The 115,016-nt window shown below is 63.2% G+C and carries 106 protein-coding genes, 1 tRNA gene and 2 pseudogenes; 55 read left to right on the plus strand and 54 right to left on the minus strand.

Annotated elements, in window-relative coordinates; genetic code table 11:
- Positions 1–444: AAA-associated domain-containing protein (locus DK391_RS13415; RefSeq protein WP_204117356.1), on the plus strand; the 444-nt coding region annotated here is incomplete at its 5' end.
- 110 nt (positions 445–554) lie between these two features.
- Here DK391_RS13415 and DK391_RS13420 read toward each other — a convergent pair.
- The 4 genes from DK391_RS13420 to DK391_RS44285 form a co-directional block, all read right to left on the minus strand.
- On the minus strand, positions 555–1,109 hold the full coding sequence (locus tag DK391_RS13420; RefSeq protein ID WP_109478463.1) for a hypothetical protein: 555 nt from the start codon (positions 1,107–1,109) through the stop codon (positions 555–557).
- Positions 1,106–1,681, minus strand: a complete 576-nt coding sequence (locus DK391_RS13425; protein WP_239482815.1) for a hypothetical protein — start codon at positions 1,679–1,681, stop codon at positions 1,106–1,108. Before DK391_RS13425 ends, DK391_RS13420 begins: the two co-directional genes overlap by 4 nt.
- 348 nt (positions 1,682–2,029) lie before the next feature.
- Positions 2,030–3,085, minus strand: coding sequence for a sigma-54 dependent transcriptional regulator (locus tag DK391_RS13430; protein WP_109478464.1), 1,056 nt, complete (start codon positions 3,083–3,085; stop codon positions 2,030–2,032).
- A 95-nt stretch (positions 3,086–3,180) separates the two neighbouring features.
- A complete protein-coding gene (locus DK391_RS44285) occupies positions 3,181–3,474 on the minus strand; it encodes a hypothetical protein (RefSeq protein ID WP_162600809.1) in 294 nt (97 codons plus the stop codon).
- A 32-nt stretch (positions 3,475–3,506) separates the two neighbouring features.
- On the opposite strand from DK391_RS44285, the gene DK391_RS13435 reads away from it, so the two are divergent.
- The 6 genes from DK391_RS13435 (at position 3,507) to otsA (ending at position 8,268) form a co-directional block, all read left to right on the plus strand.
- On the plus strand, positions 3,507–3,824 hold the full coding sequence (locus tag DK391_RS13435; protein WP_109478465.1) for a DUF883 family protein: 318 nt from the start codon (positions 3,507–3,509) through the stop codon (positions 3,822–3,824).
- Between the two features lie 61 nt (positions 3,825–3,885).
- Positions 3,886–4,140, plus strand: coding sequence for a hypothetical protein (locus DK391_RS13440; RefSeq protein ID WP_109478466.1), 255 nt, complete (start codon positions 3,886–3,888; stop codon positions 4,138–4,140).
- A 324-nt stretch (positions 4,141–4,464) separates the two neighbouring features.
- Positions 4,465–5,871, plus strand: a complete 1,407-nt coding sequence (locus tag DK391_RS13445) for a sigma-54 dependent transcriptional regulator (RefSeq protein WP_109478467.1) — start codon at positions 4,465–4,467, stop codon at positions 5,869–5,871.
- Between the two features lie 152 nt (positions 5,872–6,023).
- Positions 6,024–6,245 (plus strand): hypothetical protein, encoded by a 222-nt coding sequence (locus DK391_RS13450; RefSeq protein WP_109478468.1) that lies wholly within the window; start codon positions 6,024–6,026, stop codon positions 6,243–6,245.
- A 198-nt stretch (positions 6,246–6,443) separates the two neighbouring features.
- Positions 6,444–6,656 (plus strand): hypothetical protein, encoded by a 213-nt coding sequence (locus DK391_RS13455; RefSeq protein ID WP_109478469.1) that lies wholly within the window; start codon positions 6,444–6,446, stop codon positions 6,654–6,656.
- 190 nt (positions 6,657–6,846) lie between these two features.
- The gene (gene otsA / locus DK391_RS13460) at positions 6,847–8,268 is read left to right on the plus strand and encodes an alpha,alpha-trehalose-phosphate synthase (UDP-forming) (RefSeq protein WP_109478470.1); all 1,422 of its coding nucleotides are present in this window, start codon (positions 6,847–6,849) and stop codon (positions 8,266–8,268) included.
- Between the two features lie 140 nt (positions 8,269–8,408).
- Here otsA and DK391_RS13465 read toward each other — a convergent pair whose 3' ends face one another.
- From DK391_RS13465 to DK391_RS13495, 7 genes are all read right to left on the minus strand, one after another.
- On the minus strand, positions 8,409–8,999 hold the full coding sequence (locus DK391_RS13465) for a hypothetical protein (RefSeq protein ID WP_109478471.1): 591 nt from the start codon (positions 8,997–8,999) through the stop codon (positions 8,409–8,411).
- Between the two features lie 159 nt (positions 9,000–9,158).
- The gene (locus DK391_RS13470) at positions 9,159–10,598 is read right to left on the minus strand and encodes an MFS transporter (RefSeq protein ID WP_109478472.1); all 1,440 of its coding nucleotides are present in this window, start codon (positions 10,596–10,598) and stop codon (positions 9,159–9,161) included.
- A 179-nt stretch (positions 10,599–10,777) separates the two neighbouring features.
- A complete protein-coding gene (locus tag DK391_RS13475) occupies positions 10,778–11,287 on the minus strand; it encodes a YbhB/YbcL family Raf kinase inhibitor-like protein (protein WP_109478473.1) in 510 nt (169 codons plus the stop codon).
- 172 nt (positions 11,288–11,459) lie between these two features.
- Positions 11,460–11,906 carry a very short patch repair endonuclease gene (locus tag DK391_RS13480; protein WP_109478474.1) on the minus strand — a complete coding sequence of 149 codons (447 nt, stop codon included), beginning with the start codon at positions 11,904–11,906 and terminating at the stop codon, positions 11,460–11,462.
- Positions 11,907–11,919: 13 nt separating this feature from the next.
- Positions 11,920–13,209, minus strand: a complete 1,290-nt coding sequence (gene dcm, locus DK391_RS13485; protein ID WP_109478475.1) for a DNA (cytosine-5-)-methyltransferase — start codon at positions 13,207–13,209, stop codon at positions 11,920–11,922.
- A gap of 303 nt (positions 13,210–13,512) precedes the next feature.
- Positions 13,513–13,836, minus strand: a complete 324-nt coding sequence (locus DK391_RS13490; RefSeq protein WP_109478476.1) for a hypothetical protein — start codon at positions 13,834–13,836, stop codon at positions 13,513–13,515.
- Positions 13,837–14,282: 446 nt separating this feature from the next.
- Positions 14,283–14,552 carry a hypothetical protein gene (locus tag DK391_RS13495; RefSeq protein ID WP_109478477.1) on the minus strand — a complete coding sequence of 90 codons (270 nt, stop codon included), beginning with the start codon at positions 14,550–14,552 and terminating at the stop codon, positions 14,283–14,285.
- A gap of 229 nt (positions 14,553–14,781) precedes the next feature.
- On the opposite strand from DK391_RS13495, the gene DK391_RS45595 reads away from it, so the two are divergent.
- Entirely contained in the window at positions 14,782–14,907 is a 126-nt protein-coding gene (locus DK391_RS45595; protein WP_275426823.1) for a hypothetical protein, read from the plus strand.
- A 123-nt stretch (positions 14,908–15,030) separates the two neighbouring features.
- Here DK391_RS45595 and DK391_RS13500 read toward each other — a convergent pair.
- Positions 15,031–15,107: transfer RNA gene (locus DK391_RS13500), tRNA-Arg, on the minus strand.
- 250 nt (positions 15,108–15,357) lie between these two features.
- The gene (locus DK391_RS13505) at positions 15,358–15,543 is read right to left on the minus strand and encodes a rubredoxin (RefSeq protein ID WP_109478478.1); all 186 of its coding nucleotides are present in this window, start codon (positions 15,541–15,543) and stop codon (positions 15,358–15,360) included.
- Positions 15,544–15,809: 266 nt separating this feature from the next.
- Here DK391_RS13505 and DK391_RS13510 point away from each other — a divergent pair, with 266 nt between their 5' ends.
- Complete coding sequence (locus DK391_RS13510; protein WP_109478479.1) at positions 15,810–16,211, plus strand: DUF4399 domain-containing protein; 402 nt, start codon at positions 15,810–15,812, stop codon at positions 16,209–16,211.
- 228 nt (positions 16,212–16,439) lie between these two features.
- Complete coding sequence (locus tag DK391_RS13515; protein WP_109478480.1) at positions 16,440–18,365, plus strand: ATP-binding cassette domain-containing protein; 1,926 nt, start codon at positions 16,440–16,442, stop codon at positions 18,363–18,365.
- 21 nt (positions 18,366–18,386) lie between these two features.
- On the opposite strand, the gene DK391_RS13520 is transcribed toward DK391_RS13515, so the two are convergent.
- Complete coding sequence (locus DK391_RS13520; protein WP_239482816.1) at positions 18,387–18,746, minus strand: DUF86 domain-containing protein; 360 nt, start codon at positions 18,744–18,746, stop codon at positions 18,387–18,389.
- Positions 18,743–19,033 carry a nucleotidyltransferase domain-containing protein gene (locus DK391_RS13525; RefSeq protein ID WP_109478481.1) on the minus strand — a complete coding sequence of 97 codons (291 nt, stop codon included), beginning with the start codon at positions 19,031–19,033 and terminating at the stop codon, positions 18,743–18,745. Before DK391_RS13525 ends, DK391_RS13520 begins: the two co-directional genes overlap by 4 nt.
- A gap of 384 nt (positions 19,034–19,417) precedes the next feature.
- Here DK391_RS13525 and DK391_RS13530 point away from each other — a divergent pair, with 384 nt between their 5' ends.
- From DK391_RS13530 to DK391_RS13540, 3 genes are all read left to right on the plus strand, one after another.
- Entirely contained in the window at positions 19,418–21,403 is a 1,986-nt protein-coding gene (locus DK391_RS13530; protein ID WP_109478482.1) for a DNA topoisomerase IV subunit B, read from the plus strand.
- A gap of 82 nt (positions 21,404–21,485) precedes the next feature.
- Complete coding sequence (gene parC, locus DK391_RS13535) at positions 21,486–23,807, plus strand: DNA topoisomerase IV subunit A (RefSeq protein ID WP_109478483.1); 2,322 nt, start codon at positions 21,486–21,488, stop codon at positions 23,805–23,807.
- A gap of 191 nt (positions 23,808–23,998) precedes the next feature.
- Entirely contained in the window at positions 23,999–24,457 is a 459-nt protein-coding gene (locus DK391_RS13540) for a CopD family protein (protein WP_109478484.1), read from the plus strand.
- A 22-nt stretch (positions 24,458–24,479) separates the two neighbouring features.
- Here DK391_RS13540 and DK391_RS13545 read toward each other — a convergent pair whose 3' ends face one another.
- The 7 genes from DK391_RS13545 to DK391_RS13575 all read right to left on the minus strand — a co-directional run bounded on the left by DK391_RS13545 (position 24,480) and on the right by DK391_RS13575 (position 33,384).
- The gene (locus DK391_RS13545; protein ID WP_109478485.1) at positions 24,480–25,697 is read right to left on the minus strand and encodes a chromate transporter; all 1,218 of its coding nucleotides are present in this window, start codon (positions 25,695–25,697) and stop codon (positions 24,480–24,482) included.
- A 219-nt stretch (positions 25,698–25,916) separates the two neighbouring features.
- Complete coding sequence (locus DK391_RS13550; RefSeq protein ID WP_109478486.1) at positions 25,917–28,310, minus strand: EAL domain-containing protein; 2,394 nt, start codon at positions 28,308–28,310, stop codon at positions 25,917–25,919.
- A gap of 494 nt (positions 28,311–28,804) precedes the next feature.
- Complete coding sequence (locus DK391_RS13555) at positions 28,805–29,722, minus strand: PhzF family phenazine biosynthesis protein (protein WP_109478487.1); 918 nt, start codon at positions 29,720–29,722, stop codon at positions 28,805–28,807.
- 205 nt (positions 29,723–29,927) lie between these two features.
- Positions 29,928–30,392: a RidA family protein gene (locus tag DK391_RS13560; protein ID WP_109478488.1), complete on the minus strand. Its 465-nt coding sequence runs from the start codon at positions 30,390–30,392 to the stop codon at positions 29,928–29,930.
- 121 nt (positions 30,393–30,513) lie between these two features.
- Positions 30,514–31,710, minus strand: coding sequence for a PLP-dependent aminotransferase family protein (locus tag DK391_RS13565; protein WP_109478489.1), 1,197 nt, complete (start codon positions 31,708–31,710; stop codon positions 30,514–30,516).
- Positions 31,711–31,773: 63 nt separating this feature from the next.
- Entirely contained in the window at positions 31,774–32,679 is a 906-nt protein-coding gene (locus tag DK391_RS13570) for a DMT family transporter (RefSeq protein ID WP_109478490.1), read from the minus strand.
- A 24-nt stretch (positions 32,680–32,703) separates the two neighbouring features.
- Positions 32,704–33,384 carry a VOC family protein gene (locus DK391_RS13575; protein ID WP_109478491.1) on the minus strand — a complete coding sequence of 227 codons (681 nt, stop codon included), beginning with the start codon at positions 33,382–33,384 and terminating at the stop codon, positions 32,704–32,706.
- Positions 33,385–33,761: 377 nt separating this feature from the next.
- On the opposite strand from DK391_RS13575, the gene DK391_RS13580 reads away from it, so the two are divergent.
- The 4 genes from DK391_RS13580 to DK391_RS13595 all read left to right on the plus strand — a co-directional run bounded on the left by DK391_RS13580 (position 33,762) and on the right by DK391_RS13595 (position 38,000).
- On the plus strand, positions 33,762–35,222 hold the full coding sequence (locus DK391_RS13580; protein ID WP_109478492.1) for a PLP-dependent aminotransferase family protein: 1,461 nt from the start codon (positions 33,762–33,764) through the stop codon (positions 35,220–35,222).
- A 130-nt stretch (positions 35,223–35,352) separates the two neighbouring features.
- Positions 35,353–37,245 (plus strand): molecular chaperone HtpG, encoded by a 1,893-nt coding sequence (gene htpG, locus DK391_RS13585; RefSeq protein ID WP_109478493.1) that lies wholly within the window; start codon positions 35,353–35,355, stop codon positions 37,243–37,245.
- Positions 37,246–37,403: 158 nt separating this feature from the next.
- Positions 37,404–37,703, plus strand: coding sequence for a type II toxin-antitoxin system RelE/ParE family toxin (locus DK391_RS13590; RefSeq protein WP_109478494.1), 300 nt, complete (start codon positions 37,404–37,406; stop codon positions 37,701–37,703).
- 3 nt (positions 37,704–37,706) lie between these two features.
- On the plus strand, positions 37,707–38,000 hold the full coding sequence (locus tag DK391_RS13595; protein WP_109478495.1) for an addiction module antidote protein: 294 nt from the start codon (positions 37,707–37,709) through the stop codon (positions 37,998–38,000).
- Between the two features lie 73 nt (positions 38,001–38,073).
- Here the strand turns inward: DK391_RS13595 and DK391_RS45280 are convergent, their stop codons facing one another.
- Positions 38,074–38,340 (minus strand): hypothetical protein, encoded by a 267-nt coding sequence (locus DK391_RS45280; RefSeq protein WP_109478496.1) that lies wholly within the window; start codon positions 38,338–38,340, stop codon positions 38,074–38,076.
- 187 nt (positions 38,341–38,527) lie between these two features.
- Here DK391_RS45280 and DK391_RS13605 point away from each other — a divergent pair, with 187 nt between their 5' ends.
- Together DK391_RS13605 and DK391_RS13610 are read left to right on the plus strand one after the other, a co-directional pair.
- Entirely contained in the window at positions 38,528–39,205 is a 678-nt protein-coding gene (locus DK391_RS13605; RefSeq protein ID WP_109478497.1) for a chorismate lyase, read from the plus strand.
- On the plus strand, positions 39,205–39,678 hold the full coding sequence (locus tag DK391_RS13610; protein ID WP_109478498.1) for a DNA-deoxyinosine glycosylase: 474 nt from the start codon (positions 39,205–39,207) through the stop codon (positions 39,676–39,678). Before DK391_RS13605 ends, DK391_RS13610 begins: the two co-directional genes overlap by 1 nt.
- A gap of 6 nt (positions 39,679–39,684) precedes the next feature.
- Here DK391_RS13610 and DK391_RS13615 read toward each other — a convergent pair whose 3' ends face one another.
- Positions 39,685–40,380 carry a mobilization protein gene (locus DK391_RS13615; protein WP_109478499.1) on the minus strand — a complete coding sequence of 232 codons (696 nt, stop codon included), beginning with the start codon at positions 40,378–40,380 and terminating at the stop codon, positions 39,685–39,687.
- A 160-nt stretch (positions 40,381–40,540) separates the two neighbouring features.
- Between DK391_RS13615 and DK391_RS45285 the strand changes: the two are divergent.
- Positions 40,541–40,893 (plus strand): annotated as a pseudogene (locus tag DK391_RS45285) (DNA-deoxyinosine glycosylase); the annotation flags it as partial.
- A gap of 49 nt (positions 40,894–40,942) precedes the next feature.
- Here the strand turns inward: DK391_RS45285 and DK391_RS13625 are convergent.
- Both DK391_RS13625 and DK391_RS13630 read right to left on the minus strand, forming a co-directional pair.
- Complete coding sequence (locus DK391_RS13625) at positions 40,943–41,404, minus strand: hypothetical protein (RefSeq protein ID WP_204117359.1); 462 nt, start codon at positions 41,402–41,404, stop codon at positions 40,943–40,945.
- A gap of 154 nt (positions 41,405–41,558) precedes the next feature.
- Positions 41,559–42,458 carry a GIY-YIG nuclease family protein gene (locus DK391_RS13630; protein WP_109478501.1) on the minus strand — a complete coding sequence of 300 codons (900 nt, stop codon included), beginning with the start codon at positions 42,456–42,458 and terminating at the stop codon, positions 41,559–41,561.
- A 246-nt stretch (positions 42,459–42,704) separates the two neighbouring features.
- Here DK391_RS13630 and DK391_RS13640 point away from each other — a divergent pair, with 246 nt between their 5' ends.
- From DK391_RS13640 to DK391_RS13655, 4 genes are all read left to right on the plus strand, one after another.
- On the plus strand, positions 42,705–43,622 hold the full coding sequence (locus DK391_RS13640) for a spermidine synthase (RefSeq protein ID WP_109478503.1): 918 nt from the start codon (positions 42,705–42,707) through the stop codon (positions 43,620–43,622).
- A 400-nt stretch (positions 43,623–44,022) separates the two neighbouring features.
- Positions 44,023–44,250 carry a DUF3311 domain-containing protein gene (locus tag DK391_RS13645; protein ID WP_109478504.1) on the plus strand — a complete coding sequence of 76 codons (228 nt, stop codon included), beginning with the start codon at positions 44,023–44,025 and terminating at the stop codon, positions 44,248–44,250.
- Positions 44,247–45,797 carry a sodium:solute symporter gene (locus DK391_RS13650; protein ID WP_109478505.1) on the plus strand — a complete coding sequence of 517 codons (1,551 nt, stop codon included), beginning with the start codon at positions 44,247–44,249 and terminating at the stop codon, positions 45,795–45,797. Before DK391_RS13645 ends, DK391_RS13650 begins: the two co-directional genes overlap by 4 nt.
- Before the next feature lie 204 nt (positions 45,798–46,001).
- Positions 46,002–47,198 carry an FUSC family protein gene (locus DK391_RS13655; RefSeq protein ID WP_109478506.1) on the plus strand — a complete coding sequence of 399 codons (1,197 nt, stop codon included), beginning with the start codon at positions 46,002–46,004 and terminating at the stop codon, positions 47,196–47,198.
- A 4-nt stretch (positions 47,199–47,202) separates the two neighbouring features.
- On the opposite strand, the gene DK391_RS13660 is transcribed toward DK391_RS13655, so the two are convergent.
- From DK391_RS13660 to DK391_RS13680, 5 genes are all read right to left on the minus strand, one after another.
- Positions 47,203–47,637 carry a VOC family protein gene (locus DK391_RS13660; protein ID WP_109478507.1) on the minus strand — a complete coding sequence of 145 codons (435 nt, stop codon included), beginning with the start codon at positions 47,635–47,637 and terminating at the stop codon, positions 47,203–47,205.
- 214 nt (positions 47,638–47,851) lie between these two features.
- Positions 47,852–48,805, minus strand: coding sequence for a transaldolase (tal, locus tag DK391_RS13665; RefSeq protein WP_109478508.1), 954 nt, complete (start codon positions 48,803–48,805; stop codon positions 47,852–47,854).
- Positions 48,806–49,028: 223 nt separating this feature from the next.
- Complete coding sequence (locus DK391_RS13670; RefSeq protein WP_109478509.1) at positions 49,029–50,240, minus strand: benzoate/H(+) symporter BenE family transporter; 1,212 nt, start codon at positions 50,238–50,240, stop codon at positions 49,029–49,031.
- Between the two features lie 183 nt (positions 50,241–50,423).
- Entirely contained in the window at positions 50,424–51,599 is a 1,176-nt protein-coding gene (locus DK391_RS13675) for a VWA domain-containing protein (protein WP_109478510.1), read from the minus strand.
- A 53-nt stretch (positions 51,600–51,652) separates the two neighbouring features.
- Positions 51,653–52,495, minus strand: a complete 843-nt coding sequence (locus DK391_RS13680; RefSeq protein ID WP_109478511.1) for a MoxR family ATPase — start codon at positions 52,493–52,495, stop codon at positions 51,653–51,655.
- 375 nt (positions 52,496–52,870) lie between these two features.
- Between DK391_RS13680 and DK391_RS13685 the strand changes: the two genes are divergently transcribed.
- Together DK391_RS13685 and DK391_RS13690 are read left to right on the plus strand one after the other, a co-directional pair.
- Positions 52,871–53,248, plus strand: coding sequence for a cytochrome c (locus DK391_RS13685; RefSeq protein ID WP_109478512.1), 378 nt, complete (start codon positions 52,871–52,873; stop codon positions 53,246–53,248).
- Positions 53,249–53,360: 112 nt separating this feature from the next.
- Entirely contained in the window at positions 53,361–53,744 is a 384-nt protein-coding gene (locus DK391_RS13690) for a cytochrome c (protein WP_109478513.1), read from the plus strand.
- Positions 53,745–53,835: 91 nt separating this feature from the next.
- On the opposite strand, the gene DK391_RS13695 is transcribed toward DK391_RS13690, so the two are convergent.
- The 3 genes and pseudogenes from DK391_RS13695 to rsxB form a co-directional block, all read right to left on the minus strand.
- Positions 53,836–54,270, minus strand: a complete 435-nt coding sequence (locus DK391_RS13695) for a DUF1841 family protein (protein WP_109478514.1) — start codon at positions 54,268–54,270, stop codon at positions 53,836–53,838.
- Between the two features lie 136 nt (positions 54,271–54,406).
- Positions 54,407–55,045, minus strand: a pseudogene (gene nth / locus DK391_RS13700) (endonuclease III); the annotation flags it as partial.
- A 9-nt stretch (positions 55,046–55,054) separates the two neighbouring features.
- Positions 55,055–55,930 carry an electron transport complex subunit RsxB gene (gene rsxB / locus DK391_RS13705; protein WP_109478515.1) on the minus strand — a complete coding sequence of 292 codons (876 nt, stop codon included), beginning with the start codon at positions 55,928–55,930 and terminating at the stop codon, positions 55,055–55,057.
- Positions 55,931–56,320: 390 nt separating this feature from the next.
- Here rsxB and DK391_RS13710 point away from each other — a divergent pair, with 390 nt between their 5' ends.
- The gene (locus DK391_RS13710) at positions 56,321–56,953 is read left to right on the plus strand and encodes a TetR family transcriptional regulator (protein WP_007583389.1); all 633 of its coding nucleotides are present in this window, start codon (positions 56,321–56,323) and stop codon (positions 56,951–56,953) included.
- A 123-nt stretch (positions 56,954–57,076) separates the two neighbouring features.
- Here DK391_RS13710 and phaZ read toward each other — a convergent pair whose 3' ends face one another.
- Together phaZ and DK391_RS13720 are read right to left on the minus strand one after the other, a co-directional pair.
- Positions 57,077–58,360 (minus strand): polyhydroxyalkanoate depolymerase, encoded by a 1,284-nt coding sequence (gene phaZ, locus DK391_RS13715; protein ID WP_109478516.1) that lies wholly within the window; start codon positions 58,358–58,360, stop codon positions 57,077–57,079.
- Positions 58,361–58,584: 224 nt separating this feature from the next.
- Positions 58,585–60,693 (minus strand): glycoside hydrolase family 15 protein, encoded by a 2,109-nt coding sequence (locus DK391_RS13720; protein WP_109478517.1) that lies wholly within the window; start codon positions 60,691–60,693, stop codon positions 58,585–58,587.
- Positions 60,694–60,936: 243 nt separating this feature from the next.
- Between DK391_RS13720 and DK391_RS13725 the strand changes: the two genes are divergently transcribed.
- Entirely contained in the window at positions 60,937–61,182 is a 246-nt protein-coding gene (locus tag DK391_RS13725; RefSeq protein WP_109478518.1) for a hypothetical protein, read from the plus strand.
- 202 nt (positions 61,183–61,384) lie between these two features.
- On the opposite strand, the gene DK391_RS13730 is transcribed toward DK391_RS13725, so the two are convergent.
- Positions 61,385–61,540, minus strand: coding sequence for a DUF3096 domain-containing protein (locus tag DK391_RS13730; protein WP_109478519.1), 156 nt, complete (start codon positions 61,538–61,540; stop codon positions 61,385–61,387).
- Positions 61,541–61,920: 380 nt separating this feature from the next.
- Here DK391_RS13730 and DK391_RS13735 point away from each other — a divergent pair, with 380 nt between their 5' ends.
- The gene (locus DK391_RS13735; protein WP_109478520.1) at positions 61,921–63,078 is read left to right on the plus strand and encodes a lactonase family protein; all 1,158 of its coding nucleotides are present in this window, start codon (positions 61,921–61,923) and stop codon (positions 63,076–63,078) included.
- Between the two features lie 132 nt (positions 63,079–63,210).
- Here DK391_RS13735 and DK391_RS13740 read toward each other — a convergent pair whose 3' ends face one another.
- Positions 63,211–67,152, minus strand: coding sequence for a DNA translocase FtsK (locus DK391_RS13740; protein WP_109478521.1), 3,942 nt, complete (start codon positions 67,150–67,152; stop codon positions 63,211–63,213).
- A 136-nt stretch (positions 67,153–67,288) separates the two neighbouring features.
- On the minus strand, positions 67,289–67,897 hold the full coding sequence (locus DK391_RS13745; RefSeq protein ID WP_109478522.1) for an META domain-containing protein: 609 nt from the start codon (positions 67,895–67,897) through the stop codon (positions 67,289–67,291).
- A 265-nt stretch (positions 67,898–68,162) separates the two neighbouring features.
- On the opposite strand from DK391_RS13745, the gene purT reads away from it, so the two are divergent.
- The 6 genes from purT to DK391_RS13775 all read left to right on the plus strand — a co-directional run bounded on the left by purT (position 68,163) and on the right by DK391_RS13775 (position 75,440).
- Positions 68,163–69,377: a formate-dependent phosphoribosylglycinamide formyltransferase gene (gene purT / locus DK391_RS13750; RefSeq protein ID WP_109478523.1), complete on the plus strand. Its 1,215-nt coding sequence runs from the start codon at positions 68,163–68,165 to the stop codon at positions 69,375–69,377.
- A 66-nt stretch (positions 69,378–69,443) separates the two neighbouring features.
- Positions 69,444–69,620: a DUF6726 family protein gene (locus DK391_RS13755; protein WP_343225417.1), complete on the plus strand. Its 177-nt coding sequence runs from the start codon at positions 69,444–69,446 to the stop codon at positions 69,618–69,620.
- A gap of 61 nt (positions 69,621–69,681) precedes the next feature.
- Positions 69,682–70,053, plus strand: coding sequence for an MliC family protein (locus DK391_RS13760; protein WP_109478525.1), 372 nt, complete (start codon positions 69,682–69,684; stop codon positions 70,051–70,053).
- 285 nt (positions 70,054–70,338) lie between these two features.
- Complete coding sequence (locus DK391_RS13765) at positions 70,339–71,991, plus strand: acetolactate synthase large subunit (protein ID WP_109478526.1); 1,653 nt, start codon at positions 70,339–70,341, stop codon at positions 71,989–71,991.
- 88 nt (positions 71,992–72,079) lie between these two features.
- A complete protein-coding gene (locus DK391_RS13770) occupies positions 72,080–73,516 on the plus strand; it encodes an aldehyde dehydrogenase family protein (RefSeq protein WP_109478527.1) in 1,437 nt (478 codons plus the stop codon).
- Between the two features lie 460 nt (positions 73,517–73,976).
- Positions 73,977–75,440 carry a DEAD/DEAH box helicase gene (locus DK391_RS13775; protein WP_109478528.1) on the plus strand — a complete coding sequence of 488 codons (1,464 nt, stop codon included), beginning with the start codon at positions 73,977–73,979 and terminating at the stop codon, positions 75,438–75,440.
- 103 nt (positions 75,441–75,543) lie between these two features.
- Here DK391_RS13775 and gluQRS read toward each other — a convergent pair whose 3' ends face one another.
- Complete coding sequence (gene gluQRS / locus DK391_RS13780; RefSeq protein WP_109478529.1) at positions 75,544–76,440, minus strand: tRNA glutamyl-Q(34) synthetase GluQRS; 897 nt, start codon at positions 76,438–76,440, stop codon at positions 75,544–75,546.
- A gap of 86 nt (positions 76,441–76,526) precedes the next feature.
- Positions 76,527–77,402: a sulfurtransferase gene (locus tag DK391_RS13785; protein WP_109478562.1), complete on the minus strand. Its 876-nt coding sequence runs from the start codon at positions 77,400–77,402 to the stop codon at positions 76,527–76,529.
- A 283-nt stretch (positions 77,403–77,685) separates the two neighbouring features.
- On the opposite strand from DK391_RS13785, the gene dnaE reads away from it, so the two are divergent.
- The gene (dnaE, locus tag DK391_RS13790) at positions 77,686–81,249 is read left to right on the plus strand and encodes a DNA polymerase III subunit alpha (protein ID WP_109478563.1); all 3,564 of its coding nucleotides are present in this window, start codon (positions 77,686–77,688) and stop codon (positions 81,247–81,249) included.
- Positions 81,250–81,297: 48 nt separating this feature from the next.
- On the opposite strand, the gene DK391_RS13795 is transcribed toward dnaE, so the two are convergent.
- Positions 81,298–82,065, minus strand: a complete 768-nt coding sequence (locus DK391_RS13795) for a glycosyltransferase family 2 protein (protein WP_109478530.1) — start codon at positions 82,063–82,065, stop codon at positions 81,298–81,300.
- A gap of 316 nt (positions 82,066–82,381) precedes the next feature.
- On the opposite strand from DK391_RS13795, the gene msbA reads away from it, so the two are divergent.
- The 3 genes from msbA to DK391_RS13810 all read left to right on the plus strand — a co-directional run bounded on the left by msbA (position 82,382) and on the right by DK391_RS13810 (position 86,782).
- A complete protein-coding gene (gene msbA, locus DK391_RS13800) occupies positions 82,382–84,175 on the plus strand; it encodes a lipid A export permease/ATP-binding protein MsbA (RefSeq protein ID WP_109478531.1) in 1,794 nt (597 codons plus the stop codon).
- Positions 84,176–84,294: 119 nt separating this feature from the next.
- Positions 84,295–85,269 carry a glycosyltransferase family 4 protein gene (locus DK391_RS13805; protein ID WP_109478532.1) on the plus strand — a complete coding sequence of 325 codons (975 nt, stop codon included), beginning with the start codon at positions 84,295–84,297 and terminating at the stop codon, positions 85,267–85,269.
- A gap of 235 nt (positions 85,270–85,504) precedes the next feature.
- Entirely contained in the window at positions 85,505–86,782 is a 1,278-nt protein-coding gene (locus tag DK391_RS13810; protein WP_109478533.1) for an O-antigen ligase family protein, read from the plus strand.
- Here DK391_RS13810 and DK391_RS13815 read toward each other — a convergent pair.
- The 11 genes from DK391_RS13815 to upp all read right to left on the minus strand — a co-directional run bounded on the left by DK391_RS13815 (position 86,756) and on the right by upp (position 96,464).
- Positions 86,756–87,052, minus strand: a complete 297-nt coding sequence (locus tag DK391_RS13815) for a hypothetical protein (protein ID WP_109478564.1) — start codon at positions 87,050–87,052, stop codon at positions 86,756–86,758. The genes DK391_RS13810 and DK391_RS13815 overlap by 27 nt on opposite strands.
- A gap of 505 nt (positions 87,053–87,557) precedes the next feature.
- Positions 87,558–87,746, minus strand: coding sequence for a hypothetical protein (locus DK391_RS13820; protein WP_109478534.1), 189 nt, complete (start codon positions 87,744–87,746; stop codon positions 87,558–87,560).
- Between the two features lie 65 nt (positions 87,747–87,811).
- A complete protein-coding gene (gene rng / locus DK391_RS13825; protein ID WP_109478535.1) occupies positions 87,812–89,281 on the minus strand; it encodes a ribonuclease G in 1,470 nt (489 codons plus the stop codon).
- Positions 89,282–89,290: 9 nt separating this feature from the next.
- A complete protein-coding gene (locus DK391_RS13830; RefSeq protein WP_109478536.1) occupies positions 89,291–89,920 on the minus strand; it encodes a Maf family protein in 630 nt (209 codons plus the stop codon).
- Between the two features lie 165 nt (positions 89,921–90,085).
- Positions 90,086–90,556, minus strand: coding sequence for a 23S rRNA (pseudouridine(1915)-N(3))-methyltransferase RlmH (gene rlmH, locus DK391_RS13835; protein ID WP_109478537.1), 471 nt, complete (start codon positions 90,554–90,556; stop codon positions 90,086–90,088).
- 70 nt (positions 90,557–90,626) lie between these two features.
- Positions 90,627–91,091 carry a ribosome silencing factor gene (rsfS, locus tag DK391_RS13840; protein ID WP_109478538.1) on the minus strand — a complete coding sequence of 155 codons (465 nt, stop codon included), beginning with the start codon at positions 91,089–91,091 and terminating at the stop codon, positions 90,627–90,629.
- A 3-nt stretch (positions 91,092–91,094) separates the two neighbouring features.
- Complete coding sequence (locus tag DK391_RS13845) at positions 91,095–91,832, minus strand: nicotinate-nucleotide adenylyltransferase (RefSeq protein WP_109478539.1); 738 nt, start codon at positions 91,830–91,832, stop codon at positions 91,095–91,097.
- A 69-nt stretch (positions 91,833–91,901) separates the two neighbouring features.
- Complete coding sequence (gene hemF / locus DK391_RS13850; protein WP_109478540.1) at positions 91,902–92,834, minus strand: oxygen-dependent coproporphyrinogen oxidase; 933 nt, start codon at positions 92,832–92,834, stop codon at positions 91,902–91,904.
- 388 nt (positions 92,835–93,222) lie between these two features.
- A complete protein-coding gene (purD, locus tag DK391_RS13855) occupies positions 93,223–94,500 on the minus strand; it encodes a phosphoribosylamine--glycine ligase (RefSeq protein WP_109478541.1) in 1,278 nt (425 codons plus the stop codon).
- 298 nt (positions 94,501–94,798) lie between these two features.
- On the minus strand, positions 94,799–95,527 hold the full coding sequence (locus DK391_RS13860) for a YebC/PmpR family DNA-binding transcriptional regulator (protein WP_109478542.1): 729 nt from the start codon (positions 95,525–95,527) through the stop codon (positions 94,799–94,801).
- 286 nt (positions 95,528–95,813) lie between these two features.
- On the minus strand, positions 95,814–96,464 hold the full coding sequence (upp, locus tag DK391_RS13865; RefSeq protein ID WP_109478543.1) for a uracil phosphoribosyltransferase: 651 nt from the start codon (positions 96,462–96,464) through the stop codon (positions 95,814–95,816).
- 273 nt (positions 96,465–96,737) lie between these two features.
- On the opposite strand from upp, the gene DK391_RS13870 reads away from it, so the two are divergent.
- The 16 genes from DK391_RS13870 (at position 96,738) to DK391_RS13950 (ending at position 114,200) form a co-directional block, all read left to right on the plus strand.
- The gene (locus DK391_RS13870) at positions 96,738–97,517 is read left to right on the plus strand and encodes an SDR family oxidoreductase (RefSeq protein ID WP_109478544.1); all 780 of its coding nucleotides are present in this window, start codon (positions 96,738–96,740) and stop codon (positions 97,515–97,517) included.
- 60 nt (positions 97,518–97,577) lie between these two features.
- Positions 97,578–97,967, plus strand: a complete 390-nt coding sequence (locus DK391_RS13875) for a methylglyoxal synthase (RefSeq protein ID WP_109478545.1) — start codon at positions 97,578–97,580, stop codon at positions 97,965–97,967.
- Between the two features lie 48 nt (positions 97,968–98,015).
- Positions 98,016–98,990 carry a quinone oxidoreductase gene (locus DK391_RS13880; RefSeq protein ID WP_109478546.1) on the plus strand — a complete coding sequence of 325 codons (975 nt, stop codon included), beginning with the start codon at positions 98,016–98,018 and terminating at the stop codon, positions 98,988–98,990.
- A 165-nt stretch (positions 98,991–99,155) separates the two neighbouring features.
- A complete protein-coding gene (locus tag DK391_RS13885; protein ID WP_007583456.1) occupies positions 99,156–99,269 on the plus strand; it encodes a hypothetical protein in 114 nt (37 codons plus the stop codon).
- Positions 99,266–99,358, plus strand: coding sequence for a K(+)-transporting ATPase subunit F (kdpF, locus tag DK391_RS13890; RefSeq protein ID WP_007583461.1), 93 nt, complete (start codon positions 99,266–99,268; stop codon positions 99,356–99,358). The genes DK391_RS13885 and kdpF overlap by 4 nt, the downstream gene beginning before the upstream one ends.
- The gene (kdpA, locus tag DK391_RS13895) at positions 99,355–101,160 is read left to right on the plus strand and encodes a potassium-transporting ATPase subunit KdpA (RefSeq protein ID WP_109478547.1); all 1,806 of its coding nucleotides are present in this window, start codon (positions 99,355–99,357) and stop codon (positions 101,158–101,160) included. Before kdpF ends, kdpA begins: the two co-directional genes overlap by 4 nt.
- A 43-nt stretch (positions 101,161–101,203) precedes the next feature.
- Entirely contained in the window at positions 101,204–103,288 is a 2,085-nt protein-coding gene (kdpB, locus tag DK391_RS13900; RefSeq protein ID WP_109478548.1) for a potassium-transporting ATPase subunit KdpB, read from the plus strand.
- 19 nt (positions 103,289–103,307) lie between these two features.
- Positions 103,308–103,889 carry a potassium-transporting ATPase subunit KdpC gene (gene kdpC, locus DK391_RS13905; protein ID WP_109478549.1) on the plus strand — a complete coding sequence of 194 codons (582 nt, stop codon included), beginning with the start codon at positions 103,308–103,310 and terminating at the stop codon, positions 103,887–103,889.
- Between the two features lie 838 nt (positions 103,890–104,727).
- Positions 104,728–107,595 (plus strand): DUF4118 domain-containing protein, encoded by a 2,868-nt coding sequence (locus DK391_RS13915; RefSeq protein ID WP_109478551.1) that lies wholly within the window; start codon positions 104,728–104,730, stop codon positions 107,593–107,595.
- Positions 107,592–108,290 (plus strand): two-component system response regulator KdpE, encoded by a 699-nt coding sequence (kdpE, locus tag DK391_RS13920; RefSeq protein ID WP_109478552.1) that lies wholly within the window; start codon positions 107,592–107,594, stop codon positions 108,288–108,290. The genes DK391_RS13915 and kdpE overlap by 4 nt, the downstream gene beginning before the upstream one ends.
- A 150-nt stretch (positions 108,291–108,440) precedes the next feature.
- Positions 108,441–108,761, plus strand: a complete 321-nt coding sequence (gene sugE / locus DK391_RS13925) for a quaternary ammonium compound efflux SMR transporter SugE (RefSeq protein WP_109478553.1) — start codon at positions 108,441–108,443, stop codon at positions 108,759–108,761.
- A gap of 264 nt (positions 108,762–109,025) precedes the next feature.
- Positions 109,026–109,637, plus strand: coding sequence for a DUF4126 domain-containing protein (locus DK391_RS13930; protein ID WP_109478565.1), 612 nt, complete (start codon positions 109,026–109,028; stop codon positions 109,635–109,637).
- A 116-nt stretch (positions 109,638–109,753) separates the two neighbouring features.
- Positions 109,754–112,243 (plus strand): FtsX-like permease family protein, encoded by a 2,490-nt coding sequence (locus tag DK391_RS13935; protein WP_109478566.1) that lies wholly within the window; start codon positions 109,754–109,756, stop codon positions 112,241–112,243.
- A 36-nt stretch (positions 112,244–112,279) separates the two neighbouring features.
- Complete coding sequence (locus DK391_RS13940) at positions 112,280–112,690, plus strand: group II truncated hemoglobin (protein ID WP_109478554.1); 411 nt, start codon at positions 112,280–112,282, stop codon at positions 112,688–112,690.
- A gap of 146 nt (positions 112,691–112,836) precedes the next feature.
- Positions 112,837–113,568: an alanyl-tRNA editing protein gene (locus DK391_RS13945; protein ID WP_109478555.1), complete on the plus strand. Its 732-nt coding sequence runs from the start codon at positions 112,837–112,839 to the stop codon at positions 113,566–113,568.
- Entirely contained in the window at positions 113,565–114,200 is a 636-nt protein-coding gene (locus tag DK391_RS13950) for a DUF924 family protein (RefSeq protein WP_109478556.1), read from the plus strand. Before DK391_RS13945 ends, DK391_RS13950 begins: the two co-directional genes overlap by 4 nt.
- Before the next feature lie 32 nt (positions 114,201–114,232).
- Here DK391_RS13950 and DK391_RS13955 read toward each other — a convergent pair whose 3' ends face one another.
- Positions 114,233–114,979: an SDR family oxidoreductase gene (locus DK391_RS13955; protein ID WP_109478557.1), complete on the minus strand. Its 747-nt coding sequence runs from the start codon at positions 114,977–114,979 to the stop codon at positions 114,233–114,235.
- Between the last annotated feature and the right edge of the window lie 37 nt (positions 114,980–115,016).

Below are 115,016 nucleotides of genomic sequence, written 5' to 3' on the forward strand. Positions count from 1 at the left end.
ATCGAAACGCTGGCAGCGGCGCCTTACCATGGCCGCGCAGACATGCCGGAAATCGCGCGCTCGCTGCATCTGGAAGTCGACGATCTGTTCCCGATCGCCGAAGTGCTGCAGCATCTCGGTTTCGCCGACGTGCGCGAAGGCGATATTTTCCTGACGCCGCCCGCACGCGTGTTCGCCGAGTTCGGCACGCAGGAACGCAAGCTGATGTTCGCCGATCACCTGCTCAAGCACGTGCCGCTGGCCGCGCGAATCAAGAAGGTGCTGAACGAGCGTCCTGGACACCGCGCGCCGCGCGTGCGGTTCGAGCAGGAACTGGAAGACTTCCTGTCGGATAGCGCTGCTGAAGAGACGCTCGACGCCGTCATCAACTGGGGCCGTTATGCCGAGATCTTCTCGTATAACGACCAGACGGAAATCTTCAGTCTCGAAGACGTCGAGTCCTGATCGACGTAGTTGCACGCACAATGAAAGAAGGGGAGCCACGCAGTGTGGCTCCCCTTTTGTTTTTGCTGCGTCACCAGACGCGCGGCTGGACGTGACCGTATGAAACCGCGCTACTGCAGATTGCCCCAGCGCGCCACAGCCGGTTCCGCCGACGCCCACTTCCAGTACCCCTTGTTGTCGCCCTGGCAGGCGCTCGCCGTGTACCAGTAGACCTTGGAATCGGGTTTATCGCCGTCGACCACCGAGAACACGAACTCCTTGCAGATCGCCAGCGATGACGCAAACGCGCGCGTCACGCGCACCTGGCCATGGCCGTTCTCGATGGGCAGCGTGTGCTTGACGCTCCAGTCGCGCGTTTCGCCGACGGGCATCGCGCCCGCGAGCGCGGCGATCATGTTCTGCTGATCCGAGTGCATGTTGCGCAGGTAAGTGGCAACGGCTTCATCGGTGGCGGCCTGCACGGCGATGCCGACGCCGATCCCGACAGCAGGATTCGCGGAGACAATGCCCGTCGCCACGCCCGCGCCTGCGCCTGCCGCCGCGCCCACGGAAGCTGACGTACAGCCACCGACCAGCGAGCCCGCACCGATGCACAGCGCGCCGACCAGCGCGAGTCGCGCCGCCGACGACGCGCCCAGGCTTCGAATGGAGGGCAGCGTGCTCATTGCAGCGAACCCCAGCGCTCGGTTGCCGGTTCCGCCGAGGCCCACTTCCACGCACTGCCGTCGCGGCAGATCGACGCGACGTAGAACGCGCTCGATGCCGGCACGTTCTTGGTGGCTGTCTTGTCGACGGAGAATACGATTTCCTTGCAGTCGAGTTCGCCCGCGCTGATGGTGCGGCTGACGGTCACGCGACCATGCTCGTCTTCTTCGAGCGGCACCGAGTGCGTGATGCTCCACGGCGCGACCGCGCCCACCGCGAGCGGCCCGGCCGCCACGGCGATGCTGTCCTGGGTGTTGGTGTGGATCACGCGTTCGGAGTACTGGACGCCTGCGCGCGCTGCCGCGACGGCACCGAGGCCGATACCCGTCGCGACGGCGGCGTTGTTCGTCACCTTCGCCGCGATGGCCGCGCCGGCGATACCGGCACCTGCCGTTGCGCCTTCCGAATAAAGCGAGCTGCATCCGCTCAATGCCGTCGTGACAGCGACGGCTAGCGAGACGATCAGCGTTGCGCTCGGGAAAATCGATCGCCGCGTGGTGCTGGCCGCTGCGGCGTGTGTGTCACGGTGCATTGCTTTTTGCATGTCTTCGTCATCGCTCCTGCTCGTGCCTTCGGCGCGCGGAACGTGCCAGCGCGAAGGCAGACTACATCTGATTTTTCGCAGCGGCATTGTGCAGGATAGGTTTTGTAATTGGCATAGGGAAAATGCAAGCAATTGCAAAAGATGCTGCGCGGCCGGGGTCTTTCTGTTTGGCGTAGGGAGCAGTTCGCATGCCTGAAAGCGAGATGCGACGGTTGGATTCGATCGACAGGAAGCGGCGCGGATTGAGCGGATACCGGGCGCGAAAGCAGGGAAGTGAGGCGCAGAAGAGTGTGAAAAATCGACACGCGGGCAGGGCGCTGCGCGTGTCGATCGAGGTCAGTTGTCGTCGGGATTCGACTCTTCGTCGCCGTACGTGCTGAGGCGGTTGTACAGCGTCTTGAGACTCACGCCGAGCGCTTTCGCCGCGCGCCGCTTGTCGCCGCCGCAATACTTGAGCGTGCCGAGGATGATCTGCTTTTGCGCGTCGGCGAGCGGCGTGCCGATCCACACGCTCATCGAATCGCCGACGGTGACGGGCTTCTTCACGCGCGACATCAGATGAGGATGCGGCAGTTCGACGGCCTTCTCGGCAAGGATGAACGCGCGATACACGGCGTTCTTCAGTTCGCGCACGTTGCCGGGCCACGACCACGTGCGCAGCGTTTCCATCGAGCGCTTGCTGAACACCTTGCTGGTGCCTTCCTGGCGATTGAGTTCGTCGAGGAAATGCAGCGCGAGCAGTTCACGGTCGCCTTCGCGTTCGCGCAGCGGCGGCGCACGCAGCGGAAACACGGCGAGCCGGTACATCAGGTCTTCGCGCAGGCCGTTTTCTTTCACCGCGACGGCTGGATCGCGATTGGTTGCCGCGATCACGCGGACGTCGCCGCGAATCAGCTCGGTGCCGCCGACGCGAAAGAACGTGCCCGTCTCCAGCGCGCGCAGCAGTTTCACCTGGCGCACGGGCGCCATTTCGGTGACTTCATCGAGAAACAGCGTGCCGCCGTTCGCGTGCTCGAAGTAGCCGATGCGGCCCTGCACCGCGCCGGTGAAGCTGCCTTTTTCATGGCCGAACAGTTCGGCTTCGATCAGTTCGTCGGGAATCGCGCCGCAATTGCCGGCGACGAACGCGCCGCCCTTACGTGCGCTGTGCTCGTGAATCGTGCGGGCGATCAGTTCCTTGCCCGTGCCCGATTCGCCGATGATGAGCGCGGTCGCATCCGTCGCGGCCACGCGGTCGATCTGCTCGTAAAGATCCACCATGACAGGGGATGAGCCGAACAGCGTGCCGTACGACCTGAGTCCGGGAACGTTTTCCGCCGCGCGTTGCTTCGCCTGAGACGCTCTGCCGCCATCGGCTTCCGTGGCAGGCGGGTCCAGATCGGTTGACGACATAGCCAAGGGTGTCCTGTGCAATTTCGGGTAAGTGTCGTGAATGGCGCAGGCCAGTATCGAGTGCGTGGATTGCCTGTTAAGAGTGGTCCACTATCTCACAAAAGGCAATTTAACCACTTGCGCACGATTCCCGGCAAGGCGCTTGCAAGTTTGCCGTTCGATGGCAATTCGCAAACGTTGGCGTACGATCGACACGCGATACCGGCAAAAGTTGCAAGCTGACCTGCTACATCGGCAACTTTGTCTGCATTGTGCATGCCTGACGGTGTTCTGCTGGACAGATGGAACTCGGCGCGCGACAGCCGATCGCACCGGGTGCCGGGAACGACCGTTGCAAGATGAAAGCGATGGTGCATGACACCGGAACCGTCCTGGGCGGAATGAGACACGTCCGGTCCCCGCACCCGAATAGGAGATTGCAATGACGGAAACCACAGAACAGCTTGCGTTGGGCCGGCAAAAGATTGTCCAGGATCTCAACGTGCTGTTGACCGATTCAGAAGAAATGCTCCGGCTGGCGGCAGCCGTGCCGGGCGAAGGACTCGACGCGTTGCGCGAACGGCTGCGCACGCACGTCGACTCTGTGCAGCATGCACTCGCCGATGCGCAGACTTCGGCGCAGCGGCGCTATCGCAGCGCGACCGTCCAGACCGAGCGCTATGTGCGGCAGAACCCGTGGCAGGCGCTGGGCATCGCGGCAGGCGTCGGGTTCGTGCTCGGCATGCTGGCGTCGCGTTGAGGCGCGGTCCAGGCCGCGCGGCCACGCTCAATCCCCATTCACGATCAAACAGGAGTTCAAGATGGCACGACCGAAAATCGGCGTATTCGGCGCTCTGTTCGCCGTGGGCAGCGTACTGGCATGGCGCTGGGTACAACAGCGGCGCGCGGCCCAGCCGCCGCTCGCGCGTGACATTACGCGCTGGGAAGACGAGGGCGGCTCCGTGACCGCTCCTGCGCCGGCCGCGCCGGCCGCACAACTGGCGTCCGCGACCGCGCCTCTGCGCAATGGAAATGGCGCGGATCACAGCGAACCGTGGCCGTTTCCGCGCAGCTAGACAGGAAGTCGGCAGCCAGCGTAGCGACGCGTCACTCGACGTGGCACGAACGTGCGCTACCCCATATGCGCGATGATGTTTTTTCGACGCAAGGCCGTATAATGAGCAAAAAGCACAACAATAAGTGCTTTTAGAGCAAAATTTACGGTAATTGTTGCGTAGATGCGCTAATTCGGAAAGTTTTTCCGGGTGAGGCGTCCGGTGTTGCGATCGAGGCGTATGCTTGAGATCGCAGCGCGCGGGCGCTTTCGTCGTCCCGCAGCTTTCCGGCGAGACGCAGGCTGCGCGTATTCCTGACCAGCACTTTCGAGCTTTCCATACGCGATGCCACATGTATTGATTGTCGATGACGATCCGAGTACCCGCGAGGCGCTGGCGGCCATCATCGCGGAAGACGGGCTGACCACGGCCACGGCAGGCGATCTGCGCGAGGCCCGTATCCAGCTCGTGCGGCAGACGCCGGATGTCGTGTTCACCGACCTGAAGCTGCCCGACGGCACGGGCGTCGACCTGTTCGAAGATCTCGATCCGCGTTCGGGCGTCGAATTCGTCGTGATCACGGGGCATGCAACGGTCGAGTCGGCTGTGAGCGCGCTGAAGATGGGCGCCGCCGACTACCTCGTGAAGCCGATCAACATGCAGCGCGTGAAGGCCATTCTGAGCCGCTTGCCGCGCGCGGGCGATCTGAAGGCGGAAATCGGCACGCTGCGCGGCGAGTTGCGGCGCATGGGCCGCTTCGGGCTGATGCTCGGCAATTCCGCGTGCATGCAACAGGTCTATGACCAGATCAGCCGCGTGGCGCCCACGGCCGCTTCCGTGATGCTGGTCGGCGAATCGGGTACGGGCAAGGAAGTCGCCGCGCAGACGCTGCATCAGTTGAGCTTGCGCCGCAAGCACGCGTTTCTCGCTGTCAATTGCGGCGCGATCTCGCCGAACCTGATCGAATCGGAGATGTTCGGTCACGAACGTGGTGCATTCACGGGCGCGGACCGTCAGCACAAGGGTTATTTCGAGCGCGCGAATGGCGGCACGCTGTTCCTCGACGAAATCACCGAAATGCCGATCGAGTTGCAGGTGAAACTGCTGCGCGTGCTGGAGACGGGCATGTTCATGCGCGTCGGCACGACCAAGGAAATCGAGACCGATGTGCGCCTGATCGCCGCGACCAACCGCGATCCCGAGCAGGCCGTGCTGGAAGGCAAGCTGCGTCTCGACCTGTATCACCGTTTGAACGTGTTCCCTATCAGCCTGCCGCCGCTGCGCGAGCGCGGCAAGGATGTCGAGTTGCTCGCGCAGTCGTTCCTCGACGAACTCAACGAGCAGCACAGCACGAAGAAACACTTCCCGCCGGCCGTGAAAGAGATGCTGCTCTCGTACCCGTGGCCGGGCAACGTGCGTGAGCTGAAGAACTACGTGCAGCGCGCACACATCATGTCGGGCACGGACTCGGACAGCACGGCGACGGTGCCGCTGCAGATCTCGCTGTCGAAGCCGACGGCAGGCACGGCGATCACGATTCCGTTCGGCACTTCGCTGGCCGAAGCCGACCGTCAGCTAATCCTTGCGACGCTCGAGCAGTGCGGCGGCGTGAAAACGCGCGCTGCCGAGATTCTCGGCATCAGCCTGAAGACGCTGTACAACCGCCTGGTCGAGTACGGCAACGACACCGGCCGCGGCGATGGCGACGAAGTCAGCGACGAGCCGCAGGCGCTCGGCAAGGCCGACGCCTGAGTCCTTCTGCCAGTCCAGCGCGCGTATCAACGCCGTCCGCCACCGCGGACGGCGCTGTAGCTTCTCAACGGCACAGCCCTTGCTGATTTCACTTCGAGCAGTCGAGATCGCACCAGCGACGATGACATCGAACGAAAAACAGGGAGCCCAGCATGCCGGACCATCACGCCGTCCCAGACCTCTACGCGCACCGCCCCGAACCCGTCCCGCCCGACACGCCGCCCGATCCGGGGCAGCCGTCACAGCCGGACACGGTGCCCGATCCCACCCGCGAACCCGTCGAACCCGATACCCCGGCGATCGGCGATCCGCCGTCGCAGCCGTCGCAGACGCCGCATACGGGCGTGCGCATGACGCTGTGGCCTGAATTCTGAGCCGCGCCGAGCCGCGCGCACGGAGCAAACGCGTTTGCAATGCGACGCCGGCCGGTGCAAACAACGGGCCCGCAACCGGTACCCGTTACAAAACCACCGAACTTTTTACCGGCAATTCACGTTCATCGGCCTAGACTAATGTGATGCGGCCCGGACGAACCCCGTTCGGGCACGGCCTTCCCCTTGGAGGCGTCCATCATGAGACATCCCGCATTGCGGCGCTCCGCGCGCCATTCGAAGCGCGACCAGCGCCCAGCCGGCGGAACGGGCAATCCACCCATCGGCCCGGATCCGGCGCAACAGAACCGCGCCGCGCCCGGCGCCCCGCCGGACGGGGATCACAACCAGGGCGGCACGCGTCAGGAAGGGCTGGAATACCAGCGCGACCTCGGCTCCGAACAGGACGCCTGACCTTCTTTCCCAGCCGGATCATCGGGCGAAAAATCTGCTGCGTGCGAGCCCGTGCGCAGCGCGTTTTTCTTCGTCCGTCACATTTGCATACATTTTTATTCCGAAAGTTGACGGTTGGCGGCATAGGACTTGCGTGCCGTAAGGTGGAGTATCACCGCATGTACAGTCAACTGAATGAGGTGGAGCCGCAATGAGCAGATTGATCGTCGTTTCAAACCGCGTCGCGCCGACTCAGGAAGGACGCCCCGCAGCGGGCGGTCTCGCAATCGGCGTACTGGACGCCCTGAAGGAAACGGGAGGTGTGTGGTTCGGCTGGAGTGGCGAGATCGTCACCGAGCCGTCGGCGCCCATTATCGAGAAACAGGGCAACGTGACCTACGCCACCGTCGGGCTGACCAAGCGCGATTACGACCAGTATTACCGCGGGTTTTCGAATGCGACGCTGTGGCCGACTTTCCACTATCGCAACGATTTGTCGCGCTACGACCGGCAGGAATATGCCGGGTATCTGCGGGTGAACGTGACACTCGCAAAGCAGTTGAAGGAATTGCTGCAGCCGGACGACATCATCTGGGTGCACGACTATCACCTGTTGCCGTTCGCGCGCTGCCTGCGCGATCTGGGTGTGAAGAACCCGATCGGCTTTTTCCTGCACATTCCGTTTCCGGTGCCGGAAGTGATGCGCACCGTGCCGCCGCACGAAGAGCTCGTGAAATGCATGTGCAGTTATGACGTGGTCGGTTTCCAGACGGATGCGGACCGCCAGTCGTTCGTCGATTACATCGAGCGCGGCAATCACGGCACCTCGAGCGATGAAAACATGATCCACGCGTACGGGCGCTTCCTGAAGGTCGGGGCTTATCCGATCGGCATCTATCCGGACGCCATCGCGAAAGCCGCCGATCAGTTCAGCGACCGCAAGCAGGTGCGCAGCCTGCGCGACGCGATGCGCGGCCGCAAGCTGATTATGAGCGTCGACCGGCTCGATTATTCGAAGGGCCTCGTCGAGCGGTTTCAGGCGTTTGAGCGGCTACTGCTGAACGCGCCGGGCTGGCATGGCCGTGTATCGCTCGTGCAGATCGCGCCGCCGACGCGCGCCGACGTGCAGACCTATCAGCGCATCCGGCAGAACCTGGAAGGCGAGGCGGGGCGCATCAATGGCCGCTTCGCGCAACTCGACTGGACGCCTATTCAGTACCTGAATCGCAAGTACGAGCGCAATCTGCTGATGGCGCTGTTCCGTCAGTCGCAGGTCGGCTATGTGACGCCGCTGCGCGACGGCATGAACCTCGTCGCGAAAGAGTACGTGGCGTCGCAGGATCCCGCCGATCCCGGCGTGCTGGTGCTGTCGCAGTTCGCGGGCGCTGCCGAGCAGTTGCCGGGCGCGCTGGTCGTCAATCCGTTCGATCTGTCGCAGATGGCCGAGGCGCTCGAACGCGCGCTGTCGATGCCGCTCGCCGAGCGTCAGGCGCGTCATGCCGACATGATGGCGCCGCTGCGCGAGAACAATCTTTCCGTGTGGCGCGACACGTTCCTCGCGGATTTGCGGCACGTCGCGACGGCTTCGTCGGTGACGGAGAAGGCGGTCAAACGCGTGGACGTGACGGTTTGAGATGGCGTGAGAAGAGGGTGGAGACGATGTGAGACCATGCCGCCAGGCTGGCGCGCAGGTTCACGAACGGCAGCCCTTGCGGGCTGCCGTTTTTATTTCCGGCTTGCTTTCGACCAACTGCTGTCGAGCCGACCGAAGCGTCAGGCGTGCTGCTGGCTCAATTCGGGCAGCGGCACGGGCGTCTGAAGCGGATCGAAATCCGCCCATCGGCCGCGCTGCCAGTGGCCGGTCGCGCGCTCGATATCGGCGCCGCCTGCTTCGCGCAGAATGGTCGCTGCTTCCATCTGATTTTCCGGGCACACATGCACGGCGACGAGCACGCCCGAATCGCGAATCTCGTGATGCACGACTTCGCGATGCGCATGCGGAGCGCCCGGCGAATAGGCCATCTTGCTGAGCATCGAGCCAAGGTACGCGCCGACACCTGCCGCGATCGCGACGATCGGCATCGACGCCGAGAACGCCGTGAACACCGCGACGCCGACCACGGCACCCGCGACAGCGCCAAAGGTCATCGAACGCAAACGCCGACGCGTTGACGGCGGCGGTGCAGCCGTGATGGTGGGTGCATCGGCTGCGTGTTCGCCCAGTGTGTGGCGCGCGTGCTGGCCGCGCGGATTGACGAAGAACAGCGTGCCGTCCTCGCCGGGAAAGCCGTGATCGAACAGCGTTTGCGCGGCGTCTTCGGCAGCGGGGAAGGTGGTGAAACGTCCAGCGACGATGAGTGACATGGCGCCCCCTATCGTTCAAAGGCCTGAAGTTCGAAGGCCGGAGCGAAGCGTGCGCGGTGCGTTACGTCGGACCGCGCTCGAAAGCACAGGCTTCGTCTACAAGAATAGGCGCAAAGCGGGACGATGGAGAGCGTGAGCGGCAGGTAGCCGGTGAGTCTGTCAGGCGATGGATGCGCTGTGACGCACGCGCATCGTGCTGACCATCGCGCCCGCGCCCGCGAAGCAGGCCGCCACATACAGCGCGATCACCGGACCATGCTGCGGCGCGATGCCGAAGATCAGCGCAACCAGCGCCGAGCCGAGCGTCTGCCCCGTGAGGCGCGCCGTGCCGAGCATGCCGCTCGCGCCGCCGCTGCGATGGCGCGGCGCGGCAGACAGCATCGTGCGATTGTTCGGCGACTGAAAGATGCCAAAGCCCGCGCCGCACAGCGCCATGCGCCACACGATCTCGAAAGGCGCCGGATGCGCGCCGAGCGTCGCGAGCAGCAGCAGGCCGATGGCGAGCGTCGCGAGTCCGAGTCCACCGAGCCAGCCCGCCGAAATCCGGTCCGACAGCACGCCCGACAGCGGCGCCGCGCCGACGATCACGAGCGGCCACGGCGTCATCAGCAGCCCTGTCTCGACCTGCGACAGGCCGAGATTGTTCTGCAGCAGGAACGGCAGCGACACGAACGCGAGCATCTGCGCACAGAACGAACAGACCGACGTGCCCACCGACAGCGCAAAAATAGGAATGCGCAGCAGATCGACGGGCAGCAGCGGCGCGGATTGCGAGAGTTGCCGCCGCACGAAGAAATAGCCGATCGCGACGGCGCCGATCAGCTCGAAGGCGACGAAGCCGTAGCGCTCGCCATGACCGAGTCCATCGACTGCGAAGATCAGCAGGCCGAATACGAACGCGATCATCACCGCACTCGTGTAGTCGTAGGGCGACGGATGGCCTTCGTTGCGCGGCAACGCGCGCAAGCCGACCGCGATGGCCGCGACGCCGATCGGCACGTTGATCGCGAACAGCCACGGCCACGGCGCGACGGCGAGCACGCCCGACGCAACCGTCGGTCCGACCGCCGATGAAATCGCCACCACCATCGCATTGATCGCGATACCGCGCCCGAGCCGCGCGGGCGGATAGATCATGCGTACAAGGGCGGTGTTCACGCTCATGATGCCCGCCGCGCCGAAGCCCTGGATCACGCGGTCGAGCGCAAGCGTCGGCAGCGACGTGGCGAGTGCACAGCCGAGCGACGCAACCGTGAACAGCACCATGCCGCCCAGATAGACGCGCCGGTAGCCGATGCGGTCGCCCAGCGACGACAGCGGCAGCAGCGAGATCGTTACGGAGAGTTGATACGCGTTGACGATCCAGATCGAACTGGCGGCGCTCGCGCGCAGATTGCGGGCGATAGTCGGCAGTGCGACGTTGGCGATCGCGCTGTCGAGCACGGCGAGCGTGATGCCCAGCGCGACCACGAGAATGGCCCAGTAACGCTGCGGGATCGGTAATCCGAGTTCGGGTTCCGGAGCGGCGGCGGAAGAAGATGCGGCGTGGCGCGAAGCGTCCGTAGGTTGGCGGTGGTCAGTCGACGAAGAAGCTTGCATTGTGTTGTTGTGTTGAACTACGAGGCTCGGCGCCGGGACGCCGTCGTCAGTAGAGTCCAGGATTGTGATTCCTGTCGTCGTTGCAATGTACTTTCACGCAGCAATCACTTCGCACCGGCGTGGCTAGAGCGCACATCGCGCCCCGGCCCCGCCGGGCCATGCAGAACAGTTCTCGCGCGCTACTTCAGTTCGTACAGACCCGTGTAGGTGGCCGAATCGATTTCATTCAGATGCGTCATGTAGCGCGCGACGGCATTCGTCGTGTCGGCGGTGAGCGGCAGGTTCGCCACCTTCAGCGCGTGCACGCGAAAGATGAAGCGATGCGGCTTGTCGCCGCGCGGCGGCGCCGCGCCGCCCAAGCCAACCGTGCCGTAATCGTTGCGCAATTGCAGCGCGCCCGGCGGCAGCAGACTGCCGTCGGCCTTGCCGGCATTCCGCGGCAGCGAGCGGGCATCGACGGGGATGTTGACCACGACCCACTGCCAGAAGCCGCTGCCCGTCGGCGCATCGGGATCGTAGACGGTGAGCGCGAGACTTTGCGCGTCGGCGGGCGGTGCGTCCCATTGCAGCGCAGGCGACACGTTCTCACCTTCGCCCGACACACCGAACGATTTGTCGTTCATCTCCTGCGCTTTCGGCATGAAGCCGTTGGCGGGAAAGTCGTCCGACCAGATTCGGAAATCAGCCATCATGCGCCTCCTTAGGTGGATGGTTCCAGGATGGGCAGGCGCCACTGGGAGAGCGCATGCAAGAGGGCATCGAAGACTCCCGGTGAGCCAATCGAGTGTAGCACCAGCGTCTTGCAAACACGCTGGCGCGCAGGGCGAATGCGCCGCAAAGCATGGCGTTGCAGGCGCAACGTCAGGCGCGTTCTTCGTGCTGCGGCGCGTCGCCGTGCAGCCAGTCGGTCAGCCGTTGCAACACGCCGTCGATGTCACGATTCGCTCCGCGCAACGCGCATTCCCATACGGTGGCGACACGCCAGCCGGCGTCGCGCAGCGCGGCTTGCGCTTTCGCATCGTTGGCGCGATTGCGGCCGATCTTGTCGCGCCAGAATTCCGGCCGCGTCTGCGGCCATTTGAAGAGATGACAATCGTGGCCGTGCCAGAAGCAGCCGTGCACGAAGATCACCGCGCGATAGCGCGGCAACACGATGTCCGGGCGTCCGGGCAGATCGCGCGCGTCGAGCCGGAAGCGGAAGCCGCGACGATGCAGCAGGCTGCGGACGAGCATTTCAGGTTTCGTGTTGCGGCCGCGAATGCCGGACATCATCCGGCTGCGCGTGGCCGCATCGACGATATCGACCATTACAGCGCGACCATTACAGCGCGGGTTCCGCCGCGCGTTCGCTGCTTTCGTCGCGTGCCGCGCGGGTCAGCGCGCGCACATGCGGCAACATGATGCGCGCGACTTCGCGCATCACGGGCACGACCACGCTGTTGCCGAACTGACGATACGCCTGGGTATCGCTGACGGGAATCCGGTAAGTGTCGGGGAAACCCATCAGACGTGCGCATTCGCGTGGCGTCAGGCGGCGCGGGCGCTGCTTCTCGCCCTGATAGACGAGGATCTCCGAACCGTCCTTGTGATAGCGCGCCGACAGCGTGCGCGTCACGCTCTGCGGATACGCCATCCCATAACCAAAGCCGTTGCCCGCCGCGCGATGCTTGTCCGCGTAGTTCTGCAGATAGGTCCACAGCTTGGGCGTGAGCGTGTATTTGGGCTGCACGCGGCGCGCGGCGTGATCGAAGAAACGGTCGGCGTCCCACGGCAGCACGGGTTCGCTGCCGTCCGTGCGATGCAGGATCGACGCGAGTCTCGGGCCTTCTTCGGGCAGGCGCAGATCGTCCCACGAGAACGAGGTCTTGCCGCGAAAGCCGACGATGATGATCCGCTCGCGATGTTGCGGCGTGAAATGCGCGCCGTCGATCACGCGGTAATGCACTTCGTAGCCGAGTTCGTTGCGCAGCGTTTGCAGGATTACGTCGAAGGTGCGGCCTTTGTCGTGCGACAGCAGGTTCTTCACGTTCTCCAGCAGAAACGCAGCGGGGCGGCGCGCGGCGATGATGCGCGCGACATCGAAGAACAGCGTGCCTTGCGTCGAGCATTCGAAGCCATGCGGTCGGCCGAGCGCGTTCTTCTTGCTCACGCCCGCGATCGAAAACGGCTGGCAGGGGAAGCCGCCCAGCAGAATGTCGTGATCGGGTACGGCGTCGGCAGGATAGGTGACGATGTCGCCGATCAGCGTGTGCTGGGTGGCGCCGTTGGGGAAGTTTTCCTGATAGGTCTTCTGCGAGAAATCATTCCACTCGCTGGTGAACACGCACTGGCCGCCGTGCGATTCGAAGCCCATGCGAATGCCGCCGATGCCCGCGAACAGATCGATAAAACGCGCACTGTTCGCCTTGCCCGCGCGCTTGCTGGTCTGGCGCGCCGAGGTGGGAAAAAGCATTGCGCGCAAGGCGGGCTCGAGCATCGCCGGGCAGGGCGTGTCGCCTTTTTCCCAGCGGCGCACCGTCTTGATGTCCTTGCCGACATGCGCGGCGATTTCTTTTTGTGTGAAGCGGGTGCGCGCCTGCTTCAGCAGTTCAAGCGGTGAAGCCTGAGTCACAGGAGTCCTTGCTGGGTATTTTTGCGGACATTATGACCTATGAATGTCCCTAATTTGCGATCAGCAGGGGTTCCGCGGACAAATTTTGCTGTGTCGGACGACGAAGACGGGGGGAGAAGAAAGGAAAGGCAGCCCCGGCGACGCGCCAGATGATCCTGTCGCTGCGTCGCCGGGTGTTCGCGCTGCGGGGTCACAGCATCGTGGAAGGATGCACGACGGGTCAATGAATGTTAAACGGGCTGCGCGTGTGCGACCTAGGGGCACGCTGCCGCAGCAGAACTTTCCCGCGCCGTGCTGTGCTGCTCAGCGCTTGCGGCGCACGCGGTGACGGTTCGCGTCGCGCGATGCGGCGGGCCGCACGCTCGTCACGGGCAGCGGCACCAGTTCCTTCGTGCACAGGTCGTCGAGCTGCAGCAGCAGGTCGTCGATGGCGCAGAGCTGCGAGTTCGTCAGATGCTCGGCTTCGAGCAGCTCGAACAGCCGCTTGCGCCAGTAGTCGGCCGGGAGGATCGCCCCACCCAGGTCGCCATGCATCGAAGGCCGCATGACGCGGGCTATGTGCGCGATGTCCTGATCGATCAGAGTCGATTTGAACGATCCCGCCGACGGTGTGAGGTAATGGTCCATGCCCGCACAACGGCAGGCTTCAGAGAAACTTTAGGGTCGATTCGAAAATATTTTTGCTGCGCGCTTTGTCGGGCCGGGTTTGACGGCGTCGCGGGCAGCGGAGGAAAGGTCGTCGAGTGGCGGCCTGTCGACGTCTCAGGTCATGTCAGTGCGAGCGCGAGGCTGCAGGTGAGCACGACGATCATCAGGCCGGCGGCAACAGCGAGGTTGTACGGGTAGGGCATCTGTCAACCTGACGAATCGTAGGAGTGACGAGATGATAAGAGGATGCCGCGAGTCCGTCCGCAGGCAAATCGCGCGTTAGGTGGGAGAGCGCACACTGGCTTGTAGCGCTCGCGCCGATGTCCCGCCGGGCGGCCTTCCGGCGCATGCCGGGACGCGATTGCGTGTGGCTTTTTCGCGTCGTGCGAGGCGCGGCGCACGACGCAGTGAACATGCGCCTGGCGTCAGGCCGGCTGGTCGGGATTCGTGACCGGCTTTGCCGCGCCTTCGAGGAAACGGCGCGTCGCTTCGAACGATTGCAGCATCTGGTCCGGCCACGGGTTTTGCCGCATCACGGCCTGGTGGTTTTCGAACGCCGAGTTCAGCAGCTTCGACAGTTCGGGCGAATTCAGATGGCGCAGCAGCACGCTGACGGCGATGGCTGTCGCCTGGCTGGCGCCCGCTGTCTGCAGTTCGGAAGTGGTGAGGGCGGCGAGTTGCTTGTTGATGTCCATGGTGTGTCCTTCGTTGTGCGGCAGGTGATGCGCGAAATGCGTGATTTTGTCACGGGTGGGCGAGGCGGACCCGACGACGACCGTGCGCGGAATCGCCGTCCAGCGGCGTTATGCGGCCCAATCGCATTTCCCTCTCAAAAATGGGAACTGTGTTTTAGCGATTCCGATAGTTTTCTCTGATAAGCATGGGCGTACACTTGTTACAACTGTTATCGCTTCGGAGTCGATCATGCTTGCCACCTTCTTTGTGCTCTGGCCCTTCGCCGCCGCTTCGCTGTTCGCGCTCGCCCGATTCTTCGATCAGCGCGACCGGCAATTTGCCAAGGTTCAGGTGGTGGTGCGCCGTCATCGGTGAACGGCTGGGCGATCTGACTGGATTGGCGCGTCGCGTTGCCTTGCGACGGGGCTGCAGCAAACAAAAAACCCGCATAGCGTGAGCTGTTGCGGGTTTTTTTTGCGGCGTCGTCCGTCGCCGATGTGGTCCCCCCGACAGGAATCGAACCTGTATCTAGCGCTTAGGAGGCACTTGTTCTATCCATTGAACTACGCGGAGGGGCCGCCGACGAGCGCAGAGTATAGCAAATCGCCCGTTCGCCAAAGCGGCTTTCGATGCGCGGACCGCCCGTGCGAACGCGCTGGCGTGCCGGATCACGCTCGCCCGTCACCAACGCAAGCCGCGCACTGAACGTCGTCGCCACGCGCGGCTGACAGCCACGTATCGGTCAGCCAAAAAAGAAAACGGCCCGCCGGCTTTCGCCCTGCAGACCGCTCTATCCAGCAGACGGTTCCTGAAGAAATCCGTCGATCAGAACTCCACGACAGCAAATTCTGCCTTGCCCACATCGCAAAGCGGGCAGCGCCAGTCTTCCGGAATATCGGCGAACCGCGTACCTGCCGCGATGCCTTCTTCGGGCAAACCTTCTTCTTCGTTATAGATCCAGCCACAAATCAGGCAGACCCAGCTCTTATATTCGACGATCACTTCACTCACGACACACGCTCTTCATTGATTCGATGCAAAATCCGCCAATCTGCCCCTTTATTGTGCATACGGCGGCGACCCGCAATATTACCGGAATTTGACGAACGGCCTCCTTTTTGCGCTTTTTTTCCGTTTTAGATCAACGCGAAGCGGCATACATCCAGGCGAGGCGACGTCCGGCGCGCACGATTGCAGCGTGTATCCTTTGAGTGCGGTGTGGCCGTGCGCGAACGCGTGCCGCGCCCATCGAGCGGCACTAGCCAAGGAGAAGAAAAATGCTGAATAAGAGATGGTTGGCCGGCGCAGTGTGCGCAGGCATGCTGGTCATGTCGGGCGTGGCGCATGCCGCGGGGGTCTCGTTCGTCGAGCCGAAGGACGGCGCAACCGTGAGCAACCCGATTCACGTGAAGTTTGCTGTCGAAGGCATGAAGGTCGTTCCCGCGGGCACGAGGACGGAAGGCACGGGGCATCATCATCTGATCATCGACGGGCAGCCGCTGCCGAAGGGCGAAGTCATTCCCGCCAACGACAAATCGCTGCATTTCGGCAAGGGCCAGACGGAAACGGAACTGACGTTGCCGCCGGGCGACCACACGCTGACGCTCGATTTCGGCGATGGCGCTCACCGTTCGTACGGCCCGGAAATGAGCAAGACCATCACGATCCACGTGAAGTAAGGCGGCGCGGCGCATCCGAGCTTCGCCCGCCGGTTTGTCTTTTTGCGAACGCCTGCTTTGAAAAGGGGCGTTCGCCTCCCACACGATTTTGTGCCAGCGCTTTCGCTGGATGCCGCGCGACACACGTCATGTGTCCTATGCCTTCCTGCCGGACGGCATCCCATCAGAATCGGCCGTGCCGACCGGTACAATGAGCGCTTCCGACTCATCGCTGGTTTCCTTTTTCCCATGTCGCTTTACACCATCACGGGCGCGCAACTGGCGTTCGGCCATGTCGCGCTGCTCGATCACGCGGATTTCTCTCTCGAAGCCGGCGAGCGCGTCGGGCTGATCGGCCGCAACGGCGCGGGCAAGTCGTCGCTGCTGAAAATCGTCGCCGAGCTGGCCAGGCCGGACGACGGTCTCATCACGCGTCAACAGGATCTCGTCACCGTCTACGTGCCGCAGGAACCCGAGTTCGACGGCGACGTGACGGTCTTCGACGCAGTCGCGGCGGGCCTCACGCATGCGGGTGCGCTGCTGGACGAATACAACGCTGTCGCGCACGAACTGGCGGAAACGCCCGAAGGCGCGCAGCACGATGCATTGCTCGCGCGCATGAACACGCTGCAGTCGTCGCTCGATGCGACCGACGCGTGGAACTGGCGCACGCGTGTCGCCACGACGCTCGCACAGATCGGCCTCGACGGCGACGCGCGGGTGGGCTCGCTGTCGGGCGGCATGCAAAAGCGCGTCGCGCTGGCGCGGGCGCTGGTGGTGCAGCCAGACGTGCTGCTGCTGGACGAGCCGACCAACCACCTGGACTTCGACGGTATCCGCTGGCTCGAAGAACTGCTGGTGTCGCAGCGCGCCGGGCTGCTGTTCATCACGCACGATCGCGCTTTTCTGGATCGGGTTGCCACGCGTATCGTCGAACTGGATCGTGGGCGTCTGCTGTCGTATCCCGGCAATTTCTCGGCGTATCAGACGCGCAAGGCGCAGCAACTGGAAGTGGAGCGCGTCGAAAACGAAAAATTCGACAAGCTGCTCGCACAGGAAGAAGTGTGGATCCGCAAGGGCGTCGAAGCGCGCCGTACGCGCAGCGTCGGACGCATTGCGCGGCTCGTGCAGATGCGCAATGACCGCGCGGAACGCCGCAACGTGCAGGGCAATGTGAAGCTCGACGTCGGGCAGGGCGAGAAGTCCGGCAAGATCGTCGCCGAACTCACGGATGTGACCAAGCGCTACGGCGAGCGCACCGTGGTCGACCGGTTCTCGACGACGGTGATGCGCGGCGACAAGATCGGTTTTGTCGGTCCGAACGGTGCGGGCAAGACGCCCTTGCTCAAGCTGATTCTCGGCGAGTTGCAGCCGGACGACGGCAAGGTGCGTGTCGGCACCAACTTGCAAGTGGCTTACTTCGACCAGATGCGTGCGCAGCTCGATCTCGATAAGAGTCTCGCTGACACGATCAGCCCCGGCAGCGATTGGGTCGAGATCAACGGCCAGAAAAAGCACGTGATGAGCTATCTCGGCGACTTCCTGTGCGCGCCTGAGCGCGCGCGCTCGCCCGTCAAGTCGCTGTCGGGCGGCGAGCGCAACCGCTTGCTGCTCGCGCGTCTTTTTGCGCGACCGGCGAACGTGCTGGTCCTCGACGAACCGACCAACGACCTCGATATCCCGACACTCGAACTGCTCGAAGAACTGCTGACCGACTACGACGGCACGGTGTTGCTGGTGAGCCACGACCGCGCGTTTCTGGATAACGTGGTGACGTCGGTGATTGCTTCGGAAGGCGCGGGCAAGTGGCGTGAATATGTCGGCGGGTTCACGGACTGGCAGATCCAGCGCGATCGCTCCGAGCAGATCGCGCAGCAGGATGCGCCGAAAGAACAGCCGAAGGAAGCTGCGCCGAAGGAAAGCGCAGCGGGCCGCAACGCGCAACGCACCGTGAAGCTTTCATTCAAGGAACAGCGCGAGCTGGAAGCCTTGCCGGAGCAGATCGCCGCGCTCGAAGCGGAGCAGAAGGCGATCGGCGCGCAGATCGAAGACGGTTCGATCTTCGTCAAGGATGCGCAGGAAGGCGCGCGGTTGACCGAGCGCTATGCGGCGATCGACGAGGAGTTGCTGGTGGCGCTTGAGCGGTGGGATGAACTGGAGAGCAAGCGGAAGTAACGCGCGGCGCGCGGGCAGACGTCAGGGTGTTTGCCCGCGAACGACAGCGATTTGCTGTTTCAAGATGGGCAGGTCGCGCACGATTGTTTGCCAGATGATGTTCGTGTCCACGGAAAAATAGCCGTGCGAAACACGCTTTCGCATCAGGTACATCTCCTCCCACGGCACGTTGGCATGTTGCGCGGCGAACTCCGGATGGTCGCGCTCAACGTTACGAGCGGCTTCTCCAATGATCTCGAGATTTCGGATTGCAGCGTCCTGGATGTGCGACTCGGCGGCAAATGCGTCTGCTGTGATGCCTTGCGTGTAGCGTTCGATTCTGCTGATTGCTTCCAGCATGTGATCGAGATAGTCGGCGATGCGAAGGTCGCTTTTCTTCACACTGGCACCGCTTCGCTGACGACGCGTGCGCGAAACGATTCGGGCAAGGCCAACGGAGTCAATACGTCGACGGATACGCCCAGTAAGGCTTCCAGCCGGCGCTGGATACGCGCAATATCGAGCAGCGTGGTTTCCGGCGTCGGATCAACGAGCAGGTCGAGATCGCTGTCGTCGTCATCTTCGCCTGTTATAACTGAACCGAACACGCGCGCATTCCTCGCGTGGTGTTCCGCGACGATGCTCCGGATCTCGGCGCGATGCTCGCGCATTGCCTCAGAAGGTTTCACGTCAACGCTCCGTGACACAGGGTGGAAAACAGACATTAAAAGCCGGTTACAGCGTAACTATATCCGGTGGCGTGTGTCGGCGGCGATACGACAGTTGGCCTATACCATTTGTCCTACACCCATCATCTAAATTGCCCCGCGCATCGAAATCAGTAAAATACCCGCGAACCTGCTTCCCACGGTCCTTTCAGCGAATCACCCCGAACGGGTGTCGAAGGAACACCGCGGAAAGCAGGCAAGGCAAACCGATAACCGCTGCACGCAAGTCGCGCAGCGCACACACTCCGTTGTTTCGTTTCGCTTTTTTTGAAAACTCAACGCATTGTCCACGTACCTGTCCACAGGACATGTGGACAACGATGAACCGACGGACCCGAGCAAGCCATGTCAACGAAAAAGCCTAACGCCGCCTATAGCGAAGCATCGATCAAGGTGCTCAAGGGCCTGGAGCCGGTCAAACAGCGGCCCGGCATGTACACGCGCACCGAAAATCCGCTGCACATCATCCAGGAAGTCATCGACAACGCGTCCGACGAAGCGCTCGGCGGCTATGGCCGCCAGATCACCGTCACGCTGCATGCCGACCAGTCCGTATCCGTCGAGGACGACGGGCGCGGCATTCCGTTCGGCATGCACCCCGAAGAGGGCGTCCCCGTCGTCGAAATCGTTTTCACGCGCCTTCATGCGGGCGGCAAGTTCGACAAGGCGGCCGGCGGCGCGTACACGTTCTCGGGCGGCCTGCACGGCGTCGGCGTGTCGGTCACGAACGCGCTGTCCACACGCCTCGACGTCACCGTGTGGCGCGACAACAAGGTGGCCGAACTGAGCTTCTCGCATGGCGACGTGGTCAAGCCGCTGCAGGTGCGCGCCGCGACCAAGACCGAGAAGAAGTCGGGCACGCGCGTCACCGCGTGGGCCGATCCGAAATACTTCGATTCCCCGAATCTGCCGCTGGGCGAACTGCAGCGTCTGTTGCGCTCGAAAGCCGTGTTGCTGCCGGGCGTCGAAGTCGTGCTCGTCAACGAGAAAACGGGCGAGCGCCAAAGCTGGAAATACGAAGACGGCCTGCGCGGCTATCTGATGGAAGGCATGGCGGGCAGCGATCTGCTGATCCCGCTGTTCGAAGGCGAGCGCTACGCGGAAAGCTCGCGCTCGAATGAAGAGACGTTCGCCGAAGGCGAGGGCGCGGCGTGGGTCGTTGCCTGGAGCGAAGAAGGGCCGCTCACGCGCGAGTCCTACGTCAATCTGATTCCGACGCCGGCGGGCGGCACGCACGAAGCGGGCTTGCGCGACGGTCTGTTCCAGGCCGTGAAGAGCTTTGTCGAACTGCACAACCTGCAGCCCAAGGGCGTGAAACTGCTCGCGGAAGACGTGTTCGCGCGGGTGTCCTTCGTGCTGTCGGCGAAGGTGCTCGACCCGCAGTTCCAGGGGCAAATCAAGGAGCGTCTGAATAGCCGCGATGCCGTCAAGCTGGTGTCGTCGTTTGCGCGTCCGGCGTTGGAGCTGTGGCTCAACCAGCACGTCGAGCACGGCAAGAAACTCGCCGATCTCGTCATCAAGCAGGCGCAGGCGCGCACGCGTGCCGGCCAGAAGGTCGAGAAGCGCAAGAGTTCGGGTGTCGCCGTGCTGCCGGGCAAGCTGACCGATTGCGAATCGACGGAAATTGGCCGCAATGAGCTGTTCCTCGTCGAGGGTGACTCGGCGGGCGGTTCCGCGAAGATGGGCCGCGACAAGGAGTTTCAGGCCATTCTGCCGCTGCGCGGCAAGGTGCTGAATACGTGGGAATCCGAGCGCGACCGTTTGTTCGCGAACAACGAAGTGCACGACATTTCCGTGGCGATCGGCGTCGATCCGCATAACCCGGATGACACTGTCGACTTGTCCAATTTGCGCTACGGCAAGATCTGTATCTTGTCCGATGCTGACGTCGACGGCTCGCACATTCAGGTGCTGCTGCTCACGCTGTTCTTCAAGCACTTCCCGCAACTGATCGAACGCGGTCACGTGCATGTCGCGCGTCCGCCGCTGTTCCGCGTCGATGCGCCCGCGCGCGGCAAGAAGCCCGCGCAGAAGCTGTACGCGCTCGACGAAGGCGAACTCGAAGCGATTCTCGACAAGCTGCGCAAGGACGGCGTGCGCGAGTCGCAATGGTCGATCAGCCGCTTCAAGGGCCTTGGTGAAATGAGCGCCGAGCAGCTGTGGGATACGACGATGAACCCGGACACGCGGCGCCTGTCGCCTGTCGCGCTGGGCGAACTCGACTTCGACGCGACCGTCGCACGCATGACGATGCTGATGGGCAAGGGCGAAGCATCGTCGCGCCGTAGCTGGCTCGAAGAGAAGGGCAACCAGGTCGAAGCGGATATCTGAGCGATGCCGCGCTTCGTACTTCGTGTTGAGTGAAGCAACACGTTACGCGAAGCGCGCCGCCCAACAAGGACACGGAATCTAGATGGACGACAACACTCCCGATCTTTTCACCGAGCCGGCCGCGCCCGAAGGCGATGTGCTGACGCTGGGCAACTACGCGGAACGTGCGTATCTCGACTACGCGGTGAGCGTGGTGAAGGGCCGCGCGCTGCCCGATGTCTGCGACGGCCAGAAGCCGGTGCAGCGGCGCATCCTGTACGCGATGAACGAGATGGGTCTCGGCGACAACGCGAAGCCGGTGAAGTCCGCGCGCGTGGTCGGTGACGTGCTGGGTAAGTATCACCCGCACGGCGACCAGTCGGCGTACGACGCGCTGGTGCGTCTCGCGCAGGACTTCTCGATGCGCTATCCGCTGATCGACGGCCAGGGCAACTTCGGCTCGCGCGACGGCGACGGCGCAGCGGCGATGCGCTACACGGAAGCGCGCCTCACGCCGATCGCGAAACTGCTGCTCGACGAAATTGACCAGGGCACGGTCGATTTCATGCCGAACTACGACGGCTCGTTCGAAGAACCGAAGCTGTTGCCCGCACGTTTGCCGTTCGTGCTGCTGAACGGCGCATCGGGTATCGCCGTCGGTCTGGCAACAGAAATTCCGTCGCATAACCTGCGCGAAGTCGCGGCGGCTGCCGTCGCGATGATCCGTCATCCGAACATCACGCATGCCGAACTGATGCAACTGGTGCCCGGTCCGGACTTCCCGGGCGGCGGCCAGATCATTTCGAGCGAAACGGAAATCGCCCAGGCCTATGAGACGGGACGCGGCAGTCTGAAGGTGCGCGCGCGCTACAAGATCGAAGATCTCGCGCGTGGCCAGTGGCAACTCGTCATTACCGAACTGCCGCCGAATACGTCTGGCCAAAAGGTGCTGGAAGAGATCGAGGAACAGACAAATCCGAAGATCAAGCTTGGCAAGAAATCGCTGACGCCGGAACAGCTTCAGACGAAGCAGACGCTGCTTGGTCTGCTCGACGCCGTGCGCGACGAATCGGGCAAGGACGCGCCCGTGCGTCTCGTGTTCGAGCCGAAGTCGCGCACCATCGATCAAGCCGAGTTCGTCACCACGCTGCTCGCGCACACGAGCCTCGAATCGAATGCACCGCTGAACCTGGTGATGGTCGGTTCGGACGGACGCCCGCGTCAGAAAGGTATCGGCGAGATCCTGCGCGAATGGGTCGGCTTCCGTTTCGCGACGGTCACGCGTCGCACGCAGCATCGTCTGGGCAAGGTCAACGACCGGATTCACATCCTCGAAGGCCGGATGATCGTCTTTTTGAATATCGACGAAGTCATCCGCATCATCCGCGAATCCGACGAGCCCAAGGCAGCGCTGATCGCAGCCTTTGGTCTGTCCGACCGGCAGGCCGAGGACATTCTTGAAATCCGGCTGCGTCAATTGGCGCGCCTGGAAAAGATCAAGATCGAGAAGGAACTGTCCGAACTGCGCGACGAGAAGTCGAAGCTCGAAGAACTGCTCGGCAGCGAATCGGCGATGAAACGTCTGCTCATCAAGGAAATCGAAGCTGACGCAAAGCAATACGGCGACGATCGCCGCACGCTGATCCAGCAGGAAAAGCGCGCGACGTTCGAAGCGCGTGTCGTCGATGAACCGGTCACGGTTGTCGTATCGCAGAAGGGCTGGGTGCGTGCGCTGAAGGGCCACGGTCTCGATCCCGCTGGCTTCACGTTCAAGGCGGGTGACGGTCTGTACGCGGCGTTCCAGTGCCGCACACCTGACATGTTGATCGCGTGGGGCAGCAAGGGTCGCGTGTATTCCGTCGCGGTTGCGCTGCTGCCGGGCGGCCGCGGTGATGGCGTGCCTGTTACGTCGCTGATCGAGCTCGAATCGGGCACGCATCTGATGCATTACTTCGCGGCGTCGGCGGAACAGGCGTTGCTGCTGGCATCGTCGAATGGCTTTGGCTTTATCGCGAAGGTCGGCGACATGGTGAGCCGCGTGAAGGCGGGCAAGGCGTTCATGACCCTCGACGAAGGCGCAACGCCGCTCGCGCCAATGCCGATGCTGCCGGACGCGACGCAAGTGGCATGTCTGTCGGCCAATGGTCGTCTGCTGGTATTCGGTCTCGACGAGATGAAGACGCTCTCGGGCGGCGGACGCGGCGTGATCCTGATGGCGCTCGATCCGAACGAAGCACTGACGCAGGCGCTTGCCATCAGCAAGGCAGGCGTCGTGCTCGAAGGCATGTATCGCAACAAGCCGACGGAAGAACAGCTGGCGGGTGCTTCACTGTCTTCGTGTGTCGGCAAGCGCGCGCGCAAGGGTCGTGCGCCGGATACGAAGCTGAAGGAAGTGACGTCGTTGCGTCCTGTACTGGGCACCTGACGACTGCACACCGAAAGGCCCGGACCGTGAGCGGGGTGTCTCACGGTTTGACGCATAAATGAGCAAATAAATTAGCGCAGCAAATGAACTGCGCAACACGTCGTGAGTCGAACGCGGTCATTGACGCATGTCAGTGCCGCGTTTCTGGCTGCACAAAACGGCAGCGCGCTATATCGGGAAAGGAAAACTACATGAACAAGGCGATCGAAATCGCGCTCTTTCTGCATCTGCTGGGTGTCGCCGTATGGATCGGTGGCATGATATTCGCGCATTTCTGCCTGCGTCCGGCGCTGGAAGATCTGTCGCCGCAATTGCGCTTGCCGCTGTGGGAATCGGTGTTTGGCCGGTTCTTCAACTGGGTCGGCGTGTCGGTGCTGGTGATCTTGCTGACGGGTGGTTTTCTGTTGATGCAGTTTGGTGGCGGTCATGCCACGTGGCAACTGCATGCAATGGCTGGCATCGGCATCGTAATGATGCTGATTTTCGGGCATATCCGCTTTGCCGTTTTTCCGCGCATTCGCCGCGCCGTGCAGGCGCAGAAGTGGCCAGATGGGGCGAGGGCGGTGGCGACCGTGCGACGCCTGGTCGTCGTGAATCTGGTGCTGGGAGTGGTGACGATTGGAGTGGCGGTGTTGTCTCGAGGGTTTTGAGCGTAGAGCTTAAGCGTGAAGCTTAAGCGGCCGGCACGAAATACAACCACACCCCGCACGCCACGGCAACGGTCCCGTACACCGCATAGACAGGCAGCTTCAGCTTGCCAAAACACACACCGGAAAACGCAGCCGTCACGAGATAAGCTGGCTCGAACGGCACGTTTCGCACAATCCGCAACACGGCGACCGCGAGAAACGCGGTCGTCACTGCACGCAACACCCGCATGCCGTGCTCGAAGCGGGGATTCAGCTTCAACTGATGCAGATGCCGCTGCGCCAGCACCACGAGACACCCCGACGGCACGAACAGTGCAACGGTGGCAAAGACAGCGCCCCGCCATCCCTCGATCAGATAGCCGAAAAACGGCACCACGTTCAACAGCGGTCCCGGCGATAACGGCGACAATGAAAACGCCAGCGTGAACTCGTTATCGGTCACGCCGACCGTGGGCGTCACGAACAGCGTCTTCAGCACAGGCAACGCAGAGAAGCCGCCGCCGAACAGCGTCAATCCCGCGCCCGCCAGCCGTGGCCACAGCAACGCGAGTTCATAGCGATGCGGCAACGGCAGCGCAAACACCACCAGCAATACGCTCAAGCCGATCAACAGCCGCCAGTCGCCTGCGCTCAACGTCGTCGACAGACGGGCGCCGCGCGCTTTGCTGCGCACCCATCCCGACATGAACGCCGCACCGAGAATGCCGATATAGGCGGCAGGCGTGTGCGCGCCAACCAATGCAATGCTGCCCAGCACGGCGGCGATCCATTCGAGCCGTCCTCGCACCAGCGCGCGCGTCTGCTTGTACCAGGTCACGCCGATCAGCGTCGCCAGCACGACACTGAAATGATTGAGCAGCGTCTGCGAAGCGACTTCGCGCACCAGCGGCGTCTGATAGAAGATGGCGAACGCCGTCATCAGCATGAAGAAGGGCAGCACGCTCGCAATGCCCGCCACCCAGGCGCCCGCGCGTCCGCGCAGCACGTGGCCGAGTTGCACCGCGACGTTGCAGCCAACGGGTCCCGGCACCATCCACGCGAGCGCAACGATATCGGAGTACGCAAGGCGCGTCAGACGTTCCTCACGCTCGACATAATGGTTTTCCAGTTGCGCCATCAGCGCGAGTCCGCCCCACGACAGCGCGGACAATCCAAATACCACGCGAAACAGCGTCCACAGCGGCTCGCGCTCGTGGCGTTGCGTGACTTCCTCTCCTGCCGGCGCGTGTAGCGCCGTCATCTGCCGGGCTGGCCGCATGCGAACACCTGTTGGGCTGGTTTCTTATCCGGCGCGCGCCGTCGATGGCCACGACAACACGCGCTGAGGTCATGCGAAGTCGGGCGCGCTCAGGCGATGGCGCGCCCGATGTGCGTCGATTCCCTTCATCTTCTGCCCGGCGTATGACGTGCGCCGGTTGACTTGCGACAAGCGAAGCAGCGCCGCTGCGGCGCGCTCCGCTTAGACTGATTCGTTGCTGGCGGTGCTGGTGCTGGCGGCGTCGCTGGTGTTGTCGCTGCTGTTGTCGGTGCCGCGTGCATGTGAGGCACGCATGTTGCCATGAGTGCCGCATACACCGAAGCGTTCGAGCAGCGCCGGAATGCCCTCGGCGGGCACGGGCCGCGAGAACAGAAAGCCTTGCGCTTCGATATGTCCGAGCGCCGCGAGCCAGGCAATCTGCTCTTCCGTTTCCGTGCCTTCGACCACCACCGTCAGCCCGAGCGACCGCGCCAGATTGACGATGGCCGTCACCATCACGCAGACGCTGCGGTCGCCGGGAATGGCCTGGATGAACGAGCGGTCGACCTTCAGCGTATCGACCGAGAAACGGTTCAGATACGACAGCGACGAATACCCCGTGCCGAAATCATCGAGCGCGATGCGCACGCCGAGCCGCTTCAACGCGAAGATCTTTTCGGAGACGAGATCGGGATATTCCATCATCGCCGTCTCGGTGATTTCGAGTTCGAGACGGCGCGCGGCGATGCCTGTTTCTTCGATGGCCTGCGAGATCGTCTCGTACAGATCGCCACGCCAGAACTGCACGGCCGAAATGTTCACGGCGAGTGACATCGTGTCGTAGCCTTGCTGCTGCCATTGCGCGAGTTGACGGCATGCCGTGCGGATCACGAAGTCACCAATGGGCACGATCAGGCCCGTCGATTCCGCCACGGGAATGAACTCGTTGGCGGGAATCAGGCCGTGCTGGGGATGGTTCCAGCGCACCAGCGCCTCGAAGCCGGTGATGCAGCGGCGTGTGAGATCGATCTTGGGCTGGTAGGCGAGGAACAGTTGCTGGTCGGCGAGCGCGACGCGCAACTGCTGCTCCCACTTCATCAGGTGATCCGCGCGATGCGACAGATGCGGTGAGTAAAACTGATAGCAGTTCTTGCCGGCGTCTTTCGCGCTGTACATCGCGAGGTCGGCCTTTTTCAGCAGGTCGATTTCGCTTTCGTTCGCGACCGAGTACAGCGCGATGCCGATGCTCGCATGCAGTACGAACGAACTGCCGCGCACTTCGAACGGTTTGGCGAACATCTCGACAATCGATTCGGCCAGCGTCACCGAGCGCTTCTCGACATCCTCGCCCTTGATCACGACCACGAACTCGTCACCGCCGATGCGCGACAGCGCGCCCGCATCGCCAACGGCATCGGCGAGACGCGCAGCGGTCATTTGCAGCACGATATCGCCGGCGTTGTGGCCGAGCGTGTCGTTCACCGTCTTGAAGTTGTCGAGGTCGATGAAGAGGATGGCCAGATGCCCGAGGGTGACCGGTTGCGCCACATCGTGACGCAGGCTCTGCAAGGTCGAATAGCGGTTGCGCAGACCCGTGAGCAGATCGAACTCGACGAGATGCGTCATCTCGCGCTCACGGCCGAGCAGCTTGCCGATCAGCCCCGTGGCGACGGCGAAGAAGCCGAGCATCGCGAGCGAGATGAAGCTCGCCATCAGCAGATAGACGTTGCGCGTGTGGTTGTAGTCGGCGAATTCTTCGGCCTGCGACAGACCGACCAGCACGCCGAGCGGATAGCCGTCGATATGCCGGTACGACACGATGCGCGTGACGTTATCGATCGAATCGACGTAGGTGCCCGACACATGCTCCGAAGTCGGGTACACACCCGTGGCCGTGAACACGCCTTGCGCATGATCCGAGTTGCCCGTGCGCCGCGCGAGCACGGCGCCGCTGTCGGAGATCACAGCAATCACGCCGTCGCGCCCGATGGCCGCGTTGTTGTAGAAATCGCTGGTGAAATAGCTCGGATCTTCCGATACCACCACGACGCCCGCGAACGAGCCGTCGGGGTGATTCAGACGGCGCGTCATCTGCAAGGTCCAGTGTCCCGAGACGCGGCCAAGCACGGGCTTGCTGATGAACAGCTGGTCGTCGTTCTCGTGCTCGTGCACCTTGAAGTGCTCGCGGTCCGACAGATCGATCGGCTTCGGATTGGCTTCGGCTGTATTGGCGATCAGCTTGCCGTGTTCATCGATCAGTGAAACCTGCACGAGCGTTTCGCTCTGCACGACGCCTTTTTCAACCGTGCTGGCGAGATCGAAGCGGCCCGGCGTTTTTTCGAATTCGTATTTGACGAAGCGCGTGATCTGATCGACCTGGTGAATCGCTTTCACCGTATGTTGCTCGAGCGCTGCCGACAGAATCGCGGCCGAGGCCATCGCTTCGCGGTACGTGGTTTCCTTCTCGACCGACAGCCGCGCGAAAATCACCGTCCACAGCAGCACGAGCACCAGCACGCCGAGCGCGGGAATCGCGAGCAGCGCGCGTCGCCGGGTGCCCGCCGGATCGAGGCGGTGCCTGACGTCGCGCGCGGAAGAGAGGCGGAACTGATTCATCGGCTGGACCGTGACCCTGTGCCTTGCGGCTGTGATGCTGAGTTTGCGTTTCGATTCACTGCGCGAATGTTAAAACAACCGGCTGCTTCGACGAATTGATACGCCGCAACTGCGTCGTGTCAGCAGGGCGTGGTGGCGAGCCAGACCACCCGTTGGTCATCGGTAACGATTTGATATTACTGAATGGGCAATATTTAAGGAAGGGCTTGCGCATCGGGTATACGCTGTCCCAGCCGGGCATGCGCACACGCTTTGCGCCAAACGCCGTGCTGCCCGGACAGGCGCGCCAGCCGTGCGTTTGAAAGAATGTGTCGAAACCGTGCGAGGCAGGCCGTTTGCTGCAACGACAGCCCGACAGCCATCATGGCAATACGGCCATTCATGCAGTGGGCATGAATGGCCGTATTGGTATGGAATTGGGGTGTTTTATCTGTGCGCATCAAATGGATTTTTAGAACATCCAGGTGACGCGCAAATGTCAATTCAGTCGCCCGTTATTCCGGTTGATTACGTGCATGCGTGGATGGCAGACGGAATGTGCCGTCGATAATCGTCACCGACGCACCGCCAATCCAGGTTTTGCCGGCGGCGTCGTCATAGCGGACGGAGATGTCGCCCGCGCGGCCGATCGCCGTGCCTTGGCGTACTGTGTATTGCATGCCGGGACGATTGTTCTGCGCGGTGAGCAGCCCCGCGACGGCGGCATTCGCGCTGCCCGTCACAGGGTCTTCCCCTACGCCGAGGCCGCCACCCAGCATCAGGCAACGCAGTTCGAAGGTGGCCGGGCCATCCGGATCGTGCGGACCATACGCTGCGATGCCGTGCGCGCCGACCGTTTGCGCGACACGCCCAAGCGCCGCTGCATCGGGCTTGAGCGCAAGCACGGCAGCCGCCGATTTCATACGGATCACGAGCCATTGCGGTCCGTTGTCGACGGCGCAGGGTTGTGCCGTGTAATCGATTGCATCGCTGCGCAGCGCGTCGGCGAGCGCGGCGTATTCGCCTTGTGCGAGCGGCGTGACGCGCGCCGGCGGCGCGGCGAAGGCCCAGACGTTGCGCGCGTTATCTTCTTCCGTCAGTTCGATCAGACCCGCTGCGCATTGCTGGACCAGGCGGCCCGGTTGCTTCGGCTGATTGCCCGCCTCGCGCCATGCATGCGCGGTGCCGAGCGTCGGATGGCCGGCGAAGGGCAGTTCGCCATGCGTCGTGAAAATGCGCACGCGATAATCGGCCGACGGGTCGGTCGGCTTTAGCAGGAACGTGGTTTCAGACAGGTTTGTCCATTGCGCGATGGCCTGCATCTGCTCGGTGTCGAGTGCGTCGGCATCGAACACGACAGCGAGAGGGTTGCCCTTGAGGGGCGTCGACGTGAACACGTCGACCTGCTTGAAGCGAACGGTGTGTTGTTGCATCGTCTCTTTCCTGGGGTTTGTGCCAAACGCATCACGTGCATGCCGTGTTGTGACGGCACAACGTCGTGACACTTTCAAAACAAAACAGGCTGCGCATAAACAAACGCCGCCAATGATGCGTTCACATCATCGACGGCGTGTTGGCGTCGGTATTGGCCGCGGCACAGGCGCTCACAAGGTGCGCCGCCAGCGCGCTACCTGCCGTTTACTTCACTTCTGCGATCAGTTCGATCTCGACGCATGCGCCGAGCGGAATCTGCGCGACGCCGAAGGCCGAGCGTGCATGCTTGCCGTTATCGCCAAACACATCGGCGATCAGTTCCGATGCGCCGTTGGTCACGAGATGCTGTTCCGTGAAATCGAGCGTCGAGTTCACGAGGCTCATCACCTTGACGATGCGCGTGACGCGGTTCAGATCGCCGACATGCGCATGCAGCGTTGCGAGCAGATCGATGGCGACGGCACGTGCGGCGGCCTTGCCTTCTTCCGTGGTGACGTTGTCGCCGAGCTTGCCAACCCACACCTTGCCGTCCTTCTTCGCAATGTGGCCCGACAGGTACACGGTGTTGCCGCTTTGCGCGCTCATCACGTAAGCGGCAGCGGGCGCGCCCGCGACGGGCAGTTCGATGCCCAGTTCCTTCAGCTTGTCATACACATTCGATTGAGCCATGACGTGTCCTCGTCGATGAATGGAAAGTATCGTTAAGCGTGCGCGCGGCCGACGTCAAGACGATGTCGGCCGGGCGCTCGCGCCATGAGCGACGCGCGCCGGCGCATCATACAGCGGGTGTTCAGACCTTCGCGCGGATGAGTTCTGCGAGGCGCGCGACGCCTTCGTCGATCTTCGCCGGCGGCACCGTGACGAACGACAGACGCAGCGTGTTGTGCTGCGCTTCGTTCGCGAAGAACGGACCGCCCGGCACGAACGCGACGTTTTGCGCGACGGCTTCTTCGAGCAGTTTCATCGAATCGATGTGCTTCGGCAGCGATACCCAGATGAACATTCCGCCTTCCGGACGATTCCACGTCACGCCTTCGGGCATATAGCGTTCGAGCGAGCCGAGCATCGCCTCGCACTGGTCGCGATAGAGTTCGCGAATTTTCGGCACGTGCGTGTCGAGGAAGCCGTCCTTCACCACTTCATGCACGATGCGCTGCGTGAAGCTGGGCGTGTGCAGGTCAGGCGCCTGCTTGGCCTGCACGAGCTTGAAGTGCAGTTCTTCGGGCGCAATGATGTAGCCGACGCGCAGACCCGGCGCGAGCACCTTCGAGAACGAACCGAGATGCACGATGTGATCGGGCGCCATCGACAGCATGGTCGGCAGCGGTTCGCCGCGATAGTCGAGCGCGCCGTACGGATCGTCTTCGATCACGGGGAAGGGCGCCGTCTTCGCGAACTCCGCGAGTGCGCGGCGGCGTTCGATGGGCAGACGCCGGCCCGTCGGATTCTGGAAGTTCGGCTGCGCGTACAGCAGGCGCGCGCCCTTCGTCAGTTCGGGCGTGAGGCCTTCGGGGATCAGGCCGTTCTCGTCGGTCGGCACCTGCACGTAGCGCGGTTCGTACATCGAGAACGATTGCAGCGCGCCGAGATAGGTCGGCGTTTCGACCAGCACGGGGCTGTCCGGGCACACCAGCACCTTGCCGAGCAGATCGAGCGCCTGTTGCGAGCCCGTCGTGATGAGCACTTGCGATGCACGGATCTGCGCGCCATTCACCGAATAGCGTTGCGCAACCCATTCGCGCAGCGGCAGATAGCCTTCCGTCGCGCTGTACTGGAGCGCGGCGGCGGGCGAGTCGCGCAGAATGCGGTCGCTGGCGGCGCGCATTTCCTCGGCCGGGAACGTCGCGGGCGAGGGCAGGCCGCCTGCGAACGAAATGACCTCGGGCCGCTCGGTGACCTTCAGGATTTCGCGAATCGCCGAGCTGGTCAGCTTGCGGGCACGTTCGGACAATTGCCAGGTCGGGGCATTGAGGTCGCTTTGATTCATGGTCTCCTCGGCGTATAGCGGGAACAGGTGGTCGGTCAAAAGAGAGATTATCGCGCGAACTGGTCAGGCGGCGCGAACCGGCCGCACGGCCGTATGCACAGCGGCCTTGCGGCCCAGAATCACGGTGGCGATCACGGCGGCCGCGAAAATCCACGTGACGGGCGAGACGTTCTCGCCGAAAAACAGCACCGAAAACGCCATCGTGAAGAAAATCTGCAGCAGCTGAACCTGGCCGCCGCGCGCCGTGCCGCCCATCGCCAGCCCTGCGTACCACGCGAAAAAGCCGATGATCTGCGAGAACACGGTGACGTAGCCGAATGCGAGCCACGTTTTCAGCGCGACGGGATCAGGATGCGTGATGTGCTGCTGCCAGCCGAGCCACGCGACGGGAATCGCGAGAAACGGCGCGGATACCACCAGCGCCCAGCAGATCACCTGCCAGCCGCCGATCTGCCGCGCGAGGCGCGCGCCTTCCGCGTAGCCGAGCGCGCCGCTACCGACTGCGACGAGCATCAGCAGATCGCCCGCCTGGAATGCGCCGCCGCCTGCCTGCAAGGCGAACGCGACGACGATCGCGCTGCCCGCGATGGCGCTCGCCCAGAACGCCTTCGACGGACGTTCGTGCGACAGCAGCGCTGCATAAATGGCGACGCACAGCGGCTGCAAGCCATTGACGACGGCGCCATGCGAAGCCGGCACGCTCTTCATCGCCCACGCAGAAAACACCGGAAACGCGATGATCACGCCCAGCGACACGACTGCGAGGCTTTTGAGTTGTGGCCACGTCGGCAGTTTTTCGCGGCGCACGGCGAGCAGGAGCGCAGCGGGAACAGCAGCGGCGAGCGCGCGGCCCAGACCATTCAGCAGCGGGCTGAATTCGGCGACGACGATGCGGGTCATCGGCAGTGTCAGGCTAAAAATCATCACGCCGATCAGGCCGAGCAACATGCCCTGGGTTTCGCGCTTCATTGCTTCTGTCTCTACATGTTGGGGTTATTTGAGCGTACGCAGCCCGCTCGGGGTTTCGATCTCTGCAGCAAGCGCGGGCATACCGTCGGTGCTTTCCAGCGCGATCAGCGGCGCGGCACCGAGCCATTGCAGTTGCTGCGCGACCACGTCGGCTTGCGGATGCCAGCCCGTCAGCGAGTTCAGCGCGAGGCCCGTCTCCGGCAACACGTCCGACGGATGGCGCGGCGTGTCCCACTGGATCAGCGACGGCACCACGCCATCGCCCGCGCCTTGCCACGACGGGAACGCGCCGTTTTCGGCGACCGTCAGGCTCCACGTGAAATCGCCGCGCGTCATCGGCACGACGGTCGAAATGCGGTCCGGATACTGCTGTTGCCACAGCGCCAGATGCTTCGGCCGCCCGACACTTGCCACCCAATGCGACAGATACGGACCTATTTCAAGGCGCGCGTGCACGGCGGGATCGTCGAGCGCGAACAGGCGCGCGCGGGCGATCGCGGATTCCGCAGCGGCGGGATCGATCGCGATTACTTCCAGATACACGCCGCCCCACAGGTTCAGCAGCCGGTTGTGCGTGCGCATCGACGGATGTGCGCCGCCGCCCGATGGCGCCACGCCGAGCGTGTCGGCCACGTACTGCGTGCCCTCGTCGAGGGTGCGGGCGGAAACAACGAGATGGTCGATGCGTAGCGTAGTGGCGGTCATGGCGGCAAGTGGACGGTCGTTCTGAACGGCGCTGCGGCAGGCTAGGTGACACAGCCTGCCGGGCGGCCGGGTTAATCCGTAAGAATAACCGTTCGACTTGCAGTCGGACCATGCGCAGTGCGGCAAGGCCGGTATCAGCGGGCGTTCACGCGGTATCGGATGGAGCGCGTAAAGGGTCAGAAACGGGGACGAAAATGGCTTGGCGTCGATTAAATGTACCGACAGTCACCGGCACAGTAACGGTACAATCGCAGCGATACTGTTCGGTACAGTTGTCCGCCCGTCTGATGGACTTTTGTCGGTCCAGCCTGTACGGCGCGGAGTGCGACCGTACGCCGTTTCCGACGTAGCCCTTGCAGCACCCGCTGGAGTTCGCCATGTCCGTCCCGCTCGACCTGATTCCCGCCCCACACGACGCTTCGGCGCTGACGCTCGTCGATCAGCTGGTCCAGTGGGCGCGCCGCCGCATCGAGGAACGCGTGTTCCGGCCCGGCATGCGCATGCCGTCGATCCGCAAGCTCGCGCTGGATAAAGGCGTGTCGCGTTTCACGGTGGTCGAGGCGTATGAGCGGCTGGTCGCGCAGGGTTATCTGGATTCGCGGCGCGGCTCGGGCTTTTACGTGCGCGAGCGGCTCGCGTCGGGTCCGCTGCCCGTCGAGCGCCGCGCCGCCGTGACGGATGCGGCGCCCGCGCCGAGCACCATCGACGTGGTCTGGCTGCTGCGCAACATGCTGCACACGTCGACCCGTCCCGAACGCGGGCCAGGGCTCGGTTATCTGCCGTCGCGCTGGCTCGATGGCGAACTGATCACGGGCGCGCTGCGCACGCTCGGGCGGCAAAGCGGCGCGCAGATGCTCGGTTTCGGCACGCCGCAAGGCTTTCTGCCGCTGCGCCAGCAATTGCAGACGCGGATGGAAGAACTGGAGATCGGCGCGTCGCCGGAGCAGATCGTGCTGGTGTCGGGCATCACGCAGGCCATCGACCTGATCGCGCGGCTCTACGTGCAGCCGGGCGACGCCGTGATCGTCGGCGATCCGGCCTGGTTCCAGATGTTCGGCCGTTTCGCGTCGCAGGGCGCGCGGCTGGTCGGCATGCCATACACGCCGGACGGCCCCGATCTCGACGCGCTGGAAACGCTGGTGCAGACCTGGCGTCCGAAAATGCTGGTGATCAACTCGGTGCTGCAGAATCCGACGGGCACGTCGCTGACGGCGGCGCAGGCGTTCCGCATCCTGCGGCTCGCGGAGGAGTATGACTTTATCGTCGTCGAAGACGATATTTACGGCGATCTTTGCCCGCCGGGCTTTCCCGCGACACGCCTCGCCAGCCTCGATCAGCTGAAACGCGTGATCTATCTGGGCAGTTTCTCGAAGACGCTCGCGGCGAATCTGCGCGTTGGGTTCATCGCGTCGTCGCCGGATGTGGCGAAGGCCGTCACGGACCAGAAAATGCTGGTCGGCATGACCACGCCCGAACTGAACGAGCGTGTGCTGTACAAGATCCTGACGGAAGGGCACTACCGGCGGCACGTCGAACGGCTGCGCGCACGGCTCGACACCGTGCGCGACAAATCCGTGCGGATGCTCGAAAAAACCGGCTTGCGCATGTTTCAAACGCCCGCGGCGGGCATGTTCGTGTGGGCGGATACGGGCGTCGATGCCGATGCGCTCGCGGCGGCCGGCCACGAGGAAGGGTTTTTGCTGACGCCAGGCAGCCTGTTCTCGCCGCAGCAGTCGCCGACCACGTGGATGCGCTTCAACGTCGCGAACTGCGGCGACCCGGCGCTGCCCGCGTTCCTGTGCCGCTATCTGGACAGCGTCGCGCGGCGGGCGTCGTGACGGCTCTTGAACTGGCCGCAAACGGCCCCATTTGAGCCGGCAACGTCCGAACTGCGTGCCTCGGCCTCGTTAAAGGGGCGCGCGTCTTTGAATCTACGAATCAACCTGCAATAGAAGAGGAAAACTGACCATGGCACAAGAAACCATGAGCTTCCAGGCGGAAGTGAAACAGCTTCTGCACCTGATGATCCATTCGCTGTACAGCAACAAGGAAATTTTCCTGCGCGAGCTGATCTCGAACGCATCGGATGCGGCCGACAAGCTGCGCTTCGAAGCCATCGAAAACAGCGCACTGTACGAAAGCGATCCGAATCTGCGCATCCGCGTGTCGTTCGACAAGGACGCGCGCACCATCAGCATCGACGATAACGGCATCGGCATGAGCCGCGACGAGGCGATCGCGAACCTCGGCACGATCGCGCGTTCGGGTACGAAGGAATTCTTCGGCAAGCTGTCGGGCGACCAGCAGAAGGACGCGGCGCTGATCGGCCAGTTCGGCGTCGGCTTCTACTCGGGCTTTATCGTCGCCGACAAGATCACGGTGGAAACGCGCCGTGCCGGTTTGCCGGCATCGGAAGGCGTGCGTTGGGTGAGCGGCGGCGAAGGCGATTTCTCGGTCGATACGATCGAGCGCGCGCAACGCGGCACGACCATCACGCTGCATCTGCGCGCGGAAGAAGACGAACTGCTGTCGTCGCACAAGCTCAAATCGATCATCCAGAAGTATTCGGATCACGTCGCGCTGCCTATCCTGATGAAGAAGGAAGAGTGGGACGCAGAAAAGAGCGAGATGGTCGCGAAGGACGAAGACGAGACCGTCAACCAGGCGAGCGCGCTGTGGACGCGTTCGAAGAGCGACATCACCGATGAGCAGTACAAGCAGTTCTACCAGCATCTGTCGCACGATCATCAGGATCCGCTGACGTGGACGCATAACCGCGTCGAAGGCCGCAGCGAATACACGCAGCTGCTGTACGTGCCGGCGCACGCACCGTTCGACATGTGGAACCGCGATCATCGCGGCGGTCTGAAGCTGTATGTGAAGCGCGTGTTCATCATGGACGACGCCGAGCAACTGCTGCCGTCGTATCTGCGTTTCGTGAAGGGCGTGGTCGATTCGGCTGATCTGCCGCTGAACGTGTCGCGTGAATTGCTGCAGGAAAGCCGCGATGTGAAGGCGATCCGCGAAGGTGTGACCAAGCGCGCGCTGTCGATGCTCGAAGAACTGGCGAATTCCGAAGAAGCCGCTGAGAAAGAAAAGTACACGACGTTCTGGAAGGAATTCGGCCAGGTGCTGAAGGAAGGCATCGGCGAAGACTTCTCGAACAAGGAGCGCATTGCGAAGCTCGCGCGGTTCGCATCGACGCATAACGATTCGGCCGAGCAGACTGTGGCGCTGGCGGATTACGTCGCGCGCATGAAGCCCGAGCAGACGGCGATCTATTACGTCACGGCAGATACGTACACCGCCGCAAAGAATAGCCCGCATCTCGAAGTGTTCCGCAAGAAGGGTGTCGAAGTGCTGCTGCTCACGGATCGAGTCGATGAATGGATGCTGTCGTTCCTCAACGAGTTCGATGGCAAGCCGCTGCAAAGCGTCGCGCGCGGCGATCTCGATCTCGGTCAGTTGAACGATGAAGAGAAGCAGGCGCAGGAGAAGGTCGGCGAAGAGTTCAAGCCGCTCGTCGAGCGCATGAAAGAAGCGCTCAAGGACAAGGCGAAGGACGTGCGTCTGACGTTCCGCCTGACGGATTCGCCGTCGTGCCTCGTTGCCGATGAGGGCGATATGAGCGGCTATCTGCAGCGCATGCTGAAGGCGGCGGGGCAGAACGCGCCGAGCTTCCATCCGATTCTGGAAGTGAATCCGGAACACGCGCTGGTGAAGAGCCTGAGCACGGACAACGCGAATTTCGATGACTGGTGTCATCTGCTGTTCGATCAGGCGCTGCTGGCGGAAGGCGGATCGCTGGAAGATCCGGCGAGCTTTGTGAAGCGGACTAATGCGCTGTTGTTAGCGCGTTAATGCGGTAGAGCATTGCTGAAAAAGCCTGGCTGCGTGCCAGGCTTTTTTGTTTGCGAGGCAAATTATTGATGTAGATCATGGTTTGTTCGTTAGATCTGCACACCGCAACCCGGATCATATAGGCTTGGCATGTTGTCCCCTATGGATTACACTTGCCAATGACGAGTATCCGCACCACCGAAGTTTTTGACCACTGGTTCGTTCGCATTCGTGATCTGCGCGCTCGCGTACGGGTGCAGGCTCGGATCGACAGGCTTGCGATGGGGAATCCGGGCGACCACAAGAGCGTCGGTGGGGGAGTCCAGGAAATGCGGATCGATTACGGTCCGGGATATCGCGTCTATTACACGCAGCGCGGCGCGGTGTTGGTCGTTCTCTTATGCGGTGGTGACAAGACGTCCCAGCAGGCCGATATTGCAGAAGCCAAAGCGCTCGCTGCGAATCTCGATATGGAGTAAACCGTGTCCAAAACCAAGACAACCGAGTGGGATTCCGCCGAACATCTTCGAACCGAAGAAGAAATGGCGGCCTACCTTGACGCATGCCTGGAAGAGGCCGGCGATGATCCGCGGTTCATCGCCCATGCTCTCGGCGTGATTGCGCGCGCACGCGGCATGTCGCAACTGGCACGCGAGACGGGTGTGAAACGTGAGAGTCTGTATCGCGCGTTGTCGGGAGAAGGAAACCCGGAGTTTGCGACGATCTGGAAAGTAGTGCGAGCGCTCGGCATTCGGCTGCACGCGTCGACCACTTAAGATCGACGCGGCCTGCTTTGCAGAACGGAGCGCTATGCAGTCCTCGTTGGGCAGACTTTTGCGTATTCCAAAATCAACGCTCCATCGAAGCCCGCTCATGCTGACGCACCTGCGCCAGCACCGAACCCGCCAGTTCTTTCGCCTCAGCGCAGGCTTGTTTATCGGCAAGCACATGACCGGCAACCTTGCCGATCCGCTCACTCGTATGTTTGCTGGTGTGATGCTGCGCGAGCGCAGAACCCGCGAGTTCCTTTTCTATCGCGGACACATCCGCGCGTTTCAATACGATAGCGGCGAGATGCGCGATATGGTCCGAGGTGGCTTTATCGTGAGCGGTCAACTTGAACTCCCTTGAGGATGAATGGTGGGCGAGCGCGATGAATCGCGACACGCGCTGGTCATCTTCATCGTTCCCCGTGCGCGCGGATTGCCGAAAATGCTGAAACGCACGACGGCCCCGTCTGCAAGTGCGCGCGATCTGTCCGTCTGAAAGGCTCGCGTTTTCGGCGCGCCCTATAATGCGGGCCATGCCCATCCGTTTCGATGCAGCCGACGCGCACTGGCGCGTCGCGCCCCTTGCAGGCTTTTCGCCTGACCAGAAAGACTGGCTCACGCGCGGCGGTTCGCTCACCGCGCACTTGCGCACGCTTGGCGCTGTCGCCGTTCGCGTGACGCGCGAGGCCATCGATTTGCCTTTCGATGACGAATACGCTGCGCTTGCTATAGCGCGACGCACGCCGGTGTGGGTGCGTGAAGTGGTGCTATCCGTCGATAACGCGCCGTTCGTTGCCGCGCACAGCATCGTGCCGCTCACGCCCAGCACGGGCGTGTGGCAGGCGATGCGCCGTCTGCGCACGCGTCCGCTTGCCGAACTGCTGTACAGCGATAGCAGCGTGTCGCGTTCGTCACTGGTCAGCCGGCGCGTGACGGCGCGGCATCCGTTGTATCGGATTGCATCGAAAGAAACGGGCGATGCGCGCGTGCATACGCTTGCCGCAAGACGCTCGGTATTCGAGCGATACGGCGAGCCACTGATGGTCACGGAAGTCATGCTGCCCGCGCTGTGGAAGCATCTCGCGATGCGTGACCACAAGCATGCCGCCGCGCACACCGTACCGCGCGATCACGGCCAGGCACTCGATCACACAGCATCACGCGCCGACAGCAACGCGAAACGCGTCGGCAAACAGACAGAGGCTCGCTGATGCTGCGCGGCTTTCCTCCCGTCGTTGCCGAGAGCACGCACACGCTGATACTCGGCAGCTTTCCTGGCGAGGCGTCGCTGGTCGCGACGCAGTATTACGCGCATCCCCGTAACCAGTTCTGGCGTCTGCTGGGTGCAGTTATCGATGAGCCATTGCCTGAACTCGATTACCCGACGCGGCTCGAACGCGTGCTGAAACATGGCATCGGCGTGTGGGACGTGCTGGCGGCGTGCACGCGCGAAGGCAGTCTCGACGCAGCGATCCGCAATGCAACGCCGAACGATTTCGCCTCGTTTCGCGAGTACGCGCCGAACCTGAAGAAAGCGTGCTTCAACGGCAAGACGGCGGGGCGCTTCGCGCCGGTGATCGCCGAGGCGGGTTACACCACGCTCGTCTTGCCGTCGTCGAGTCCGGCGAACGCCATGCTGTCGTTCGAACAGAAATTGCAGGTCTGGCGCGAGATCATCGTGTGATGCGCGTCAAACGGCGAGCGCATCCAGTTCCGCATAAGCGCGATTCAGCCATACCTTGACGCGCTGCCGCTCCAGCAAGCCAAGCCCTGTCGCCGCGCGGTCGGGATGATTGACGGCTGCCCAGAAGCTGGCGCTCTGCCGGTCGATCTTCTGCATGGTCGTATCGGGCAGGCGGCGCAGCGTCATCACGCTGGCGCCCAGTGACTCGGCCCGCTCACGCTCGCCGGACGCCTCCAGAATCTCGAAGCGTTCGCCGCGAACTTCATTCAGCACGATGACCAGCTTGATCCGTCCGCCGAACTGATCGAGCCATTGCCGCAGCAGATCGACCGAATCGCGTCCGCTGTCCATGACGTGCCACCAGGTCAGCGTGAGCCCATGCTCGCTGGCGAAAGCAAACACGTCGGCATCGTCGAGCCATGTTGCGAGCGACGCCTGGGTTTGCGCCGCGAGATCGACCACGACGCGGCGCTCGGGATCCTCGACGGCTGCTTCCATGACGGGATCGAGGCTGTCGTGCTGATCGAGCACGGCGGGTGCGGCGTAATCGGCATAGAACCGCAGCAGCGCGCCATGGGATCGGTCGGTATCGAAGCCCACGAACGGCGTGCCCCGATCGATGAAATACTGCGCCAACAGGCGCGCGACGAGCGATTTACCGACACCGCCTTTTTCACCGCCAATGAAATGAATATGACTCATGCTTACGGATCCCGTAGGGTGGAGTGGTGTGATCGAAACCGACACTAGCAGTTTTCTGTGCCGTGACGGTGAAACACGCCGCGTCGAAAACCCATGCGTGCGTGGCAGCATGCTGTGTGAGCGGCAAGGGTGTCAAACTGGACAAAATACCTGCCCGTTGTGGCGTCTGCTTGGTGCGGTGATTGGGGAGCCGCAGCCCGAATCCGACTACCCGACGCGGTTAGGACGCATGCTGAAGCAGGGCGTCGGCGTGTGAAACGTGCTGGTGGCGTGCACGCGCGAAGGCAGTATTCGACACGGTAATCTGCAACGCGGGGCCGAACGACTTCGCTTCGGCCCGCGATTGCGCGCCGAACCTGAAGAAGATGTGTTTCAACGGTAAGACGGCGGGGCGCTTTGCGCCTGCGATCGTTGAGGCGGGCTGCGAAACTTTAGTGCTGCCGTCGTCCAGTCCCGCGAATGTCATGCTTTCGTTTCGACCAGAAATTGCGCGTCTGGCGTGAGATCACGTAATTGTTGCGAGCTAGAATCGAACCCCACTCGCCAGCGCCCGTTCTCACGATCAGTAACCGATCACAAGAATTCCTTTTAGAGGAAGCTTCATTCGGTTGCTCGCGTACATCGTTTCAAAAAAATTGACAACGCGTTCGAAGTCCCGATTGTTAGCGCCGGCCGCTTCATAGACGTTGCGGACAGCTATTGCCAGATAGTCCACATCGTCCATCATGCAGGCTTGAAACAGGTCTTTCAGAAACTGCTTATTAATCACTGCTCGACCAGCCTCTACCTCAACTAGTAGCTTTTCCTCCACATGATGGGCGTCTGCTTCAAATGCTTTCGCAATTCGGCCGTTGTTTCCATAAAGCACTGGAACGTGGATCTTGTCTGCTTTCTTTATTCCCGTTTCAACGCGAAACCCCAATTCTGCAAGTTGAGGTGCGATGTGTCCCAGTACGTCGTTGCTTGGTAGCGTGTGTTCAGCCGACGTGATGCGCGGGTGGGCGCTTTGGAATGCTTTAACCACGTCTAGTGCCAAGTTTGTCGGTCGGTCGGATCTCGGGAAGTAGGCCCAATTCACCATCTGTTTTTTCGTCGCAAAGCCGAGTAGTGGAATAATCGCAAAGCGCAGATTACGGTGTGTGATCTACCCCTACGAGCTGGATCAGCAAAACGCAAACTCAGTTAATTAATGCTGCATCCTCGACTTCCTTCAAGGTCTTTCCTTCGGGGGTCTTCCAACTTTGCGGGCCACTCCTTGATGTCCCAGCGACCAGCGCCGCTGCGTAGGTGGAAGAGCTGAGAAGAATGTCCGCGGCAGCAATCATGCGATCTCCATCGATTTGCAATGAGCCTTCGTTTAGCAAATGCGCCTTAATCGAGCTGAGCTTTCCCGGAAGACTTTCCGTATGCGTGCGAGAGAGTTGCGAGCCTTTCTTTAGAACAAAACCTTCATCCGTTTGTGCGCCATAAGCCACAAAATTATTCACTCGAAATACCAGATCTGACGTCGTAGCAGAGGCATTGGTCGCCGGCGATGCTTCATCATCCGCAATCGAGATGTTGCTGTGGCGCAGGATCGGTTCAAGAATTGGATAACCCAAGATTCCTAGCACCATTCTGACATTCTCGATGAACTCACTCATAGCGTCACGATCCGCTCTTGGGAGACCCGATTCGGGCGGGGTGTTGCCGTTTTGAAGCTGATAGCGGTCCGCGCGCTTCGACAACGTAACCAAAGACGATTCAAGGTATTTGATGTGCGCTTTCGTCAAGTTCTCGTCTTTACTAGTAAATATCACAACCTCGTTCCAGAAGTCTTTTGCGCGATCGTGATTGGTCAAACGTTGTGTGACGCTTTCCGACTCGCCTATGTATGCGACAGGTTTTGTATCGCCAAAGCGACCCTCGAAAAGAAAGTACACGCCCGGTTTGGATGCTTCGGGCCAATTGGTCAGCTCGCTGAGTCGGTTGCGAGGACACGCGATCGCATGTCCTGTCCAATTCACCAATTCAGCGTAGCGGATTCCAGTGACGGTTGCGTCAGCGAGATAGACGCGGATCGATTTGCCGAGCGGCATGAGGTCTCCGGAGTTGCCGTTGTTCTACGATGGATGGCTACGAGTGATTGAGGCAGCAAAGTTGTGCCGCCTCGGACTGCGATTGGTAAATTCTACGGCATTCAGCACCCATGCGGCCGACGCTCGGATTTTGATGATGGCCCGGGCGCGCGAATTTGGGTTCGAGTCTCCAAGCCGACCGCCCACTCCCGCCAATGCTATGCTCTCGTTCGACCAAAAATTGCTTCTCTGGAACGACATCCTCACATGACGAAACTGATCAAGCGCGCTTCGGCCGAGGCACGCGCTTTCCGCAACAAGCAGACGGCTGCGCCGAAGCACTCCATTTCGCGCGCGAAAACGCGTGCGTCGCGTGACGAAGACGATTTCAGCGAAGTCGCGAAGGCATCGATGATCGACGCGCCGCGCAAGCCGCGTTTCGCGCCCGTGACATTCTCGGAAGAGGGCGGCGTGCGCTATCTGCACTTCGGCACGGAATGGGTGCAGGGCGCGATGCGTCTGTCGAAGCCCGATCACATCGAACTCGAATACGCACAGCAGATGATGGCGTTTCTGCTGTTTCTCGAAACGCCGCAGCGCATCGTGCAACTCGGTCTCGGCACCGGCTCGCTGACGAAGTTCGCGCATCGGTTCCTGAAGCGCGCGCACGTCGAAGCCGTCGAACTGAATCCCGCCGTCGTGATCGCCGCGCGCACCATGTTCAACCTGCCCGCCGACGACGCCCGCCTCACCGTGCGCGAAACCGACGCCTGGGAATTCGTCAACGACGGCGCGAACCACGGCACGATCGGGGCGTTGCAGATCGATCTGTACGATGCCACTGCGCGTGGCCCGGGGCTCGACAGCGTCGCGTTCTATCGCGCGGCGCGTGCTTGCCTGACGCAGGCGGGCATCGTGACCGTCAACCTGTTCGGCGATCATCCGAGCTTCGTGCGCAACATGAAGCGCCTGAACGAAGCCTTCGATGGCCGCGTCGTCGCGTTGCCCGAAGTGCATGACGGCAACCGCATCGCCATCGCGTTCTCGGGTCCGGCTATCGATGTGCCGTTCAAGCAGTTGCTGGAGCGCGCGAAGCTGATCGAAGAAAAGCTCGCGTTGCCTGCCCGCAAATGGGTCAAGGGACTGCAGGAATCGACCGGTCAGAACGACATGTTCACGATCTGATCTGCATCGCGGCCGCGCAGTCACGCGGCCGCGAGCAACAACAAAGCGGCAAGCACAAGCAATAAGCCCCGCGCTGGTGCAACGCCAGCGCGCAACCGCCGCGCCTATCCCTGTAAGGCGTCACACGCGCATATCGCTCATACGGCGCCATCCAGCCAGCATCGCAGCGCGCCTCTGAACGAAGCAGCGGACCTCTCTGCTTCCGTACCCGATCTCACACTCCGCGACGATTCGCCTATTGACAACACCGTTGCGTTTAGGGTCACCCCTGCTTGACCGGTCGTTCGCCCCTCCGATACTCTTTCGATGCTTTCGGGGAGCCCGAGCTGCTATCCGCAGCGGGGTCCGTCGGCCCGTCAAGACACGGGACACAATTCAATAAAAGGAAAGAGGAGACGTCATGGCTCACGACGCCGACGCCAACAAGGCCAGCAAGCACTGGCTGTGGCTGTTGCTGTTGCCCTGGATCGCGATGATCTGGGTGCCGTCCTACAACAAGGTCGAACCCGTGCTGTTCGATTTCCCGTTCTTCTACTGGTATCAGCTCCTGTGGGTGCTGATCAGCGCCGTGATCACAGCGCTCGTGTACTTCAAGACCAAGACCCGCTCGAAAGGGGGCGCACGATGAATCCGACAGCAACCTTTGTTTTCGTTCTGTTTTTCATCGGGGTCACGATTCTTGGCTTCATCGCCGCGCACTGGCGTAAGGGCGATCTCGGGCATCTCGAAGAGTGGGGCCTGGGCGGCCGGCGCTTCGGCACGATCGTCACGTGGTTCCTGCTCGGTGGTGACCTGTACACCGCGTACACGTTCATCGCCGTCCCTGCGCTCGTATTCGGTGCGGGCGCAACGGGTTTCTTCGCGCTGCCCTATACGATCCTGATCTATCCGTTCGCGTTCGTCGTGTTCCCTAAGCTGTGGAGCATTTCGAAGCGTCAAGGCTACGTGACGTCGGCCGACTTCGTCAGCGCACGCTACGGCAGCCGCATGCTCGCGCTGGCCGTCGCCGTGACGGGCATCGTCGCGACGATGCCGTACATCGCGCTGCAACTGGTCGGTATCGAAGTGGTGATCGGCGCGCTCGGTTTCGATACGAAGGGCTTCGTCGGCGATCTGCCGCTGATCATCGCATTCGCGATTCTGGCGGCCTACACGTACACCTCGGGCCTGCGCGCGCCGGCCATGATTGCCGTCGTCAAGGACGTGCTGATCTATATCACGATCGCAGCCGCGATCATCGTGATTCCGCCGCAACTCGGCGGCTTCGGCCATATCTTCAGCGCGGTGCCGCCGGCCAAGCTGCTGCTCAAGGCGCCCGACGTGTCGAGCCTGAACGGCTATAGCGCGTACGCGACGTTAGCGATGGGATCGGCGCTCGCGCTGTTCCTGTATCCGCACTCGATCACAGCCGTGCTGTCGTCGTCGTCGGGCAACACGATCCGCCGCAATATGGCGATGCTGCCCGCGTACTCGCTGGTGCTCGGTCTGCTCGCGCTGCTCGGCTTCATGGCGCTCGCCGCAGGCGTGAAGGACATGCCGGAATTCGCGCCGTACTTCAAGGCATTCGGCCCGAACTTCGCGGTGCCTGCGTTGTTCCTGCACTTCTTCCCGTCGTGGTTCGTCGGCGTCGCGTTCGCGGCAGTCGGCATCGGCGCGCTGGTGCCTGCCGCAATCATGTCGATTGCAGCCGCGAACCTCTACACGCGCAACATCCACAAGGAGTTCGTGAACCGCAACATGACGAACGAGCAGGAGACCAACATCGCCAAGCTCGTGTCGCTGATCGTGAAGGTTGGCGCCGTCGCGTTCATTCTCGGCCTGCCGCTGACGTATGCAATCCAGCTGCAACTGCTCGGTGGCATCTGGATCATCCAGACGCTGCCCGCCATCGTGCTCGGTCTCTACACGCGCGTGCTCGACTATCGCGGCCTGCTGCTGGGCTGGGCGGTCGGCATTGCCGTCGGCACGTGGATGGCGATTTCGCTGAAGCTGGCCGGCTCGATCTACACGATCCATATCGGCGGCCTGGCGATTCCGGGTTATGCCGCCGTGTGGTGGCTGATCGTCAATCTGGTGGTGTCGGTGGTCGCGAGCCTCGTGGTGCGCGCCGTTGGCATGAAGCACGCCGAGGATCGCACGCGTCCGGAAGACTATCTGGACGTGCACGAAGCCTGATCGCGTCGATCCATCTTGTCTGACACGGAAGCCCGCAGCGCACGCTGCGGGCTTTTTTACTGGCGTCGCAGTGCGAGTCGTGGCATCGGGCAATCGTGAAAGACCGGCCGCGCCCGCGTGCGTCAACATCGTTTATGCTCGCAAGAATGGCTGTCTCTGCCTGCCCGTTCGCGCACCGCGCGCCGACCTAACCTGAGATAACCGATGGCACTCGCCGATCCGCAACCGGACCCGCCGGGCAACACGTCCGGCACGCCGCCGCGTACGCCCGACGCCGTCGCCGCGCGTCTCGCGCCGCGCCGCACGCGCATCGGCCGGCTGGCGCGCGCGGTCACGTCGCCGTACTACCGTTATCGGCATGCGAAGCTGTTTCACAGCCTGCGCGTCGGCCTCGCGATGCTGGTGTCGATACTCGCCACCACGGGCATCGACATTCCACACGGCATCTGGGCGTCGGTGACGCTGCTGGTGGTGATCGGCGGCTTGCAGCATCACGGCAATATCCGCAAGAAAGCGGCCGAGCGCGCCGCGGGCACGCTGCTCGGCGCCGCGCGCGGCCGCGCGCTGATCCTGCAACAGAACCTGTTCGATTCGCTGCCGCTCACGTACGTGCTGATGTCGGTGATCGCGGGCGTGTGCGCGTGGTTCGCAATCGGCAGCGCGGGTTACGTCGCGCTGTTGACGGCCATCACGATGTGCATTGTCGCGGGCCACGGCGACAACATGATCGACACAGGCCTGTGGCGCACGCTGAACGTGCTGGTCGGCATCGTGATCGCACTGGCTTTCTCGTTTGCATTGCCGCTGCACGCCACCTATTCATGGCGCTATCTGCTCGCCGACAATCTGCGCGAATGCGCGCGCATCTACACCCGGATGATGACGGGTGTGCCCATCGGCCCGGACGAGCAGGTCGCCGTGTTCGTGCGCATGGGCAAGCGGCTGGTGCAGTTGCGCTCGCTGATGCCATCGGTGGCGAAGGAAATCGATCTGCCCATCGGCAAACTCGACGAGATCCAGCGCTTGCATCGTTCGATACTGAGTGCGCTCGAAATGCTCTCCACTGGCACACTCTCGCACCCCGAACTGCGCGACGCGTTCGCGCAGCAGTGCGGCCAGGAAGCGAACGCGGTGCGCATGACGCTGCTCGCCGCCGCGCGCGCGTTGCGCTTTGCGGGCACGACGCAGTTCCGCATGCCGGATGCGACGACATCGAATGGGGACGCAGAGCAGGGCGCGCTGACGCCATGCCGGGACATGATGCTGGATTTACAGGGACCGTACTGGCTCGCGCAGCGTTTCGCCGAGCAGGTCGAACGCATGCGCGTGCTGCTCAAGGCGAGCGAGCCGAACTGGAATATCGAAGGCGGCGTGCGCGACGCCGCCTCGGTCCGTGCGTGACGAATCAGGCGGGATGCTTGTCGCCGTCGTGCGGATTGCTCACCATCCACAGCACGCCGAACTTGTCGACGACCATGCCGAAGCCCGTGCTCCAGAACGTGGCTTGCCACGGCATCATCACATTGCCGCCTTCGCACATCGCGTTAAAGGTCTTTTCACCTTGCGATGGGTCGTCGACGGTGATCGACAGGCCGTAGCCGGTGTGCGTGCCGGGTTTGCCGTCGCATTGACCGTCCGACGCCATCAGTTCCGTCGCACCGATGCGCACGCTCGCGTGCATGATCTTGTCTTCGGTGCCGGGGGGAATGGGCCGCTGCGGGTCGGGCGGCGCGTCCTTGAAACGCATCTGGAACAACACTTGCGCGCCGAGCTTTTCGCCGTAGAACTTCAGCGCTTCATCGCAACGGCCATTGAAAAACAGATAGGGCTGGACTTGCATCGATGTCTCCTTTGGTCTGATCGACACGTCGTGTCGTGCGAATGCACGCGTGTCAACGATTGTAGACGCCGCTGCCGCATCGATTGTGAAACTCTGTTGACCGAAGTAAAAGGTGCTGCCTCTTTCACACGAGGCGGCAAGACTGACGCGGCAAACAAAAAAGCGCGCGCGGCCTTGCGGGCCACGCGCGCTTTCTGTTTTCCAGCGAAGCGTCTTAACGCAGTGCTTCGATCACCTTTTCCAGCTTGACGGCATCGGCTGCGAACACGCGGATGCCTTCGGAGAGCTTTTCGGTCGCCATCGCTTCGTCGTTGACGAGGAAGCGGAACGACGCCTCGTCCGTCGGTACGCGTGCGATGTCGGCGTCCTTGCTGGCTTCCGGCGACAGCTTGCGCTCGACCTTGTCGGTGCTGTCCTGCAGCTTTTGCAGCAGGTCGGGGCTGATCGTCAGCAGATCGCAGCCGGCCAGTTCGAGAATCTGGCTGGTCGTGCGGAAGCTCGCGCCCATCACTTCCGTCTTGTAGCCGAACTTCTTGTAGTACGCGTAGATGCGGCGCACCGACTGCACGCCCGGATCGTTCGCGCCGCCGTCGCGCGCTTCGTCCCAGTTGCTGCCGGCATTCTTCTTGTACCAGTCGTAGATGCGGCCGACGAACGGCGAGATCAGTTGCGCGCCCGCTTCCGCGCAGGCGACGGCTTGCGCCAGCGAGAACAGCAGCGTCATGTTGCAGTGGATGCCGTCCTTCTGCAGCACTTCGGCGGCACGGATGCCTTCCCACGTCGACGCGAGCTTGATCAGCACGCGCTCGCGGCCGATGCCCTTCGCTTCGTACATCTTGATGAGCTCACGGCCCTTGTCGATCGACGCCTTGGTATCGAACGACAGACGCGCGTCGACTTCCGTCGACACACGGCCCGGCACGATCTTGAGGATTTCCGTGCCGAACGCGATCAGCAGGTTGTCGATGATCACGCCGACGGGCTGCGACGCGTGATCGCGCACGGTCTTTTCGAGCAGCGGCTTGTATTCGTCCTTCTGCACGGCCTTCAGGACCAGCGACGGGTTGGTCGTCGCGTCCTGCGGCTTGTACTGCGCCAGTTGCTGGAAGTCGCCGGTATCCGCGACGACCGTGGTGTATTGCTTGAGTTGATCGAGTGCAGTAGTCATGTCGAGCCTTCGCTTCGAGGCGCACGCGCGCCATGGTCGAGGAAATGATGACGCCGCGCAGGCGAACCGTTGCGGCGTTATCTGCGGTGTCCACGTTGCAGCCGGAAATGTTACCGTGGAACGCCGCCCGATACTTCTATTCTATGGCGGATCGGGTGATGCTGGTTTGACAGGGGCGCACGCAGACAGTGCCCGCGCGTGCTGTTTTCCGCTCGCGCCGCGCTCAGCCGCGCCGCGCGTTCAGCACGGCATGCGTGACCAGTCCCGCGACGAGCCCCCAGAACGCCGAACCGATCGACAGCAATGTCAGGCCGGACGCCGTCACCATGAAGGTGACGAGGGCGGCTTCGCGTTGGCGTGCATCCTGCATCGCGTTGGTGAGGCCGCTCATGATCGAGCCGAACAGCGCGAGCGCCGCCACCGACACCACCAGCGCCTTCGGCAGCGAGCCGAACAGCGCGGCAATCGTCGCGCCGAAAATACCCGCGATCAGATAGAACACGCCGCACCAGACGGCGGCCATATAGCGTTTGCTGGGGTCTTCATGCGCTTCGCGTCCCGTGCACATGGCGGCCGTGATCGCGGCGAGATTCACGCCGTGGGAGCCGAACGGCGCCAGCAGCAGCGACGCCACGCCCGTGGTCGCGATCAGCGGCGCGGACGGCGTCTGGTAGCCGTCCGCCCGCAGCACGGCAATGCCCGGCACGTTCTGCGACGCCATCGCCACCACGAACAGCGGAATGCCGATGCTGATCACCGCCGACACCGAGAAGGACGGCAACGTCAGCACGGGAACGGCCAGCGCGACGTGGAAGTGGCTGAAATCGAGCAGCCCGAGCGCGCCTGCAACAGCCGTGCCGACCACGAGCGTCGTAACGATCGCATAACGCGGCGCAAAGCGCTTGATGATGAGGTAGGTGAAGAACATTGCCAGCACGAGCGCGGTCTGGAATTGCGCGGCGCGGAAAATCTCGATACCGATTTCGAACAGGATGCCCGCCAGCAGCGCCGCGGCGATGCCGGCCGGAATGCGCTTCATCAGCGTGTCGAACCAGCCGGTGAGGCCCACTACCGTCAGCAGCAACGCGCACACGATGAACGCGCCGATCGCTTCCGGATACGTCACATGCGGCAGCGACGACACCAGCAGCGCCGCGCCCGGCGTCGACCAGGCAATCACGATGGGCGCGCGAAAGCGCAACGACAGGCCGATCGTGCACAGCGCCATGCCCATCGACAGCGCCCAGATCCACGACGAAATCTGCGCATCCGTCAGGTGCGCGGCGCGGCCCGCCTGGAACATCAGCACGAGCGAACTGGTGTAGCCCGTCATCATCGCGACGAAACCGGCGACGAGCGCGGACAGGGACGTATCGGCGAATGGCCGCAGCGGCGTGCGCGCGGCGCGGGAGAAGTCTGGAGAGGAAGAGGTCATCCTGCGTGTCTCGGTGAGGCTTGTTGGTCTATGTGCTGGTGCGTTTGTTGGTGCGCTTGCCGGCGCATCTGCTTGTGCATTCGTCAGTGCCGCGAGGCGCCCGGCGGGCAGCGAGCGCCACGCCGTCACGACCGTGGCGGCCAGTCGCCACGGCCCATCGGCTGGCGGGTAAAGCCCGGAATTTTACTTGCTTAGCATGCGCATCGCGGTTTCGAGGCCGGCGAGCGTCAGCGGATACATCCGGTGGCCCAGCACTTCACGTATTACCGATACGGATTGCCGGTATTCCCACAAACCTTCCGGCTCCGGATTCAGCCACACGTGATGCGGGAAATGATCGGCGATCCGCCGCAGCCACACGGCGCCCGCTTCGGCGTTGTTGTATTCGACCGAGCCGCCCGCCTGCAGCACTTCGTACGGGCTCATGGTCGCGTCGCCGACGAAGATCAGTTTGTAGTCGGGTGTGAACTTGTGAAGCATGTCCCACGTCGCCAGCCGTTCGACATGGCGGCGGCGGTTGTTCTTCCACAGAAAATCGTAGACGCAGTTGTGGAAATAGTAGAACTCGAGGTGCTTGAACTCAGCTTTCGCGGCGGAGAACAGCTCCTCGGTGCGCCGGATGTGATCGTCCATCGATCCACCCACATCGAGCAGCATCAGCACTTTCACGTTGTTGTGCCGCTCGGGCACCATCTTCAGATCGAGCCAGCCGGCGTTGGCCGCCGTGCTGCGGATCGTGTCGGGCAGATCGAGCTCTTCGGCGGCGCCTTCGCGCGCGAAACGGCGCAAGCGGCGCAGCGCGACCTTGATATTGCGCGTGCCGATTTCGACCTGATCGTCGTAGTCGCGGTACGCGCGCTGGTCCCACACCTTGGTGGCCGTGCGGTTCCCCGACGATTCCCCGCCGATGCGGATGCCTTCAGGGTTATACCCGCCGTTGCCGAACGGTGAAGTACCACCCGTGCCGATCCATTTGTTGCCGCCTTCGTGACGGCCTTTCTGCTCGTCGAGCAGCTCTTTCAGTCGATCCAGCAGCTTGTCGAGGCCGCCCATCTTCTCGATCTGGGCTTTCTCCTCGGCGCTGAGATCGCGTTGCAGCTTCTTCTTGAGCCAGTCGAGCGGCACGTCGAGCGCGAGATCGGCCTTTTGCGCGACGCCGTTGAAATACGCGCCGAACGCCTGGTCGAACTTGTCGAAATACTGCTCGTCCTTCACCAGCGTGATGCGCGCGAGATAGTAGAACTCGTCCAGCGACGGCGCGATCACGCTTTCCTTCAGCGCTTCGAGCAGCGTCAGGTATTCCTTCACGGAAACGGGCAGCTTCGCGGCGCGCAGCGTGTAGAAAAAATCGATCAGCATGCCGGTGTCTCCGATCCTTAATCGCCTGGCGTTAGCGGTTGATCACCGCCTGATCAGCGGTTGTTGCGGTTCATGAACACGAGCCGCTCGAACAGGGCGACATCCTGTTCGTTCTTCAGCAGCGCGCCGTGCAGTGGCGGCACGATCTGCTTCTGATCCTTCGAGCGCAGCGCTTCGGGCGGAAGATCTTCGGCGAGCAGCAGCTTGAGCCAGTCGAGCAGTTCCGACGTGGACGGCTTCTTCTTCAGCCCCGACACATTGCGCAGCTCGAAGAAGCTCTCCATCGCGGCGCTCAACAGTTCGCGCTTGATGCCGGGGTAGTGGACCTCGACGATCTGCTGCATCGTCGACGGATCGGGGAACTTGATGTAGTGGAAGAAGCAGCGGCGCAGGAACGCGTCGGGCAGTTCCTTCTCGTTGTTCGACGTGATGATCACGAGCGGGCGATGCTTCGCCTTCACGAGTTCACGCGTCTCGTACACATAGAACTCCATGCGGTCGAGTTCGCGTAGCAGATCGTTCGGAAACTCGATGTCGGCCTTGTCGATTTCGTCGATCAGCAGCACCGACTGCTGTTCCGACTCGAACGCCTGCCACAGCACGCCCTTGACGATGTAGTTGCGGATGTCCTTCACGCGCTCGTCGCCGAGCTGCGAGTCGCGCAGGCGCGACACAGCGTCGTATTCATACAGACCTTGCTGCGCCTTCGTGGTGGACTTGATGTGCCACTGCAAAAGCGGCATGTTCAGCGCCGCCGCGACTTCCTCCGCGAGCATGGTCTTGCCCGTGCCCGGCTCGCCCTTGATGAGCAGCGGCCGCCTGAGCGTCATCGCGGCGTTGACCGCGAGCTTGAGGTCGTCGGTGGCGACGTATTGCGATGAGCCTTCGAAACGCATGACAGGACGCCCGTTCGGGAAAAATTCCAGTATAAGTCAGAAGCCCTGTTGTGCTCCCGCAGGCTCGCGTAAGGTGTCAGCCGCGTCGGATGGTGCGCGCGGCGAATGCAAGAGGCGGATTTCCGCATGCGGCAATCCGCCGCGCCCGGATGGGCGCCGGATGTGGCTATCCCGTTTCGGCATTTCGTGCGGCGGCCTTGTGGCGCGGCGCTTTGACGGGGAGGGATACGGGTCCCGTCCGGTGGACGTTTGGCGCGGCGTCGCGGTACAATTGGGCCGCTTTTTTTGGCCTGCGTGGCAACCCAGACAAGTAAAACGGCGCAGGCCGTAGCCTTTTTGGGCGCCCGTTCCCCCTCAAGCCAGGTTAAAAGAGCTATGAACAAAATCGTCGGCAAACAGGTCGTGATCGCAGCGATGTCGTTGCTCGCGGGTTTTGCGGCAACTTCGGCAACTGCGCAGGTAGTGGATGTCGTGGGTAGCGCCAAGGCGGGTCAAAGCAAGGTGGCGATGTGTATCGGCTGTCACGGTATTCCAGACTACCGGACGGCTTATCCCGAGGTATACCGGGTGCCGATGCTGGGTGGGCAGAACCAGACCTATCTGTCGAACGCGCTCCACGCGTACAAGAAGGGCGACCGCCATTTCGACACGATGCACGCCATCGCCGTGACGCTGACGGATCAGGACATTGCCGACATCGCCGCCTACTATTCGGCGCAGACGGCCGCTTCAAAGAATAATCCCGACAAATGACCGGCGTGGCGCGGACAGCGCGTCATCGACTGATCAGTTCACGGCGGCAACCAGTTTGCATGGGACGGCGCCAGGCGCTCAGGCGCAAACGCCCGTCGACACAGGAGAATCCATGAAGAAGCATCCCCACGCACTTCATACGGTGGTCAAGGCTGCATGCGCGGCGCTCGCGCTGGCGGGTTTTGTCGTCGCATCGAACGCGAACGCGGCGGATGCCGGCAACGGCAAGGTGCTCTCCGAGAGCCACAACTGCGCGGCCTGTCACGGTCCGAACCTGAACAAGCCCGTCAGCCCCGAATATCCGAAGCTGGCAGGCCAGCATGCTGATTACGTCTACTGGGCGCTGCGCCAGTACCAGATGGGCACAGGCAACCCGCACCTCGGCCGCAACAACGCGATCATGCAGGCGCAGGTGCAGAGCCTGTCACAAAGCGATATGAAGGACATCGCCGCTTACATCGAATCGCTGGACGGCGATCTGGTGCAGAAGAAGTAAGCTGCGCTAAGCCTGTAGACGGTTTTCAACAAACACCCCGCAACTGCGGGGTGTTTGTTTTGGTGCGACGGGATTGGTGTGCGACGGGCCGTCAGTCGCGCGATGCGCGGCGCTCGATGCGTTGCAGATAGGCGTCCGTATCGGGCGGTGTGTTGGTGCGCTGGGCTTCCCAGATGGTTTCGCCAAGGCACTCCATGATCGCGTGCTGCGCATCGTGCGTCGAGCCGAGGCGAGCGGCGAGCCGGTCATGCGCGGCGCGAATGCCGGGCGGCTGATCGATCGACAGCTGTTCGCTGATGGCGAGATGCATCGACAGATGCAGGAACGGATTGGTCTGCCCACGTTCGGGCGAATAATCCTGCGCGGTGGCCGCTTCGGCGTCCGTCAGTTGAGCGTGATATTCGGGATGCTCGACGATCCAGTCGGCGGCAATTGCTTCGAGCGGCGTCAGGATCTCGCCTGCGCGCTGTTTGCGCCAGGTGTCGGTGAAAAAACGGCGGACTTCGTCGCGGCTGGGATTGAACATCGTGGACTTCGAGCGTTTGAGCGAGTGGGATGCGCACCGGCTGAAGGCGAATGCGTGCGCTGGCGAGCATTTTACGCCGCGCCCGCCGCGCGCGCTGACGGATGAGGCAGGTGCCGCCGCAGCTGCAAGGGCAAAGATCGGGCGGCGGCGTTTTCGGCCTGAACTCGCACAGCGGCTCGATCACGCAATGCCAGCATTCCGGCCGGCGCGCCTTGCACACATAACGCCCATGCAGGATCAGCCAGTGATGCGCGTCCTGCAGAAACTCCTTGGGCGTGAATTTCTCCAGCGCAAGTTCGACGGCGCGCACATCCTTGCCAGGCGCGAGCCCCGTTCGGTTGGCAACCCGAAAGATGTGCGTATCGACGGCAATGGTCGGGTGGCCGAACGCCGTGTTCAGCACCACGTTCGCCGTCTTGCGTCCGACGCCCGGCAAGCTTTCGAGCGCCTCGCGTTCGGCAGGCACTTCGCCGTCGTGCTGATCCAGCAGAATGCGGCACGTCGCGATCACGTTCTTCGCCTTCGTGCGATACAGGCCGATGGTCTTGATGTAGTCGGCGACGCCTTCCTCGCCAAGATCGAACACCTTCTGCGGCGTATTCGCGACGGGAAACATCCGGCGCATCGCCTTGTTCACGGAGACGTCCGTTGCTTGCGCGGACAACATCACGGCGATCAGCAACTCGAACGGTGTCGAGTATTCCAGTTCGGTCGTCGGATGCGGGTTCAGGCTCTGCAGCGTCTCGTAGATCGCACGTCGTTTGGTCGCATTCATGCGGCGAAGTTAGGACTTTTTAGGTTGATCGACGTCTTGCTTGGGTGTTGATTCGGAATTGTCAGTGGCAATGCCCATCCGACGACGACGCGCTTCCGCCTCATCGATCTGCGCCTGCGTGTCGGCGCTGATGTTCGTGGTGTTCTTCGGGCCAAGCCCTTGCGCGGCATTGTCCTCTTTCTTCTTGCGCGCGCGTTCGAGCGCGGCCTGAATGATCGCGCGTTTTTTCGCTTCGGCGTCGTTGATGGGCGCCGTGGCTGTTTCCGCCGCTGCTTCTGTCGGTTTCGCGCTAACGGTCGGCGCGGATTGCGCAGCAGCACTCGCCGATTCCGCCACCAACGCGCGTTTGGCCGCCGCGCGTGCCTCCGCTGCGTCGCGTTCCGCGGCGAGGCGCGTGCGCCGCTGTGCATGGCGCGAGCGCGCGGCGTCGGCTTGCGGCTGGCTCCACGCATCCCAGCCGGTGTGATCGCCGGTGACGGGAGTCATCGCGATGCAATCGACAGGGCAGGGCGGCACGCACAGATCGCAGCCGGTGCAGCGCTCCGTGATGACGGTGTGCATCTGTTTCGGCGCGCCGACGATGGCATCGACGGGACAGGCCTGCATGCACAGCGTGCAGCCGATACACAGGTTTTCGTCGATGAATGCGATGGGCCGCGCGCGCTCGACGCCGTTATCGGGATTGAGCGGGATCACGGGCTTGCCGAGCAGCTTGGCGAGGCGCGCGACACCTTCCGCGCCGCCTGGCGGGCACTGGTTGTAGCTGGCTTCGCTCTGGGCGATGGCTTCGGCATAAGCGCGGCAATCGGGATAGCCGCACTTCGTGCATTGCGTCTGGGGCAGCAGATCTTCGATGAGATCCGCGAATGTTCTGGACTCTGTCACGGTGGGAACGTGGGGGACATGCTGCCGCCGTTCGAGGTACGGCGCATGCCTGTCATTCAATGGATGCGGTTTCAACGGCGCGCATGGCCTGTGCCGGGGCACACGACAAGCCGCGCGCCAGACTGCTTCGGGACGCCGGGCCGCGACTGGGACCGCCCGCACAGCGCGGTAAGCGCGTCGGACAATCGGTCAAATGCACGGCCAGTTGCGTATTATCGCCGATTTCCCCAGTTGTTATTACCGAAGCATGTGCCATAATCGAAGCGCTTTTTTGTAAGACCGCAGGACGGTGATCCCACCAACCAGCCCCGCACAGCGCCGCCGTTGCAAGGCCAGGCAATTGGACGGCGAGCGATCCGGATAACGCGGCACACGAAGGCACATGCCACCATGAATCAGCCGAAAATCAAAAGAGATCCTGAAGGCACCCGGCGCCGCATTCTGCTCGCGGCGGCCGAAGAGTTTGCGAATGGTGGGTTGTTCGGCGCACGCGTCGACCAGATCGCCCGCCGCGCAGAGACCAATGAACGCATGCTCTATTACTACTTCGGTAGCAAGGAGCAGCTTTTCACGGCAGTACTCGAACACGCGTTCAGCGCACTCACGGAAGCCGAGCGCACGCTCGATCTCGCGGGCGTCGCGCCTGTCGAGGCGGTCACGCGTCTTGCGCATTTCGTGTGGGATTACTACCGCGATCACCCCGAATTGTTGAGACTCGTCAATAACGAGAATCTGCATGAAGCGCGCTATATGCAGAAGTCCACGCGCATTCGCGAAATGATCTCGCCGATCGTTGCCACGCTCGGCTCGATCCTCGAACGCGGTCAGCGCGCCGGCCTGTTCCGCACGAATGTCGATCCGCTGCGTTTCTACGTGACGCTGTCGGGTATGGGCTACTACATCGTGTCGAACCGCTTCACGCTCGAAGCCACGCTGGGCCGCGATTTCAGCGCGGCCGCCGAGCGCAGCGAAGTGATTCAGATGAACACGGAGATCCTGCTCGCGTATCTGATGCGGCGCTGAAGCGGATCAGCTTCTTTCAGACGAAAAAACGGCCTCGCAAGAGGCCGTTTTCATTTCCGACGTGTACGTATGCCGGTCGATGCAGGCGCAACATTCGGCTGCGCCTGCCGCATTCGGAGCGGATTACGCTTCGACGCGCTCTTCCGTTTTGCTACGCGTTGCCTTCGGCGTGTGCTCGAGGATGAAGTCGCGCAGTTGCGGATAGATGATGGTGCGCCAGCGGCGGCCCGAGAAAATCCCGTAGTGGCCGCACTTTTCCGCCGTGAAGTGGCGGCGGTTCTTCTCCGCGATGCCCGTGCACAGTTCGTGCGCAGCATGCGTCTGGCCGCTGCCGGAAATATCGTCGAGTTCGCCTTCGATCGTGAAGAGGGCAGTCTTCTTGATGTCTTGCGGACGCACCGGCTCGCCGTTCACTTCCCACGTGCCTTCAGCCAGGCTGAATTCCTGGAACACGACACGGATGGTCTGCAGATAGTATTCCGCCGCCATGTCGAGCACGGCGTTGTATTCGTCGTAGTAACGGCGATGTGCTTCTGCATCTTCTTCGTCGCCGCGCAGGAGGCTCTGGTAGAAGTCCCAGTGCGAGGCCGCGTGCCGTTCCGGATTCATCGCGACAAAGCCCGTGTGCTGCAGGAAGCCCGGATACACCTTGCGCCCGAACCCCGGATAGCTCGACGGCACGTTGTAAATGACGTTGTTATCGAACCATTCGATGGAATGTTGCGTCGCCAGCGAATTGACGGCCGTCGGGCTCTTACGCGCGTCGATCGGGCCGCCCATCATCGTCATGGTGCGCGGCGTGTCTTCGCCGCGGCTCGCCATCAACGACATGGCGGCGAGTACGGGCTCGGTCGGCTGGCACACGGAAATGACGTGCAGGTTCTTCGCGCCGATGTGACGGATGAATTCCTGGATGTAGGCGATGTAATCGTCGAGATCGAACCGGCCGTCTTCGATCGGCACCATGCGCGCGTCGATCCAGTCCGTGATGTAGACCTTGTGATCCTGCAGCAGCGTCTTGACGGTGTCGCGCAGCAGCGTGGAGTGGTGGCCCGACAGCGGCGCGCACACCAGCACGACGGGTTCTTCCTTCAGTTGCGCGACGGCTTCGCTGTCGTCGGAATAGCGCTTGAAGCGCATCAGCCGGCAAAACGGCTTTTCGACGATCGTCTGTTCGACGATAGGAATGTTGTGCCCGTCCTTGACGATCTGGTGCAGGTTGAACTCGGGCTTCTCGTAGTCCTTGCCGAGGCGGTACAGCAGTTCGTAGCCAGCGGACAGGCGCGTGGCGCCCGGCACATAGGCGAGCGGACTGGCCGGATTCGCAAACGATTTCGAGGCAGCCTGAGCCCAGGCGGTGAGCGGGCTCAAGAGCGCCCGCTGGAATTCGTGGATTTGATAGAGCATGGGTGCTCCAGCGTTATGCGGTTCGCGCAGGGCAGCGTGTGTTCTACGCGCCGCGACGAGGCTGGCCGGTTCTGGTTACGTGTGGAATTGTTGGTGGCGACGATTATCGGCCGTCTGGTTCGGTTGATGATATAGAAGGCATACGATTTGTGCAATGCAACAACAGTGCGTTAGCACACTCATCGCGTGTCATACCCAGGTCATCGACATTTCGTCCGCTTTCTTTAGATAACGGGTGACGATTCCATACCAGCATCAGGCGTGCCAGCGGATAGCTGGCCGCCTTCTCCGGCTTCGCCGTCGTGGGGCGGTTGACCGGTGGCGTGCGCCATCTCCTGCTCGTGTTTCATCAGGTTCAGGCCGGTGTGAACAAGGGCCACATGGGAAAACCCCTGTGGGAAATTCCCGACAAGCCGTTTGCCGACAGGATCGTACTCCTCCGCCAGCAGGCCGACGTCGTTTGCCAGCGACAGCAGCCGTTCGTACATCTCGCGCGCGTCGTCGATGCGGCCTTGCAGCGCGAGATTGTCGACCATCCAGAAACTGCACGCGAGAAAAGTGCCTTCGCCGGGCGGCAGGCCGTCGTCGAATTCGGTCGTACGGTAGCGCATCACGAAGCCGTCGTGCATCAGGTCTTTCTCGATGGCCTTGACGGTGCCCGCGATGCGCGGGTCCGACGGCGGCAAAAAGCCCAGCAGCGGCATCAGCAGCACACTCGCGTCGAGTTCGTCGCCGCCGTAGGTCTGCGTGAATGCATTGAGTTGCGCATTCCAGCTTTTCGCGCAGACGTCGGCGTGAATCTGCGCGCGCACGTCGTACCAGTGTTCGAGCGGCGCGGGCAGGTCGAATTTTTCCGCCGATTTGATCGCGCGGTCGAACGCGACCCACGCCATCACCTTCGAAAACGTAAAGTGCTGGCGGCCGCCGCGCGTTTCCCAGATGCCTTCGTCGCGTTCCTGCCAGATGGTTTCGAGGTGGCGCAGCATCGCGCACTGCACGTTCCACGCGGTCTCGTCGTTCTGCAGGCCGCCGACGCGCGCCAGATGCAGCGCGTTCATCACTTCGCCGTACACGTCGAGTTGCAGCTGTCCAACCGCGTTGTTGCCGATGCGCACGGGCGCGGAATTCTCATAGCCCGGCAACCAGTCGATTTCGAATTCCGGCAGACGCCGCTCGCCCGCGAGTCCGTACATGAGCTGCAACTGCTCGGGCGAGCCCGCCATCACGCGGCCCAGCCAGGAGCGCCACGCACGCGCTTCGTCGTAGTAGCCGCCGCGCATCATCGCGAGCAGGGTGATGGTGGCATCGCGCAGCCACACGTAGCGGTAATCCCAGTTGCGCGTGCCGCCGATCTGCTCGGGCAGCGACGTGGTAGGCGCGGCGACGATGCCGCCCGTCGGCTCGTAGGCGAGCGCCTTGAGCGTCAGCAGCGAGCGGCGGATCGGTTCGGCGTATTTGCCTTCGACGGTGCCGCGCGCCGACCACTCGAGCCAGTAGTTCTCGGCACGGGCCAGCGACGAATGCGGGTCGCGCACGGGCGGAATGCGCAGATGCGATTCGGTGTAGGTGAGCGAGAAGGGCACGCGCTCGCCCTCCGACACGGTGAACTCGGCCACCGTCTTCATGTTTTCGCCGCGCAGATCGACGGGCGTGCGCAGCGCGACCGTATCCGGACCGACGATCGCCTTGACGCCGCTGTCGTCGGCGAGACGGCTGACCCATGGGATCGAAAAGCCGTAGTCGAAGCGCAGCACCAGTTCCATGCGCATCTTCACGGTGCCGCGTTTGCCGACGACGATGCGAACCATCTCCGACCAGCCATTACCGGGCGGCATGAAGTCGATCAGCGTGACGGCGCCGTCGGGTGTTTCGAAGGCGGTTTCGAGGATCAGCGTTTCGCCGCGATAGCGGCGGCGTGTCGCGCGGGCGAAGCCGCATTGCATGGCCGGTTCGTCGCTGTCGGGTGCGACGTTGGCAGCGGCATTGGCTTCGGCCTTGGCGCCTGTATCGGCCGGTTCTTCGCGCCGGGCCGGGCGAGATGTACTAGCGGGCTTGTCGGCCTGGCGCGGCACAGGCTGGTCGCAGGGTCGCGCGCGCGCATCGTCGCGTGCCGGGTCGGGCGGCGTCTTGCTGTCGCGAGCGGTGTCCGCTTCGACGTCTTCTGCAGGGGCGATGATCCAGCGGCCGTTGTCCTCGGTGCCGAGCAGCGCGGCGAAGCACGCGCCCGAGTCGAAACGTGGCCAGCACAGCCAGTCGACGGAGCCATCACGCGAAACCAGCGCAGCCGTGTGGCCGTCGCCGATGAGTGCATAGTCTTCGATAAGTGCGGGCATGGTAAAGCGTTCGGTCAGCGTGTAATAAGTACGCTCCCGCGTGCCGCAAAACGGTGCGCGAGCGTCATGGTTACCGGACTTGCGCGATGCGTTACTCGGTCGCAGGCGCGCGAACTCCAGGGTATTGGCAATCCGATTTTTTGATGCTTACAATCGGATTTAGACGTGACTTCTGATGAATCGCAGCCCACCGGCGGCCGGTGTTGCAAGATGCAGCCACGACGCCGTTTTCGAGGATAAGCCATGCTGAACCCGTCGAAATCCGACTGCATCACGATTCTCTCCGCCGCGAGTCAGTTGCCTGACGATTCGCTCCTTCCACTCGACTTTCGCACGCTCGGCCTCTCGCGCAACGGGATGGAAACGGCCGCCGCATTTCTGATCGAACGCGCCTGCTTCAAGCGCTACAGCGAAGCCGACGGACATTATGCCGTCGGTGGGCTGTCCTTGCAGGGTCGCTGGCGTCTCGACCAGCTGTCGAACGGCTGACGCGACAGGCGTTCTTCGGCCGCAGCCGGGATTCGCTACAGCACACGGACAATCAGGATCAAGCTCACGCGGACCGCGACAAGCGGCCCGCACGTGGCCGTTCGTGCTTTCAGCGCGCCGTATGGACGCGTCGAAAGCACGTGCGCCCGCCCGCGCGCAGCGAACGTAGGAATGGCGATCAGGAAAACGCTGGCAAGCGCCGTCAGAAGTGCGCCGTGACACCGACGCCAAACAGCCCGATCAGCCCGATGATGATCAGATACAGCGCGACGATGAAGTTGAGCAGGCGCGGCATGATCAGAATGAGAATGCCGGCGATCAGCGCGACGAGCGGGCCGAGCGTGAGATGAATGTTCATGGCGACTCCTTTGTTCGAATTGTTCGATTTGACGATGGCGGCAGACAGGCTGCCGGATGCCTGCGCTCGCCGATGTGACTGTGCGAGCGCGAACAACGCTCTTATACTTGCCCCAAATACGAGATCGACGATTGGCGGTGCTCGCCTTGCCATGCGGTAATGCGTAGGGCCACGATCGTCATGCATCCGTCAGACACCACGGCACGCTTCGATCCAGCCGCGCGGCAGACCAGCGACACACACGAACCAAATAACCGTCTCGCCAGGAGGTCGTCATGCAGCGTCGTACACGAGCCTTAGCGTGTGCCGTGCCACAGTCTTTCAATTTGCATCACAGCGCGCGTCTGTCCGCCCGTTCGATCATAAGAGGTTTGACACTGATGGTTTCGATTGCCGCTACGCAGGCTTTCGCTCAAGGCCCGGCCGCAGTGCCCGCCGACGGCGTCTACGATCTGATCGTCGGTACCTATACAGGGCCGAAGAGCGAAGGCATTTATGTTTATCGTTTCGACACGAAATCGGGCGATGCGACCCAGGTGTCGTCGGCGAAGACGGATAATCCGTCGTACGTGATCGCATCGCGTGACGGGCGTTACGTGTATTCCGTCAACGAGCAGCCCGGCGACAACGGTCCCGCCGATCAGCGCGGCGGCATCAGCGCTTTCAGCTTCGATGCGAAGAGCGGGCAGTTGACGTTCCTGAATCGTGTGTCGTCGGATGGTAACGATCCGTGCTATCTGAGCATTTCGCCCGATGGCAAATATCTGACGACGGCGAACTATTCGGTCGCCGCGAATCCGGGTGGCAGCTTCGCCGTGTTTCCGTTGCAGGCAGATGGACAGGTCGGCGCGTCGGTGCTGACCGTGCATCACGACGGCGGCGGACCCGTGAAGGGGCGCCAGGACAACGCGCACGTGCATTCCACGGTGTTCTCGCCGGACGGCAAGTATCTGTTCGCACAGGATCTCGGCACCGACAAGCTCTACGCGTACCGCTACACACCCGACGGCAGCCGCGGCCTGTTAGGTCCGACCGAGAAGCGCTACACGGACGTGAAAGCCGGCTCCGGCCCGCGTCACCTCGTGTTCAGCGCGGACGGCAAGCACGCATATCTGACGAGCGAACTGACGGCCACCGTCACCGTGTTTAGCTATGACGACGGCAAGCTGACGCAACTCCAGGTCGTGCCGATGACGAAGCCGGGCTGCAAGGGGCAGGTCGGCGCGGCGGCGATCCATCTGTCGCCGGATGGGCGCTTCCTGTACGCGAGCAATCGCGGCGACGCGAACGAGAGCGTCATCTACGCAGTCGATGCCGCCAATGGGCATATCCGTGAAGTCGGCCGGCAGTCGAGCCTCGGCAAATCGCCGCGCGAGTTTTCGATCGATCCGACCGGGAAGTGGCGGATCGTCGGCAATCAGAACAGCGATACCGCGTATGTGTTCCGCCGCGATCCGGAAAGCGGGATGCTGGAAGCGAACCCGAAGCGCATCGATATCGGTTCGCCCGTGGACTTCAAGTGGGTGTCGCCGTCGTGATGATGGCGGCGTGAGAGAGGGCAGGGCGCCGTCTCGCGCAATCGTGCGTTGCTTGTTAAAAGTAAAAGGCCGCAGCGGGTTCTGATTTTTCTGTCGAACTCGCTGCGGCCTTTTTGTTTGCTTCGGAACGTCTTACTCTGCCGGTCCCGGCGCAAGCACTTCGCGGCTGCCGTTGATGCCCATCGCCGACACGAGGCCCGCCGTTTCCATCTGCTCCACCAGCCGTGCCGCGCGGTTATAGCCGATACGCAACTGCCGCTGCACCGCCGAAATCGACGCGCGGCGCGTGCGCACGACGAACGCGACGGCTTCGTCGTAAAGCGGATCGGCTTCCGCATCCGGCGTCTCGCCGAACAGATCCTGCGTGGCGCCGCCATCCGTCGCGGGACCGTCCAGAATCCCTTCGACATATTCCGGCTCGCCAAACTGCTTCAGATGCTCGACGATCGCGTGCACTTCCTCGTCGGCGACAAACGCACCGTGCACGCGCTGCGGATAACCCGTGCCGGGCGGCAGGAACAACATGTCGCCCTGGCCGAGCAGCGATTCGGCGCCCATCTGGTCGAGAATCGTGCGCGAGTCGATCTTCGACGACACCTGGAACGCGACGCGCGTCGGAATGTTCGCCTTGATGAGACCCGTGATCACGTCGACGGAAGGGCGCTGCGTGGCGAGAATCAGGTGGATGCCCGCCGCCCGCGCCTTCTGCGCGAGACGCGCGATCAGTTCTTCGATCTTCTTGCCCGCGACCATCATCAGGTCGGCCAGTTCGTCGATCACGACGACGATCAGCGGCAGCGGCGACAGCGGCTCGGGCGCATCCGGCGTCAGCGAGAAAGGATTGCCGATCTTCTTCTCTTTGGCGGCGGCGTCGCGGATCTTCTGATTGAAGCCCTGCAGATTACGCACGCCGACAGCCGACATCAGCCGGTAGCGCTTTTCCATTTCGCCGACGCACCAGTTCAGCGCGTTCGCGGCGAGCTTCATGTCGGTCACGACGGGCGCGAGCAGATGCGGAATGCCTTCGTACACGGAAAGCTCCAGCATCTTCGGGTCGATCATGATCATGCGCACGTCTGCGGGCGTCGCCTTGTACAGCAGCGAGACGATCATCGCGTTGATCGCCACCGACTTGCCCGAACCCGTCGTGCCCGCCACCAGCATGTGCGGCGCCTTGGCGAGATCGGTGACGACGGGGTGGCCGGTGATGTCCTTGCCCATCGCGAGCGTCAGATTCGACGTGGACTTCTGATAGACATTCGCCTCCAAAATTTCCGACAGGCGGATCGTCTGACGCTTCGCGTTCGGCAGTTCGAGACCCATGCAGGTCTTGCCCGGAATCGTCTCAACGACTCGGATCGATGTCAGACCGAGACCGCGCGACAGATCCTTCATCAACCCGACGATCTGGCTGCCGCGCACGCCGAGTGCCGGCTCGACTTCGAAGCGCGTGATGACGGGCCCCGCCGACGCGCCGACCACCGTCACGGGCACCTTGAATTCCTGCAGGCGCTGTTCGATTAGCGCGCCCGTTTCGGCGAGTCTCTCTTCGCTGACGGGTTCGGCATCGGACGCGGCGGGCGCGAGCAGATCGAGAGAGGGCAATTCGATGTGCGAGGCCGACGGCGCGTGGAATTCGAAAGCGGGCCCGCTGTGGCCGCGCACGGCAGGGCGGGGCGCGGCGGCGGGTGGTGCTGATGGCTGGGCGTCGGGCTGCGTGTTGTCTGGTGCGTCTAGTGCGTCTTGGGCGTCGGGCGCAGCGTTGTGTTCGATTTGCTGCTGCACAGGCTCGGGTTCGTTTGCCACATGCAACGCGGGTGCGTGCGTGGGCGCATGCGTCGTCATACCGGGGAAGCGCACGATGTTCGAAGGCGCGTCGGGCGTATCCGGCGATTCATCGTGCGACGTTTCTTCAGCGGCGCTTACGCTGGCGACGGGTTCGAGCGGCTCGACGGGATCGTCATCACTGAACGCGGTTGAATCCGAATCGTGAAGCGGCTGCATCGACGGACTATTCGCCGATGCGACGCGCAGTAGCGAAACAGACTGCGTGATCGCTTCCCAAGGCGCGGCAGACGCTGCTAGAGCCTCCGGCTCAGCTGCGACTTCGTCCACGAGGACCGTTGCCGGTTCGTCCCAGGGTGCCGGCTGCGCTGCGAACTCCGACACATGTGCGACCGGCGCATGCTCGACAACAGCGACTTGTGCTGGCAATTCGGGCTGGGTCGCTTCGGCTTTCGGTTCGTCGTGTTGTGTTGTCGCAATCGGTTCAGCTGTTGCAAGCGAATCGGCTGGCGAGGATTGCGCAACAGGCACCGAAATCTCGCCGACAGGCTGGGGCGTCGAGACTTCAACGGGCTGTGCAGGCGTTGCGAGTTCAACGTGAGGAGCGGGCGTTGGCTCAGCTGCTTCGACTGTCTTCACCGGTTCCGGTTGAACGGACGGTTGAAGATGCTCTGCGACAGCTTGCTCAGCGGTCGCAGCCGGCGTTTGCGGCGCAGACTCGACGAATTGCGTTAGCGGAGCCGTCGGCTCCACGACCAGCGCCGACGACGCAGTCTGATCGGCTTTCTCGTCATGCGCATACTCGTCCTGCGGATCCAAAGCGGCAGCCGGTTCCGCGATAGGCGCGGCCTGCGAGGCAATCGCCGCTTCGAGCGCCGACACAGCCTGATCGACGGCAGCAACAGCCGCCGCGCCCGCCACGACGGCAGGCATCGCCGTCACCCCAGAAGCATGAGCCGCGCTCGCAACAAACGCCGTTTGCGGAACTACCGCATCGATAGACGCCGGCGCATTGGCGGGCGCACTGCGAGTATCAGCGACCCTGGCCGGATCGCTTGCCGTGCGACGTGCAAGGCTCGCTCCTGCGAGCGTGGTCCAGCGCGCCGCGTTTTCTTCGATGCTGCGCAAGGTTTCCTGCACGCTCGACGCCGGCGCAGCGGACTGAGCGGGCGAATGAAGCGGTGAAGGCGCGGACGCATGAGCGGGCGCATTGGCACGCGTGAAAGCGGGCACCTTGAGATTCGGCGCCGCGCCGCGCATGGCGGACGAACTGCCCTGCGCACCCGTGCGCCGGGTCTGCGAAGCCGTCGCAGCCGTGCCGACGGACGCCGACTGACGCATGTGCGCCAGGGTCGCCGCACGCAAGGCCGCCGAACGCGCCGATGTCACGGCTGGACTCGTCGTTGCACCGCGTGCCGCTGCATTGGCGGCTGCCGCTTTCGACGACTGCAGCGCCGCCGTGCTGCCAAATACCGTTGGCGGCGTGGCCGCGACGCGAGCGGCTTCCATTGTCGCGGGCGGGACCTCGCGCGGCGGCGTTCGGACCGGCTCCGGGTTGAGCCAGCCGGAAGGCGCGACCGGTTCGGCGGGCGCCCACGAGGCAGGTGCGCTGGTCCGCTGGGCGGACGCGTGACTTGCCGTTGCGGTACCCGTCGAGCCAGCAGTTGCGTTGCGCACAAATCCGCCCGTGCCCGCCGGTGTGTGAACTGGCGTCGCCATCGCTTCGGCCGTCATGCCAGCGGCGCTTGCGGCGCCTGCTGCACCCGCAGCGCGTTTCATCGAAGGCGGCCGCCACACGGTCGGCCGCGCATAGCGTCCATTGGTTTTCGGCGCCATCGTGTTGATGGGCGCGCTGCTGTGCGACGGCGTCGTGTCGGTGGCTACGCGCGAGTGGCTGCGCGGTTCGTCTTCGCGCGCGCTACGCGACAGCCCGAGGCCAAATGCCACATTGGCCCACGCAACGAACGACGACCACCTGAAGCCGATCAGCCACGGCAGCGAGATCGCGAACAGGCCGAGCATCACGAGCGGCGTGGCGACGCGGCCCATCAGATGCGTGAACCCGGTCGACAGCGCATGCCCGAGGCCATTCATGCCCTGCACGTTGACAAGGGTTGCTTCCAGCGTGCAGCTCGCGGTCAGCACACACAGAAAGCCGAGCCACAGCCGGATCGTGCCGGGGCCGCGCAGGCCCACGCCGCCCGGCAGCGCGGACTTCACGAGACGCCACACCAGAGGAAGAAACCAGACGGCGGAAGCGCCGAACCAGCCGAAAACTACCGTTTGCATGCTAGACATCAACGAATGACGGATGCGCGTGCGCGCGACCCGTCGAGTTTAACTGGGCAAAGCAGGCGGTTGCCGCGCCGCGCATCCACGAGCGGGCGCTGCACCCGGCCGGCGTCGACGCACACACGGCTCACGGTCATTGGCCGCGCCGCGCGAACACGAGCGTGTCGCCGTTGTCGAGGATCAACTGGAGTTGCTGCGGCTTGCGCATATCGACACCCGAGCGCGACACATGGGCAAGCGCGTCGAGATACGCGCCTTCGATCTTGCCGCCCGGCGTCGCGCACGCCATGCGCGTACCGGCGAGCGGCCCGAAGCTCAGCCTGCCGTCTTTCAGCATGTAGGTGCCCGTGTAGCGATTGCAGCCCGAGAAGCCACTCGCGCGGCGCAGGCCCGTTTCTGTCGACAGCACCAGCGTGATGGGTTCGCCGCCGGCGCTGCCGGGCACGTCCTGCGTGCCGCCTGCCGCGAGCTTCCAGCTGCTCAGCTGCCAGTCGGTGTTGTCGAGCAGTTGCGTGGCGGCGGCGTTGAATGGGTCGGGTGGCGGGGCTTCGGAGTCCAGATGCTTCGGCATCGAGCAGGCGGCGACGAGCATCGACAGGGAGGCTGCCATCGACACCACGGCCAGCGCACGTCCGACGTGCCGGCGCAGCGACGCGCGCACCGTTGCGTCAGGGGCAGGCGACGATGCGTCGGGGGTTGCGCTCGAGCGCGCGTCGCGTGGCGTGGCAGACGTGGGCTGCATGTCGTCGTTCCTCTCTAAACTGGCGAAGGCGTAAGGGTATCGCACTACGCTGGCAGCATGCGAGCGCAAACGCGGCTGCCGAAACGCATAAGGCAAAACGTCACCGCGTTCGTCGGGCGTCCGCGGGGCGCGGCGGCGCGCGAAAAAGCACGGTCCCCAGCACGGGTTATCGGCACGCGGCGGCTGCAGCCGCAGGGGCCGCGCATGTTAACATCGCCGCAGTCATTCATTAACACGCTTTTTGTCAAAATTTTCTGGAGCTTCCATGCAGATCGGCCAACGCATCGGCACACCGCTTTCGACCTCGGCTACGCGCGTCATGCTGCTCGGCGCAGGCGAACTCGGCAAGGAAGTGATCATCGCGCTGCAACGGCTTGGCGTCGAAGTGATCGCGGTGGACCGTTATCCGAACGCGCCGGGTCATCAGGTCGCACATCGCGCGCACGTGATCGACATGACGGACGCGAAGGCGCTGCGCGCACTCGTCGAAAAAGAGCAGCCGCATCTGATCGTGCCGGAAATCGAGGCGATCGCCACGGATGCGCTCGCGGCCATCGAAACGGAAGGCGTCGCCGAAGTGATCCCGACGGCGCGCGCCACGCAGCTGACCATGAACCGCGAAGGCAGCCGCCGCCTCGCCGCCGAGGAACTCGGCCTGCCCACCTCGCCGTACGCGTTCGCCGATTCCATCGACGAACTCAAGGCGGGCATCGCGAAAGTCGGTTATCCGTGCGTGGTGAAGCCGGTGATGTCGTCGTCGGGCAAGGGGCAATCGGTGCTGCGCAGCGATTCGGACGTCGAGCAGGCGTGGCAGTACGCGCTGGCAGGCGGCCGTGTGAATCATGGCCGTGTGATCGTCGAGGGCTTTATCAATTTCGAGTACGAGATCACACAGCTGACCGTGCGCGCAATCGATCCCACCAGCCAGCAGACGGCCACGTATTTCTGCGAGCCGATTGGTCACGTGCAGGTCGCGGGCGACTATGTCGAATCGTGGCAGCCGCAGCCGATGAGTCCGCTCGCACTCGAACGCTCGCGCGATATCGCCGACAAGGTGACCAAGGCGCTCGGCGGTCGCGGCCTGTTCGGCGTGGAACTTTTCGTGCGCGGCGATGACGTATGGTTCTCGGAAGTGAGCCCACGTCCGCATGACACGGGGCTCGTGACGCTCGCGTCGCAGCGTTTCTCGGAGTTCGAATTGCATGCGCGTGCCATTCTCGGCCTGCCCGTCGATACTACCCTGCGTGCGCCGGGTGCATCCGCGGTGATCTACGGCGGGCTGGACGAAGAGGGCATTGCGTTCGAAGGCGTCGCGCAGGCGCTCGCCGTGCCGGGCGCGGATCTGCGTCTGTTCGGCAAGCCGGAGAGTTTCGTCAAGCGCCGCATGGGTGTTGCGCTGGCGACGGGCGGCGACATCGGCGAAGCGCTGCAGCGTGCGAAGCTGGCTGCCGGCGCGGTCAAGCCGGTGTCGGCGAAATAGGCGCGGTGGTGTGAAGTCGCAGCGGCGAGGAGCGGTGCAGTGAAAGCAGAGCAGTCAGGCAGGCATATCTTGCGGCGCATCGCGCTGGTCGCATCGGCCGTCTTGCTGGCGACGGCGCTCGGCGGCTGCGGGCTGGCCGCTGCGCCATGCCGTGTCGCATCGGCGGGATTGAAGATCGTGCCCGTGGTCGGCCACGTGGCCGCCGCCCCGCCCGATGCCTGCGCCGACGTGATCGATCCATGATTCGCAAACTTCGGCAGGGGCGCGCAGTCATACGAAAGGGCATCCGCATACGAGGCATTCGATGAGCAGAAGGTGGGGTGCATGGCTGGGCGTGCTGGTGTGGTTCGCGACGTCAGGCGCAGTCCGCGCGGCGGAGTTGCTGCCGTTGCCCGATATCCGCACTGCGCACCGCGTGACGCAGAAATACACCTGCGCGACGGGCCGCATCGTGCAGGTCACGTATCTGAACGCAACCAACGGTCAGAGTTTCGCGGTGCTGCCCGTGAAAGGCAAACAGATGCTGTTCGTCAACGTGCTGTCCGGCTCGGGCGCGAAGTATCAGGCGGGCAGCTATACATGGTGGACCAAGGGTCCGCAGGCCACGCTCTACGACGCCATGCAGGGCGACGATGCGCCGCCGCTGCTTTCCGATTGCGTGACGATCGTCCGTTGATATTCGGTTGACGCATGCGCGCACCGTTCGTGACGCAGCGCCGCGTAACGCCAGGCTTTCTTCTACGTTTCAACCTTATCTTTAACCCAGCAGGCACCGTTGTCCGCCACGCGCCCGCGCGACGACACGTTTTGGCCTCCGGTAGTAAGCTGTGTGCCACGCACAGGCCGCGCCCCGTTTCGATGCATTGGCGCGGCTGTCATCGTCTTCGATCATCCTTGTCCGCGTGCCGTCTCTTCACCCTGGGACGGCCCGGTCCGCGTTCGTCGTCAAACGAGACTTCCCATGAAAGCATCGGATCTGTTCGTCAAATCGCTGGAAGCTGAAGGCGTCGAGTACGTGTTCGGCATTCCCGGCGAAGAAAATCTCGATCTCCTCGAATCGCTGCGCCGCTCCCGAATCAAACTCGTGCTGACCCGCCATGAACAGGCAGCCGGTTTCATGGCCGCGACCTATGGCCGTCTGACGGGGCGCACGGGCGTGTGTCTCGCGACGCTCGGCCCCGGCGCCACCAACTTTGTGACAGCCGCCGCGGATGCACAGCTCGGCGGCATGCCGATGCTGATGGTCACCGGCCAGAAGCCGATCAAGTCGAGCAAGCAGGGCCATTTTCAGATCGTCGACGTGGTGAGGATGATGGAGCCGCTCACCAAGTACACGCGGCAGATCGTATCGATCGGCAATATTCCCGCGTCGGTGCGCGAGGCGTTCCGTCAGGCCGAGGAAGAACGGCCCGGCGCCACGCATCTCGAACTGCCCGAAGACGTCGCGCACGAAGAAGGCGACGGCAAGCCGATTCCGAAGAGCTACAGCCGCCGTCCCGTCGCCGAGGAAAAGGCCGTCGAACACGCGGTGAAGGCGATCGTCGAGGCGAAGCATCCGTTGCTGATGATCGGCGCGGGCGGCAATCGCAAGACTACGCGCAAGATGCTGCGCGAGTTCGTCGACCAGATCGGCATACCGTTCTTCACCACGCAGATGGGCAAGGGCGTGATCGACGAATCGCATCCGTTGTGGCTCGGTAACGCGACCTTGTCGGACGGCGACTTCGTGCACCGCGCGATCGATCACGCCGACTGCATCATCAATGTCGGGCACGACGTGATCGAAAAGCCGCCGTTCTTCATGCGCGGCGCGGATGCCGGTGAAAAGACCGTGATCCATGTCAACTTTCTCGGCGCGGAAGTGGACACCGTGTACTTCCCGCAGATCGAAGTGGTCGGCGATATTGCGAACGCTGTCTGGCAGATGAAAGAAGCGCTGCAAGGCAAGGGCGAGCATTGGGATTTCGCGCGCTTCAAGGAGATCAAGGAGCACTTCGAGGCGCATCTCGCCAAAGGCCAACACGACGACCGCTTCCCGATGTATCCCGTGCGCGTTGTGCACGACGTCTACGAGACGATGCCGGTGGACGGCATCATCTGTCTCGACAACGGCATGTACAAGATCTGGTTCGCGCGCTACTACCGCGCGCATGAACCGAATTCGCTGCTGCTCGACAACGCGCTGGCGTCGATGGGCGCGGGGCTGCCGTCGGCGATTGCGACCAAGATCGTGCATCCCGAGCGCAACGTGATGGCCGTGTGCGGCGACGGCGGGTTCATGATGAACTCGCAGGAACTGGAAACGGCCGTCCGGCTGAAGCTGGATCTCGTCGTGATGATCGTGCGCGACGATGCGTTTGGCATGATCCGCTGGAAGCAGGAGAACATGAATTTCCCCGATTACGGGATGATGCTGCGCAACCCCGATTTCGTCGATTACGCCGAGAGCTATGGCGCTAAGGGGCATCGCGTGGCCGCGGCGGCGGAGCTTGCGCCGCTCTTGCGTGAGTGTTTCGCGACGCCGGGCGTCCATGTGATCGACGTGCCCATCGATTACTCGGACAACGAGCGCGTGCTGAATCGCGAAATCAAGCGGCTATCGGCGCAACTCTGAGCGTTGTGCTTTCTTCCCCGGCGCGCGGCAGAGCCGCCACGGTATGGCACTTGCTGCGCTTGCCGGGTGCGACCAAGGAGAACGAGTCATGCTGCAGAAGAGCTATCCGTACTACCTCGCCAACGAAGCCGTCGCTGCGAACACCGATCTCGAAGTCACCGACAAGTTCAGCGGCGAAGTCGCGACGCGCGTGGCCATGGCCGACGCGAAGGCAATCGACAAAGCCATTGCGGCCGCCGTCGAAGCGATGCCCGCGATGCGCGCATTCCCGCCGTTCAAGCGCCAGGCGGTGCTCGAACATTGCGTGAAGCGCTTTCGCGAGCGCTTCGACGAACTGGCGATGGCGCTGTGCATCGAAGCGGGCAAGCCGATCAACGATTCGCGCGGCGAAGCGACGCGGCTGATCGATACCTTCAAGGTCGCAGCGGAAGAATCGGTGCGCATCGACGGGGAAATCGTCAATCTGGAAATCGCGCCGCGCGCGAAGGGCTATCACGCGTATGTGAAGCGCGTGCCCATCGGGCCGTGCTCGTTCATCTCGCCGTTCAACTTTCCGTTGAACCTGGCAGCGCACAAGGTGGCGCCCGCGCTCGCGGCGGGCGTGCCGTTCGTGCTGAAACCGGCCAGCCGCACGCCAGTGGGCGCGCTGATCATCGGCGAGATTCTGGCGGAAACCGATCTGCCGAAAGGCGCGTTTTCGATCTTGCCCGCGCATCGCGACGGCGCCGATCTGTTCACCACGGATGAGCGCTTCAAGCTGCTGTCGTTCACCGGGTCGCCGGCTGTCGGCTGGGATCTGAAGGCAAAGGCGGGCAAGAAGAAGGTGATTCTGGAACTGGGCGGCAACGCCGCCGCGATTATCGATAGTGATCAGGGCGACAAGCTCGATTACGTGGTCGACCGGCTGGCGTTCGGCGCGTTCTACCAGTCGGGGCAAAGCTGTATCGGCGTGCAGCGGATTCTCGCCCATGCGTCGCTGTACGACGCGCTGCGCGACAAGCTGATCGCCAAGACGAAGTCGCTGAAGATGGGCGACCCCAAAGACGAAAAAACCTTCGTCGGGCCGATGATCTCCGAATCCGAGTCGCGCCGGCTCGCGGGCTGGATGGAAAGCGCGGTGAAGGCGGGCGCGAAGATCGTCGCGGGCGGCAAGGTGGACGGCGCGATGTTCGAGGCGACGCTGTTGGAGAACGTGGGGCGCGAAACCGACCTGTATCGCAAGGAGGCATTCGGGCCGGTGGCCATCCTCGAAAAATTCGACGATTTCAAAAGCGCACTCGCGACCGTCAACGACAGCGACTTCGGCCTGCAGGCGGGCATTTTCACGGATTCGCTCGCGCACGCGCATCAGGCGTGGGATGAACTCGAAGTCGGCGGCGTGGTCATCAACGATGTGCCGTCGTTCCGCGTCGACAACATGCCGTATGGCGGCGTGAAGGATTCGGGACTGGGGCGCGAGGGTATCCGCTACGCGATCGAAGACATGACGGAACTGCGGCTGATGGTGATGCGCGAGACGTGGTGATCTGCGCGGCCTGAATGGGGCCGGAGCGGGATCCGATGCGTATTGTCGTGCTGTCACCAGATTGACTTGTCGCGCATCTACGCTGCCCGCGTCGACTATGGTCCGTCCCCGCTTGAAATATGCCGTCATGCGGGGCGACGGCCAATGTAAGGCAGCAACCCTGGGCGTGCGGCAAGGGGTTGGATGCCGAAGTGCTACAATACCGCCCTTTCCAGCGGATTGTTTCCGCTGGCCGGAGCCGGCCGCATGCTTGCCCACAGTCGTTGATAGTCGCTGAAATCTGTCGAAGCGAGATCGGGCCTTGTGCGGAATGCCGTGGCTCCGCCTTCATCCTGACGCCCTCCGCGGCCCCGGCCGCTGCAGAAGAAGCTGCAGAACCGTTTTTAGCGGACGCCACCGCGCCCGTCTTTGGCAACGCGCAAGCGGCACGAGCGCAGGCGCACTTTTAGCGAAAGCCACCATGTCCGCCACAACAACCACGCCTACCGACGACGCGACCTTCGACCAGTTCGGTCTTCACGCCGACATTCTCAAAGCCATCGCGGAGCAGGGCTACACGACGCCGACGCCGATCCAGGCCAAGGCGATCCCCGTCGTGCTGGGCGGACGGGACGTGATGGGCGCCGCGCAAACGGGCACGGGCAAGACAGCGAGCTTCTCGCTGCCGATCATCCAGCGTCTGCTGCCGCTCGCGAACACGAGCGCTTCGCCGGCCCGCCACCCGGTACGCGCGCTGATTCTCACGCCGACCCGCGAACTCGCCGACCAGGTCGCCGCGAACGTGCAGTCGTACGCGAAGCACACGGCGCTGCGCAGCGCGGTCGTGTTCGGCGGCGTCGACATGAATCCGCAGTCGGCGGAATTGCGGCGCGGCGTGGAAATCCTGATCGCGACGCCGGGCCGTCTGCTCGATCACGTGCAGCAGAAAACAGCGAACCTCGGCCAGGTGCAGATTCTCGTGCTCGACGAAGCCGACCGGATGCTGGACATGGGCTTCCTGCCCGACCTGCAGCGCATCCTGAACCTGCTGCCCGCCGAGCGTCAGACCTTGCTGTTCTCGGCCACGTTCTCGCCGGAAATCAAGAAGCTCGCGTCCACGTACCTGCGCAATCCGCAGACGATCGAAGTGGCGCGCAGCAATTCGACGGCCACCAACGTCACGCAGATCGTTTACGAAGTGGCCGAGGGCGACAAGACGGGCGCCGTCGTGCAACTGATCCGCGAGCGCGGTCTCAAACAGGTGATCGTGTTCTGCAACAGCAAGATCGGCGCGAGCCGTCTGGCGCGCCAGCTGGAGCGTGACGGCGTGGTAGCGACGGCCATTCACGGCGACCGCTCGCAAAACGAACGGATGCAGGCGCTCGACGCGTTCAAGCGCGGTGAGATCGAAGCGCTGGTGGCCACCGACGTGGCTGCGCGCGGTCTCGATATCGCCGAGTTGCCGGCTGTGATCAATTTCGATCTGCCGTTCAATGCGGAAGATTACGTGCACCGGATCGGCCGGACGGGCCGTGCAGGCGCGTCGGGCGACGCGCTGTCGCTGTTCAGCCCGAACGAGCGCAAGCAGCTTGCCGACATCGAAAAGCTGATCAAGCGTCCGCTGGAGGTACAGCGTCTGACGGTCGATGCACCTGTGCGTCATCATCACGACGAGCGTGGTGAGCGTGGCGGTGCGCGACGCGAACGCGATGATCGCGGTAGCCGCCGTCGTACGACAGGTGCGCATGAGCGTCCGGCGCATGGGTCGCATCATCGTCAGCAACCTGTCGATGATTTCTTCTTCAAGCCCTATGAGCCGTCGCCGTCTGCTGCGGCCAAGCGGGAAGAGACGCCTGTCGCACCGCAGAAGCCGGCTTCGAAGCAGCCGCTGGCTGCGCTGCTGGGCGGCTTTGGGATGCCGCGGAAGACGACTTCGTCGACCTGATGCTTTGCCGCTGCCGTTTGCGTTATTCGCAGATGGCGTGGGTTTCAAATGAAAACGGCGCCTCGCGAGGCGCCGTTTCTTTTTTGCCGTTGAGATCGGCGTGTCAGCGTTTCACGCGCGCCGACCAGGCCGCGACGGCTTCCGAATAGAACGCTTCGAGCGACGTCGCTGCAGATTCGGTCAGCGTCAGGCCAAGGTGCCGCGCGGCATCGTTCAGCGCAACGAGCGGTTCGGCCGCGTTGAGCGCGAGGGCGCCAGTCTGTTTGCTGAGCTTGTCGCCGTCGGCATTCGTGACGACAGGCACGTGCAGATAAGCGGGCGTCGGTGCGCCGAGGCACTGCTGAAGGTAGATCTGCCGCGCGGTCGAATCGAGCAGGTCCGCACCACGCACGATATGCGTGATGCGCTGTTCTGCATCGTCGACAACCACAGCCAGCTGATACGCCCACTGATCATCTGCGCGCCGCAACACAAAATCACCAACTTCAGTCGCGAGATTCTGCGTTTGCAGGCCTTGCCAGCCGTCATTAAACGTCACGATGGCAGCGTCGCCATCTGGCACCCGCAGCCGCCACGCACGCGCGGGCTTGCCATGCAGGCCATTGCGACAGGTGCCGGGATAGGCGAGGGTGGTGTGACGCGCATGCGCACGAACGAGCGAATCGGTGATTTCCTTGCGCGTGCAGCCGCAGGGGTACACAAGGCCGGCGCCTTGCAAGCGTTCAAGCGCCTGCTGATACAGCGGCATGCGCTGGCTTTGCCAGACGGGCGGCTCATCGGCCACCATGCCGAAGCGGGCGAGCGTGTCGAGAATATCTTCCGCTGCGCCGGGAACGGTGCGCGGCGCGTCGATGTCTTCGATGCGCACGAGCCACACACCGCGATGCGCGCGCGCATCGAGCCAGCTGGCAAGCGCGCTGACCAGCGAGCCGAAGTGCAGCGGGCCGGTCGGCGACGGCGCAAACCGGCCGCGATAAGGCGCGTCGCGATGGGTCGTCATGCGAAGGTGTCACGAGCCGCAGCGGTGCGGCTCAGGCGGGGCGGTCTCATGCGTGCAGCGGCGGCGCAATGTGCCGCGCCGCGCGATTACGCCGCGTGTGCTGCATCGGCCTGGCGCGGCGCGTCGGGATGGCACGCCGCACAGGTCTTGCCCGGCACGTAGAACGGCGACTTCTGATCTTCCGGCATGACGACAGCGCGGCAACCGAAGCATGTGGCCGTCGCTGTAGGCTGCAGATTCGGATCGAGCGCGGTGCGATAGTCGAACACGAAGCACTCGCCGTTGTAGTGCGCGCCGCCCACTTCCTCGAAATACTTCAGGATGCCGCCTTCGAGCTGATACACGTTCTCGATGCCGACCTCCTTCATATGAATGGCCGCTTTCTCGCAGCGAATGCCGCCCGTGCAGAACGACACGACCGTCTTGCCTTCCAGGTCCGCGCGGTTCTGCTCGATGACTTCCGGAAACTCGCTGAACTTCGTGATGCGGTAGTCGAGCGCGTTATCGAACGTGCCGACGTCGACTTCGAACGCGTTGCGCGTGTCGAGCATCACGACCGGGCGGCCCGCGTCATCATGACCGCGATCGAGCCATTCCTTCAGCGTGTGCGCGCTGACGGCCGGCGCGCGGCCCAGTTCCGGCTGGATGGCCGGCTTTTTCATCGTGATGATTTCGCGCTTGAGCTTGACGAGCATGCGGCGGAACGGCTGCTTCTCGGACAGGCTTTCCTTGAACTGCAATTCGGCGAATTTGCCTTCGAACAGCGGATCCGTGCGCATGTAGTCGATAAATTCGCGCACTTGCGCAATTTCACCGGCGACAAACAGATTGATGCCCTCCGGCGCAAGCAGGATCGTGCCGCGCAGGCCGAGTTCGTTGCAACGCGCGGTGACGAGCGGCCGCCATTCGACGGTTTTGTCGAGCGTGACGAACTGGTAGGACGAGAGATTCAGGATATTCATGCTGGTCCAGCGATAAAGCGCCGTGCCCGGCGCGCGCATCGAGGGCGGGCGCAGCACGCGTACGGCAGAAAATGGATTCGAACGCGTATTATCTCTCATCCTGAGAATCGGCCCGCAATCGGCCGGGCGGCATATTGACTTAGGTCGAATTGGCCGGATGGCCGACCCCATTTCGCTCAAATCGCCATTGACAAAGGCGCATAGCCGAACGCGCCTGGCCGGGTGGCCAAACGGGGTTTTCGCGGGCTTTTTGGCCGGAAAAATTCAGGAGGGCGGGGTTACAATACCGCCCATGTCAGATCCCCGCTTCGTCCATCTCCGCGTTCACTCCGAATTCTCGATTGCCGATGGCATCGTGCGTATCGACGACGTCGTCGCTGCCGCTGCCAAAGACGGTCAGGGCGCGCTCGCGCTTACCGACCTCGGCAATGCGTTCGGCCTCGTCCGTTTCTACCAGGAAGCCCGTGGCAAAGGGGTCAAACCCATTGCCGGCTGCGACGTCTGGATCACCAATCCCGACGACCGCGACAAACCTTCGCGTCTCCTGCTGCTGGTCAAGAACAAGACCGGCTATCTGAACCTGTGCGAACTGCTGTCGAAGGCGTGGCTGACCAATCAGTATCGCGGGCGTGCCGAAGTCGATACGGCGTGGCTCGAAAGCGGTCTTGCCGAAGGTTTGCTGGCCCTGTCGGGTGCGCAGCATGGTGACGTCGGCATGGCGCTCGCGGCGGGTAACGAAGAAGCGGCGCGGCGCAACGCACTGCGCTGGACGCAGATTTTCCCGAACGGTTTTTATATCGAACTGCAACGCGGCGGCTTGCCCGGCGCGGAAGTGTATGTGCAACAGGCGGTCGCGTTGGCGGCGGCACTGAAGCTGCCCGTGGTGGCGACGCACCCGCTGCAGTTCATGACCCCCGACGATTTCACCGCGCACGAAGCGCGCGTGTGTATTTCGGAAGGCGACATGCTGGCGAATCCGCGTCGGCAGAAGCGTTTCACGACCGATCAGTATTTCCGCACGCAAGAGGAAATGGCCGCGCTGTACGCGGACATTCCGTCGGCAGTAACGAATACGGTCGAGATCGCCAACCGCTGCAACCTCACGCTCGAACTCGGCAAGCCCAAGCTGCCGCTGTTCCCGACGCCGGACGGCATGTCGCTCGACGACTACCTCGTGCAACTGTCGAAGGAAGGCCTCGAAAAGCGTCTGGAGCAACTGTTCCCCGAGCAGGCCGAACGCGACGCGCAGCGCGACACGTATTACGCGCGCCTCGACTTCGAGTGCGGCACGATCATCAAGATGGGCTTCCCCGGCTACTTCCTGATCGTTGCTGACTTCATCAACTGGGCAAAGAACAACGGCGTGCCGGTCGGGCCGGGCCGGGGTTCGGGCGCAGGTTCGCTGGTCGCGTACGCGCTCGGCATTACCGACCTCGATCCGCTGCGCTACAACCTGCTGTTCGAGCGTTTTCTGAATCCGGAGCGGGTGTCGATGCCCGACTTCGATATCGACTTCTGCCAGCACGGCCGCGATCGCGTGATCCAGTACGTGAAGGAGAAGTACGGTGCGGACGCTGTCTCGCAGATCGCCACCTTCGGCACGATGGCAGCGAAGGCGGCAGTGCGCGACATCGGCCGCGTGCTCGATCTCGGCTACATGTTCACGGACGGTGTCGCGAAGCTGATTCCGTTCAAGCCCGGCAAGCATGTCACCATCGCCGACGCGATGAAGGAAGAGCCGCTGTTGCAGGAGCGCTTCGACAACGAAGACGAAGTGCATCAGTTGCTCGAACTCGCGCAGCGCGTGGAAGGCCTGACGCGTAACGTCGGCATGCACGCGGGCGGCGTGCTGATCGCGCCCGGCAAGCTGACCGACTTTTGCCCGCTCTATACGCAGGGCGACGAAAGCGGTGTCGTGAGCCAGTACGACAAGGACGACGTCGAAGCCGTCGGCCTCGTCAAGTTCGACTTTTTGGGCCTGACCACGCTGACCATTCTCGACTGGGCCGAGCGCTACATTCGCCGTCTCGATCCGTCGAAGGAAAACTGGTCGCTTGCGCAGGTGCCGCTCGACGATCCCGCATCGTTCACGATCCTCAAGAAAGCGAATACGGTCGCTGTGTTCCAGCTGGAAAGCCGCGGCATGCAGGGCATGCTGAAGGACGCACAGCCCGACCGCTTCGAGGACATCATCGCGCTGGTGGCGTTGTACCGTCCGGGCCCGATGGACCTGATCCCGAGCTTCTGTGCTCGTAAGCACGGCCGCGAGACGGTGGAGTATCCCGATCCGCGCGTCGAACCTGTTCTGAAAGAGACCTACGGCATCATGGTCTATCAGGAGCAGGTGATGCAGATGGCGCAGATCATCGGCGGCTACTCGCTCGGTGGCGCCGACTTGCTGCGCCGCGCGATGGGCAAGAAGAAGCCCGAGGAAATGGCGAAGCATCGCGAGATCTTCGCCGAGGGCGCCGCAAAGAATGGTTTGACGCGCGAGAAAGCCGACGAAACCTTCGACTTGATGGAGAAGTTCGCGGGCTACGGCTTCAACAAGTCGCACGCGGCGGCTTACGCGCTGCTCGCGTATCACACGGCATGGCTGAAGGCGCACCATCCCGCTGAATTCATGGCAGCGAATATGTCGCTGGCCATGGACGACACGGACAAGGTCAAGATCCTGTTCGAAGACTGTCTCACGAACAAGATGGCCGTGCTGCCGCCGGATATCAACATGTCGGCGTACCGTTTCGAACCGGTCGCGGAAGCCGACGGCAAGCGCTCGCGTACGATCCGTTATGGTCTCGGTGCGATCAAGGGCAGCGGCCAGAATGCGATCGAAGAAATTCTGCGCGCGCGCGACGAAGGCAAGTTCATCGACATCTTCGATTTCTGCAACCGGATCGACCGCCGCGTCGTCAATCGTCGCACGATCGAAGCACTGATTCGCGCGGGCGCGTTCGATTCGCTGCATGACAACCGCGCGCAACTGATCGCATCGGTGTCGCTGGCGATGGAAGCCGCCGATCAGGCGAGCGCCAACGCCATGCAGGCCGGTCTCTTCGACATGGGCGACGCGCCTTCGCAAGGCCACGAACTGATCGACGAACCCGCATGGCCGGAAAAGCGTCGCTTGCAGGAAGAAAAGACGGCGCTTGGCTTCTACCTGTCGGGCCATTTGTTCGACGCGTACAAGGACGAAGTGCGCCGCTTCGTGCGCCAGAAGATCGGTGAACTCAAGGAAGGGCGCGACAAGCTGGTCGCGGGCGTGATCGTGTCGTTGCGCACGCAGATGACCCAGCGCGGCAAGATGCTGATCGCGCTGCTCGACGACGGCACCGGCCAGTGTGAAGTGACCGTCTTCAACGAGCAGTTCGAGGCCCACAAGCAGCTGTTCAAGGAAGACGAACTGCTGGTCGTGCAAGGTCAGGCGCGTAACGACGCGTTCACGGGCGGCATCCGTTTCACGGTCGATACGCCGATGGATCTGGGCCGCGCACGCACGCGTTACGCACAGGCCGTGAAGGTGCAGATGAACGGCAACGCCAATGCGCTGGCCTTGCGTACTGTGCTCGAAGCGTATCGTGCAAAGCCGGAAGACGCCGAGGTCGCGGCGCCGCCACCCGCTGCACGAGGCGGTGGGCGCGGTGGTTTCGGTGGCAATGGCGACTCGCGCGGACAGCGGCCTTCTGCGCCGATGCCGAACGGTCTTGCCGTGCAGATCGTCTATCGCAGCGACAACGCGGAAGGCGAGGTACGGCTCGGCGATGCGTGGCGCGTGAAGCCCACGGATGAACTGCTCGCCGCGTTGCGCAGCGAGTTTTCAGGCAGCGCGATCGAGATCGTCTACTGAACATGCTGAACGTGACGCCACGCACGCGTGGCGCTCACGACTGAACGCTCACTGTCCCGCAGCATCCTTGCGGCCAAGCCGCGCCAGCTTCATGAACCGGTAGTACACCGTTTCCGCGTTGAACATCGCGATCATGAAGCCCGCGCGGCCATCGAGAAAGCCGCGCCGCAGCAGATACGTACGCACGAAGGCCCACGCGCCACGGCCGACCGCCTTGCCGAAGCTGCCGCGCTGGCCCGCCGCGTGGCGCTGTTGCGCACCCGCCGTCGAGTAGGCGTCCAGCTTGCGCAGCACAGTCTCGAAGTTTTCGTACGAGTGGTGCATCAGCTTGCCTTCCAGCCGCTTCGCGGGCGTATCGAACACCAGCCGTTCATGCACGAGATCATCCGAGAAGCGCGCGGCGCCGCGTTTGAACAGGCGCGGAATCCAGTCGGGATACCAGCCGCTGTGGCGCACCCAGTGTCCGCAGAAGGCCGACAGACGGTCGATGGCATACACATCCGCGGCAGGTGAGGCGAGCGCACCCGCAATCGATACGGCCAGTTCCGGTGTGACGATCTCATCGGCGTCGATCGACAGCACCCAGGTCGTGCCGAGCGCATCCAGCGCGCGGTTTTTCTGCGGGCCGAAGCCGGGCCAGTCGGTGTGCGTCAGTACGCGCGCGCCGTGCTGGCGGGCGATCTCGACGGTCGCGTCGCTGCTGCCGCTGTCGACCACGACGATCTCGTCGGCGAACGCGACGGCGCGCAGGCATTCGTCGAGCCGCAGCGCGGCGTTCTTCGTGATGATGGCGACGCCGAGTGTGGGTTGTGTCATGCGAATCGAGGCCGGGAGAGAGGGCGTGCGGTCTGTTCAGCCTGGTGCCGGAGCACCGGGAGCACCGCCGCCCAACGAAAGTTGCGCAAGTATACACAGCGTCGCGAGGTGGACTGGGCGCGCTCGCCCTTGACGTACGGGCGTGTCGGGCCGCCACGCGAGTATGAAGTCTGGAAAATCCGCAAACGCGTGGATTTCCAATCATTTAGCCGTGCCGGGATCAGATGCCGGACGGTTTACAATGTCGCATTTGCAATTCGCCCAACGGGGCGATTTATGGGCGCCGTGAAGCGCGCCCGCATTCCCAGAGGAACTCTTGAGCGCCAAGCCAACGTTAAGCAAGCCCATCGGCTCCGGTGAAGCAACCTCGACCACGGTCGTGTTGCGCCGTCTGTGGCCGTTTGTGAAGCCGCTCATCTGGACAGTTATTGCCGCCATCCTCACGATGGGCGTCGTTGCCGCGACCGAGGCGGGCATTCCCGCGCTGCTCAAGCCGCTGCTCGATCACGGTTTCGGCACGCACGGCAGCGACAGCGCGAAGTGGTACGTGCCGCTCGCGGTGATCGGCCTTGCGCTGGTGCGCGGCGTCACGCAATACGCATCGGGCTATCTGCTGTCCTACGTGTCGAACCGCATCCTGCTGGAACTGCGGCTGACCATGTTCAACCGCATGATCCACAGCAGCGTGTCGTTCTTCCAGCGCGAGACGGCGAGCACGGTCATCAACGCCATCGTGTTCGAGGTCAACCAGATCCTGAACGTGCTGCTGGGCGTGATGGTCACGCTCGTGCGCGATTCGCTGACGGTCGTGTTCCTGCTCGGCTATCTGTTCTATCTGAACTGGCGCCTGACGCTGATCGTCGCCGTGCTGCTGCCGGGTATCGGCTGGCTGGTGGGCAAGATCAATCGCCGCTTGCGCCGCCTGAATCGCGAGCATCAGACGCTGACCAACGAACTGTCCTATATCGTCGAGGAGACGGTGGGCGGCTACAAGGTCGTCAAGGTGAACAACGGCGAGCAGTACGAGATCGACCGCTTCACGGAAATGAGCAAGCAGTTGCGCGGCTACTCGATGCGCATGACGGTGTCGGGCGGTCTCGCTCAACCGCTCACGCAGTTTCTCGCGTCGATTGCGCTCGCCGTGGTGATCACGATTGCCGTCGTGCAGTCGTCGCACGATCAGACCACCGTGGGCGGCTTCGTCGCGTTCGTCACCTCGATGCTGCTGATCATTTCGCCGCTCAAGCATCTGATGGACGTGAACCAGCCGCTGCAACGCGGCATGACGGCGGCCGAACTGATTTTCGGGCTGATCGACGAACCGTCCGAACCGGCCGGCGGCGGACGTCAGCTGGAGCGCTCGACGGGCGAGGTCGAATTCCGCGACGTGTCGTTCCGATACGGTGCCAGCGGCCCGATGCAGCGGCAGACGCTCGATACCGTGTCGTTCAAGGTCGCACCCGGCGAGATGGTTGCGCTGGCCGGTCCGTCCGGCAGCGGCAAGACCACGCTCGTCAACCTGTTGCCGCGCTTCTTCGATCCGAGCAGCGGCCAGATTCTCGTTGATGGCGTCGCGCTGCCCGAGTACGGCATTCACGCGCTGCGCAGCCAGATCGCGATGGTGAGCCAGGACGTCGTGCTGTTCAACGACACCATCGCGAACAACGTTGCCTACGGGCAGACCGCGGACGCGGAGCGCGTGAAGGCGGCGCTGCACGCGGCCAATCTGTGGGACACGGTGGCCGCGATGCCGAACGGTATCGACACGCTGATCGGCGACAACGGCATGATGCTGTCGGGCGGCCAGCGGCAGCGTCTGGCCATTGCGCGCGCGGTCTACAAGGACGCGCCGATCCTGATTCTCGACGAAGCCACCTCCGCGCTCGATTCCGAATCCGAGCGCCACGTGCAGGCTGCGCTCGAAACGCTGATGAAGGGCCGCACGACGCTCGTGATCGCGCACCGGCTGTCCACCATCGAGCGCGCGGACCGCATTCTCGTGCTGGACGCGGGGCGCATCGTAGAGCGGGGCAGCCATCGCGAACTGTTGGCACAGAACGGTCTGTACGCGCATCTGCATCGCATCCAGTTCCAGCAGCATGCGGCGTGAGACCCAGCGCGTGAGCGCCTGACAGAGCACGAACGCCCGCGCGGTCTTGCGCCGCAAGCGGGCGCGCCCACCGCTGCATCGCGACCGATGCAGCCGGCGACCCCACTCAGACAGAACGCATGATTCACATCTTCAACGGCTTTCACAATCCGAACGGCGGAAGCGAGCAGGAGGCGCTGCGCCTGTACGAGCTACTGCACGACAGGAGCGAGGTGCAACTCTGGAGCACGTCGTCGCGGACCTCGGCCGAATTGTCGGCGGCGTATCCGATTCGCCGTCTTGCGCCGCTGAAGGCGGACATGCCGCGCGGCGGCACCTATGTGTTCGTGGGCGCGCACTGGCGCAATCGCGTGTGGCCGTATTTCGTGGGCCGCCCCGAGCGGCTCGTGTATGTCTTCAATACGTTTCATCCGAAGCTGCTCGCGCTCACATCGTCGCCGCCGCCGCTGCTGCGCTGGCCCGCGACCGAGTTCGTGCTGATCTCGTCGTTTCAGTCGAAGTTGCTTGGCGTGGAAGGCGAGATCCAGCCTTCGCCTATCGATATCACCCGCTTTGCGCCGCGTGCGCGGGAACAGCGCACAGAGCCGGTGATCGGCCGCCTGAGCCGCGATACAGCCGACAAGCATCATCCCGACGATATCGCCGTCTACAAGACGCTCGCCGCGCGTGGTTGCAAGCTGTTGCTGCAAGGCGCGACGACGCTCGCGGGCGCGTTGCCGCAAAGCGACGCGATCCGTCTGCTGCCCGAAGGCGCGATGGCCGCGCCTGACTTTTTGCACGAACTCGATATTTTCTATTACCGCACGGGCGAGCACGTCGAGACCTTCGGCCGCGTGGTGCTGGAGGCGATGGCGTGCGGCTTGCCCGTGGTGTGTCACCGGCACGGCGGTTATGCCGACGTGATCCGTCATGGCGAGAACGGGTATCTGTTCGATACGTCTGAAGAAGCGCTCGCGATACTCGATCAGTTGACGGCACAACCAGCGCTGCGTGCGCGGATCGGCGCTGCGGCGCGCAGCACCGTCGAGCAGCTGTATTCGCCGGAAGCGCTCGACGCGCGGAGTGCCTTCTATCTGCGCGGTCCTGCACGATGACTTTCCGCGCCTTACCGCTGGTTGCAACCCTTGCGGCAGTGAAACCAAAACGCATGGCTGGCGTGAGATGATGACGATGACGTGCAGGACGGCACGGGCTTCGGCGGGACGAAGCCAGCAGGATCAATGAAGGACCAACAACAGGCACCGGCTCACGTAAGCCGGGCCATCGACGCAGCGAGTTCTGGGACCAAGACTACGCACGCGCATCAAGTCAATGAGAGTTGAAGCACACATGCAACACGCTACACGAGATTCGTATCCGCTGATCCTCGCGCGAAGTTTCGCGCTACTTGCTTTGTTTGCCGTGCCGTTGTCGACTGCCGGCGTGAACATCGCGGCGACGCTGTTCGCCGTGTGCGCGCTGCTGTCGCCCGAGGTATGGCGCAACTGGCGCGTGCTGTTCTCGGATCGCGTGTGCGTCGCCGCGCTGCTGCTCGCTGCTGTGCTGACGCTGAGCCTCGTATGGACGACGGCGGATCGCTCGCATGCGCTCGACTTCCTGATGAAATATCGCAAGCTCATCTATCTGCCGCTGCTGATTCTCACATTCCGCGATTGCCGTTCGAGCGCGTGGACGACCACAGCGAAGTGGGCATTGTTCGGCGCGCTGACGTTTTCGCTGCTGCTGTCGTGCTCGAATTACTTCGGCTGGACCTCGATTGGCCCGTGGCATTCGAATACGGATCCGATCCGCAAGGCGTGGGTGTTCAAAGACCATATCGCCGCCGGCATCATGACGGCGCTGCTGTTCTTTCTCGCGCTGGACTTCGCGAAGCATGCGCGCGCCCGCGCCGTGAAGATCGCGCTGTGGGTTGTCGCGCTGCTCGCCATCGTCAACGAATTGCTGATGATGCAGGGGCGCACGGGCCAGGTCATCGCGATTCTCTTTATCGGGTTCTATGTCGTGACGTATTTCGTGTCGCGGCGCGGCATGAAGCCGTGGATGCGCTGGGGCAGCGGCATCGTGCTGGTCGCCATTGCGGGCGGCCTCGTGTATGCGGCACTGCATTCGCACAGTTCGCGCCTCGCGGAAACCCAGCAGGAAATCAGCGCATACGAAACGCAGAACAAGAACACGTCGATGGGCGTGCGTATCGTGTTCTATCGACGCAGCCTCGAACTGATCGCCGAGCGTCCCGTCATCGGGCATGGCGTCGGCACGGTGCAGGAAGAATTCGACGCGTTCGCGCGCAACAACACGGGCGCAGCGGCGGCAACGGCGGGCAATCCGCACAACGAATTCCTGCTGATGGGCGTGCAACTGGGCGCGGTCGGCGTCGTGCTGTTCGTGTTCCTGCTCGTGCAGATCGGGCGGTCGGCGTGGGTGTTGCGCGAGCCCGCGCGCACGATTGTGCTCGCCTACCTGTTCGCGTTCACGATCGGCTGCTTTGCGAATTCGCTGCTGCTCAACTTTACCGAAGGCAATCTGTTCATCTTTCTCGTCGGCATTTTCTTAAGCTGCCGACGTGATGCGCCTTCGCAGTCAGACGCCGCTCGTCACCAGCGATAACACCGACAAGTCGGGATGGGTGCCTTCTACGATGCTCCTACCCACATGCACGGCTTCGTAGGTCGCATCGTCGAGTGTCTTGAACGATTCTTCGCCGTCCGCGTGAAAAGGCACGGTATGGCCGGGCAGTTTGGGATTGGCGCCCGGATGACACACGTAGCCGACGTAGGTGTAGCGCTCGCCGCCGTCCTTCGGTGACGACGCGAGATGAATCTCGAAGCCTTCATAGTCGACTTGTTGCCAGCTCAGCGTTGCGGCGTCGTCGGGCATGGTTGCCTCCGTGCTGAAGCGGCGCGTCGGGTGGCCTCGGATGACGGGCGACGTTGACGCTGCCGCGTGTCGGGTGCCGCAGCTTGCGGCGCCATTCGAGGTGACGTGGGCAGGGCAGGGAGGAGAAAGTCCGTGCCGATGGCGCAGCCGTTCCCACCAGCGATGCCCGTCGTAGCGGCCTGACAGGCCGTCGCGAAGAGGGTGGGAGTGATGTTCGCGCCGCAATTGGTGCGACAGCAGCGTCGCGATTACCGCGAGCACGACAATTCCGACCACGATGCCAACCATTGATTCAGCCATGGCAGCCTCCGTCTATTGCAACTGCATACGGAAAGTCTAGTTGATTTGCGGGACGCGGGCGAACAGCCCGGCGTCGCGCATCGCCGACCCCGTGCTTTCCCCGGTCCTTCACCGCTCGTCAGCCGCGCGATCGAATCTCTGTAAGCTCTACACGGAAGTCATTGAAATTTTGAATGGCTTTCGTGATGCGCGTTGCATCTGTGACTCAGTTTTCGTCATCCGAAAGCAGGGCTTCGAGACCGAATAGCCACGCGATGCCGAAAGTCAGCATCTGTCCGATCGAGTGTTTCGGGAGCGTGTTGCCGTCTTGCGCGGCGGGGCGGTAAAGCCCGTCGTAGCAAGGATTCGGCAGGGTGGTTTGATCGTCGTTGTATTCGTATTGTTCGGAGCGCATGGCGCCTCCCGCGTGCGGTGTCACAGCTTGAACAGCAAGCCTTGTGCCACGGCACGGGTAGACACTTACATCAGCACGATATCGTACTGCTCCTGACTCAGATTCGACTCGACCTGCAGCGACACCGGCTTGCCGATGAAATCGATCAGCATGGCCAGATGTTGGGATTCTTCTTCGAGAAACAGGTCGATCACCTGTTGCGACGCGACCACGCGAAACTCACGCGGATTGAACTGCCGCGACTCGCGCAAGATTTCCCGCAGCACGTCATAGCACACCGTGCGCGCCGTTTTCACCTGTCCCTTGCCCTGACAAACGGGACACGGTTCGCACAGCACATGCGCGAGCGATTCACGCGTGCGCTTTCTCGTCATCTCGACCAGCCCAAGCTGCGAGAACCCGTTCACCGTGACTCGGGTGCGGTCGCGCGAGAGCGCTTTCTTCAGTTCGCCCAGCACCTGATCGCGATGCTCGACGTTCTCCATATCGATGAAGTCGATGATGATCACGCCGCCCAGATTGCGCAGCCGCAATTGCCGCGCGATGGTGTGCGCGGCTTCGAGATTGGTCTTGAAGATCGTATCGTCGAAATTGCGGGCGCCGACGTAACCGCCCGTGTTCACGTCGATAGTGGTCATAGCTTCCGTCTGGTCGATCACCAGATAGCCGCCGGACTTCAGATCGACGCGCCGCGACAACGCGCGCTGAATCTCGGTTTCGATGTTGTAGAGATCGAACAGCGGACGCTCGCCCGTGTAGTGATGCAGCTTCGACGAGACAGCGGGCGTGAACTCAGCCGCAAACTCCGCCAGCATCTGATACGTCTCGCGCGAATCGACCTGGATGCGCGTGGTCTCGTCGTTGACGAAATCGCGCAGCACGCGCTGTGCGAGATTGAGATCCTGATAGAGCAGGCTGGTGGCCGGCATGCGCTGCGCCTGCGACAGGATCGTCGCCCATGTCTTGCGCAGATACGCGACATCGCCGGCCAGCTCTTCGCTCGTTGCGTCTTCGGCGATGGTGCGCACGATGTAGCCGCCTTTCTCGTCGACGGGCAGCACGGACGTGAGACGCGCACGCACGGCCTCGCGCTCGGCTTCGCTTTCGATCTTCTGCGAGATGCCGATATGCGGTTCCTGCGGCAGATAGACGAGCGTGCGCCCGGCGATGCTCACCTGCGTGGACAGCCGCGCGCCTTTCGTGCCGATGGGATCCTTCACGACCTGGACCATCAGCGATTGCCCTTCGAAGACGATCTTCTCGATAGGCTGATGCGGCACGGCATGTTGCGTTTCGCCTGCGAGGCGTGGATGCCAGATGTCGGCGACGTGCAGGAACGCGGCCCGTTCGAGGCCGATATCGATAAACGCGGACTGCATGCCCGGCAGCACGCGCACCACCTTGCCGAGATAGACGTTGCCGACCCGCCCGCGTGACAGCGTGCGTTCGACATGAAGCTCCTGCACTGCGCCCTGCTGGACCAACGCTACGCGCGTCTCCTGTGGCGTAACGTTAATCAGGATTTCTTCGTTCATGGTGTTGTTCTAGAAGTCGATGCGCGCTGCGCGTAACAGGGCAGCGGTTTCAAACAATGGCAAACCCATGATACCTGAATAGGAGCCGTCAATATGCTCGATAAACTCCGCAGCGCGTCCCTGAATGCCATAGGCGCCTGCCTTGCCGAGCGGCTCGCCGCTCGTCGCATAGCGGCGCAGTGAATCGCTTTGCACTGCAGCAAAACGCACGCGCGATACCGATAGCGCAGGCGGCAGCATGGCGCCTTGCGCATCGACAACGGCGACGCACGTGAGCACCTCATGATCGCGGCCCGAAAGGCGCGTGAGCATCGACACAGCGTCGTCGGCATCGAGCGGCTTGCCGAGAATGGCATCGTCGATCGTGACGGTTGTGTCGGCAACGAGAATGGGCGCATTCGCATGGCCACCCGCAACGAGGCGCGCACGCGCCGCTTCGGCCTTCGCGACGCACACGCGCACCACGTAGTCGTGCGCACGCTCGCCGGGCAACTCGGTTTCGAGCGCCTCGGCATCTTCATCGGGGCGAGGCAACAGCAATTCGAAGCGCACGCCCAGTTGCGTGAGCAACTCCTGGCGACGCGGACTTTGCGAAGCGAGATAGACGAACGGAAACTCGGCAGCGGGCTGATTGGACATGGATCGGTCTTAAAGAAACAGGGCAGACGCGGCTTTGCAAAAGCCAAACCGGGAAGAGACGCGTTGAGCGTAACAGACCAGACAGGCGGCGCGCACCTGGCCATTCGGCCAGGTTGTGCCCGTCGATGCGCGGCCAGAAGATAGGCGTGTGTTCAGACCCGAGGTTCAGGCCCGATGATACGGATGATTCTGCGTGATGGTCCACGCGCGATACAGTTGTTCGGCAAGCAGCACGCGGACCATCGCGTGCGGCATCGTCAGGCTCGACAGGCGCAGCAGCATGTCCGCGCGAGCCTTCAGCTCGGGGTCGAGTCCATCCGCACCGCCGATCAGAAACGCCACATCGCGCCCGTCCTGTTGCCAGGTCGGCAAGGCAGTGGCGAGCTGCATCGTGGTCCAGTCCTTGCCGCGTTCATCGAGCGCGACGATGCGCGCGTTCTTCGGCATCGCGGCTTCGATCTTCTGCCGCTCGGCAGCCATCACGCTTTCGGCGGAACGGCCCGACGAGCGCTGCTCCGGCTTGATCTCGCGCAGTTCGATGCGCAGCTCGGGCGGCATGCGCTTCGTGTACTCGTCGAAGCCGGTGGCGATCCAGTCGGGCATCTTGTGGCCGACCGCGAGGATATGCAGTTTCATGTTCAGCCTCGCGCGCAGTCAGCGCCGTTGGCGTCGCCGCGCGCAAACCACGGCATGAGCAACAGCGCGATCACGAACGGCGGCGAGCGGGTGCCTTGCGTGCCGGGCGAGCGACGGGAGCGTCGTCTTCCTCGTCTTCGTCTTCACCGTCGAGCGGCTCGGACGGACGGGCGCCGCCGAACGGGTTCGGCGTCGACAGCTTCACGCGCACCGGCTTGTCGCCCCAGATTTCTTCGAGGTTGTAGTACTGGCGCAGGGCCGGCTGCAGGATGTGCACGACGGCGTCGCCGCAATCCACCAGCACCCATTCGCCGATGTCTTCACCCTCGGTGCTGACGATGTCGCCGCCTGCTTCCTTGACCTTCTCGCGCACGCTGGAGGCGAGCGCCTTGGTCTGGCGGTTCGACGTGCCGCTCGCCACGATCACGCGGTCGAACAGTTCGGTGAGGTGGCTGGTGTTGAACACCCGAATGTCTTGCGCCTTGACGTCTTCGAGTCCGTCGACGATCGCGCGTTGAAGCTTGCGTATATCCATGGTTTACCGATGGTACAGATGATGTTGAACAATATAGTCCCACACAGCGGTGGGGACATGGCCTGGTGCGGACGGTTTTTGCGCCGCCGTATGGCTCGCAGGAGCGTCCGCGTTGTTGTCGAACCACGCGTGCAGATGCGCGCGGATGTCGGTTGCCGACACGTCGAGCGCAAGCGACGTATCGATCAGCAAATGTCCTGCCGGTGTTGCCTGCAGCGTTTCGGCGCTCGTCGCGCGCTGTGCGATCACGGCGGCGACGGCAGGCGGCACGGCCGTTACGTCGAAGCCGGGGCGCGTCGCGGCCGCGATATGCGCGTAGTCGAACAGCCGCTGCCAGTCGCGCCAGGTGTCGAGCCGCACCAGCTGGTCGGCACCGATCAGCAGCGAGATCGACGCCTGCGCGCCTTCGCGTTCGCGCCAGCGGCGCAGCGTTTCGACCGTATAGGTCGGTCCGTCGTGCTCGATTTCATCCGTGGCGACGCTGACGGTTACGCCCGGCAGTGTCAGCGATGCTGCCGCTGCACGCGTCATCGCCAGCCGGTGTTCAGCCGCCGATACGTCCGCCTTCTGCCACGGCTGGCCCGCGGGCATCAGCACGAGTTCGGTCAGATCGAGCGCTTCGGCGAAGCGCCGCGCGAGCGCCAGATGGCCGTCGTGGATCGGGTCGAACGTGCCGCCGAGAATGCCGATGCGGCGCGGCAGTGCCCGTTGGGGTGTGGCGGATTGAGCGGTCGGATTCAGTTGCGGTTCCTTTGCCTGTCGGTTGGAGCGGTGAGTGCGGTTTGTACGGTTAGCGCGCGGCGGAGCGCGTCAAACCCACTCGCGCTGCACGAGAAACTCGCTGTACAGGCGCGCTTCCGGCGTGCCCGGCTCGGGCTGCCAGTTATAGCGCCAGTTCACCACGGGCGGCATCGACATCAGGATCGATTCCGTGCGACCGCCACTTTGCAGCCCGAACAGTGTGCCACGGTCGAACACCAGGTTGAATTCCACATAGCGGCCGCGCCGATATGCCTGGAAGTCGCGTTGAGCGTCGCCGTACGGCATGTCGCGGCGCTTCTCGATGATGGGCAGATAGGCGTTCAGGAACGCATCGCCGACACTTTTGACCATCGCGAACGACTGGTCGAAGCCCGGCTCCGCGAAATCGTCGAAGAAAATCCCGCCGATGCCGCGCGGCTCGTTGCGATGCTTCAGGAAAAAATAGTCGTCGCACCAGCGCTTGAAGCGCGGGTACAGATCGTCGCCGTACGGTTGCAGCGCGTCGCGGCAGACGCGGTGAAAATGCTGCGCGTCTTCCTCGAAGCCGGAGTAGGGCGTCAGATCCATGCCGCCGCCGAACCAGAACACCGGCGCTTCGCCTTCCTTCGTCGCGACCAGCAGCCGCACGTTCATATGAACAGTCGGGCAATACGGGTTACGCGGGTGCAGCACCAGCGACACGCCCATCGCCTCGAATCCGCGACCTGCCAGCTGCGGGCGTAGCGCGCTCGCGGAGCCGGGCAGCGCGTCGCCTTGCACATCCGAGAAACCGATGCCCGCGCGCTCGAAAAACCGGCCATCTTCCAGAATGCGCGTGCAGCCGCCGCCGCGCAGCTTTTCGCCGGGCGCGCGCTGCCAGCTATCGGTGGCGAGCGGCGTGCCGTCGCACGCGCCGAGCGCATCGGCGATGCGCGTCTGCAGGCCTTGCATCCAGTTGCGGACCGTCTGGGTGTCGTGAGCGTCGTGAATCAAATCGGTCATGGTGTGTGGGGCGCGGCAGGGAAAAAGCACTGGCGCGGTCGAATCTCAATGGGACAGATCAGGCGTGATACAGGGCCCGCAGGGTGGGCGGCGGTGCGTAACCAGAGAATGCCGCCACCTGTCAGCCGCCGGGCGTATTTCGTCGCCCATCGCCGCCAGACTCTGGCGACAGTCCCAAGTGTAGCGCCGGCTCGGGCAACCGGCCCCGAAGGGCCGGACCGCTGCGTTTGGCTGTTGGGGCAGGCCGTTGAGCCCTCTCGTTCGGCAGGGCAGTTGCTTCGGACCTTCAGCCTGTCACTTCTTAACGTCGGCCCTGGTTTCAGGCGCGGCTTCGGACACACGTCCGCGCGCCGCGCCGAAAAGCGCTCGCTCGCAAAAAGCGGCGAGCCTAGCCGTGCTTCCGGTTGACTGCGCGATAACCGATGTCCCGGCGATACTGCATGCCATCGAACGAAATGTGGTTGATCGCCTCATACGCAACCGACTGCGCGCTGCGCACCGAATCCGCCAGCCCGACCACGCACAGCACGCGTCCGCCCGACGTGGTCAGCTTGCCGTCCGCGAGCGTGGTGCCTGCGTGGAAAGTGACGGCATCGGCCGTTTCGACGGGGATGCCGCTGATGAAATCGCCCTTGCGCGGTGCTTCCGGATAGTTGTGCGCAGCCAGCACCACGCCAAGCGCCGTGCGGCGGTCCCACTCCAGTTCCACCGTATCCAGCGTTCCGGCGATAGCGTGTTCGACGACCTTCGAAAAGTCACCCTTCAGACGCGCCATGATCGGCTGCGTTTCCGGGTCGCCCATCCGGCAGTTGAATTCGAGCGTCTTCGGGTTGCCTTGCGCGTCGATCATCAGGCCCGCGTACAGGAAGCCCGTGAAGCGGATGCCTTCCTTCTCCATGCCGCGCACCGTCGGCAGGATGATGTCGCGCATCACGCGCGCGTGCAGTTGCGGCGTGACGATCGGCGCGGGCGAGTAGGCGCCCATGCCGCCCGTGTTCGGGCCCTGATCGCCGTCCAGCAGGCGCTTGTGGTCCTGGCTCGAGGCCAGCGCGAGCACGTTCTTGCCGTCCACCATCACGATGAAGCTGGCTTCTTCGCCGGCGAGGAATTCTTCGATCACGACACGCGCGCCGGCATCGCCGAGCTTGTTGTCGGACAGCATCATGTCGACAGCGTGGTGTGCTTCATCCAGCGTCTGCGCGACGACCACGCCCTTGCCGGCCGCCAGGCCGTCAGCCTTGATGACGATGGGCGCGCCCTTGGCGTCGATGTACGCGTGTGCGGCGGCGACGTCGGCGAAAGTCTCGTATTCAGCCGTCGGAATGGCGTGGCGCTTCATGAACGCCTTGGCGAAATCCTTCGAGCTTTCGAGCTGCGCCGCTTCCCTCGATGGCCCGAAAATCTTCAGGCCACGCGCGCGGAACACGTTGACGATGCCCGCTGCGAGCGGTTGCTCGGGGCCGACCAGCGTGAACGCGATCTGCTCTTTCTCGACGAAGTCGGCGAGCGCGTTCAGGTCGGTGATGTCGATGTTGCGCAGGCGGTCGTCCTGCGCCGTGCCGCCGTTGCCGGGTGCGACATAGACGAGCTGCACGCGCTCCGATTGCGCGAGCTTCCACGCGAGCGCATGTTCGCGACCGCCGGAACCGACGACGAGTAACTTCATGTGATTCCCCGAATGCTAAAAACCGTGAACGGCCCGCGCAGCGGCGCGAGCCGTGAATGTCCAACTTTGCACAACGCGCCTGCGTTGCGTGTGCCGTAGGCCACAGAGCGAGGCGATGTGGCCGGAAATGCAGCGAAATGTCCGACAGACGATAGGCGCGCACTCACGTCGGAACGCCAGCGCGGCGAGTGCAAGATGAAGCGGGGCAAGCAGCGCTGCGACGGCCGCGGTGTCGAAGGAAACCCGCAAAGGGGAACCTGACCGCGGCGGCGCGCTCACTTGCGGCCTCATGGATGCATCATTCGTCGGCAATGGCCGCGTTCGTGTAGACCTCTTGCACGTCGTCCAGATTTTCCAGCGCGTCGAGCAGCTTTTGCATCTTGACGGCGTCGTCGCCCGTGAACTCGACTTCCGTTTGCGGCTTCATCGTCACTTCGGCGAGTTCCGCCTTGAAGCCGGCGGCTTCGAGCGCGGTCTTGACCTTCGGGAAGTCGTTCGGCGGGCAGACCACTTCGATGCTGCCGTCTTCGTTCGGGACGACGTCGTCGGCGCCTGCTTCGAGGGCGGCTTCCATCAGCTTGTCTTCCGGCGTGCCGGGCGCGAACAGGAACTGGCCGACGTGATCGAACATGAACGACACCGAGCCGTCCGTGCCCATGTTGCCGCCGAACTTCGAGAATGCGTGACGCACTTCCGCAACGGTGCGGGTGCGGTTGTCCGTCATCGTGTCGACGATCACGGCCGCGCCGCCGATGCCATAGCCTTCGTAGCGGATTTCTTCGTAGTTCGCGCCATCGACACCGCCGACACCGCGCTGGATTGCGCGGTTGATGTTGTCCTTCGGCATGTTGGCGTCGTAGGCCTTGTCGACGGCGAGCCGCAGGCGCGGGTTCGAGTCGATGTCGCCGCCGCCCATGCGGGCCGCGACCTGGATTTCCTTGATGAGCCGCGTCCAGACCTTGCCCTTCTTGGCATCGGCCGCTGCTTTCTTATGCTTGATGTTGGCCCATTTCGAATGACCCGCCATACCTTTCTCCGTCGCGCGCGCCTGTGTTGTGCGCGCAGTGTGCAAATGTCGTTGCGTTTGTCGGGCGGCGCGGTGTGTGCGCTCGCGCCCTGATGTCAGTCTGGTCGCACCCTGTTGCGCGTCTGGGGTGACGCCGCGCCAGCGTCGTGAGGCCGACGGAAGCGGGGGGAGCGGCTCAAGCGCCGCCGCTGATGGGTGCACTGCCCGATCGGTGGGCAGACGGCGATTTTATCATGGAGGCAGGTGCCCACAGAGGTGTGGGCGCTGCCAGATGTGCAAGAAACGATCAGTTTTTGGTCCCAAACAGGCGGTCCCCGGCGTCTCCGAGCCCAGGAATAATGTAAGCATGCTCATCCAGATGCGAATCCAGCGAAGCGACGAACAGCTTCACATCCGGGTGCGCATCCTGAAACACCTGCACGCCTTCGGGCGCGGCCACTAGCGCCAGAAATGAAATATTCTCGCCCGCCACACCGCGGCGCTTCAGAACGTCGATCGCATGCACGGCGGAATAGCCGGTCGCGACCATCGGATCACACAGGATAAAGATCCGGGCTTCGAGATCCGGCAGGCGCACGAGGTACTCGACCGGCCGGTGATCCTCGTCGCGATACACGCCGATATGCCCCACCCGCGCCGACGGAATCAGTTCCATCAAGCCATCCGACATGCCGACACCCGCGCGCAGCACGGGCACGATCGCCAGCTTCTTGCCGGCGATCACAGGCGCGTCGATATCGACGAGCGGCGTGCTGACGCGGCGGGTCGTCATCGGCAGATTGCGGGTGATTTCATAACCCATCAGCAGCGTGATCTCGCGCAGCAACTCGCGGAACGTCCGCGTGGACGTGTCGCGGTCGCGCATGTGCGACAGCTTGTGCTGGATCAGCGGGTGATCGAGGATGAATAGATTGGGAAAACGGCTGTCCTGAGTCATAACGGGGCGCCTCGCGGCGAAGTTAGGCTGGCTGATGTAGGTTGGCGCGTCGCTCGCGCGGCCCGCGTCGGGCGGCGGCAAGCGGTGGCGTCATGGCTGCGAGTTTACCGGAAGGGCGCGATAAAGAGACGGGTGCGTGATGAAAGGTATTTCAGTACGCTCCGGCAGCAGACCGTCGATTCTTCTAGAATCAGGGGACAGTTGACCGACCACCCGGGCGCCACGCGCAGCCTCGGCCCGCGTAGTGCGCGCACCACAACAGGAAAAATACACATGGATCTGGGCATCGCAGGAAAAACCGCGCTGGTGTGCGCGGCAAGCAAGGGACTGGGGCGCGGCTGCGCCGAGGCGCTCGCGGCAGAAGGCGTGAACCTGACGATCGTCGCGCGCACGGCGGAAACGCTCGAAGCGACGGCGGCCGCGATCCGCTCGAAAACGGGCGTCGATGTGAAGGCCGTCGCCTGCGACATCACCACGCCCGAAGGCCGTGCCGCGGCGCTCGCTGCCTGCCCGCAGCCGGACATTCTCGTCAACAACGCGGGCGGCCCGCCGCCGGGCGATTTCCGCAACTTCACCCACGACGACTGGATCCGCGCGCTCGAAGCCAACATGCTCACGCCGATCGAACTGATCCGCGCGACCATCGACGGCATGATTTCGCGCGATTTTGGGCGGATCGTGAACATCACCAGTTCGTCGGTGAAGGCGCCGATCGACGTGCTCGGCCTGTCGAATGGCGCGCGTTCGGGGCTGACGGGTTTCGTCGCGGGCGTCGCGCGCAAGGTCGCGCCCAATGGCGTGACGATCAACAACCTGCTGCCGGGCCTGTTCGACACCGACCGCATCGCGGTGACGTTTGAGGCCTCGGCGAAATCGCAGAACATTTCCGTCGACGAAGCGCGCAAGGAGCGTATGTCGACGATTCCCGCGCGCCGCTTCGGCACGCCCGACGAATTCGGCCGCGCCTGCGCGTTCCTGTGCAGCGTGCATGCGGGCTATATCACGGGCCAGAACTGGCTGATCGACGGCGGCGCGTATCCTGGCACGTATTGAGGCCAAGGCACGCGCGCTCCGCCGCAAACACGATAACGACAACACAAGAGGAGCAGACACATGGCAACACGCGTCGCGCTGATCGCGCACGACCACAAGAAAGACGACATCGTCAGGCTGGCAGGCGAGTACGTCGATACGCTCGCCCGTTGCGAGCTGATCGCGACGGGCACGACGGGTTCGCGCATCGCCGAGGCCCACGGGCTGAGCGTCGAGCGGATGCTGTCCGGCCCGCACGGCGGCGATCTGCAGATCGGCTCGCAACTGGCTGAAGGCCGCGTCGACATGGTGATCTTTCTGCGCGACCCGATGACGCCGCAGCCGCACGAGCCGGATATCAACGCGCTGGTGCGCGCATGCGACGTGCACAACGTGCCGTGCGCGACCAACATCTCGACCGCGAGGATGATTCTCGACGTGTTGACGCTGCGTCTGAAGCATCAGATCTGACTCTCACGCCATGCGCGTGAACAGGCAACGAACGAATCTGGAGATGATATGACCAAGGCAATTCGATTCGACAAGACAGGCGGCCCGGAAGTGATGAAGTGGGTCGATGTCGAGGTAGGCGAGCCGGGCAACGGCGAAATCCGCATCAGGCAGCATGCGGTCGGGCTGAACTATATCGACGTGTATTTCCGCACGGGGCTGTATCCGCTGCCGCTGCCGGGCGGTCTCGGCATGGAAGCCGCCGGCGAGGTGATCGCAGTCGGCCCGGGCGTGACGGACCTGAAGACGGGCGACCGCATCGCCTATGTTGCGCGGCCGCCGGGCGCGTATGCGCAGGAGCGCGTGCTGCCCGCCGCGCAGGTGGTGAAGCTGCCCGATGCGATCGGCTATGAGGAAGCGGCGTCGATCATGCTGCAAGGCCTGACGGCGCAGTATCTGCTGCGCCGTACGTATCCCGTGAAGCCGGGCGACACGATCCTGATCCAGGCGGCGGCGGGCGGCGTGGGGTTGCTCGTGTGCCAATGGGCGAAGGCGCTCGGCGCGACGGTGATCGGCACGGTCGGCTCCGATGAGAAAGCGGAAATCGCGAAAGCGCACGGTTGCGATCATCCCATCGTCTACACGCGCGAGAACTTCACCAAGCGCGTGCGCGAGATCACGAATGGCGCGGGCGTGCCCGTGGTGTACGACTCGATCGGCAAGGATACGTTTACGGCTTCGCTCGACTGTCTGGCGCCGCTCGGGAGGTGCGTGAGCTTCGGCAATGCATCGGGCCCGCTGCCGCCGATCGATTCGTCGGAGTTCGCCGGACGCGGTGCGCTGTTCTTTACGCGGCCCACGTTGTTTACGTATATCGGCAAGCGCAGCGACTACGATGCAATGGCGGCTGAACTGTTCGACGTGGTCACATCGGGCAAGGTGAAGACGAGCATCAACCAGCGCTATGCACTCGCCGATGTGGGCAAGGCGCACGCGGATCTCGAAGCGCGCAGGACCACGGGGTCGACGGTGTTGCTGCCGTAACGCGCAGCCTCGCCGCACACAAACGAAGGCCGCTTCACGCACGACGTGAAGCGGCCTTTTCCGTTTACACGTTTTTTATACGCACCGATCCATCTTTGACCAGCCCTTTACGCCGATCGGCATAACGTTCCACACATCCATCGTCCAACAAATGGAGAACATGAAATGGATGTGCTGTACGTCGGGGGCATCGCGCTTTTTGCTGCGCTGACCTTTGGGTTGATCGCCGGATGCGAGAAGTTGACGCGCTACGGCCGTGGTCAGGGAGCGCGCTCGTGAACTGGATCCTCTGGCTATCGGGCGCAGCGACCGCGCTGCTGTTCGCCTATCTCGTCTATGCGCTGCTGCGCGCGGAGGACATTGAATGAACTTCAACAATGTCCTGCAGCCGGCGCTCTTCATCGTCGTACTGCTTGCGGCTGCCGTGCCCGTCTCGCGCTACCTGTCGCGTGTGATGGACGGCAGTTCGCGCGTGGTCAAACTCGGCGCGCCCATCGAGCGTCTGCTTTACCGTCTCGCGGGCGTCGATGCGTCGCAGGAGATGGGCTGGAAGCACTACGCGATCGCCACGCTCGCGTTCAACCTGCTGGGCGTCGCGTTCCTGTACGTACTGCTGCGCGTGCAAGGCTGGTTGCCTGCCAATCCGCAGCAGTTCAGCGCGATGACCGTCGACGGCGCTTTCAACACGGCCATCAGCTTCGTCACCAACACGAACTGGCAAGACTATTCGGGCGAGCAGGCCGTCAGCTATCTGACGCAGATGCTCGGCCTGACGGTGCAGAACTTCCTGTCGGCGGCGACGGGCATCGTGGTCGTGATCGCGCTGGTGCGTGGCTTCGCGCGCCACACGGCGCAGACCATCGGCAACTTCTGGGTCGACATCACGCGCGTGACGCTTTACGTGCTGCGGCCGAGGTCGATGATCATCGCGGCCGTGTTCATGAGCCAGGGCGTGATCCAGAACTTCAAGTCGTACGAAGACGTGCCGACGCTGCAGACCACCACGTATTCCGCGCCGAAGACGGATGCGCAGGGCAACCCCGTGAAGGACGCGAAGGGCCCCCCCGTGATGGTCGATACGCCCGTGAAGACGCAGACCATCGCAATGGGCCCCGTCGCCTCGCAGGAAGCGATCAAGATGCTCGGCACCAACGGCGGCGGCTTCTTCAACGGCAACTCCGCGCATCCCTTCGAGAACCCGACACCGTTCTCGAACTTCGTGCAGATCTTCTCGATCCTGATCATTCCTGCTGCGCTGTGTCTGGTGTTCGGCCGCATGATCGGTGACCGCCGGCAAGGCGTTGCCGTGCTCGCAGTGATGACGATTGCGTTCGCCGTGTGCGTCGCGGGCGAAATCAGCGCCGAGCAAAGCGGCAATCCGCTCTTCACGTCGCTGCATGTCGATCAGTCGGCGAGTGCGCTGCAGGCGGGCGGCAACATGGACGGCAAGGAAACGCGCTTCGGCATCGCGCAGTCGGGCAGCTTCACGGTCGCGACGACGGCGGCGTCGGGCGGCGCCGTCGCCAACACACATGACTCGTTGACGCCGCTCGGCGGTCTGGTGCCGATGCTGCTGATGCAACTCGGCGAAGTGATCTTCGGCGGCGTGGGTTCGGGTCTCTACGGGATGCTGGTGTTCGCGATGCTAGCGGTGTTCGTCGCGGGGCTGATGATCGGCCGCACGCCCGAATACGTCGGCAAGAAGATCGAAGCGTACGAGATGAAGATGGTGTCGATCGTCGTGCTGCTCACGCCGCTGCTGGTGCTGGTCGCGACGTCGATTGCCGTGCTCACCGATGCAGGCAAGGCGGGTATCGCGAATCCAGGTGCGCATGGCTTCTCGGAAATTCTCTACGCGTTCAGTTCGGCGGCGAACAACAACGGCAGCGCGTTCGCGGGCCTCACGGTGAGCACGCCGTTCTACAACTGGCTGACGGCGATTGCGATGTGGTTCGGCCGCTTCGGCACGATTGTCCCGGTGCTCGCGATTGCCGGTTCGCTCGCTGCGAAGAAGCGCATCGCGGTGACGGGCGGCACGCTGCCGACGCATGGCCCGCTGTTCGTCGTGCTGCTGCTCGGCACGGTGCTGCTGGTCGGCGCGCTGACGTATGTGCCTGCGCTCGCGCTCGGTCCCGGCGTCGAACATCTGATGATGATCGCGGGCCATTGATACGCCACGCGATATAGAAACGGCGAAGCAATTAGAGGAAGAAATGACTGACCATTCCGCTACCCGGTCCATGTTCGATCCAGCGCTGCTGCGCCCGGCGATCGTGGACTCGTTCAAGAAACTCAAGCCGCACACGCAGTTCCGCAACCCGGTGATGTTCTGCGTCTATGTGGGCAGCATCCTGACGACGATCCTGTGGATCGCCGCCTTGCTGGGCCAGGCCGAGGCGCCCGCGGGCTTCATTCTCGCGGTGTCGCTGTGGCTGTGGTTCACGGTGCTGTTCGCCAACTTCGCCGAAGCGCTCGCGGAAGGGCGCTCGAAAGCGCAGGCGGCGTCGCTGCGCAGCGCGAAGAAAGATGTGATCGCGAAGAAGCTCAACGAGCCGCAGCCGAAGTCGCCGATCCGCGTCATGACGGCGTCCGACCTGCGTCGCGGCGACGTCGTGCTGGTCGAAACCGGCGACGTGATTCCTGCCGACGGTGAAGTGATCGAAGGCGTGGCCTCCGTCGATGAATCGGCGATTACAGGCGAGTCCGCGCCGGTGATCCGCGAGTCGGGCGGCGATTTTTCATCGGTGACGGGCGGCACGCGCGTGCTGTCGGACTGGATCGTCGTGAAGGTGACGGCGAACCCCGGCGAAGCGTTTCTCGATCGCATGATCGCGATGGTCGAAGGCGCGAAGCGCGCGAAGACGCCGAACGAAATCGCGCTGACGATTCTGCTCGTCGCGTTGACTATCGTACTGCTGCTCGCGACAGCGACGCTGCTGCCGTTCTCGATGTTCTCGGTTGAGGCTGCAAAAGCGGGCCATGTCGTCACGATCACCGCGCTCGTCGCGCTGCTCGTGTGCCTGATTCCGACGACCATCGGCGGCTTGCTGTCCGCGATCGGCGTGGCAGGCATGAGCCGCATGATGCAGGCAAACGTGATCGCTACCTCGGGCCGCGCCGTCGAAGCAGCGGGCGACGTCGATGTGCTGCTGCTCGACAAGACAGGCACGATCACGCTGGGCAATCGCCAGGCGTCGGCGTTCATTCCGGTTGCGGGCATTGCGGAAGAACCGCTGGCGGACGCTGCGCAACTGTCGTCGCTGTCGGACGAAACGCCGGAAGGCCGCAGCATCGTCGTGCTGGCGAAGCAGCGCTTCAACATCCGTCAGCGCGACATGGCGACGCTGCATCCTGTGTTTCTGGCGTTCAGTGCGCAGACGCGCATGAGCGGTGTCGATCTGCCGGATCGAGAAATCCGCAAGGGCGCCGCCGATGCCGTGAAGCACTACGTCGAAGCACACGGCGGCCATTTCCCATCCGAGATGACGACGGCAGTCGCGGAAGTCGCGCGACGCGGCAGCACGCCGCTGGTGGTGGCGGAGAAGGGCGCGGGCATCGCGCGCGTGCTCGGCGTGATCGAACTGAAGGACGTGGTGAAGGGCGGCATCAAGGAGCGTTTTGCCGAACTGCGCAAGATGGGCATCAAGACCGTGATGGTGACGGGCGACAACCGTCTGACGGCAGCGGCGATTGCAGCCGAAGCGGGCGTCGACGATTTCCTCGCGGAAGCCACGCCGGAAACGAAGCTCGCGACGCTCCGCGCGCATCAGGCAGAAGGGCGTCTGGTCGCGATGACGGGCGACGGCACCAACGATGCACCCGCACTCGCGCAAGCCGACGTTGCAGTGGCGATGAACACGGGCACGCAGGCGGCGAAGGAAGCGGGCAACATGGTCGATCTCGATTCGAATCCGCCCAAGCTGATCGAGATCGTGGAGATCGGCAAGCAGATGCTGATGACGCGCGGCTCGCTGACTACGTTCTCGATTGCCAACGACGTCGCCAAGTACTTCGCGATCATCCCGGCCGCGTTTGCGACGACGTATCCGCAGTTGCGCGTGCTCGATGTGATGCATCTGAGTTCGCCTTCGTCGGCGATCATGTCGGCGGTGATTTTCAATGCGCTGATCATCGTGGCGTTGATTCCGCTTGCGCTGAAGGGCGTGACGTATCGACCGCTTGGTGCTGCCTCGCTGTTGCGTCGAAATCTGCTGATTTACGGACTGGGTGGGATTTTGCTGCCGTTCCCGTTCATCAAGCTGATCGACATGGTGCTGACTGCTTGCGGCTGGGCCTGATTAAAAAGGAATCTGAATCATGAAATCGCTTTTTCGCCCGATGGTGGTGATTTTTGCTGCGCTGACTGTTGTGACGGGGCTTGCGTATCCTGCCGTGGTGACGGCGTTTGGTCAGGCTGTGTTTCATGACCAGGCCGATGGCAGTCTGATCGTGAGTCACGGCAAGGTGGTGGGCGCGCGGCTGACTGGCCAGCAGTTCGACGCGCCGCAGTATTTCTGGGGACGCTTGTCGGCGACGACGCCGATGCCGTACAACGCGCAGGGTTCGAGTGGGTCGAATATCGGGCCTGTGAATCCTGCTCTCGCTGATGAGGTTAAGGGGCGGCTGGATGCTCTGAAGGCGGCTGGGCATATGCCTGTCGGCGTTGCTGTTCCTGTTGATCTCGTGACTTCTTCTGGTAGTGGGCTTGATCCGGAGATTTCGCCTGCGGCGGCGGCTTTTCAGATTGAGCGGGTGGCCGCTGCGCGGAAGATGAATGTGAATGATGTGGCTGCTCTCGTTGATCGCTATACGCGGGGGCGGCAGTTTGGTTTGTTTGGGGAGGCTCGCGTTAATGTGCTTGAGTTGAATGTTGCGTTGGATGACGCGCAGAGGGGGTAAGGGGGGGTGATGTCTGCGACGCTGGTTTGGTTTGGTTTTCGCTGGCGTCCGCGATTTGTTATTGGTCTGCAGGCGTTGCCCCTGTGCGGGGCGGCACTTACTTTCTTTGCCGCCGCAAAGAAAGTAAGCAAAGAAAGCGGGCTAACACCGCAAGCTCTTGTTATTGCCTGCGGGCCCCCAACGGCCCCGTCCTGTACACGGCAACGCACTAGTCGCTGCCCGTTGCCAACGCTCTAAAGAACGCATCACCCGCTTCAATCACCCGTAGCGCCGCGAACGGCAGCGATTCGTTACGGCCGCCCAGGTGGCAAACGGTGTGTAGGTTGGCGCGCCGTACGCGTCGGCGATCCTACAAGAGACACCGCCTTTGCTTTTCAGTCCGGAGTGGAGCGTGTACGGCGCGCCAACCTACACACCGTTTGCCACCTGGAGAACGTGGGCAATTTGGTCGCGCGTGCTGCGACGCGGGCGCGTGAAGCGGGGGATGCGTGCTTTAGAACGTTGGCAACGAACGTGAGCGAGCACGTTGCCGTGCGAGGTGTAGGACCGGTTGGGGGCCCGCAGGCAGGAAGAAGAGTTGGCGGTGTTAGCCCGCTTTCTTTTGCCTACTTTTCTTTGCGGCGGCAAAGAAAAGTAGGTGCCGCCCCGCACAGGGGCAACGCATGAAGCACAAACACCAACTCGCGGACGCCAGCGACAGAACCAAACCGCGGACGCCAGCGACCCCAAACACAAACCCACCCCACCGTCGCAGACAAAAACAAAAACAAAAAAACCATGTCACCATAGCCGCACGAAAGTGCAATACCACGTGCAAGACCACAAAACCAAAACCGTTATGTCCCGCCCCGACCCCGACGAGCTTCTAGACAAACTCCAGCGCGAAGAAGAAAAACGCCACCTGGGCAAGCTGAAGGTATTCTTCGGCGCATCGGCCGGCGTCGGCAAGACTTATGCAATGCTCCAGGCGGCACATCGAAGAAAAGAAGAGGGCATCGACGTAATCGTAGGGATCGCCGAAACACATGGAAGAAGCGAAACAGCGGCGCTGTTAGAAGGCCTCGAAACACTGCCGCTTGCGCGAATCGAATACCGCACCCGCCTGCTAGCCGAATTCAACCTCGACGCCGCGCTCGAACGCAAACCCCAACTGATCCTCGTCGACGAATTAGCGCACTCGAACGTGCAAGGCGCCCGTCACGCCAAACGCTGGCAGGACGTCTACGAACTCCTCGATGCCGGCATCGACGTCTACACCACAGTCAACGTCCAGCACCTCGAAAGCCTCAACGACGTAGTCGGCCAGATCACGGGCATCCGCGTGTGGGAAACCGTCCCCGACCGCGTGTTCGACCGCGCCGACGAAGTCACGCTCGTCGATCTCCCCGCCGAAGAACTGCTCGACCGCATGCGCGACGGCAAGGTCTACATGCCGCAACAGGCCGAGCGCGCCGTCCGCAACTTCTTCCGCAAAGGCAATCTGATCGCGCTGCGTGAACTGGCGTTGCGTCGCACGGCCGACCGCGTCGACGCGCAAATGCGTGAGTACCGCGCCGACCGTTCGATTCAACGTATCTGGCAGGCGCGCGAACGCTTGCTCGTGTGCATCGGTCCGGGCGCCGAAGCGCCGCTGCTGGTGCGCGCCGCAGCGCGGCTCGCGGCGAGCCTGAAAGCGGACTGGATCGCCGTCTATGTGGAAACGCCCAGGCTGCAACGGCTCTCCGATCAACGCCGCGAACGCACGCTCGATGCCCTCAAGCTCGCCGCCGAACTCGGCGCGGAAACCGCCACGCTCGCTGGCGGCGATGCCGTATCGACACTGATCGGCTACGCGCGCGTGCGCAACGTGTCGAAGCTGGTGGCAGGCGGCTCGTCGGCGACGGGCTTGGCGCGCTGGCTGCGCCGTCCGTTTGGCGAGCGGCTCGCGGAACGCGCCAGCGATCTCGATCTCACACTGATCCGCGCAAGCAGTGACGAAACGGGATCGACAGGCACGACGCGCGAGCGCCGCGCCGACGAAGAAGGCCGCGCCTGGCGCGATGCATTCATCGCCGCGCGCGACCGGCGCTCACCGCCGCGCAACTACGGGTGGGCGTTCCTGATCTGCACATGCGTGACGCTGATCGCGAGCCAGCTGATCGACCGCATCGACCTGACGAATCTCGTCATGCTGTATCTGCGCGGCGTCATCTTCACGGCGGTGAAGCTCGGGCGCGGGCCGGGCGTGATGCTGTCGTTCCTGTCCGTCGCGGCCTTCGACTTTTTCTTCGTGCCGCCGCGCATGTCGCTGTCCGTGAGCGACACGCAATATCTGCTGACCTTCTTCGGCATGCTGCTGCCCTCGCTCGTGATCGGTCATCTGACGTCGAGCCTGCGCCGCGAAGCGAGCGTCGCGCGCCGCCGCGAGCAGCGCACGGGCGCGATGTACGCGATGGCGCGCGAACTGGCGGCGGCGCTGACCACGGAGCAGATCGTCGGCATCGGCAGCCGGCATGTGAGCGAGGTGTTCCGCGCGCGCGTCGCCGTGCTGCTGCCCGATAGCGCCGATCAGGTGAAGCAGAAAATCGACGATCCCGATGAACACATCATGATCGATGCCACCTCGCTCGATGTCGATGTCGGTCAGTGGGTCTACGACCAGCAAAAACCCGCCGGGCGCGGCACCGATACGCTGCCCGCCGCGAAGGCGCTGTACCTGCCGCTGCGCGCGCCGATGCGCACGCGCGGCGTGCTGGCCGTCGCGATGCAGGACACGCGCGAGCTCGACGTGCCTGAGCAGCAACGCATGCTCGACGCGTTCGCCGCGCAGATCGCGCTCGCGCTCGAACGTGTGCACTACGTCGATATTGCGCGCGATGCACTCGTCAGCATGGAGTCGGAGCGGCTGCGCAACTCGCTGCTCTCGGCGATTTCGCACGATCTGCGCACGCCGCTCACGGCCATCGTCGGGTTTTCGTCGATGCTTGCCGCGCAGGAGCGCGATCCGCGTCACGCCGCGCAAGGCGAACTCGTCGATGCGATCCACGAAGAAGCGCTGCGCATGACGGGCATCGTCACGAATCTGCTCGACATGGCGCGTCTGCAGGCGGGCAGCCTGAAGCTGAACCGTCAGTGGTCGCTGCTCGAAGAGACGGTCGGCTCGGCGCTGCGCGACTGCAGGCGCACGCTCGCGCGGCATCCCGTGCAGGTGTCGCTGCCCGCCGATCTCCCGCTGCTGCAGCTCGACGCCGTGCTGATGGAGCGGCTCTTCGCCAATCTGTTCGAAAACGCCGCCAAGTATGTGCCGCCCGATACGCCGCTGACGATCGGCGCGCAACAGATCGAAGAGAACGGCCAGCCGTTCGTGCGCGTCACCGCCGACGATACGGGACCGGGACTGCCGCCCGGCATGGAAACGCGCATCTTCGAGAAATTCACGCGCGGCGAGAAAGAGTCGGCCAAGCCCGGCATCGGTCTTGGTCTGGCGATCTGTCGCGCGATCGCCGAGGCGCATGGCGGTAAAATCGGCGCGGCCAATCGGGTCGCCCGCGATGGCCATATCGAAGGCGCGCGTTTCTGGTTCACGCTGCCCATCGACCCGCCGCCGCCCGTGCCCGACGCACTCGAAGACGAAGCGGCGAGCGAGCTCGACAGCGAATCGCAGGCGCCGCAAGCCGATCCCGATCATCCACAACAAGCCGACACGCATCCGAATACCCATTCATGAGCGACCTGAGCATCACCGTTGTACTGATCGAAGACGAACAACAGATTCGCCGCTTCGTGCGGGCATCGCTGGAAGGCGAGGGCATGGTCGTGTACGACGCTCCGACGGGCAAGCAGGGGCTGATCGAAGCCGCGACACGCAAACCCGATCTCGTGATCGTCGATCTCGGCTTGCCCGACACCGACGGTCTCGACGTGATCCGCGAACTGCGCGGCTGGAGCGAGTTGCCCGTAATCGTGCTGTCGGCGCGCACGCAGGAAAGCGAGAAGGTGGCCGCGCTCGATGCCGGCGCCGACGACTATCTGACCAAGCCCTTCGGCGTGTCGGAACTGCTCGCGCGGATGCGTGCGCATCTGCGCCGGCGCAACCAGGGCGGCGCGAACGAGACGCCGCAGGTGCATTTCGGCGGCGTCACCGTTGATCTGGCGTTGCGCCAGGTATCGCGCGACGGCGCAGCGGTGCATCTGACGCCGCTCGAATACCGGTTGCTCGCGACACTCGTGCGTCATGCAGGCCGGGTGCTCACGCACCGGCAACTTCTGCGCGACGTCTGGGGACCGTCCCATGTGGAAAGTCACCACTATCTGCGCATCTACATGGCGCATTTGCGGCAGAAGCTGGAGCGCGATCCCGCGCAGCCCGAGCATATCGTCACGGAGACGGGCGTCGGCTACCGGCTGGTCGGCGTGGCCTGAGACGGCGCGACATAGGGTCGCGTTATATCGGATCGGGTATGAGCGGTCGGCGATAAACCTTACATTTTGATATAATTGTGTACGGCAAGGACGGCCTTGCTGCATCCGCTATCAACGGGGACGGCCCCATTCACATTGGGAGTTCGTCTCATGTCCTGGATTCTTCTCTTTATCGCCGGTCTGCTCGAAGTTGCATGGGCGGCGGGTCTCAAGACCTCTGAAGGTTTCACGCGTTTCTGGCCCTCCGTCTTCACCATCGTGACGGCGCTCGGCAGCTTCGTGCTGCTCGCGATGGCCATGCGCCAGTTGCCGCTCGGCACCGCGTACGCCGTGTGGACAGGCATTGGCGCGGTGGGCGCATTTATTTTCGGCATCGTGATGATGGGTGAGGCGGTCACGGCAGCGCGCGTCGGCAGTGCGGTGCTGATCGTGATCGGGCTGATCGGATTGAAGCTGTCTTCCGGCCACTGACATCCCATCACGCCCCGTCCATCAACACGTGACGGCCCGCCATTCGTCTGGAAATTGCGGCAAACAGGCCACAAACCACCGTTCAGCCATGCGGACGATTAATTGACGTGGCTATAATGAGACGGAAATCACCCTGAAATTGCTCCGCGCGGCCTTGACGCGCGGGTCCGGCGGCTTCGGCGGGCGGAGCCTCTGGCGCTTCCCACCGTTCCATGGCGCAGTCGCCGGAACTGACGGCATGCGATGCATGCCTCGGAGGCGGCCATGCTTGAACCTCTTTCGCTGGCGGCGGGCCTGTCCTGGGGCAGCGGCCTGCGTCTTTATCTGACCGTGTTGATCGCGGGCGTCTTCGGGCGCGCCGGCTTCATTCATCTTCCCGACACGCTGTCCGTGCTGCAGTCGCCGTGGGTCATCGGCGCGGCGGCCATTCTGACACTCGCCGAATTTTTCGCCGATAAGATCCCCGCATTCGATTCGCTGTGGGACGCCGTGCACACGTTCATCCGTATTCCGGCGGGCGCCGTGCTGGCCGTTGGCGCGCTCGGCCATGCCGATCCGGCGTTGATGACGATCGCGGCGCTGGCAGGCGGCACGCTCGCAGGCGCATCGCATCTGACGAAGGCGGGCACGCGCGCGCTGATCAATCTGTCGCCGGAACCGGTGTCGAACGTCGTGACATCGACGACTGAAGATGGACTCGTGTTCGGCGGCCTGCTGCTCGCGCTGTTCGTTCCCGTGCTGTTTCTGGTGCTGCTGGTCGGCTTTCTCGTGCTCGCTAGCTGGGTGCTGCCGCGCCTGTGGCGCGGCGTGCAGGGCGGTTTTCGCGGTATGGCGACGCATATGGTGTCGCGCTTCGCGCGGAGCCGTCACGATTGAGCGAAGCCGAACGCGTCACCACCGAGGCTCCTCCCGAGCTTCCATCCCAACCTCCTAAGCGGCGCGAGCCGGCGCACAAGCTGTCGCTGGGTCATCTGCTGCATCAGTCGCTGCGCATGACGGCGCGCGACTGGCGCGCGGGCGAACTGCCGATGCTGCTGCTCGCGCTGGTGCTGGCCGTCGCCGCGCTGTCGAGCGTTGGCTTTCTGGCCGACCGTCTGCATCAGGGTCTCGAGCGCGATGCGCGGCGCATGATCGCCGCCGATTTCATCGTCCGAGCCGATCATCCCGTCGATGCGCAATTCACCGACAAGGCCAAAGCGCTCGGTCTCGACACAGCGACGACGGCGATCTTCCCGAGCAGGGTCAACTCGACGGCGGCTACGCCCATTTCACGGCTCGCGGCGGTGAAGGCGGTGTCGGCGGGTTATCCGTTGCGCGGCGAACTGAGGATCACGCTCGCGGAGGGCACGCCTGACCGCGAGGTGCGCGGCATCCCGCCGCCCGGCGAGGTGTGGGTCGACCAGCAGATGCTCGATGCGCTGAAAGCGCATATCGGCGACAAGGTGAAAGTGGGCGGGCGCGAGTTCACGATCGGCGCGTTGATCACGCGCGAGTTGGACCGTGGCTTTGCGTTCGTGAACTTCTCGCCGCGTCTGATGATGCGCGCCGACGATCTGGCGTCGACGGGCCTGACGGGCTACGGCAGCCGCGTCACGTACCGTTTGCTGGTGGCGGGCGCCGACACGCCAGTGGCGCAGTTCGCGACCTGGGCGCATGAGCGCGTCGACAACGGCAAGATGCGCGGCTATGCGCTCGAATCGCTGCAGGACGGCCAGCCGCAGGTGCGCCAGACGCTCGATCGCGCGAGCCACTTTCTCACGCTGGTGTCGCTGCTGACGGCACTGCTCGCCGCAGTCGCGATTGCGATGGCGGCGCACCGCTACATGCGGCGACATCTCGACAGTTGCGCGGCGATGCGCTGTCTCGGCGTCAGCCAGCGGACCTTGCGCGCGCTATTCGTGTTCGAGTTCGTGGGCCTTGGTCTGTTGGGCGGGCTGGCGGGCGTCGTGCTCGGTTTCGGCGGGCATCTCGCGCTGTTCTGGTGGCTCGGCAGCCTGATCGACGTATCGCTGCCGTATCCGACGGTGTGGCCTGCGCTCGAAGGTATTGCCGCTGGCCTCGTGCTGCTGGTCGGTTTCGCGCTGCCGCCGCTGTTGCCGTTGACGCGCGTGCCGCCCGTGCGCGTGCTGCGCCGCGAATGGGGCGAAGAAGGCCGCACCGCGTGGGCCGCGTACGCGCTCGGCATCGTGCTGTTTGCCGGATTGCTGATTCTCGCGGCGGGCGAACTGAAGATTGGCGGCATCGTCGCGGGTGGTTTTGCGGGCGGGCTGCTGCTGTTCGCGCTGCTCGCGCGGCTCGCGCTGTGGGGCGCGGCGCGCATCGTGCGCAACGAGCGCTTTGCGATTGGCATTGGCTGGCGTTACGCGCTGGCGTCGCTGGAGCGGCGCGCCAATTCGAGCGCGCTGCAGATCACTGCGCTCGCCATCGGTCTGATGTGCCTGCTGCTGATTGCAATGACGCGCAACGATCTGATCGAAGGCTGGCAGCGCTCGACGCCGCCCGACGCACCGAACGAATTCCTCATCGACATCCAGCCCGACCAGCGCGACGCCGTCACGCAATATCTCGGCGCGCATGGTTTTCCCGGCGTCGATCTCGAGCCGATGGTGCGCGGCCGGCTGATCGCGATCAACAGCAAGCCCGTCAATCCCGACGACTTCAAGAGCGAGGACGCGCGGCGTCTGGTGGCTCGCGAGTTCAACCTGTCGTACACGACGCAGTTGCCGGATGACAACCGCATCGTCTCGGGCGAGTGGTACGGCAACGCGACGAAGCCGCAGATCTCGATCGAGCAGGGACTGGCGAAGATCCTGAAGGTGAAGGTCGGCGACACGATGCGCTTCGACGTTACCGGCCTGCAGATCGACGCGCCCGTCACGAGTATCCGAAAGCTCGACTGGGGTTCGTTCAAGGTCAACTTCTTCGTCGTGATGCCGCCCGCCGCGCTCACGGATTTTCCGGCTACTTTCATTACGAGCTTTCATGTGCCGCCGCAACAGCGCAACGTGATCGACGGGCTGATCGGTCAGTATCCGAATCTCACCGCGATCGATACGGCACCGATTCTCGCGCAGGTGCAACGCGTGATTGGTCAGGTGATCGGCGCCGTGCAGTTCCTGTTCGCCTTCACGCTGATCGCGGGCGTGCTCGTGCTGTATGCCGCGCTCGCGGGCACGCGCGACGAGCGTATGCGAGAATCCGCGCTGCTGCGCGCACTCGGCGCGTCGCACGCGCAGGTGCGCGCGGTGCAGGTGGCCGAATTCGTCGTGGTCGGCGCGCTGTCGGGCCTGATGGCGGCGATCGGCTCGCAGGTGATCGGCTTCATTCTTGCGTCGCGCGTGTTCGACTTTTCGATCACCTTCAACCCGTGGATCCTGCCCGCGGGCATTGCGGCGGGTGTCGTGTGCTCGGCTGTCGGCGGCTGGCTCAGCCTGCGCCATGTGCTGATGCGGCCCGCGCTGCAATCGCTGCGCGACGCCTGAGCCGCTCCGAACTTCTTTTGATTGTGTAGTGACCGTATGACTGATCAGATTGACGAAGCGCCGACGAAACCGACGGCCTTCGAACTCGTAGGTGGCGAAGCGCGCGTGCGCGAACTCGTCGACCGTTTCTACGACCTGATGGACCTCGAAGCCGATTTCGCCGGCATCCGCAAGCTGCATCCGCCCACGCTGGAAGGCTCGCGCGACAAATTTTTCTGGTTCCTGTGCGGCTGGCGCGGCGGCCCCGATCATTACATCAGCCGCTTTGGCCATCCGCGTCTGCGCGCGCGGCATTTGCCGTTCCAGATTGCATCGGTAGAGCGCGACCAGTGGCTGCGCTGCATGGCGTGGGCGATGGAAGACGTCGGTCTGCCCGAACCGTTGCGCGAGCGCCTGCTGCATTCGTTCTTCGATACAGCCGACTGGATGCGGAATCATCCAGGCTGAACGGGCTTGAGTGTTGCACGGCGTAAAAGCGTCGTGCCGAAGCGCCCGGTACAGTTCGGTCGGACGCAGGCTGAACTGAACGCGGCGGGCGGAGCGCGCATCGGCATAATCTCCGCTGGCACGACGAAAGCACAAGGAGACGCCCCATGACCACGCGCGCGCTGTTCCGCGACGACGCCTATCTGACCCACTGCGACGCGGCCATCACCGCTATCGACGAGCAGGGCATCCATCTCGACCAGACCGTGTTCTATCCGCTCGGCGGCGGCCAGGCGGGCGATGCAGGCGCGCTGACGCTGCCCGACGGCACGCGTATCGAGATCGCCGACACCCGCAAGGCGAAGTTCGAAGGCGCAACCCCCGACGATGCCGTCCACGTTCCCGCGCCCGGCCAGGAAGCCTTGCTTGCGCAACTCGCCGTTGGCCAGACGGTCGCGGCGCAGATCGACTGGACACGCCGCTACCGCCACATGCGCCTGCACACGGCGAGCCATCTGATGTGCGCGGTGCTGCCGTATGCCGTCGATGGCTGCAGCATCACGTCCGACTACGCGCGTCTCGACTTCGCGACCGTCGAGCCGATCGAACGCGAGCATGTCGAAGCGCGGCTCGCTGAACTGGTGGGCGGCGCACACGCCGTGGCAACGCAATGGATCACCGATGACGAAATGGCGGCACGTCCTGAACTCGTGCGCACGATGAGCGTGAAGCCGCCGATGGGTCTCGGGCGCGTGCGGCTGTTGCGCATCGAAGGCGTCGATCTGCAGCCGTGCGGCGGTACGCACGTGCGCAACACGGAGGAGATCGGGGCGTTGCGCGTGGCGAAGCTGGAGAAGAAGAGTGCGCGCACGCGGCGGCTGGTGCTGGAGTTCGCATGACCACGGGCTTCGACGCGGCAGCGTATTCATCCGATGCAGATTATGTGGCACTCGATCCACGTGCGCGCGACGTGCTCGACGTCTGGTTCGGCACGCCGGATTCCGATGAATACGGCAAGGACCAGAAGCGCTGGTTCAGGCGCAACAACGCGTTCGATGCGACGCTGCGCGAACGTTTCGGTCCCGTGATCGACGCAGCACTCGCGCATGAACTCGACGGATGGCTCGCGACGCCGCTCGGCTCGCTCGCGCTGGTGATCGTGCTCGACCAGTTCATGCGCAATTGCCGCCGTCACACGGCGCGCATGTACGACGGCGATGCGCAGGCTTTGAGTATCACGCGACGCATAATCGAAGAGGGCAGCGACGTCGTGCTGCCGACTGTCTATCATCGCGCGTTCGCCTACGTTCCGTTCGAGCACGACGAGACGATAGAAGGGCAACGCGAAGGCATCCGTCTTTACACGCTGCTCGAAGGAGAAGGTTTAGACCCGTCCTATGCGCGGTCGGCCGTGCGGCATGCGCAGATCGTCGAGCGCTTCGGGCGCTTTCCGCATCGTAATGCGTTGCTCGGACGCGCATCGAGCGATGAAGAGATTGCGTTCCTGCGCGAGCCGGGATCGTCGTTTTGAGGCTGCGCGCAGTCGCGAAATGGAGGTAGAAACTAGCGGCCCGCGCTTACGTCGAGCAACGCGCCGTTCACGTAAGACGATGCATCGCTGAGCAGCCATACGATCGCCTCAGCGACTTCATCGGCCGTGCCAGGGCGGCCAAGCGGCGTTTGCGCGCCGAGCACCGCGGCGCGGTCGGGGCGCCCGCCACTCGCGTGAATATCGGTGTCGATCAGACCGGGGCGCACCGCATTCACGCGGATACCTTGCGGCCCGAGTTCCTTGGCGAGACCGATCGTCATCGTATCGACCGCGCCTTTCGATCCGGCGTAATCGACATACTCGTTCGGCGAGCCAAGTCGCGATGCCGCCGACGAGACATTCACGATGGCGCCGCCGCGTCCGCCGCGATCTTTCGACATGCGCCGCGCCGCCTCGCGCGCGCACAGGTACGCGCCGTACACGTTGACGTCGAACATGCGCTTCAGGCGTGCTGCATCCATGTCGGCGAGCGGCATGGAAGGTGCGACGATGCCTGCGTTGTTGACGAGCGCGTCGATGCGGCCGAAGGCTTGCTCCACCGTATCGAACATCGCGACGACCTGCGCTTCGTCGGCAACATCGCCGGCGATCACGCGTGCATGGCCGCCTGCGCGCCCGACTTCGGCGGCCGTCTCTTTCGCGGCGGCTTCGTTGCTTGCATAGTTCACGCCGACCGACCAGCCGTGCGCGCCGAGCATGCGCGCCGTCGCGCGGCCGATGCCGCGGCTCGCGCCCGTGATCAGAACCACTTTCGTCATGCTAGCCTCTCGCTATGAAGCAGGTACGCGCTCGCTG

Origin of the sequence: Paraburkholderia sp. C35 (genome assembly GCF_003121405.1) — a bacterium.
Classification (GTDB): domain Bacteria; phylum Pseudomonadota; class Gammaproteobacteria; order Burkholderiales; family Burkholderiaceae; genus Paraburkholderia.

Coding starts and splice junctions, on each gene's coding strand:
- DK391_RS13765 (WP_109478526.1), top strand. CDS start 70,339: ATGAAAGCATCGGATCTGTTCGTCAAATCGCTGGAAGCTGAAGGCGTC.
- DK391_RS13515 (WP_109478480.1), top strand. CDS start 16,440: ATGTCGCTTTACACCATCACGGGCGCGCAACTGGCGTTCGGCCATGTC.
- kdpA (WP_109478547.1), top strand. CDS start 99,355: ATGAACTTCAACAATGTCCTGCAGCCGGCGCTCTTCATCGTCGTACTG.
- purD (WP_109478541.1), bottom strand. CDS start 94,500: ATGAAGTTACTCGTCGTCGGTTCCGGCGGTCGCGAACATGCGCTCGCG.
- DK391_RS13590 (WP_109478494.1), top strand. CDS start 37,404: ATGACGAGTATCCGCACCACCGAAGTTTTTGACCACTGGTTCGTTCGC.
- kdpB (WP_109478548.1), top strand. CDS start 101,204: ATGACTGACCATTCCGCTACCCGGTCCATGTTCGATCCAGCGCTGCTG.
- rsfS (WP_109478538.1), bottom strand. CDS start 91,091: ATGGATATACGCAAGCTTCAACGCGCGATCGTCGACGGACTCGAAGAC.
- DK391_RS13660 (WP_109478507.1), bottom strand. CDS start 47,637: ATGCAAGTCCAGCCCTATCTGTTTTTCAATGGCCGTTGCGATGAAGCG.
- DK391_RS13775 (WP_109478528.1), top strand. CDS start 73,977: ATGTCCGCCACAACAACCACGCCTACCGACGACGCGACCTTCGACCAG.
- DK391_RS13570 (WP_109478490.1), bottom strand. CDS start 32,679: ATGAAGCGCGAAACCCAGGGCATGTTGCTCGGCCTGATCGGCGTGATG.
- DK391_RS13785 (WP_109478562.1), bottom strand. CDS start 77,402: ATGAATATCCTGAATCTCTCGTCCTACCAGTTCGTCACGCTCGACAAA.
- DK391_RS13810 (WP_109478533.1), top strand. CDS start 85,505: ATGCAACACGCTACACGAGATTCGTATCCGCTGATCCTCGCGCGAAGT.
- DK391_RS13945 (WP_109478555.1), top strand. CDS start 112,837: ATGACCACGCGCGCGCTGTTCCGCGACGACGCCTATCTGACCCACTGC.
- DK391_RS13455 (WP_109478469.1), top strand. CDS start 6,444: ATGAGACATCCCGCATTGCGGCGCTCCGCGCGCCATTCGAAGCGCGAC.
- DK391_RS13490 (WP_109478476.1), bottom strand. CDS start 13,836: ATGGACCATTACCTCACACCGTCGGCGGGATCGTTCAAATCGACTCTG.
- DK391_RS13725 (WP_109478518.1), top strand. CDS start 60,937: ATGCTGAACCCGTCGAAATCCGACTGCATCACGATTCTCTCCGCCGCG.
- DK391_RS13610 (WP_109478498.1), top strand. CDS start 39,205: ATGCTGCGCGGCTTTCCTCCCGTCGTTGCCGAGAGCACGCACACGCTG.
- DK391_RS13465 (WP_109478471.1), bottom strand. CDS start 8,999: ATGTCACTCATCGTCGCTGGACGTTTCACCACCTTCCCCGCTGCCGAA.
- DK391_RS13440 (WP_109478466.1), top strand. CDS start 3,886: ATGGCACGACCGAAAATCGGCGTATTCGGCGCTCTGTTCGCCGTGGGC.
- DK391_RS13885 (WP_007583456.1), top strand. CDS start 99,156: ATGGATGTGCTGTACGTCGGGGGCATCGCGCTTTTTGCTGCGCTGACC.
- DK391_RS13420 (WP_109478463.1), bottom strand. CDS start 1,109: ATGAGCACGCTGCCCTCCATTCGAAGCCTGGGCGCGTCGTCGGCGGCG.
- DK391_RS13745 (WP_109478522.1), bottom strand. CDS start 67,897: ATGCAGCCCACGTCTGCCACGCCACGCGACGCGCGCTCGAGCGCAACC.
- DK391_RS13795 (WP_109478530.1), bottom strand. CDS start 82,065: ATGACACAACCCACACTCGGCGTCGCCATCATCACGAAGAACGCCGCG.
- purT (WP_109478523.1), top strand. CDS start 68,163: ATGCAGATCGGCCAACGCATCGGCACACCGCTTTCGACCTCGGCTACG.
- kdpE (WP_109478552.1), top strand. CDS start 107,592: ATGAGCGACCTGAGCATCACCGTTGTACTGATCGAAGACGAACAACAG.
- DK391_RS13930 (WP_109478565.1), top strand. CDS start 109,026: ATGCTTGAACCTCTTTCGCTGGCGGCGGGCCTGTCCTGGGGCAGCGGC.
- otsA (WP_109478470.1), top strand. CDS start 6,847: ATGAGCAGATTGATCGTCGTTTCAAACCGCGTCGCGCCGACTCAGGAA.
- tal (WP_109478508.1), bottom strand. CDS start 48,805: ATGACTACTGCACTCGATCAACTCAAGCAATACACCACGGTCGTCGCG.
- DK391_RS13680 (WP_109478511.1), bottom strand. CDS start 52,495: ATGCGTTTCGAAGGCTCATCGCAATACGTCGCCACCGACGACCTCAAG.
- DK391_RS13645 (WP_109478504.1), top strand. CDS start 44,023: ATGGCTCACGACGCCGACGCCAACAAGGCCAGCAAGCACTGGCTGTGG.
- DK391_RS13530 (WP_109478482.1), top strand. CDS start 19,418: ATGTCAACGAAAAAGCCTAACGCCGCCTATAGCGAAGCATCGATCAAG.
- DK391_RS13940 (WP_109478554.1), top strand. CDS start 112,280: ATGACTGATCAGATTGACGAAGCGCCGACGAAACCGACGGCCTTCGAA.
- DK391_RS13690 (WP_109478513.1), top strand. CDS start 53,361: ATGAAGAAGCATCCCCACGCACTTCATACGGTGGTCAAGGCTGCATGC.
- DK391_RS13580 (WP_109478492.1), top strand. CDS start 33,762: ATGTCCGTCCCGCTCGACCTGATTCCCGCCCCACACGACGCTTCGGCG.
- DK391_RS13720 (WP_109478517.1), bottom strand. CDS start 60,693: ATGCCCGCACTTATCGAAGACTATGCACTCATCGGCGACGGCCACACG.
- DK391_RS13480 (WP_109478474.1), bottom strand. CDS start 11,906: ATGGTCGATATCGTCGATGCGGCCACGCGCAGCCGGATGATGTCCGGC.
- DK391_RS13650 (WP_109478505.1), top strand. CDS start 44,247: ATGAATCCGACAGCAACCTTTGTTTTCGTTCTGTTTTTCATCGGGGTC.
- DK391_RS13710 (WP_007583389.1), top strand. CDS start 56,321: ATGAATCAGCCGAAAATCAAAAGAGATCCTGAAGGCACCCGGCGCCGC.
- DK391_RS13880 (WP_109478546.1), top strand. CDS start 98,016: ATGACCAAGGCAATTCGATTCGACAAGACAGGCGGCCCGGAAGTGATG.
- htpG (WP_109478493.1), top strand. CDS start 35,353: ATGGCACAAGAAACCATGAGCTTCCAGGCGGAAGTGAAACAGCTTCTG.
- DK391_RS13510 (WP_109478479.1), top strand. CDS start 15,810: ATGCTGAATAAGAGATGGTTGGCCGGCGCAGTGTGCGCAGGCATGCTG.
- DK391_RS13950 (WP_109478556.1), top strand. CDS start 113,565: ATGACCACGGGCTTCGACGCGGCAGCGTATTCATCCGATGCAGATTAT.
- DK391_RS13475 (WP_109478473.1), bottom strand. CDS start 11,287: ATGGCTGATTTCCGAATCTGGTCGGACGACTTTCCCGCCAACGGCTTC.
- DK391_RS13630 (WP_109478501.1), bottom strand. CDS start 42,458: ATGCCGCTCGGCAAATCGATCCGCGTCTATCTCGCTGACGCAACCGTC.
- DK391_RS13550 (WP_109478486.1), bottom strand. CDS start 28,310: ATGAATCAGTTCCGCCTCTCTTCCGCGCGCGACGTCAGGCACCGCCTC.
- sugE (WP_109478553.1), top strand. CDS start 108,441: ATGTCCTGGATTCTTCTCTTTATCGCCGGTCTGCTCGAAGTTGCATGG.
- DK391_RS13820 (WP_109478534.1), bottom strand. CDS start 87,746: ATGCGCTCCGAACAATACGAATACAACGACGATCAAACCACCCTGCCG.
- DK391_RS13695 (WP_109478514.1), bottom strand. CDS start 54,270: ATGTTCAATCCCAGCCGCGACGAAGTCCGCCGTTTTTTCACCGACACC.
- DK391_RS13760 (WP_109478525.1), top strand. CDS start 69,682: ATGAGCAGAAGGTGGGGTGCATGGCTGGGCGTGCTGGTGTGGTTCGCG.
- DK391_RS13445 (WP_109478467.1), top strand. CDS start 4,465: ATGCCACATGTATTGATTGTCGATGACGATCCGAGTACCCGCGAGGCG.
- DK391_RS13955 (WP_109478557.1), bottom strand. CDS start 114,979: ATGACGAAAGTGGTTCTGATCACGGGCGCGAGCCGCGGCATCGGCCGC.
- DK391_RS13805 (WP_109478532.1), top strand. CDS start 84,295: ATGATTCACATCTTCAACGGCTTTCACAATCCGAACGGCGGAAGCGAG.
- DK391_RS13770 (WP_109478527.1), top strand. CDS start 72,080: ATGCTGCAGAAGAGCTATCCGTACTACCTCGCCAACGAAGCCGTCGCT.
- DK391_RS13540 (WP_109478484.1), top strand. CDS start 23,999: ATGAACAAGGCGATCGAAATCGCGCTCTTTCTGCATCTGCTGGGTGTC.
- phaZ (WP_109478516.1), bottom strand. CDS start 58,360: ATGCTCTATCAAATCCACGAATTCCAGCGGGCGCTCTTGAGCCCGCTC.
- DK391_RS13435 (WP_109478465.1), top strand. CDS start 3,507: ATGACGGAAACCACAGAACAGCTTGCGTTGGGCCGGCAAAAGATTGTC.
- DK391_RS13685 (WP_109478512.1), top strand. CDS start 52,871: ATGAACAAAATCGTCGGCAAACAGGTCGTGATCGCAGCGATGTCGTTG.
- DK391_RS13670 (WP_109478509.1), bottom strand. CDS start 50,240: ATGACCTCTTCCTCTCCAGACTTCTCCCGCGCCGCGCGCACGCCGCTG.
- DK391_RS13730 (WP_109478519.1), bottom strand. CDS start 61,540: ATGAACATTCATCTCACGCTCGGCCCGCTCGTCGCGCTGATCGCCGGC.
- parC (WP_109478483.1), top strand. CDS start 21,486: ATGGACGACAACACTCCCGATCTTTTCACCGAGCCGGCCGCGCCCGAA.
- DK391_RS13915 (WP_109478551.1), top strand. CDS start 104,728: ATGTCCCGCCCCGACCCCGACGAGCTTCTAGACAAACTCCAGCGCGAA.
- gluQRS (WP_109478529.1), bottom strand. CDS start 76,440: ATGACGACCCATCGCGACGCGCCTTATCGCGGCCGGTTTGCGCCGTCG.
- DK391_RS13605 (WP_109478497.1), top strand. CDS start 38,528: ATGCCCATCCGTTTCGATGCAGCCGACGCGCACTGGCGCGTCGCGCCC.
- DK391_RS13860 (WP_109478542.1), bottom strand. CDS start 95,527: ATGGCGGGTCATTCGAAATGGGCCAACATCAAGCATAAGAAAGCAGCG.
- DK391_RS13450 (WP_109478468.1), top strand. CDS start 6,024: ATGCCGGACCATCACGCCGTCCCAGACCTCTACGCGCACCGCCCCGAA.
- DK391_RS13555 (WP_109478487.1), bottom strand. CDS start 29,722: ATGCAACAACACACCGTTCGCTTCAAGCAGGTCGACGTGTTCACGTCG.
- DK391_RS13740 (WP_109478521.1), bottom strand. CDS start 67,152: ATGCAAACGGTAGTTTTCGGCTGGTTCGGCGCTTCCGCCGTCTGGTTT.
- DK391_RS13935 (WP_109478566.1), top strand. CDS start 109,754: ATGACGGCGCGCGACTGGCGCGCGGGCGAACTGCCGATGCTGCTGCTC.
- DK391_RS13830 (WP_109478536.1), bottom strand. CDS start 89,920: ATGTCCAATCAGCCCGCTGCCGAGTTTCCGTTCGTCTATCTCGCTTCG.
- DK391_RS13615 (WP_109478499.1), bottom strand. CDS start 40,380: ATGAGTCATATTCATTTCATTGGCGGTGAAAAAGGCGGTGTCGGTAAA.
- DK391_RS13560 (WP_109478488.1), bottom strand. CDS start 30,392: ATGGCTCAATCGAATGTGTATGACAAGCTGAAGGAACTGGGCATCGAA.
- DK391_RS13870 (WP_109478544.1), top strand. CDS start 96,738: ATGGATCTGGGCATCGCAGGAAAAACCGCGCTGGTGTGCGCGGCAAGC.
- DK391_RS13735 (WP_109478520.1), top strand. CDS start 61,921: ATGGTTTCGATTGCCGCTACGCAGGCTTTCGCTCAAGGCCCGGCCGCA.
- hemF (WP_109478540.1), bottom strand. CDS start 92,834: ATGACCGATTTGATTCACGACGCTCACGACACCCAGACGGTCCGCAAC.
- DK391_RS13875 (WP_109478545.1), top strand. CDS start 97,578: ATGGCAACACGCGTCGCGCTGATCGCGCACGACCACAAGAAAGACGAC.
- DK391_RS13430 (WP_109478464.1), bottom strand. CDS start 3,085: ATGTCGTCAACCGATCTGGACCCGCCTGCCACGGAAGCCGATGGCGGC.
- rlmH (WP_109478537.1), bottom strand. CDS start 90,556: ATGAAACTGCATATCCTCGCGGTCGGCCACAAGATGCCCGACTGGATC.
- DK391_RS13815 (WP_109478564.1), bottom strand. CDS start 87,052: ATGCCCGACGACGCCGCAACGCTGAGCTGGCAACAAGTCGACTATGAA.
- DK391_RS13425 (WP_239482815.1), bottom strand. CDS start 1,681: ATGCACCGTGACACACACGCCGCAGCGGCCAGCACCACGCGGCGATCG.
- DK391_RS13545 (WP_109478485.1), bottom strand. CDS start 25,697: ATGACGGCGCTACACGCGCCGGCAGGAGAGGAAGTCACGCAACGCCAC.
- DK391_RS13655 (WP_109478506.1), top strand. CDS start 46,002: ATGGCACTCGCCGATCCGCAACCGGACCCGCCGGGCAACACGTCCGGC.
- DK391_RS13470 (WP_109478472.1), bottom strand. CDS start 10,598: ATGCAAGCTTCTTCGTCGACTGACCACCGCCAACCTACGGACGCTTCG.
- kdpC (WP_109478549.1), top strand. CDS start 103,308: ATGAAATCGCTTTTTCGCCCGATGGTGGTGATTTTTGCTGCGCTGACT.
- DK391_RS13495 (WP_109478477.1), bottom strand. CDS start 14,552: ATGGACATCAACAAGCAACTCGCCGCCCTCACCACTTCCGAACTGCAG.
- DK391_RS13675 (WP_109478510.1), bottom strand. CDS start 51,599: ATGCTGATCGATTTTTTCTACACGCTGCGCGCCGCGAAGCTGCCCGTT.
- DK391_RS13565 (WP_109478489.1), bottom strand. CDS start 31,710: ATGAATCAAAGCGACCTCAATGCCCCGACCTGGCAATTGTCCGAACGT.
- DK391_RS13640 (WP_109478503.1), top strand. CDS start 42,705: ATGACGAAACTGATCAAGCGCGCTTCGGCCGAGGCACGCGCTTTCCGC.
- DK391_RS45595 (WP_275426823.1), top strand. CDS start 14,782: ATGCTTGCCACCTTCTTTGTGCTCTGGCCCTTCGCCGCCGCTTCGCTG.
- rng (WP_109478535.1), bottom strand. CDS start 89,281: ATGAACGAAGAAATCCTGATTAACGTTACGCCACAGGAGACGCGCGTA.
- upp (WP_109478543.1), bottom strand. CDS start 96,464: ATGACTCAGGACAGCCGTTTTCCCAATCTATTCATCCTCGATCACCCG.
- DK391_RS13575 (WP_109478491.1), bottom strand. CDS start 33,384: ATGACCGCCACTACGCTACGCATCGACCATCTCGTTGTTTCCGCCCGC.